The sequence below is a fragment of the Microbulbifer sp. MI-G genome (assembly GCF_030440425.1).
GTDB classification, from domain to species: domain Bacteria; phylum Pseudomonadota; class Gammaproteobacteria; order Pseudomonadales; family Cellvibrionaceae; genus Microbulbifer; species Microbulbifer spongiae.
Map to the genome: position 1 here is coordinate 2,912,501 of NZ_CP098023.1, position 115,343 is coordinate 3,027,843.

The 115,343-nt window shown below is 55.3% G+C and carries 83 protein-coding genes and 1 tRNA gene (1 of these 84 cut by a window edge); 23 read left to right on the plus strand and 61 right to left on the minus strand.

Annotation, left to right across the window (positions count from 1 at the left end):
- Window positions 1-265: 265 nt before the first annotated feature.
- The 9 genes from M8T91_RS12240 to glpK form a co-directional block, all read right to left on the minus strand.
- Window positions 266-355 (minus strand) — tRNA-Ser (locus tag M8T91_RS12240).
- Window positions 356-622: 267 nt separating this feature from the next.
- Window positions 623-817 carry a carbon storage regulator CsrA gene (csrA, locus tag M8T91_RS12245; RefSeq protein WP_299943075.1) on the minus strand — a complete coding sequence of 65 codons (195 nt, stop codon included), beginning with the start codon at window positions 815-817 and terminating at the stop codon, window positions 623-625.
- A 216-nt stretch (window positions 818-1,033) separates the two neighbouring features.
- Entirely contained in the window at window positions 1,034-2,278 is a 1,245-nt protein-coding gene (locus M8T91_RS12250; RefSeq protein WP_301414440.1) for an aspartate kinase, read from the minus strand.
- Between the two features lie 128 nt (window positions 2,279-2,406).
- On the minus strand, window positions 2,407-5,019 hold the full coding sequence (gene alaS / locus M8T91_RS12255) for an alanine--tRNA ligase (RefSeq protein WP_301414441.1): 2,613 nt from the start codon (window positions 5,017-5,019) through the stop codon (window positions 2,407-2,409).
- Between the two features lie 76 nt (window positions 5,020-5,095).
- Window positions 5,096-5,443: a histidine triad nucleotide-binding protein gene (locus M8T91_RS12260; RefSeq protein WP_301414442.1), complete on the minus strand. Its 348-nt coding sequence runs from the start codon at window positions 5,441-5,443 to the stop codon at window positions 5,096-5,098.
- A gap of 4 nt (window positions 5,444-5,447) precedes the next feature.
- Complete coding sequence (locus M8T91_RS12265; protein ID WP_108734085.1) at window positions 5,448-5,633, minus strand: Trm112 family protein; 186 nt, start codon at window positions 5,631-5,633, stop codon at window positions 5,448-5,450.
- A 131-nt stretch (window positions 5,634-5,764) separates the two neighbouring features.
- On the minus strand, window positions 5,765-6,604 hold the full coding sequence (locus M8T91_RS12270) for an alpha/beta hydrolase (protein ID WP_301414443.1): 840 nt from the start codon (window positions 6,602-6,604) through the stop codon (window positions 5,765-5,767).
- Window positions 6,605-6,660: 56 nt separating this feature from the next.
- Window positions 6,661-7,680: a class I fructose-bisphosphate aldolase gene (locus tag M8T91_RS12275; protein ID WP_301414444.1), complete on the minus strand. Its 1,020-nt coding sequence runs from the start codon at window positions 7,678-7,680 to the stop codon at window positions 6,661-6,663.
- A 38-nt stretch (window positions 7,681-7,718) separates the two neighbouring features.
- Window positions 7,719-9,197, minus strand: a complete 1,479-nt coding sequence (glpK, locus tag M8T91_RS12280) for a glycerol kinase GlpK (RefSeq protein WP_301414445.1) — start codon at window positions 9,195-9,197, stop codon at window positions 7,719-7,721.
- A gap of 245 nt (window positions 9,198-9,442) precedes the next feature.
- Here glpK and csrA (M8T91_RS12285) point away from each other — a divergent pair, with 245 nt between their 5' ends.
- The 6 genes from csrA (M8T91_RS12285) to M8T91_RS12310 all read left to right on the plus strand — a co-directional run bounded on the left by csrA (M8T91_RS12285) (window position 9,443) and on the right by M8T91_RS12310 (window position 24,459).
- Complete coding sequence (gene csrA / locus M8T91_RS12285; RefSeq protein WP_301414446.1) at window positions 9,443-9,631, plus strand: carbon storage regulator CsrA; 189 nt, start codon at window positions 9,443-9,445, stop codon at window positions 9,629-9,631.
- Between the two features lie 745 nt (window positions 9,632-10,376).
- On the plus strand, window positions 10,377-13,628 hold the full coding sequence (locus M8T91_RS12290) for a TonB-dependent receptor (protein ID WP_301414447.1): 3,252 nt from the start codon (window positions 10,377-10,379) through the stop codon (window positions 13,626-13,628).
- 91 nt (window positions 13,629-13,719) lie between these two features.
- A complete protein-coding gene (locus M8T91_RS12295; RefSeq protein WP_301414448.1) occupies window positions 13,720-18,108 on the plus strand; it encodes a beta-helix domain-containing protein in 4,389 nt (1,462 codons plus the stop codon).
- A 376-nt stretch (window positions 18,109-18,484) separates the two neighbouring features.
- On the plus strand, window positions 18,485-19,732 hold the full coding sequence (locus M8T91_RS12300) for a beta-helix domain-containing protein (RefSeq protein ID WP_301414449.1): 1,248 nt from the start codon (window positions 18,485-18,487) through the stop codon (window positions 19,730-19,732).
- Between the two features lie 283 nt (window positions 19,733-20,015).
- The gene (locus M8T91_RS12305; RefSeq protein ID WP_301414450.1) at window positions 20,016-21,269 is read left to right on the plus strand and encodes a beta-helix domain-containing protein; all 1,254 of its coding nucleotides are present in this window, start codon (window positions 20,016-20,018) and stop codon (window positions 21,267-21,269) included.
- A 283-nt stretch (window positions 21,270-21,552) separates the two neighbouring features.
- A complete protein-coding gene (locus M8T91_RS12310; protein ID WP_301414451.1) occupies window positions 21,553-24,459 on the plus strand; it encodes a TonB-dependent receptor domain-containing protein in 2,907 nt (968 codons plus the stop codon).
- Window positions 24,460-24,474: 15 nt separating this feature from the next.
- Here M8T91_RS12310 and M8T91_RS12315 read toward each other — a convergent pair whose 3' ends face one another.
- From M8T91_RS12315 to M8T91_RS12380, 14 genes are all read right to left on the minus strand, one after another.
- Window positions 24,475-25,461: a FecR family protein gene (locus M8T91_RS12315; RefSeq protein ID WP_301414453.1), complete on the minus strand. Its 987-nt coding sequence runs from the start codon at window positions 25,459-25,461 to the stop codon at window positions 24,475-24,477.
- 55 nt (window positions 25,462-25,516) lie between these two features.
- The gene (locus M8T91_RS12320; protein ID WP_301414454.1) at window positions 25,517-26,032 is read right to left on the minus strand and encodes an RNA polymerase sigma factor; all 516 of its coding nucleotides are present in this window, start codon (window positions 26,030-26,032) and stop codon (window positions 25,517-25,519) included.
- Window positions 26,033-26,564: 532 nt separating this feature from the next.
- On the minus strand, window positions 26,565-27,047 hold the full coding sequence (locus M8T91_RS12325; protein WP_301414455.1) for a regulatory protein RecX: 483 nt from the start codon (window positions 27,045-27,047) through the stop codon (window positions 26,565-26,567).
- Window positions 27,048-28,082 (minus strand): recombinase RecA, encoded by a 1,035-nt coding sequence (gene recA, locus M8T91_RS12330; RefSeq protein ID WP_301414456.1) that lies wholly within the window; start codon window positions 28,080-28,082, stop codon window positions 27,048-27,050.
- A 160-nt stretch (window positions 28,083-28,242) separates the two neighbouring features.
- Window positions 28,243-28,770 carry a CinA family protein gene (locus tag M8T91_RS12335; RefSeq protein WP_301414457.1) on the minus strand — a complete coding sequence of 176 codons (528 nt, stop codon included), beginning with the start codon at window positions 28,768-28,770 and terminating at the stop codon, window positions 28,243-28,245.
- A gap of 289 nt (window positions 28,771-29,059) precedes the next feature.
- Entirely contained in the window at window positions 29,060-29,800 is a 741-nt protein-coding gene (locus tag M8T91_RS12340; RefSeq protein ID WP_301414458.1) for an SDR family NAD(P)-dependent oxidoreductase, read from the minus strand.
- Between the two features lie 31 nt (window positions 29,801-29,831).
- Window positions 29,832-31,895 (minus strand): aminotransferase class I/II-fold pyridoxal phosphate-dependent enzyme, encoded by a 2,064-nt coding sequence (locus M8T91_RS12345; RefSeq protein WP_301414459.1) that lies wholly within the window; start codon window positions 31,893-31,895, stop codon window positions 29,832-29,834.
- 233 nt (window positions 31,896-32,128) lie between these two features.
- Window positions 32,129-32,533: an NUDIX hydrolase gene (locus M8T91_RS12350; protein ID WP_301414460.1), complete on the minus strand. Its 405-nt coding sequence runs from the start codon at window positions 32,531-32,533 to the stop codon at window positions 32,129-32,131.
- A gap of 41 nt (window positions 32,534-32,574) precedes the next feature.
- Window positions 32,575-33,687 carry a phospholipase A gene (locus M8T91_RS12355; RefSeq protein WP_301414461.1) on the minus strand — a complete coding sequence of 371 codons (1,113 nt, stop codon included), beginning with the start codon at window positions 33,685-33,687 and terminating at the stop codon, window positions 32,575-32,577.
- 308 nt (window positions 33,688-33,995) lie between these two features.
- On the minus strand, window positions 33,996-34,721 hold the full coding sequence (locus tag M8T91_RS12360; RefSeq protein ID WP_301414462.1) for a hypothetical protein: 726 nt from the start codon (window positions 34,719-34,721) through the stop codon (window positions 33,996-33,998).
- A 344-nt stretch (window positions 34,722-35,065) separates the two neighbouring features.
- Window positions 35,066-36,379 carry a lysine N(6)-hydroxylase/L-ornithine N(5)-oxygenase family protein gene (locus M8T91_RS12365; protein WP_301414463.1) on the minus strand — a complete coding sequence of 438 codons (1,314 nt, stop codon included), beginning with the start codon at window positions 36,377-36,379 and terminating at the stop codon, window positions 35,066-35,068.
- A gap of 2 nt (window positions 36,380-36,381) precedes the next feature.
- Complete coding sequence (locus M8T91_RS12370; RefSeq protein WP_301414464.1) at window positions 36,382-38,205, minus strand: IucA/IucC family protein; 1,824 nt, start codon at window positions 38,203-38,205, stop codon at window positions 36,382-36,384.
- Complete coding sequence (locus M8T91_RS12375) at window positions 38,202-39,197, minus strand: GNAT family N-acetyltransferase (protein WP_301414465.1); 996 nt, start codon at window positions 39,195-39,197, stop codon at window positions 38,202-38,204. Before M8T91_RS12375 ends, M8T91_RS12370 begins: the two co-directional genes overlap by 4 nt.
- A 34-nt stretch (window positions 39,198-39,231) precedes the next feature.
- Window positions 39,232-41,097 carry an IucA/IucC family protein gene (locus M8T91_RS12380; RefSeq protein ID WP_301414466.1) on the minus strand — a complete coding sequence of 622 codons (1,866 nt, stop codon included), beginning with the start codon at window positions 41,095-41,097 and terminating at the stop codon, window positions 39,232-39,234.
- A gap of 181 nt (window positions 41,098-41,278) precedes the next feature.
- On the opposite strand from M8T91_RS12380, the gene M8T91_RS12385 reads away from it, so the two are divergent.
- Complete coding sequence (locus tag M8T91_RS12385) at window positions 41,279-42,478, plus strand: MFS transporter (RefSeq protein WP_301414467.1); 1,200 nt, start codon at window positions 41,279-41,281, stop codon at window positions 42,476-42,478.
- Window positions 42,479-42,627: 149 nt separating this feature from the next.
- Here M8T91_RS12385 and M8T91_RS12390 read toward each other — a convergent pair whose 3' ends face one another.
- The gene (locus M8T91_RS12390; RefSeq protein WP_301414468.1) at window positions 42,628-43,137 is read right to left on the minus strand and encodes a GNAT family N-acetyltransferase; all 510 of its coding nucleotides are present in this window, start codon (window positions 43,135-43,137) and stop codon (window positions 42,628-42,630) included.
- A 253-nt stretch (window positions 43,138-43,390) separates the two neighbouring features.
- Here M8T91_RS12390 and can point away from each other — a divergent pair, with 253 nt between their 5' ends.
- The 4 genes from can (at window position 43,391) to M8T91_RS12410 (ending at window position 47,320) form a co-directional block, all read left to right on the plus strand.
- Complete coding sequence (gene can, locus M8T91_RS12395; protein WP_301414469.1) at window positions 43,391-44,047, plus strand: carbonate dehydratase; 657 nt, start codon at window positions 43,391-43,393, stop codon at window positions 44,045-44,047.
- Between the two features lie 102 nt (window positions 44,048-44,149).
- A complete protein-coding gene (locus tag M8T91_RS12400; protein ID WP_301414470.1) occupies window positions 44,150-45,775 on the plus strand; it encodes an FAD-dependent oxidoreductase in 1,626 nt (541 codons plus the stop codon).
- 112 nt (window positions 45,776-45,887) lie between these two features.
- On the plus strand, window positions 45,888-46,400 hold the full coding sequence (locus M8T91_RS12405; protein ID WP_301414471.1) for a flavin reductase family protein: 513 nt from the start codon (window positions 45,888-45,890) through the stop codon (window positions 46,398-46,400).
- A 188-nt stretch (window positions 46,401-46,588) separates the two neighbouring features.
- A complete protein-coding gene (locus tag M8T91_RS12410) occupies window positions 46,589-47,320 on the plus strand; it encodes a glycerophosphodiester phosphodiesterase (protein ID WP_301414472.1) in 732 nt (243 codons plus the stop codon).
- A 144-nt stretch (window positions 47,321-47,464) separates the two neighbouring features.
- Here M8T91_RS12410 and M8T91_RS12415 read toward each other — a convergent pair whose 3' ends face one another.
- Both M8T91_RS12415 and M8T91_RS12420 read right to left on the minus strand, forming a co-directional pair.
- On the minus strand, window positions 47,465-50,092 hold the full coding sequence (locus M8T91_RS12415; protein WP_301414473.1) for a TonB-dependent receptor plug domain-containing protein: 2,628 nt from the start codon (window positions 50,090-50,092) through the stop codon (window positions 47,465-47,467).
- Between the two features lie 389 nt (window positions 50,093-50,481).
- Window positions 50,482-52,017, minus strand: coding sequence for a M20/M25/M40 family metallo-hydrolase (locus M8T91_RS12420; RefSeq protein WP_301414474.1), 1,536 nt, complete (start codon window positions 52,015-52,017; stop codon window positions 50,482-50,484).
- Window positions 52,018-52,887: 870 nt separating this feature from the next.
- Between M8T91_RS12420 and M8T91_RS12425 the strand changes: the two genes are divergently transcribed.
- Window positions 52,888-53,517, plus strand: a complete 630-nt coding sequence (locus tag M8T91_RS12425) for a DUF2799 domain-containing protein (protein ID WP_301414475.1) — start codon at window positions 52,888-52,890, stop codon at window positions 53,515-53,517.
- Between the two features lie 394 nt (window positions 53,518-53,911).
- Here M8T91_RS12425 and arfB read toward each other — a convergent pair whose 3' ends face one another.
- Window positions 53,912-54,328: an alternative ribosome rescue aminoacyl-tRNA hydrolase ArfB gene (arfB, locus tag M8T91_RS12430; RefSeq protein ID WP_301414476.1), complete on the minus strand. Its 417-nt coding sequence runs from the start codon at window positions 54,326-54,328 to the stop codon at window positions 53,912-53,914.
- Window positions 54,329-56,049: 1,721 nt separating this feature from the next.
- On the opposite strand from arfB, the gene M8T91_RS12435 reads away from it, so the two are divergent.
- From M8T91_RS12435 to M8T91_RS12445, 3 genes are all read left to right on the plus strand, one after another.
- Entirely contained in the window at window positions 56,050-56,589 is a 540-nt protein-coding gene (locus M8T91_RS12435) for a GNAT family N-acetyltransferase (protein ID WP_301414477.1), read from the plus strand.
- Between the two features lie 394 nt (window positions 56,590-56,983).
- On the plus strand, window positions 56,984-58,969 hold the full coding sequence (locus M8T91_RS12440) for a glycosyl hydrolase family 18 protein (protein ID WP_301414479.1): 1,986 nt from the start codon (window positions 56,984-56,986) through the stop codon (window positions 58,967-58,969).
- A 621-nt stretch (window positions 58,970-59,590) separates the two neighbouring features.
- A complete protein-coding gene (locus tag M8T91_RS12445; RefSeq protein WP_301414481.1) occupies window positions 59,591-59,881 on the plus strand; it encodes a DUF1540 domain-containing protein in 291 nt (96 codons plus the stop codon).
- Window positions 59,882-59,928: 47 nt separating this feature from the next.
- Here M8T91_RS12445 and M8T91_RS12450 read toward each other — a convergent pair whose 3' ends face one another.
- Window positions 59,929-61,662, minus strand: a complete 1,734-nt coding sequence (locus M8T91_RS12450) for an AMP-binding protein (RefSeq protein ID WP_301414482.1) — start codon at window positions 61,660-61,662, stop codon at window positions 59,929-59,931.
- Between the two features lie 552 nt (window positions 61,663-62,214).
- On the opposite strand from M8T91_RS12450, the gene M8T91_RS12455 reads away from it, so the two are divergent.
- Together M8T91_RS12455 and M8T91_RS12460 are read left to right on the plus strand one after the other, a co-directional pair.
- Entirely contained in the window at window positions 62,215-64,032 is a 1,818-nt protein-coding gene (locus tag M8T91_RS12455; RefSeq protein ID WP_301414483.1) for an ABCB family ABC transporter ATP-binding protein/permease, read from the plus strand.
- A 69-nt stretch (window positions 64,033-64,101) separates the two neighbouring features.
- Window positions 64,102-65,817, plus strand: coding sequence for a DUF8614 domain-containing protein (locus tag M8T91_RS12460; protein WP_301414484.1), 1,716 nt, complete (start codon window positions 64,102-64,104; stop codon window positions 65,815-65,817).
- A 187-nt stretch (window positions 65,818-66,004) separates the two neighbouring features.
- Here M8T91_RS12460 and tsaA read toward each other — a convergent pair whose 3' ends face one another.
- From tsaA to trmJ, 20 genes are all read right to left on the minus strand, one after another.
- Window positions 66,005-66,694, minus strand: coding sequence for a tRNA (N6-threonylcarbamoyladenosine(37)-N6)-methyltransferase TrmO (gene tsaA / locus M8T91_RS12465; RefSeq protein WP_301414485.1), 690 nt, complete (start codon window positions 66,692-66,694; stop codon window positions 66,005-66,007).
- 52 nt (window positions 66,695-66,746) lie between these two features.
- Complete coding sequence (locus M8T91_RS12470) at window positions 66,747-68,210, minus strand: NAD-dependent succinate-semialdehyde dehydrogenase (protein WP_301414486.1); 1,464 nt, start codon at window positions 68,208-68,210, stop codon at window positions 66,747-66,749.
- A 181-nt stretch (window positions 68,211-68,391) separates the two neighbouring features.
- Complete coding sequence (gene der, locus M8T91_RS12475) at window positions 68,392-69,786, minus strand: ribosome biogenesis GTPase Der (protein WP_301414487.1); 1,395 nt, start codon at window positions 69,784-69,786, stop codon at window positions 68,392-68,394.
- Window positions 69,787-69,924: 138 nt separating this feature from the next.
- The gene (bamB, locus tag M8T91_RS12480) at window positions 69,925-71,088 is read right to left on the minus strand and encodes an outer membrane protein assembly factor BamB (protein ID WP_301414488.1); all 1,164 of its coding nucleotides are present in this window, start codon (window positions 71,086-71,088) and stop codon (window positions 69,925-69,927) included.
- Entirely contained in the window at window positions 71,088-71,801 is a 714-nt protein-coding gene (locus M8T91_RS12485) for a YfgM family protein (RefSeq protein WP_301414489.1), read from the minus strand. The genes bamB and M8T91_RS12485 overlap by 1 nt, the downstream gene beginning before the upstream one ends.
- A gap of 68 nt (window positions 71,802-71,869) precedes the next feature.
- On the minus strand, window positions 71,870-73,132 hold the full coding sequence (hisS, locus tag M8T91_RS12490; protein WP_301414490.1) for a histidine--tRNA ligase: 1,263 nt from the start codon (window positions 73,130-73,132) through the stop codon (window positions 71,870-71,872).
- 31 nt (window positions 73,133-73,163) lie between these two features.
- A complete protein-coding gene (gene ispG, locus M8T91_RS12495; protein ID WP_301414491.1) occupies window positions 73,164-74,303 on the minus strand; it encodes a flavodoxin-dependent (E)-4-hydroxy-3-methylbut-2-enyl-diphosphate synthase in 1,140 nt (379 codons plus the stop codon).
- Between the two features lie 99 nt (window positions 74,304-74,402).
- The gene (locus M8T91_RS12500) at window positions 74,403-75,335 is read right to left on the minus strand and encodes a RodZ domain-containing protein (RefSeq protein ID WP_301414492.1); all 933 of its coding nucleotides are present in this window, start codon (window positions 75,333-75,335) and stop codon (window positions 74,403-74,405) included.
- The gene (gene pilW, locus M8T91_RS12505) at window positions 75,325-76,104 is read right to left on the minus strand and encodes a type IV pilus biogenesis/stability protein PilW (protein WP_301414494.1); all 780 of its coding nucleotides are present in this window, start codon (window positions 76,102-76,104) and stop codon (window positions 75,325-75,327) included. Before pilW ends, M8T91_RS12500 begins: the two co-directional genes overlap by 11 nt.
- 659 nt (window positions 76,105-76,763) lie before the next feature.
- Window positions 76,764-77,891, minus strand: a complete 1,128-nt coding sequence (rlmN, locus tag M8T91_RS12510; RefSeq protein ID WP_301414496.1) for a dual-specificity RNA methyltransferase RlmN — start codon at window positions 77,889-77,891, stop codon at window positions 76,764-76,766.
- Window positions 77,892-77,954: 63 nt separating this feature from the next.
- Entirely contained in the window at window positions 77,955-78,383 is a 429-nt protein-coding gene (gene ndk / locus M8T91_RS12515; protein WP_301414497.1) for a nucleoside-diphosphate kinase, read from the minus strand.
- A 194-nt stretch (window positions 78,384-78,577) separates the two neighbouring features.
- Entirely contained in the window at window positions 78,578-78,772 is a 195-nt protein-coding gene (gene iscX / locus M8T91_RS12520) for a Fe-S cluster assembly protein IscX (RefSeq protein ID WP_301414499.1), read from the minus strand.
- Window positions 78,773-78,801: 29 nt separating this feature from the next.
- Window positions 78,802-79,140, minus strand: coding sequence for an ISC system 2Fe-2S type ferredoxin (gene fdx / locus M8T91_RS12525; protein ID WP_301414500.1), 339 nt, complete (start codon window positions 79,138-79,140; stop codon window positions 78,802-78,804).
- A gap of 83 nt (window positions 79,141-79,223) precedes the next feature.
- On the minus strand, window positions 79,224-81,095 hold the full coding sequence (gene hscA / locus M8T91_RS12530; RefSeq protein ID WP_301414501.1) for a Fe-S protein assembly chaperone HscA: 1,872 nt from the start codon (window positions 81,093-81,095) through the stop codon (window positions 79,224-79,226).
- Window positions 81,096-81,173: 78 nt separating this feature from the next.
- Window positions 81,174-81,704: a Fe-S protein assembly co-chaperone HscB gene (gene hscB / locus M8T91_RS12535; protein WP_301414502.1), complete on the minus strand. Its 531-nt coding sequence runs from the start codon at window positions 81,702-81,704 to the stop codon at window positions 81,174-81,176.
- Window positions 81,705-81,825: 121 nt separating this feature from the next.
- Window positions 81,826-82,137 carry an iron-sulfur cluster assembly protein IscA gene (iscA, locus tag M8T91_RS12540; protein ID WP_436970302.1) on the minus strand — a complete coding sequence of 104 codons (312 nt, stop codon included), beginning with the start codon at window positions 82,135-82,137 and terminating at the stop codon, window positions 81,826-81,828.
- A gap of 53 nt (window positions 82,138-82,190) precedes the next feature.
- Complete coding sequence (gene iscU, locus M8T91_RS12545; protein ID WP_301414504.1) at window positions 82,191-82,613, minus strand: Fe-S cluster assembly scaffold IscU; 423 nt, start codon at window positions 82,611-82,613, stop codon at window positions 82,191-82,193.
- Between the two features lie 27 nt (window positions 82,614-82,640).
- Complete coding sequence (locus M8T91_RS12550; protein ID WP_301419089.1) at window positions 82,641-83,855, minus strand: IscS subfamily cysteine desulfurase; 1,215 nt, start codon at window positions 83,853-83,855, stop codon at window positions 82,641-82,643.
- A 59-nt stretch (window positions 83,856-83,914) separates the two neighbouring features.
- Window positions 83,915-84,391, minus strand: coding sequence for a Fe-S cluster assembly transcriptional regulator IscR (iscR, locus tag M8T91_RS12555; protein ID WP_301414505.1), 477 nt, complete (start codon window positions 84,389-84,391; stop codon window positions 83,915-83,917).
- A gap of 106 nt (window positions 84,392-84,497) precedes the next feature.
- Window positions 84,498-85,289, minus strand: coding sequence for a tRNA (cytosine(32)/uridine(32)-2'-O)-methyltransferase TrmJ (trmJ, locus tag M8T91_RS12560; RefSeq protein WP_301414506.1), 792 nt, complete (start codon window positions 85,287-85,289; stop codon window positions 84,498-84,500).
- A 134-nt stretch (window positions 85,290-85,423) separates the two neighbouring features.
- On the opposite strand from trmJ, the gene M8T91_RS12565 reads away from it, so the two are divergent.
- Window positions 85,424-86,227, plus strand: coding sequence for an inositol monophosphatase family protein (locus tag M8T91_RS12565; protein WP_301414507.1), 804 nt, complete (start codon window positions 85,424-85,426; stop codon window positions 86,225-86,227).
- 89 nt (window positions 86,228-86,316) lie between these two features.
- On the opposite strand, the gene M8T91_RS12570 is transcribed toward M8T91_RS12565, so the two are convergent.
- The 7 genes from M8T91_RS12570 to M8T91_RS12600 all read right to left on the minus strand — a co-directional run bounded on the left by M8T91_RS12570 (window position 86,317) and on the right by M8T91_RS12600 (window position 96,318).
- Window positions 86,317-88,323, minus strand: coding sequence for an ATP-binding response regulator (locus tag M8T91_RS12570; RefSeq protein WP_301414508.1), 2,007 nt, complete (start codon window positions 88,321-88,323; stop codon window positions 86,317-86,319).
- A gap of 665 nt (window positions 88,324-88,988) precedes the next feature.
- Window positions 88,989-89,987, minus strand: coding sequence for an alpha-L-glutamate ligase-like protein (locus M8T91_RS12575; RefSeq protein ID WP_301414509.1), 999 nt, complete (start codon window positions 89,985-89,987; stop codon window positions 88,989-88,991).
- Between the two features lie 10 nt (window positions 89,988-89,997).
- Entirely contained in the window at window positions 89,998-91,530 is a 1,533-nt protein-coding gene (locus M8T91_RS12580) for an inactive transglutaminase family protein (protein ID WP_301414510.1), read from the minus strand.
- Between the two features lie 54 nt (window positions 91,531-91,584).
- Window positions 91,585-92,262 (minus strand): ATP-dependent zinc protease family protein, encoded by a 678-nt coding sequence (locus M8T91_RS12585; protein WP_301414511.1) that lies wholly within the window; start codon window positions 92,260-92,262, stop codon window positions 91,585-91,587.
- A 275-nt stretch (window positions 92,263-92,537) separates the two neighbouring features.
- A complete protein-coding gene (locus M8T91_RS12590) occupies window positions 92,538-92,861 on the minus strand; it encodes a YqcC family protein (protein WP_301414512.1) in 324 nt (107 codons plus the stop codon).
- A gap of 74 nt (window positions 92,862-92,935) precedes the next feature.
- The gene (dinG, locus tag M8T91_RS12595; protein WP_301414513.1) at window positions 92,936-95,074 is read right to left on the minus strand and encodes an ATP-dependent DNA helicase DinG; all 2,139 of its coding nucleotides are present in this window, start codon (window positions 95,072-95,074) and stop codon (window positions 92,936-92,938) included.
- A gap of 74 nt (window positions 95,075-95,148) precedes the next feature.
- The gene (locus M8T91_RS12600; protein WP_301414514.1) at window positions 95,149-96,318 is read right to left on the minus strand and encodes a 1-acyl-sn-glycerol-3-phosphate acyltransferase; all 1,170 of its coding nucleotides are present in this window, start codon (window positions 96,316-96,318) and stop codon (window positions 95,149-95,151) included.
- A gap of 317 nt (window positions 96,319-96,635) precedes the next feature.
- Between M8T91_RS12600 and nhaC the strand changes: the two genes are divergently transcribed.
- The 3 genes from nhaC to pgi all read left to right on the plus strand — a co-directional run bounded on the left by nhaC (window position 96,636) and on the right by pgi (window position 101,926).
- Window positions 96,636-98,102, plus strand: a complete 1,467-nt coding sequence (nhaC, locus tag M8T91_RS12605; RefSeq protein ID WP_301414515.1) for a Na+/H+ antiporter NhaC — start codon at window positions 96,636-96,638, stop codon at window positions 98,100-98,102.
- Between the two features lie 20 nt (window positions 98,103-98,122).
- A complete protein-coding gene (locus M8T91_RS12610) occupies window positions 98,123-99,163 on the plus strand; it encodes a DUF3549 family protein (protein ID WP_301414516.1) in 1,041 nt (346 codons plus the stop codon).
- A gap of 1,140 nt (window positions 99,164-100,303) precedes the next feature.
- Window positions 100,304-101,926: a glucose-6-phosphate isomerase gene (gene pgi / locus M8T91_RS12615; protein WP_301414517.1), complete on the plus strand. Its 1,623-nt coding sequence runs from the start codon at window positions 100,304-100,306 to the stop codon at window positions 101,924-101,926.
- Window positions 101,927-102,041: 115 nt separating this feature from the next.
- Here pgi and M8T91_RS12620 read toward each other — a convergent pair whose 3' ends face one another.
- From M8T91_RS12620 to sbcB, 4 genes are all read right to left on the minus strand, one after another.
- Window positions 102,042-102,806, minus strand: a complete 765-nt coding sequence (locus M8T91_RS12620; protein WP_301414518.1) for a slipin family protein — start codon at window positions 102,804-102,806, stop codon at window positions 102,042-102,044.
- Between the two features lie 154 nt (window positions 102,807-102,960).
- Window positions 102,961-104,391 (minus strand): NfeD family protein, encoded by a 1,431-nt coding sequence (locus M8T91_RS12625; protein WP_301414519.1) that lies wholly within the window; start codon window positions 104,389-104,391, stop codon window positions 102,961-102,963.
- A 164-nt stretch (window positions 104,392-104,555) separates the two neighbouring features.
- Entirely contained in the window at window positions 104,556-105,578 is a 1,023-nt protein-coding gene (locus tag M8T91_RS12630) for an aspartate carbamoyltransferase (RefSeq protein ID WP_301414521.1), read from the minus strand.
- Window positions 105,579-105,690: 112 nt separating this feature from the next.
- A complete protein-coding gene (sbcB, locus tag M8T91_RS12635; protein ID WP_436970334.1) occupies window positions 105,691-107,142 on the minus strand; it encodes an exodeoxyribonuclease I in 1,452 nt (483 codons plus the stop codon).
- A 146-nt stretch (window positions 107,143-107,288) separates the two neighbouring features.
- Between sbcB and argS the strand changes: the two genes are divergently transcribed.
- Window positions 107,289-109,025 carry an arginine--tRNA ligase gene (gene argS, locus M8T91_RS12640; protein WP_301414523.1) on the plus strand — a complete coding sequence of 579 codons (1,737 nt, stop codon included), beginning with the start codon at window positions 107,289-107,291 and terminating at the stop codon, window positions 109,023-109,025.
- A 163-nt stretch (window positions 109,026-109,188) separates the two neighbouring features.
- On the opposite strand, the gene M8T91_RS12645 is transcribed toward argS, so the two are convergent.
- Together M8T91_RS12645 and M8T91_RS12650 are read right to left on the minus strand one after the other, a co-directional pair.
- Window positions 109,189-109,968, minus strand: coding sequence for a haloacid dehalogenase type II (locus M8T91_RS12645; RefSeq protein WP_301414524.1), 780 nt, complete (start codon window positions 109,966-109,968; stop codon window positions 109,189-109,191).
- Window positions 109,969-110,331: 363 nt separating this feature from the next.
- Complete coding sequence (locus tag M8T91_RS12650) at window positions 110,332-111,747, minus strand: S28 family serine protease (RefSeq protein ID WP_301414525.1); 1,416 nt, start codon at window positions 111,745-111,747, stop codon at window positions 110,332-110,334.
- 830 nt (window positions 111,748-112,577) lie between these two features.
- Here M8T91_RS12650 and M8T91_RS12655 point away from each other — a divergent pair.
- Window positions 112,578-115,343, plus strand: partial view of an FG-GAP-like repeat-containing protein gene (locus M8T91_RS12655; protein ID WP_301414526.1) — the 5' end (the start) only. It continues 3,660 nt past the right edge of the window; only the first 2,766 of its 6,426 coding nucleotides appear in the window; its start codon is at window positions 112,578-112,580; the stop codon falls past the right edge of the window.

The window sequence follows — 115,343 nt, forward strand, 5'->3', positions numbered from 1 at the left end:
GCACCCACACATATTGCTTGATCGAATTTTTAAACAACTCAGCTGGGCGCCAGGCCCTAACTGCGGGACGCGTATTCTACACATCCGGGCTGCTGAAGCAAGTGCTTTCTCGCAGCGATCTGCGTCGAAAATGAAACCGCGCTTCAGGCGCCTTCCCAACCTCGGACAGCTCTCCAGGACTGTGCTTGAAGTGGCAACGCACCTCCACCACAAACACCTCAAATCTCTGCGGAACCTCAGGCTTTCAACGACAAAAGCCGATATATGGCGGTGAGAGAGGGATTCGAACCCTCGATGGGCGTTAACCCATACGCCCTTAGCAGGGGCGCGCCTTCAGCCACTCGGCCATCTCACCATTCACTCATGCCTAAGCACCCGCGTTAAGGGGACTTTCCGGAGAAGAGCCATCAGGCGGGTGCTTACATCAAAGTGGGCGGGATCATACCAATGGCCTGACAAAAATCAATGGGAAATCAGTAACATTTTGCTCTTTTTTATTCTATCAGGCACAAACTGGCCTACAGATTCGATAAAAGACTTCTCCGCCAGACTGTCAGGCAAGATTGAAGTTGATACAAATAAAAAAGGCCGGGGATCCGGCCATTTTCCGCAAACCACACAACTATTCGCTACCCCCCTCCTCAGAGGACTGTCTTTCGCGCTGGATACGCTGATAGATTTCTTCGCGGTGGACGGCGACTTCTTTTGGCGCATTGACCCCAATGCGCACCTGATTGCCCTTCACCCCCAGCACGGTAACCGTCACATTGTCGCCGACCATCAGCGTTTCGCCAATTCGGCGGGTTAAAATCAACATTACCTACTTCTCCTTGATCATCCTGTGATAAAGAGCGGCCGGTATTCCCCTAAAGCTGCTCTTATTTGGTCATCATAACCGGATGGCGGTGCAAAAAGGCCAAAAAGCGGCCCATCGTACTATTCAGTATTGACCAGCCGAACAAAATCTCAACAGGTTGAATTTTGTGCCAAGAAGCCAAATCGAAATGAAAGGCTCACACCGCCTTAACTCTGGTTATTGTGTTTTACATCTCTGCTTATCAGAGAGTTCAAACTCACTGTGCAAGGCCCGCACAGCGAGTTCAAGGTAGCGCTCATCGATAATCACCGATATCTTGATCTCAGATGTGGTGATCATCTGGATGTTGATATTGTCTTCACCGAGCGCGCTAAACATGCGACTGGCCACGTTTGCATGGGATCGCATGCCCACACCGACAATAGACACCTTGGCAATCTTGTCGTCTGAGATCACTTCTCGCGCACCAAGTTCCGCCGCGACACGTTCCAGCACTTCACGCGCTTTGCCCAGATCGTTGCGATGCACGGTGAAAGTAAAGTCTGTGGTGCCATCGACAGCACTGATGTTCTGCACAATGACGTCTACTTCAATATTTTCACCGCCAACCGGCGCCAGAATTCGGCAGGCAACTCCCGGGGTATCCGGCACACCGCGAATCGTTAACTTGGCCTCATCACGATTGAACGCGATACCAGATACAACAGGTTGCTCCATTTCGTTATCTTCCTCATCCAGGCTGATCAGGGTTCCGTTGCCATCCTCAAACGTGGAGAGCACACGCAGGGGAACCTTGTATTTACCGGCAAACTCCACAGCGCGGATCTGCAAGACCTTGGAACCGAGACTGGCCATCTCCAACATCTCCTCGAACGTGATACGATCCAGGCGGCAGGCACTGTCCACCACCCGAGGGTCAGTGGTATAAACCCCATCGACATCCGTATAGATCTGGCACTCCATCGCACCCAGTGCCGCCGCCAGGGCGACGCCTGTGGTATCCGAGCCACCACGCCCTAAAGTGGTGATATTTCCGTAATCATCCACACCCTGAAAGCCCGCAACCACAACCACTTTGCCTGCACCCAGAGCCCCGCGCATTCGCTCGACATCAATGCGCTGAATGCGCGCTTTGGTATGTGCGTTGTCCGTGAGGATCTTGACCTGCCCACCGGTATAGGAGCAGGCATCGTAGCCACGCTTTTTCAGGGCCATGCTCAACAACGCAATGGTGACCTGCTCTCCGGTGGAAACCAGTACATCCAGTTCGCGGGGATCGGGTTTTTCCTGAATCTGATACGCAAGATCAATCAGGCGGTTGGTCTCCCCGCTCATAGCGGAAAGCACCACAACCAGATCATGCCCCTGGGCGCGAAATGCAGCCACCTTGTCGGCGACAGCCTCTATGCGCTCAATCGAGCCCACAGAAGTCCCACCGTATTTCTGCACGAACAAACTCATAACTTTCTGTGTTTTCCCTGCTCATGGCCAAGCACGCGCACCCCTCCGGCTGGCGCAGGCGCGCACTTAATCACCAAACTTCGGCGAAATCAACTTGACAGCCTTCTCTTGCGTCAAATTGACCGATATTACGCGCTGAGGGAATCCTCAACCCACGCCGGTACCGCCTGTAACATCCCCGCCAGTGCAGAAAGATCAGTTCCACCCCCCTGGGCCATGTCGCGGCGACCGCCACCTTTGCCACCGAGTCTGCCAGCGGCGAAGCGCATCAGGTCACCGGCCGAGAGACGGTCGGTAAGGTCCTGGGTTACCACAGCCACTAGCGCCACCTTGCCTTCACCCGGTGCGGCGAGTAATACAACGCCACTGCCGAGCTTGTTCTTTAGCTGGTCTGCCAGATCCCGCAAGGACTTGGGATCCGCACCCTCCACGGAGGTTGCCAGCAGCTTAAAACCGGCTACATCTACTGCCTGGGCGGAAAGATCGCCACCAACACCCGTGGCAAGTTTGGCTTTCAGCTGTGCAACCTCCTTTTCCAGCCTGCGATTCGTGCGCAATAGCTGCTCCACCTTATCCGCCAGAGTATCCGGGCGCGCCTTGAGAAGCGCGGCGATATGCTCAAGGTGCTGCTGGGTCTGGTCAAACAGCGACAGTGCATGGGCACCGGTCACCGCTTCGATACGGCGCTGCCCCGAAGCAATGCCGCTCTCGCCGACAATGCGCAGCAGGCCAATATCACCGGTGCGTTCGACATGAGTACCACCACACAACTCCACAGAAAAGGCGCCGCGCTCGGCCACGCCCATGGAGAGCACACGCACGCTGTGGCCGTATTTTTCGCCAAACAACGCCAAAGCACCCATTGCTTTAGCGGAGTCGATATCAGTTTCACGGGTTTCCACCGGCGTATTGGCCCGAATCTGGGCATTCACCAGGGACTCAATGGCATCCAGCTGCTTGAGGGTTACCGCCTCAGGGTGGGAAAAATCAAAGCGCAAGCGCTCGGAATCCACCAGGGAACCCTTCTGGGTTACATGCTCGCCTAACACTTTGCGCAACGCTGCATGCAACAGATGGGTGGCAGAGTGGTTGAGGGCAGTTGCCCGGCGCACATCCGCAGACACTTTGACTGCGACCCGGTCACCAACCGCAATAGCGCCTCGAAGGACCTTGCCACTGTGCAGATGGTGGCCTCCCTGTTTGGTACAGTCACGCACTTCGAAGCAGCCGGCTCTTGCATTCAGGTATCCGCAATCGCCAACCTGGCCACCGGACTCCGCATAAAAGGAGGTGCGATCCAGTATCACAGCGCCTTCTTCACCCTCTTCCAGGCACTCCACCCGCCCACTCTCTTTGACGATAGCGACGACGATACCCTCAACTTCTGTTGAGTCATAACCCAGAAACTCAGTTGCCCCCCCCAGGCCCAGTACTTCGGTGTAGCCCTGCTTAAACTTGCCCGCCGCACGGGCGCGCTCGCGCTGGGCTTGCATCGCCGCTTCATAACCGGCCATATCCAGGGACAAGCCACGCTCGCGGGCGATATCCTGGGTCAGGTCGGTAGGGAAACCATAGGTATCATGCAAGGTGAATATCAGCGCACCAGGAATTTCACTGTCTTCCAGGGAGACGAGGGCGTCTTCCAGCAGGGCCATCCCTTTATCCAGGGTCTTGGCGAATTGCTCCTCTTCTTTACGCAGAACCCGTTCAATGGTTTGCTGTTTCTCACCCAATTCAGGATAGGCTTCGCCCATCTGCTCGACCAAAGTCTCCACCAACTGGAAAAAAAAGACCGCCTTGTGCCCCAGCTTGTGCCCGTGGCGCACAGCGCGGCGGATAATGCGGCGGAGGACAAAGCCGCGCCCCTCATTGGAGGGCATAACACCATCGGCTATCAGGAAAGCGCAAGAGCGGATATGATCTGCGATCACCCGCAGGGATTTCTCTTCCAGGTTGTCACAGCCAACAATGGTACCGGCAGCTTTTAACAGTGCCTGGAACAGATCGATTTCGTAGTTGGAGTGTACGCCCTGCATCACGGCAGCTATACGCTCCAGGCCCATTCCAGTATCCACCGACGGCTTGGGCAGCGGATGCAAGCCTCCCTCTGCTGTGCGCTCGTACTGCATAAACACCAGATTCCAGATCTCGATATAGCGGTCCAGCTCATCATTGTCTGAACCGGGCGGGCCTCCGGCTACCGCTTCACCGTGGTCATAGAAAATCTCTGAGCTGGGCCCACAGGGACCGGTGTCACCCATTTGCCAGAAATTGTCCTCATCCAGGCGGGAGAAACGGTCGACACTGACACCGATCTCTTTCAACCAGATATCGGCGGCCTCATCGTCACTGATATGTACGGTAATCCACAGGCGCTCTTCAGGCAGGCCCAGAACTTTGGTGAGAAAATCCCATGCAAAACGGATAGCCTCGCGCTTAAAGTAATCGCCAAAGCTGAAATTGCCCAGCATTTCAAAAAAGGTATGGTGTCGCGCAGTATAGCCGACGTTCTCCAGATCGTTGTGCTTGCCGCCGGCGCGCACACAGCGCTGCGCGCTGGCTGCGCGCCTGTAGGAGCGTGACTGATGACCGAGAAAGGTATCCTTGAACTGTACCATGCCGGCATTGGTGAACAGCAGGGTCGGGTCGTTGCCCGGAATCAGAGAGCTCGATGGCACAATGGTATGGCCTTGTCCCGCAAAGTAATTCAGAAAGGCTTCGCGAATCTGTGCGCTTTTCATCCAGCGTCATTCCACTTCGTTTGTTGAAAGTAAGTTGAACGACACCATCGACGACGAGATGTCATTTCTGCCCCATTTATTGTGCAAGGCTGTGCTCAGGCATTTTTTTCTGAGCCAGCAGGTGAACATGCAAATGGAATACGGTCTGCCCGGCACTGCGACCATTATTGACCACCAACCGAAACCCCTCGAGGCCTAATCGTCGGCCCAGTTCGGCAGCCACCCACATTAAATGACCGAGTAAAGCTTTGTCTTCGCTTTTGGCGTCTGACAAGTTGACCAGGGGCTTTCGCGGGATAATAAGCAGATGGGTTGGCGCTTGTGGCGCTCGATCCTCAATAACGACGCAAAGGTCGTCTTCGTAGACTTTCTCGGCCGGAATATCGCCTGAAATAATTCGACTAAATACGCTGGATTCACCCATTGGTTTATTTTTCCAGCTTTTCCTCGGCGGTCAGCTGTCGCGCTTCAGACTCCAGCATCACCGGTATCCCATCCCGGACCGGGTAGGCCAGACCACTGGCCTTGCACACCAGTTCCTGGGTGTCCTCGCGATACTCGAGTGGCGCTTTACTCACAGGGCACACCAACAGGCTCAGTAACTTTTTGTCCATGTCTCACCCACTATTTCCCCCACCACAACTTCCGGGGTCAAAAATGACCGCGTATCATACATGGCTTCAAGGGGTTTTTCACGGTATTTGCCACGGTTTCTGCCGGTATACTCTGCTGCCATACCCAATTTTTACCCTAAGGCGACAGCCCTGGGTGCGGGCAACAGGGAATGCAAATGTTCCAACAACAACTCCCGTGCCAAACGCCCCTCCTCCACCTCATTAAACACTTCGTGGTAGGCATCGGGAAAACAGTGCAGTTTTTTATACTCTGAGCCAATACGTTTAAACCAGTTCCGGCTGATTCCTGTGTCCACCAGTTGGTCTGACTCCGGCAGTAACATCAGGCAGGGCGCCTGCAGGCACCCGAGGTTGGCGGAGAGGAACGTCCGCTCCCGCAGGAAGGTTTCAAACCAGCGCAAGGATACACCCCGATGCGTCAACGCATCACTCCGGTAGGCCTCGACAACTGCGGTATCGCGACATAACCATTGGTCATCAATCCGGTTGGAGAGCACCAGTCCCGGAATCAGCTTTGCCAGAGTGAGCACCAGCCACAGCTCCAGGCCCGCGGGCTCCCGCCTGCCGGAAAAACCCGGTGCAGACAGGATCACACTGTCTGCAAAGTCGTAGCGGATAGCGCTGCCACAGGCCACCACCGCCCCCATACTGTGTCCCAGGAGGTGCAGACTGGTATCCGGGTTAGCCTGTTTGATCAGGCTTATCAATGCGTACAGATCCTCGCAATACAGAGAGAAATCATCGATATGTCCCCTTTTGCCTGCGGACAAGCCGTGACCGTAGTGGTCCAGTGCATAGACACTGAAGCCCGCCCGGTTGAGGTGCCTGGCCAGGGCGGCATAGCGGCCGCTGTGCTCACCCAGGCCGTGGGAAATCACCACGATGCCCAGCGCGCGCTCCACCCACCAACGCCGATAGTGCAAACGTATATCCCTCGTCAAAAATTCCATCCCCCCTCCTCTCTTACGGTCTTTCTCATTATTGCATTGCCTGCCTGCAGCTGGGATTACTCGGCGCGTTCCAGGCTATCGCGGTATTGACCCAACATGGCGAGATGGTTCAAACGCGCCCGCCGCACCAGGGCGCCCTGCGCAGCACAAATATGCTCCTCCCGACCACGCCAAGCCGCCAGTGCCGGCTGCTGCAAGGCCCGGCCATAGGAGAAGCTCAGTTGCCAGGGCGCATTGCCAAGTCGGTTCAGGGCATTGAGATTGGCTGTGGCCTCCTCGGGACTCTGCCCGCCGGAGAGAAAGTGAATACTGGGCACCGCAGCAGGTACTGCGCGCCGCAGACTGCGCAGGGTGTACTCCGCAACCTGTTGTGGCTCGGCGCGGGCACACTCCGACCCCGGCGTTACCATACTGGGCTTGAGCAGCATCAGTTCCAATATGACGCCGTGGCGATGCAGGGCGTGAAAGACCGAGTGCCAGACCCGCTCATTGACTGCCGCACTCCGCTCAATACTGTGGTTACCATCCATCAGTACCTCCGGCTCTACGATGGGTACAACACCCTCACGCTGGCAGACAGCGGCATACCGGGCGAGCACCTCGGCATTGGCATGCAATCCCAGTTCAGTGGGGTTTTCCGGACCCAGCGGATACACTTCCCGCCACTTGGCAAAGCGTGCACCCAACTTTTTGTACCCCCGCAACCGCTCCCCGAGGCCGTCCAGCCCAAAAGTGATCGTATCCCCAAGGGCCCCGGGCAGTGGCCCCTTGCCTCTGTCGACCTTGATACCGGGCAGGATTTTCTGTGCCGCCGCCCTCTGTGCCAAGGGAATACCCTGGTCATCGCACTGACCAAGGGTTTCCTCAAACAGAATCACCCCGCTGACATATTCCCCCAGTTCCTCGCTTGTGAGCAGAGCCGAACGATAACTGCGACGGCTCTGTTCCGTTGACTCCACTCCCACTGACGCGAAACGCTTGGCGATTGTGCCGCCACTTTCGTCCGCAGCGAGAATGCCCCGCTGGCCATCAACCAATTCGGCAATGGTCGCCTGCAATTCACTCTGAAGCGTCATTTGGATAGCTCCTGCGGTATAAAAACACGCTATTCCCCTTAAAATGCCTGACAGGCAGAGACCGCCCGCTTCCAGCCGGCCAGCAAAGACGTCCGTTTGGGTGCGGCCATCGCGGGCCGGAAGTCCCGCTCTATCTCCTGCAGGCATTCCGGCAATCGCTGGGACTGCCAGAGTCCACTGCCAATGCCCGCCAGGAGCGCGGCACCGATCGCGGTAGACTCGATCTGCCTGGGGCGCTCTACTCGCAATGCGGAGATATCCGCCTGAAACTGCATCAGAAAGTTATTCGCACTGGCCCCACCATCCACACGCATATGGCTGATGGGCAACCCGAGAGCTTCACTCATCAGGCACACCAATTCATCGCTCTGATAGGCAATGGATTCAAGCGTAGCGCGCACCAGTTCCGCACGACCGCTACCGCGACTCAATCCACAGATGGCGCCCCGTGCCAAAGGGTTCCAGTAGGGCGCACCGAGTCCACTGAAGGCGGGCACCAGATAGACACCGCGGGTATCGGGAACACTTTGTGCAATCATCTCGGTTTCCGCGGTCTGCTGAATCAGGCCCAGTTCATCGCGCAGCCATTGCACTGCAGAGCCGGCGGTAAATACCGAGCCCTCCACAGCATAGGCCGGGTCACCATGGACATCGCAGGCCACCGTTGCCAGTAGCCCCTGAGGGAGAGCAGATGGCATCTCGCCGGCAAACGCCAACATAAAACACCCGGTGCCGTAAGTATTTTTGATATTCCCGGGATGGATACAGCCCTGGCCAAACAGCGCCGCCTGCTGATCGCCGGCTACCCCGCAAATGGGTGCACCGGTGCCAAGGAAAGCTTCGGGGTCGGCATCGGTAAAATAGCCGGCGGATGGTCGAATTTCCGGAAGTATGGATTCCGGGCAGTCGAACAGTGCCAGCAGTTCAGGGTCCCAGTGTTTTTGTGCCAGGTTGTATAGCAAAGTACGGCTGGCATTGGTGTGATCGGTAAGATGCGCGCGGCCGCCACTCATTTTCCAGATCAGCCAGCTATCCACGGTACCGAAACAAAGCGCACCACTTCGGGCACGGGCCAGTAATTCGGGATTCTGACGAAACAACCACAGCAGCTTGCTCGCCGAAAAATAGGCATCCAGCAGCAGACCACTGCGTTCACGCAGCCAATGTGCATTTCCCCCTGCAGCAAGCTCCGCGCAGATTTCTGCAGAGCGGCGGCACTGCCATACGATCGCCGGATGCACCGGCTCCCCGGTGTACCGGTCCCAAAGGATGGTGGTCTCCCGCTGGTTGGTAATTCCCACAGCCTGGATATCCGATGCCCGGATACCGGCGCGCTCCAAGGCTGCACTGCACACATACCGTGTCACCTGCCAGATCTCTTCGGCGTTCTGCTCAACCCAGCCCGGTTTGGGGTAGTAATTGGAAATCTCCGAATAGCTGTGGCCAATCAGGGCTCCGCAGGTATCGAAAACAAAGGCTGTTGTGCCGGTGGTGCCCTGGTCGATGGATAAGATCATAGCGTGCCCCGTGATTATTCTGCTGGCGCTCTGTATCCCGTGGCGCGTTTTAATGAAGGGCGCATGCTCCGGCCACCCGTGAAAAGAATATAAGCCCAATGACTTGGCGTCCAGCACCGGGCGATTCTATCCAACGGCAGGCGCGGGTAGCTTTGCCCCCGCCTTTTCCTATTCTATGCCTACCGTTCCCGCGCCCCGCCCCACACCCCCTTGAAACGTGATTTTCCGAGCTTCCCCATCACGGCATGTTGATCTTGAAGCGCCGAACTGGCGAAAATCTAAGAATTGGGACAAGTGTTTCAGTCACAGTATTGGAGGTGAGGTGGAATCAGGTAAGGATAGGAATCCAAGCCCCCAAATCCCTCCCTGTCCATCGTGAAGAAGTTTATATACGCACCGAAAGGGAACGGAAGGCAGGCAATGGAACGCGTTGAGAGACGGATTCTTTAAAGAGAGCGGCCTCATCTTCGAGCCCCCGTCCCTGTGAATCATCCAACCCGGCAATAATTTAAAGGAAGTAGAACGGGTATCAATAGTAAGGATACTCGCAGACTGCCAACCAGGCTCAACAGCGAAATCATCGATTCAAGTTCCCTGCCTGTGCCCGCCAAGCTGTGCCCTCTTGCTTGGAGGCAACCCCGTAACCACCAGACAAGAGGGCACCTTTTGGCTCCAAAAACCACATTGTGATTGTCGGTTTTACGGTATCTCCACTATCCCGCTGGCCTGCCTCAGCAGCACTCTTAAATTTTACCTTGCGCTCTGTTTGCACTGTCTTTCCAATAATCAAGTTAGCGGATTTTCAGGCAGCTAGCCGATGTTTTTACCCACCAAAAAAATGGCACTGATTTAATGCTTTAAAGCGCCTTTGTAAGCAATCTGTAACATATGTGTGTTTACGTATTTTCCATCTCGTCGATTGATTTTTCTGCTTTCCATTCCAAATGATTTACTTGCCTGTCAGCCAGAGTAATTTTCACTTGTGATGCTGCAATATTTTAACCAAAACTTCATTTTTAGATTGTCGCCCAGTTGAATATTCGGCGTCTTTGCAGGGGTTGGTTGTTTATTCAATGCCTGGCCTCTGCTCTAAAGCGGGTGTTTGGTAATAGCTGTTTGAACAGTGCGGGAATTACAGGTGTGCTATCAGGATTTTCTATTCATGAGTAGGGGTGTGATATGAGATTAAACGTTTCCAAAAGGTTGCTGTGTGCCGCTATTGGCATGGCTGTTACTGGCCAGCTGCAGGCTGCGGGGCTGAAGCTGGATTTATATGTTGATGCTGAGCCCGCCGGACAAATCGAGATATTGCTGAATGGCGAGCACCTGGGCTCCACTGACGTCAGGGGTTCCTTTTGGAGTGACGCCATTCCGTCAGGCCGACACCGACTGCAATTGGGCCTTGAAAAAGAATCGGAATCTTACGCCTTTACCGTAACAGAAGATGAGGCAGCCCTGGTTACCATCAACACCGATTCCGAGACCGGACGCAGTGTAAAATCCATTCAGAAGATGGCGCTTTCAGCCGTGGATGGGCACGGTTTTTCATCGGAAACCTTCCCCCCTGAAAACCTGGCGCCAGGGGTTATTCAAGGCACGGTGAGCACGCTTGATGGAGAGCAGCCACTGCGCAATGTGACGGTTACGGTTGTCGGCAGCAGTGAGCAAACAGTTACAGACCGCTATGGTAATTTTGAATTACAGCTCGCCCCCGGCAACTACCAGCTGCAACTGGAACACCCCGATTACCAGACTGCCCAACTGAACGCGCTCCGGGTACTGTCAAAAATCAACCTGACCCTGGATGTGCAGCTTTCCACTGCCGATGTTTTTGCCGGTGAAGGGGGGGATACGCTGGAAGAGGTACAGGTTCTGGGCCGCTACCTACCGGGCAATCCCATTGAAATTGAGCGGGTGTCTTCGTCGGTTGTGGACAGCATAGATTTCACGCAAATAGCCCGTTTCGATGACTCCATGGTAAGCAGCGCGCTCAAGCGTGTGGTTGGCGTAACCCTTGAGGAGGATCGATTCCCCATTGTGCGTGGTATGAAAAGCCGCTACCAATCCACGGATTTCAATGGGGCGTTTCTACCCAGTACCGACCCCGCGCGGCGCGACCTCCCCCTGGATATCTTTCCCGCTGGCATTATGCAGGGCCTGAGTTTGCAAAAAAGCGCATCGGCTGATGTGCCCTCCAGTGCAACCGCGGGGCATATCTCCATGCGTACGAAAGAAGCACCACAGGAGGGGTTCTTTCAGGCTTCTTACTCGGCAAGCCATGGCGATATGCATGGGAATGACCTTTTGATGTCCGGCACCGAGGGGGACCGGGACTGGCTCGGTATGGATGATGGCTGGCGTGAGCTACCGGATGAGTTGGGGCAAACGCTGTTTTTGTACCTGAATGTAGAGCAAGATCCGGATAGTGTCGGCGAATTTACTGAAGAGGATATACAGAGAATAGCGCGCAGTATCCCCCACAATGGGATTGAAAAAGGTGAGGCACAAATTGACTCCAGCATCAGCTTTAGTGGCGGTAACAGCTGGGATATCGGCGAGCAGAACTTTGGCTTTATCAGTGCGGTGCGCTACTCGAACAAATGGAGTAACAATACCAAGCAGAATACCCGCTACGCTAAATTCAGCGAGGAACTGGAAATTGATTCTATTGTTGAGACCCATGATACCAACAATGTAATTGACCTGAGTGCTATGCTCAATTTTGAGTGGAACATCAGCGATCATCACCGCCTGGGGCTGAATAATATTGCATTGCGCCACACCACCAATTCCGCTGAAATATCAATACATCACGCTGCGCCGTCGTCTTTAAGGGGGGCCCTATCCGAAAGTCAAATTGAGGAAATCAAAGCCAATTTAGACCTTGAAAAATTCCTGTACCAGAATGTGGACTGGATTGAAGAACAGCTTTTGAGTCACCAACTTTGGGGAGAACACAGCTTCTCCTTATCCTCGCGCGGTGGCTGGATGAATTATTTGGGTGACCTTGAAGTCCAGTGGCAATTGATGGAAGCCACTAGTGAATATGATCGTCCGAATGCGACCCAGTACTCCTACAGGCGCGTGAACGGGTCTAGCTATTCACTCAATACCGCTAATTTTTCTCAATACAATTTATGGGAAGCAATGGAAGAGGATTCGTCTGGAAATAAATTGGACATTGCCCTGCCGATAGAGGGTTTTAATTGGGCCTCATTGGTACTCAAAGGTGGGCTTTTAACGATGCAGAGAAACCGGGACGGGGCCTATCACCATTACCAGCTTAAGAATGGCTCAACTCTGTCTCCGGAAATTTATCAAAACCCGGACCCAGCTCAAGTGTACACTCCAGAAAATATTGCCGGCAGCCCAGGTCGGTATGGTTTTTATTTGAGTATTGGCCGGATAATTGGCGAAAAGGATGTTGGGTTCTCCGGAGATAGCTATATCGCTGAACAGGACATTGATGCCGCCTATGGCCTTATTGAAATGGATATCCAGGAGAGATTCAAAGTAAATGTCGGTGTACGTAAAGAAAAGTACCGGTTTCTTGCGGAGCAATATGCCTATACTCCCGAGCCCCTGGTTGAGCTGTTGGATAAAGAGCGCACCTCCCCTTCGGTAAGTGTTACCTATCTATTGAATGACCAGTGGCAACTGCGCACCGCTTATTCCGAAACTGTCAGTTGGCCCGAGATTTACGAGATAATGCCCCGCGTCTTCTATGATATAGAAACCCTGGAGCGATATTCAGGGAACCCGGAGTTAAAACCCGCGGATATTGACAATATTGATATACGCCTTGAATGGTATCCCTCGGATTCGGAATCCATCACCCTGGCCTATTTTACCAAGGATATGATTAATGCAATCGAGAACCGCTTTGCCAAGAGCGGGGATGTATTTGATTTCTACACTTTCGACAATGCGGAAAAGGCAGAAGTCTATGGGTGGGAGCTGGATCTGCGCCGGGAGTTCACCTTCGGGCGGGACCAGGGACACGAAGTCTTTGTGCAGTTTAATTACGCCGATATTCATTCAGAGGTGGAGACAACCGGTGGGCCTGATTTATTTCCGGTGTTGATAAAACGTGGGTTGCAAGGGCAGCCTGACTATGTCACCAACCTGCAGCTGGGCTATGACCATATTGACAGCGGTCAGGAAGTTACCCTGGTCTTTAACCGCAAGGGCAGAGAACTGGCCATTGCAAACCCGGGCTTGGAAAAAGTGCCGTCCGATGTCTATGAGCTGCCCTACAATGATCTGCGCCTTATTTACAGGAAAAATTTTTTAAACGGATTGTCTTTTTCTGCCTCCATAGACAACCTGCTGGATGAAGAGCACCAAATGGTGTACGACGGCTTTAACACACCCTATTTAAACTATTCAAGCGGCCGCAAATTCAAACTGAAGGCCAGCTACAGCTATTAAAGAGACAGAAATTTACGCTGAATTGAGATAACTGGCGAGCAGGTGTAGCTGCGCCACTTACCAATTTCCAAAAGACCACTTGGATGGAATTATGTCTAAGAGAAATGATTGCGCTATTGATACTATTCGCAAACAGATTGCCGATCGATTGGGGTCTTCCTTGCACAAGCGCTTGATATTACTGGGGAGCGCCCTGCTGTTGACGGCCTGTAGCGGCGAATCTTCCGATGAAATTGCACAGGAGCAGCCACTGGATTTATCCCTGCAGCAGTGTGAGCTGGCACAGGGGGGGGTGGTGGGTACCCCCATCGATCCGATAATGGTTGAGGGTGTTGAAACCCAGGCCTGCCGGTTAAATGCGGACTTTGGCCAGTCGGGAAAAATTAAACTGAAAACCAGCCACCAGTATGAACCCCTGGCCTGGGTACTGGATGGCGTTTACGACATAGGCCAGAGCAAACTCTACGCAACGCTGGCAGAGATACAGGCCGACGAGATTGTTGATGTCTCAGGGTCAGGATCGCTCGTCTATGCACGGGAAGGCAGCGTGATCGTGGTTCATCGCAATGCCCGCCTCGATATTAATATTGAGTCTATTGATGACAACCGTTCCGGTGGTGGTGAATGGGGCGGCGTTGTGGTGAACAGTATTGGTTATCACCCAGACTGTGGCGACAACATAAATAGCGAAAACTTCTGCAATATTCAAGGGCCCTGGGGTTACTACGGCGGCTTGTCCCGATCCGACACTCGCTATGGGCCTACAGTGCTGACCGACAGTGCTATTGGTGGCGGCACCATTCGAACTGGTTTTCTTGGCTATGTGGCCGAGGCCGGGGGGGCCACGAAGAATAACCTCCCTCTGGAGGCCGCCGTTACCATTAATGCGCCACACTTCAAGCAAACCCGATCACCACAAGGCGTTCTATACAGCGCGAATACGGGCCTGGAACTCAATGGCGGCGCCTTGCTCGCAAGCATTTATGCTATGGGCAACCAGGGGCATGCGATTCACTGGCACAGTGGATTTGGCGGCCTGATAGGCAATGACCGCATTATTTATCACGCTAGTGACACAGTGGCCCTGAAGGGGGAAGCCAGCAGCCCGGCAATGCAAGAGGAACCTGGCGTTCAAATTGATCAGCTGACAGTGGTGGATAAAGCCCTGACCGCGGCCAAGGCCCTCGAAGTTTCCGGGGGCGGGGATATTGCCGTGGAGCACTTTGTGGTACAGGGGTTTAATACCTGCTTGAGTATTGCCGACCCAACAACCCGGGTAGCTCTGGGCAACAGTGTGTTGTACTGCGATAAAACCAGCCGGGCGCTGGACGGTAAGCCCGACTATGCCGAGCCACTGCTCTCCCAGGGGGAGAATATCTATATCCTGAATCCGGATTTAAAGCCTGATCTGGCACTGGATAATGCGGCTATTCAAGGGGTTGCGAATGCAAAGCTAGCGAACCTACAGACTTCAAAGGTCTTATTAAATTATGATTTCCGCCTGCTGTACGAACCCTGCTTTGGTGTGGGCACGCCCCTCTCTGAAACCGTCGATATCGGGCCGAACACCTACAGCGTTTGCGAATTGCAGGGCCAGGTAAACAGCAGCCTGTATTTTGATGAGGATATCAATGATGCATTTGTGGCCTGGCGCCTGAAAGGGCCGGTAACCTTTGGCAATGCACTGGCAGCCCTGAGTGGTGAAGCGCAGGTGGCCCACTTGCAGCAACCGAAAAAAGTGATTTTGGATGGAGACTCCAAACTGCTGCTGGATGCCACTTCTTCACTGACTTTCCATGCGGATGTTGCCCTCAATGTGCGGGGCAGTGCAGATGATCCGGTAGCGCTGACAGCCCGGGATGCGGAGGTGCACTGGGCGGGGATGACCATTAACGGCCTGGACAACCAGTGTGCCAGTGAAGCGGCCTGTGCACTGGCTGCCCAGCCCCGGGTCAATATCCAATACCTGCGTTTGCTGAATGCAGGTAATGGCCAGCCCACCCTCAAACTCCAGCATGTGGGTGCCGGAGCTGAGCTCAACCACCTGGATATTGCCTACTCCCAGACCGATGGCCTGGCCCTGGATGGCGGTGCAGCGAATATCGACTGGCTTCTGGTTTCGGACGTCAAAGACGACCTGGTCAGCTGGGCGAACGGCTATCGCGGCACGCTGCAATATGCCATTTTACAGCCGGGGGACGAGTCCAGCGGCCATGCCCTGCTGGGCCGCAATAATCCCGCAGACCACAACGCTTCACCGCGCTCGCGCCCGGTTATGGCGAATATCCTCCTACAGGGCGCGGAGAGTTCGGATAACGCCATTTTGCTGGAGGATGGCTCCGGTCTGTTGCTCTACAACTCCGTAGTGACCGAGTTTGCCACCTGCCTGGATATCGATGACCCGGCCACCTCGGACCTGCAGTTCAGCGACCCGCTGGAAATCTATTTCGACAATGTGGTGCTGGATTGCGGCCGGACCGTTCCAGATGAAGACGAACACGGCGGGCGCGATTTTGCCGCCGCCACCCAGGGGCTCAGCGGTGTGTACGAAGTGGCTGCGGTACTGGACAGCAACTTTGTCGCCACCGGTGGCGATATTCCCGACATCGACACCGGGATTGATCTCACCCTGGCCGGCGACGCCGCCCGCTACCTGAACGCCAATGTGGGCTACCTGGGCTCTGTACTGGACTCCCTGGACGACTGGTACCAGGGCTGGAGCGACTCTGTGGCGGTATTGCTGGCCGCCGAATGTGACTATAAAGCCGTGCTGGAGAAGGATTACCTATACGAAAAATCAGGAAGCGTATATAAAGTCTGCGGCCTGCGCGGCACAATTACCGAGGACTTTATCATTACCACCTTTACCGGCGAAGACCGGGTGGCTATTGAAAACGGGCACCAGGTGAATGAAGAGGTCTATCCGGGGTATTTTCTGGAGCGGGACCCGGCACCGACCCTGTGGCTGATAAACGGCCTGGTCAGGATCGGTGAAGGGCACCTGGCCATTACCGACACTGCCCAGGTGGCGGCGATGAAGGCCGATCCGGTAACCCTGGGAATGGAAGCTTCCAGCATTGTGATGGTTACCAAGGGCGGCGGCCTGCATATTACCCGCGGCGGCGCCCTGGAAGTGATTGGCGATGTCAGCCTGACCAATACGCAGCGCGATGGGGATGCCGCCGGACCAGTCAATTTGATAGGTCTTATTCCTCCTACATCAGGTTTAACTATCCCCGTAGGCTACCCCTGGAATGGGGCGGCGGGTACCTGGGCCGGTTTGATCATCGATGGTTTTGCCCGCAACAACCAGTGCCCGGAGGCCATGGCGGAACCCGGCAGCCGTGTCTGTAATATCCAGGGGGAGTACGGCTACCACGGCGGTTATGATGACAACCACGGCAATGTGAATATTGAAAATCTACATCTGCTGCAGGGCTCGCTGCGCCTCAACAGTGTCGGCCGCGGCGGTAAGATTGAGAATCTGTACTTTGGTCTGGGGGATTTAAGTGGGATTCCCCGTACACCCGCGGCCTGGGGCAGTGAGAACGTTGGCCGCGCGGCGATTGATATTAATGGCGGTGTGGTAAATCTGCGCAACGTCCAGATTGCTAATTCAGTACCTGGCTATAGTCTCCGCTGGAATCATGGATACCGGGGCACTATGCAATCTGTTTATATTGAGGACTCCGGATTTACCAATACTTTTAGTAGTTCTCAAGTGGAATTTTTCAGCACTCTTATGCAAAAAGCGGGGACATGGTATGACTATCCCACGATTTCCGGGCGCAGTGGCGAGCCAGATGCACTGCCGCGTTCCATGCCCACTATAGCCAATCTTGCCTTACACAGAGCGGATTCGCTCATGTTTTATGACCCCACGGCCCCCAGCGTTACAACAACGGCGCTGGAACTTGGCAGTGGGAGCGGCTTGTTTTTACACAATAGTATTGTTGGTGTTGACAAATGGACTGATATTGATTTTCCGGGATTTTTTGGTGTCACTGCTGTGGTTGACCAATGTATCTCTTTTGGTGAGGGCGTCACACCACTACTGGGCGAGGGTATTATTTTTGATCAAGTGGCCTTTGCCTGTAAGGAAATGTCCCAGGACCCAAACCTGGCGAACCAGATTGACAATCGCTTTCGTACTCAAGCAGTCAATAACCAAACCGGTATTGTAAGTAACGCCTCCACTATTTCGCTGCCGAGCCAGGCGACTAGTGATATTTATTATTCTGACTGGGTGTTTGGTGCAGAACAAGAGTCTTCTTTTGAAGAGATCGACGGTGTCAACTCGTTTGGCGAGTGGCGCCGTCTCTATCCGGCAACCAATTTGATCAATCTGGGTAAGGCCGATCCCGACTATTCCGAATCAGAGCCTGCTGATATGAATTTCTTGATAGACAGCCCCTTCTTTGGTGCCAGCGACTATTTTATTCCCATCAATGCCGGAGAGGAAATTCCCGGGGAAGATTAATGGCGCCTTCTTAACAAGAACTTCCCAAAAAGGCCGGCAATTGCCGGCCTTCTTTTTGCTTGCGGGGCAGCCATACAGCTTTATCCGGTTGTGGTGATCTCAGTCGATTATTTGTAATACTATAGTCATTACCCACCCACTTTTTGTTATAAAAATTTAATGTCGCAACCGAAACTTTTTTCCGCCTCTGAATTTCTTTTTATTCTTTTTGGTTCTGTTTATTTTTTTAAAATAAAAAAAGAATCTAGATATTATGATTGACTGACATATGGCGCGTTTAAATTGTCATGGCCTGGCAGAGTGATAGCAGCCGGGAGTGGTAAACAAAGCGATATTTATCAAGTTATAATTTAATGTCCAGTAGGTGGAACTTGTGATGAAAAAGGTAATGACTTCCGTTGCACTGATGGCTTTGGCTTCAGTTTCTTATGCGGATACAGATTTGGGTCTCGATACAGTTTGCAACTCTAATGGTACCTTTCAAGGTACAGTAATCTTTAATGGTGCGACTTATTTGCGCTGTGATCTGCCGGCCTCTATAGCGGTAAACGATACGGTCGTGCTTGCCAAAAGCAGTGCTACACCACCCTTCCTTCCGATTGTATGGGCGCTGCCCGGTATTGTTGTGGTGGGTAATGGCCAGCTCCAGAACGCCAATCCCAGCACGGTGGATAAGACTGTACTGAAGATTGAGGCGGGTGCACAGATCGCCGGTGCGGTAGACAGTAACTCCGCGCTGGTTATTACCCGCGGTGCGCAGATTGATGCCCAGGGTACTAATATTGATCCCATCATATTTTCCTCTATCGATAACGATATAACTGGTTCCGGTGAGTGGGGCGGTTTGGTGCTGGCAGGGTATGGTGAAAGCAATGCCTGCCCCAGTGCCAACGGGCAAGACCTGTGTGAAATGGAAGGTGTTGCTTCGGCCTTTTACTATGGTGGCGGAAGGTACCTGGACGAAACCATGAGTAGCGGCAACCTGCAGTATGTGGTAATTGCCGAGGGCGGCCATGAAGTGGCTATAGCCAGTGAAATCAATGGTCTGACGCTCTACAGCGTGAACAGCAGCACCAGTATTAATCATGTACATATTCACAATAACCAGGACGACGGTATTGAGTTTTTCGGTGGCGATGCCGGAGTTGAGAACCTATGGCTGACTTGTAATCAGGATGACAGCGTGGATTGGGACGAAGGCTACCGCGGATCTCTGAACAATGTGAGTATTGCCCAGGGAGACAATGCCGACCACGCCTTCGAACTGGCCAACAACCCGGACTCCGAAACTGCCGCACCCATTGCGCGCGGTGTTGTTACCAACGTCACCGTTGGTTTTGTGGGCAGCACCGCCGGCTCTACCGATGTTCCCCTGAAGCTCAAGGAAGGCACCGACGCCTACTTTGAAAATGTGGAAATTCTCGGCTATACCGGACAGGCTTGTAACGACGCCGTCAGTGCTATTAGCAGCAGCTCTACCACCTTTAGCGGCAATGTCTTCAATACCATGGAATACGATTGCACCCGCGTTATCGATAACACCAGCTATATGACGCTGCCGGCCTCTACCTCAGCTACGGGTTTTAGCTCTGCCTCCTTCTGGAATGCCCCGAGTTGTGATTAAGCATTCAGATCTGTTGAGTTTTACTTCTGCCAATTAGATGGCGTGTTTTGTAAATTTGGGAAAAGCCGGCACCTGCCGGCTTTTCTTTGCGTCTTATGCAAAGACACCCCGGCAACCACAACCCCCCCGATTTTCTGGCGGGATTTACTGTTTACTCTTGGGGCGATGTATCCGATCCAGACAATGAGCGAGACGCAATAACTGTTTGCATTGATTAAATATACCCAGCAATTGTGCTGCTTGAGTTTTTTATTGTTCTCTGTTTAGTAAACCTGTGGAGTTTATGATGAAAAAGGTAATGGCTTCTGTTGTTCTGATGGCTTTGGTTTCAGTTTCTTATGCGGATACAGATTTGGATCTCGATGCATTTTGCAACTCTAATGGCACCTTCCAAGGTATTGTAACCCTCAATAACACGAATTATTTGCGCTGTGATCTGCCGACCTCTATAGCGGTAAACGATACGGTCGTGCTTGCCAGGGACAGTGATCTAGCCCCCCTCTTTCCGATTGTATGGGCACTGCCCGGTATTGTTGTGGTGGGTAATGGCCATCTCCAGAACGCTAACCCCAGCACGGTGGATAAAACAGTACTGAAAATAGAACCGGGTACTCAGATTGTTGGTGCGGTATACAGTAACTCCGCACTGGTTATTACCCGCGGTGCGCAAATTGATGCCCGGGGTACCCCTAGTGATCCCATCGTATTCTCCTCTATTGACGATGATATGGCGGACACCAGTGAGTGGGGCGGTTTGATCTTGGCAGGTTTTGCTGAAAGCAATGGGTGCCCCAGAGCTAATGGACAGGACACTTGCGAAATGGAAGGTCTAGCTACTCCCTATTACTATGGTGGCGGAAGGTACCTGGACGAAACTATGAACAGCGGTATTCTGGAGTATGTGGTGATTGCCGAGGGGGGCCATGAAGTCGCTCTTGAAAGCGAAATTAATGGCCTGACGCTCTACAGCGTGAATAGCAGCACCACAATTAATAATGTGCATATTCACAATAATAAGGATGATGGTATTCAGTTCTTTGGGGGGGATGCCGCTGTCGAGAACCTGTGGCTGACTTGTAATCGCGATGATAGTGTGGATTGGGAAGAAGGCTTCCAAGGATCTCTTTCTAATGTCTTTATCGCTCAGGGTGATGATGCTGATCACGCCTTCGAACTGGCCAGTGGGTCGAGGATTTTTTGGCCCGGTAACCGAACGGCGCGTGGCGTTGTTACCAACGTAACAGTTGGCTTTTACGGTAGCTCCTCAGGTTTTACCGATGTTCCCTTGAAGCTCACATGGGGTACCGATGCTTATTTCGAAAATATAGAAATTAGTGGATATACACAGAATTTGTGCAACGATACCGTTCTTGCTGCCAGTACCAATCCAGATCGTATCTTTGCATTTAACAACATGCAGTACGATTGCACCCGCGTTATCGATAACACCAGCTATATGACGCTGCCGGCTTCTGCTTCAGCTACGGGTTTCAGCGTTGCCTCCTTCTGGAATGCCCCTACCCCTAGGTGTGAGTAATGAAAAGCCCCCGCAAGTTTTGCTCTACATCTGGCAGCTTTATCCTGTGCCTTTTTTGACCCGCCACTACCCACACAACAAGAGAGGCAGACCGGGCTATTTGCGCTACCGCAGTGGTCCGGACCTGTAACTACACAGTGGGTTTTGCTGAGCTGCGGGCCCGCCTTGTCATACAATGGTAATAACCCTCTGAGAGCATCGGCAAGCTAAAAATCAAGAATTGCTGATTAAGCGCTTGCCGGGGTACTGTCTGAATACCATTTCTGTTCAAGAATACGGGTTATTGCGGCGACTTGGTCAATTACTGGCTGCCTGGGGCCTCCTGCTGTCCCTATGGGTTTTGGCACTGCCGGTACCCCAGGTTATAGCCGCAGCACAACCCTCCGGTACTTTCGAGCCAGGTAAGCCGCTGCCGTTATTGACCGTGCTGCAAAACCTGGCGGATGAATATCATTATCAATTGGTGACCGATCCATTACTGGTGCGGGCTCAGCAGGTGCCGGTACCTGTGCAGGGCACCAGTATGGAGTCGCGTCTGGGCGCGCTGCTCAGCCCCTTTGGGCTGCGCTATGATTTGATCGAGCGCACTCTGGTGGTGTATCGAGAGAAAGCGGCCATACCCTGGGAGGATGAGCCCCGCCCCTACTCCGGGTATTCCGGGGCGATTGCGGAAGTAGAGGTCAGTGCCCAGGCGTTGGCACCGACTCAGGCTGGCAGCCTGGGTTATGGCGGTGAGCGTTATATGGGCGGAGCGGACGCCAGTATCAATTTCAGGGAAATGCGCTCCCAGGGGATTACCGATCTCGCTTCTGCATTTGAGTTGGTCTCCGGCGTTAAAATGGAACAGAACCGCTACGCGGTAATACGTGGCTTGCGCGGGCGCTATCAATCCGTCCGTCTCAATGGGGCGGTGCTGCCCAGTTTGGAACCCTCCAGCCAGCGGGTGCCGATGGATATCTTTCCGGTGGAGATTTTAAGCCATGTGGATTTACATAAATCGGTGCTTGCCGATGCGCCGGGCAATGCCAGTGCCGGTGTTGTTAATATTGAAACCCGGCGCATTTCCACCGAGAACACCCTGAACCTGGTTGCCGGCAGCGCCTATACGGGCGGCACCACCGGCCAGGCGGTTTTGCGCGGCTATACCGGTGATCGGGATTGGCTGGGTTCACTGGACCCACAGCGCAAACTGCCAACGGCCATTGCCGGGGGCGCTCACTATGGAAACCTGGATCATTGGCCGGAGGCCGAGCGGGAGGCGGCGGGAGAATCAATACCCACCCACTATGCGCTCACCAAAGGTACCGCAGGGATGGATGGACTACTGAGCCTGAGTGGTAGCTATCACTGGCAGCAGGGGGACCATCACTGGGGCGTGAGTGCCTCCCTGGGGTATGAAAACCGTTGGCAGCAAGTGGACCAGCAATCCCAGGTTATGAGCCGGCGCAATCTTGTTTCAGCCAACGATGAACTCAAAGAGGTATACCTGGCTAGCGAAACTTCACAACACCGCAGGCTGGATAACCAGATCAATGCCAATACCCTGGTGGCATTCGCCTATAGCTGGCGAGACACACAGCATATTGGAGCCAATTATCTGTTGCTGAGGCAAAGCTCCCTTTACAGCGAGCAGATTAAAACCCAGGAGCCCGGTTCGAGCTATTTTTATGCTGAACCGGAGCGCCTGCGCAGCCTGCACCACTGGACGGGTAAGCAGGTATGGCTGGGGCAGTTTTATGGCAGCCACCTGATTGACTCCAGTGCGCTCTGGGATCTGCAGTGGCATTTAACCTCGGCGAGTTCCCGCTACCTGCGCCCTTATGAGGTTGACTTTCAGTATCTGCGTCCAGCACCCTCCCTATCCTACCGCTTCGACACCAGCAGCAGTGGTTTTCAGGTGAGCTGGGAGCAGATGCAGGAGGAGAGTTTTAGTAGTGGCATCAGTGCTGTGCGGGACTGGTCTCTGGATACCCTGTCTGGCGATATCAAGGTGGGGTATGAATTGTTGAACAGTCTTCAGGACGGCTACTTACTGGAATATATTTTTACCCCCAAGGGAGATATAGATTCAAGCTGGAAGCTGTTGGAGCAGAATGATCCCGCAGAGATACTCACGCCCGGAAATATTATTGGCAAACCCGGTGCCGATGGTTTCCTCTTAAATGATCCCATACACATTAATATGAATTCTGCAGCATTAGATGGTAACTTTTACTGGGCCAAACGCAGAAATCGTGCCCACTACTTGCTGGCGAACAGCTATTGGAATGAACACTGGACGTTTTTACTGGGAGTGCGGCACGAGCGGGAAACGGTAAAGGCGGATTTCTGGGATCTTGCCCCGCAAGGCTGGGTACCCTTGCTTGACGAGGGGCACAATCTATATTCCGCAGCACTCAATTATATTCCCTCTGGTTTGCGCAACCTGCGTTTAGGATACAGTGAAACCGTGGTTTGGCCCAGCGTTAACGAGCTGATGCCGAAACGGTATGAGGATGTTGATTTACGTATCCATGTGACGGGCAATCCGTATTTACAGATTGCACAGGTCAGGAATTGGGATCTGCGCTGGACCTACAATAACCGCGACCGGGATTTCGAGATGAATTTCCTGGCCTTCCACAAAGATATTGACAATGCGATTGAAGGTGTTTTTTTTGACCCTGTGCGCAGAGCAGATGCCATATTTAATGTTTACAGTTATATAAATACCCGCGCTGCAAAGCTTTACGGTTGCGAGTTGGAGATGGATTACTCCAGGGTTATGGGCAACACCCATCAGTTCACTGTGGGAGCCAGTTATTCCCATATGTATTCCGAGGTGGAAATTCCCGAAAGCTTAGAGGCTCAGACCGGCAAAAGGCCCCTGCAAGGGCAGCCGGAACACCTGGTGAATCTGCACCTACAGTACAACCACCTGCCAAGTGAACAGCGTCTCTCCTTAAGGTATAAGCACTCTGGGCGCGAGCTGTTTATTGTCAGTGACACCCGCGATGTACCCCATGTATACCGAAACAGCTCCAATAATCTTTCTCTGAGTTATTCCCTGCGCTTTATGCCCAATCTCCATGGGGTTATCTCTGTAGAAAACCTTCTTCAGGACGAACACCGCTACAAGCAAGCAGGCCAACTTTTTATGGGCTATAAAGAAAACCGAAAATTTCGGCTGCGTATCTCTGTAGATTTCTGATTCCTGTTATACCGTTTAAGGAGTTTGTTCCTCTGAGCTTTCCAATACCGTATGCGACCCCTGGTGTTGAATTTTCAGGTTGTGCAGCTTGGCTAAAATCTGGATATTGGTATCGATTTTTTTCAGATCGAAACTCCCACTGACCAGCAGGCTTCCAATCTCGTGTCCTTTGGTGGTTAGGGGGGTATCGGTAAAGCGGTTAAATTCTACCAGGAGATCCGAAAGCCGCTGATTCTTCACCTGGATATATCCATCTATCCAGCTTTTATAGTTGGCCAGGTCGAAAGTCTTTATGGCACCAGTACTGTGCTCGGTGATCCTCAGCATTTCTCCAGCAGCCACTACAAAGCGTTTTCTTGTTTGCTCAAGTGGATTAACGACGACTTCACCTTCAAGAACGGTTAACTCGGTAAATCCATATCGCTGATCCACGTTAAAGATAGTCCCCAGGGCACGTATGGATGCCTGGCGGGATTCTACGACAAATGGACGACTTGGGTCCTTGGCAACAGAGAACTGGGCTTCGCCGTTAAAAAGACGAATGCGCCTTTTTCGTTCGTTATAACTCACTGCCACCTTGGTTGTGGCACTGAGGTCCAGGATACTGCCATCTGTGAGTTTTTGCCTACTCACCTGTTTCGGTTCCGTCTGATATATACGTTTGATTGTTCTTTGTGTATTTGAGTTATACATAATGGTGGTTGTTATCACTAAAACTAAACTTGCGGCAATTGCCAGATACCATGGGCGCATGGGTGTCTTTCTGGAAGTTAACCGCTCCCTGTGACTGGCTTGCTCGATTTTCAGAAGTGCCTGCGCAAAACTCTGATGATTCCAAATACGCTCTATTCTTTGAGCCAGTGCCCTTCTCACTGGGCTCTCGTGCAGCCAGCCTTCAAAATCCTTGACTTTTTGTGGGCTCGCTTGCTCCTTAGCGCCGTGGATAAACCAGGATAATATTGCTTGTTCTTCCTGTGGGCTGATTGGAATTTCTTTGTTCATAGTAACCTTATCTTCACAATTTAACCGTCCACTACGTGGATCAAATTCTTGAAGGTTAAAAATGTTGCGCCATATTCTGCTCAATCATCTTAAGCGCCCGATTGAGTTTTTTTTCCACAGCCTTTACGGAGATATCCATCTGTTCAGCGATTTCGATATTGCTCTTTCCGTACAATTTACGCATAACAATAATATTTCGAGTTGTTACCGGCAGCCTGTTGAGCAGCTTGATAAACATGGCGAGGCGCTGCTGGTTATCCACTCTCTCCTCAGGCTGTGGATCCTGACTGGTAATATCGTCGCTCAGTACTTCCATCGTATAGGCATTTCCCCGCCGCATACTGTCATTGATGAGATTGATAACGACGCGGTACAAATAACCTATGGGATTCTCGAGTTGTTCATTGTTGCTGATCTGCCGGGTTAACCGGGTTACGGCCTCCTGATAAATATCTTCCGTTTCCTGTGTGTTGCGAACTCGTTTTCTGATGAAATTTAATATCTTCGGTCTTTCTTCTGATAACGCCAGAAAGACGCTTTTGTTGGCAGCGTCTGGTTGATTTATCTTCACGTGACTTCGGTAACCTATCTGACATAAAGAGCGGTCTTATCCCTGTGCCTGCTGCTATAAGGCAAAGACGTATGAGCCTGGACTTTGCGACATGTTTTTTTGATTTCAGGTGACGTTACTAGGCAGGCAGGAGGGAAGCCTACCCCGCTCCCAGAACCGTATGAGGCATGGGTGCCGATACGCGCATGCAGGGAGCAGGATCTGCTTTCCTTCCAACCCGGTAGTTATATTCCTTTCTGGTGCATGAATCGAAGTGCACAGAGAAAGACACCGCATAGCCAATACCCAAGTGATTCCACTTGGCAAACCAACCGTACACTCTCTCAAACCCTGTGCAAGGGGTCGCTGGCAATACAGCGGGCTTGAATGTGTCCCCATCCCTGCGAAGACGCTGGGCACACGCTGGGGCGACAGCTACTCAATGAAGATTTGGTTAAATCTTGCAGCACAACTGTTGCAGCAAACCGAAGGACATTGACCGGGGGAAAAGGATCGCGCTGGTTATATATCGGGCAACAGGAAAACTGTGTGGTTATTGATCACCCAGCACCCAATGAATCACCTCTGCCGGAAAACCGCGATAGGCCAGATAACGCTGGCGCCGTGCATACTCCTTCGCCCGCTGGTCCGGCGGCATCGCACCGATGGGGACGGAATACTTTCGCTGCAGCTGTTCCTGTGCGAACGCAAACCAGTCCACCTCGGCCTGCGTCAGGGCACCGGACGCCAGATCCCCCGCAATGCCACGCTGTTGCAGTTCCCGGCTAATGCGCAGGGGCCCCTGGCCGCGCTGGACCCGCGACCGGACAAAGACCTGGGCGAAACGCCGGTCCGACTGGTAATTGTGCCTTTGCAGGTATTCGAACAGTGCACCGAAATCGGCATCGGGAAATCGGCCCGTCAGCTTCCGCCGCAATTCCAGGCGGGAATACTCGCGGCGGGCCAATAGGGCAAGCGCCGCACCGAGCAATGCTTGCGGAAAATTGGCGGAAATCCCCTGTTTGGAATACGGCATTTACTCCTGCGGAAGTTCCGCAGTCTCTTCAGCGCCGGCCGGGACCAGATCGCCCAGCAGTTGTGCGCGCAACTGCTCTTCGATCTCACGGCGGATATCCGGATTCTCGCGCAGGAATCGGGAGGCATTGGCCTTGCCCTGGCCAATTTTGTCGCCCTTATAGCTGTACCAGGCACCTGCCTTGTCCACCAGGCCCAGCTTAACGCCGTAATCGACTATCTCGCCAATCAGGTTAATGCCTTCGCCGTACAGAATCTGAAACTCGGTCTGCTTGAACGGCGGCGCCACCTTGTTCTTCACCACCTTCACACGGGTTTCGTTACCCACCACTTCATCGCCGTCTTTTACAGAGCCGATGCGGCGGATATCCAGCCGCACAGAGGAGTAGAACTTGAGCGCGTTGCCCCCGGTGGTGGTTTCCGGGGAACCGAACATCACGCCGATCTTCATGCGGATCTGGTTAATAAAAACACACAGGGTGTTGGTGTTCTTGATATTGGCGGTGAGCTTGCGCAGGGCCTGGGACATCAGGCGGGCCTGCAGGCCAACGTGTGCATCCCCCATTTCGCCTTCGATCTCGGCGCGTGGCGTCAGGGCCGCCACAGAGTCCACCACCAATACATCCACAGCACCGGAGCGCACGAGCATATCCGCCACTTCCAGAGCCTGTTCACCGGTATCCGGCTGGGACACAATCAACTCATCGACATTGACGCCGAGTTTCTCAGCATAGATGGGATCAAGGGCGTGTTCCGCATCCACAAACGCACAGGTGCCCCCACCGCGCTGGGCTTCAGCAATCACCTGTAGCGTCAGGGTGGTTTTACCGGAGGACTCCGGGCCATAGATTTCCACAATACGACCGCGCGGCAGGCCGCCAATGCCCAGGGCTACGTCCAGGCCGAGGGAGCCGGTGGAGACCGCCGGAATGCGTTCCCGCTCCTTGTCCCCCATGCGCATCACTGTGCCCTTGCCAAACTGGCGTTCGATCTGCGACAGCGCCGCCTTCAGAGCCTTGTCTTTGTTGGAATCCATGATCATTCCCGTATTTCGAACCGTGTTGATTGGTGGCAAGCTTAACGAAGGATTACTGTATAGGCAACCAGTCTTTGCCCAATGACCTGGCCCAGCGATTATTCTGTGGAGGAGGTTTTTCAAGGGCGCAGACACCTACAGCCGGCTATTCGGATTGGCTTTAGAGACATCCTGGGTACAGATGCTCATCCAGTACGGACAGCATACCCCTGATCGCCTCTACCACTGTCTGCGCCTGTACGGCAGAGCGATCTCCCCGGAAGTGAAAACAGCTGGCATCGATCTGAACCGGCTCCTGTCCCTCTGCGTGGGCCCAGGCAATCCAAACCGTGCCCACGGGTTTCTCTTCGGTGCCACCATCGGGGCCGGCGATACCACTGATCGCAACAGCCAGATTGGCATCCATCATCGCCAGCACTCCACAGGCCATCTGCCGAGCCACCGGCTCACTGACAGCGCCAAATAACTTCAGATCCCTGGCATCCACACCCAGTACACTGTGCTTGATACGATTGGCGTAACTGACAATCGCTCCGTCGAACCAGTTGGAGGCTCCCGCCACCGATGTGATTGCCGCAGCAACCGCCCCCCCCGTGCAGGATTCCGCCGTAGTTACCCGCCAGCGGCGTTTTTCCAACGCCACACCCAGCTGTCGAGCCAGCCGGGTGATATCCCCATGATCCACCATCTTGTTCTTACCATTTAAACCGGCGAGCCGAAGAATAACCGCCCGGGATACTTCCCCCGTACAGATACCATAGCGACAACCCGGCCTATTGTATATTCAATACCCACTGACCACGACAGCCGCCAGGCACTGTCCAAATGCCCTTTCGGAAAACAAAAATGTCCACCCCAGAATAGGCAGACAGAAATCCGGTCATACCCAGAAAGACTATAGGCAGGCTACCGGGGCAGACATGTGCACGGTTACTTGCATGGTATTTTTAGAGACAGGGGCGGGAATACGCTCCTCTTCACCAGGGTAGTTGGCTGCCATCCCAAAACAGCAATTGTCCGCTATCCGCGGGGCCAAGTTGTTCCAGCACATCCACCATGCGCCGGGCACTCAATGCTGCGCTATAGAGCTTGCCGGGGGCAAGATTAGTCTGAAAAGGTTTGGAGAGCGGTGTATCGGTTGTGCCCGGGTGAATCGCCACCACACAGCTGTTTTCCAACCGGCGCCCCCACTCAATAGACAGGTTCCTGATCAGCATATTCAATCCTGCCTTACTGATGCGGTAGCTGTACCAACCACCCAAACGGTTGTCGCCGATACTGCCCACCCTGGCAGACAGGGAGGCCCACAACAGTGGCTGCCTGCGCTGGAGTTGCCGGTTCAGGGCCTGGGCCAGGTGCAGATGGGTAAGCAGATTGATGCGTATGGACTGCATCAACCAGTTATCGTCGCACTGGTCCAGGGATTTTTCCGGCCCGTGGGTTTTGTCGTGCAGCAGCCCGCAGCAGTTGATCACCCAGTTGGGGGGGGTGGAACATTCACATAAAAAATGTTCAATGCTAGCGATGGCATCGGCCTGATCGAGAGAAGCAGACAGGTGATGGCGTTTGCCGGTGTGGCCGGGCACCCGCTCTCCTTTGCCGCGGCTCACTGTCAGCAGGGTAATACCGGCAGAGCGCCGGGCCAGTTCGGCACCGATGGCCTTTGCGATACCGCCGCCGGCACCCGCCAACAACACGGTTCTGGGTTGCTCAAACATACCGGCCTCCCTGCCGGATTTAATCCTGTGCTTACCTGCCCGCCTTGCCGGCAGTGGATTTTTTGTCTTTCGCATCCGCACCAGCCGATACTGCCCTGACCACCCGCAGCATGGGTTCGTCGGAGCGGAAAATCAGGCCGTGGATCTCCGTGGTGTTCTGCCCCTGTAACAACTGCTGCAAGAACTGCACTATCTGCGCGGAGATCTCCTGGCCCGGCACCAGCACGGGAATGCCCGGCGGATAGGGCACAATCTCATCGGCACTGGTGCGGCCAATCAGGTTTTGTGTGACCTCTGTGCCATTGTCCATCAGCGGCAATTCCTCGGTCTCGGCGAAATAGGCATCCGCCGGCAGGCAGGTGAAGCGGGTAAACTCCGGCAGGCGCCGCGGTGTGCCTACATGGATACGCCGCCGGTGGGTGTTTCCGGCCAACTGCTTGAAGGCGTGTATCAGGCGCAGCAGCTTGCTCTCAGTGCTGCCCAGGGTGACCAGCACCGTGATGGTATTGTAGGTGGTCTTCTCCACCTGGATGCCGTACTGGTCAAACAGTTTGATCTGCATTTCATTGCCGGAATAGCCACTGCGGGAAATATCGATGGTCACCTTGGTAGGGTCCAGGCGGATATTGTCGCCGGCCAGGGGCTCGGCGATCAGATCGTCGAGGGTCAGGGCGCGAAATACTCCGGTTTCGTTGACCGCGCGGCGCAGGGTCTCCACCATTTGCAGGCACTGCCTGAGGCGGCCGTACCCCTCCATCGCCATCTGTTTGCGCGCCACATCAAGGCTGGCGATCATGGCGTACTGCGGGCTGGTGGAGGCGTGCATATTCAGGTTTTCGCGGAAGCGAAACTCGTCGAAATCCGGATCCTGCACGTGGATCATGCTGGCCTGGGAGAACGCCGACAGCATCTTGTGGGTGCTCTGGGTGACATAGTCGGCACCGCACTCCAGAGCGGTGGGACGCAACTCCGGGTGGAAGAAGCCGTGGGCAAACCAGGCTTCGTCCACCAGCACCTTGACCCCGCGCTGGTGGGCGTAGTCGATTATCGGTTTCAGATCGTAGCGCAGGCCATCGTAAGTACAGGAAGTAATCACCAACAGGCGCGCGTCACTGTGTTTATCCAGGGCCGCTTCGATATCGGCACGTTTCACCGGGCCGTAGATACCGAACTCCGGGTGCAACACCGATTTCAGGTAAACCGGCTCACAGCGGTTCATCACAATTGCGTGGTGTACCGATTTGTGACACGCCTGATCGACGATAATCTTGCCGCCGCCACCGAGGATCTGCTGAATCACTACCTTGTTGGCGGTAGAGGTGCCGTTGGTGAGGAAAAAGGTATGGCGTGCCCCGAATGCCTGGGCGGCCAGGTCCTGGGCCTCCTGAATCACCGAGTGGGGTTCCAGCAGGCTGTCCAGCACCTGTACCGACACGGAAAGGTCGGTATTAAATACATGTTCGCCCATAAAGCGGTAAAAATCCCCCACCCAGGGACTGTTGCGCAGGCTGTCACCACCGGAGTGTCCGGGGGTGTGCCAGGCATCCCGCGCGGAAAATACATACTCTTTCAGGGTGTCGGCAAAGGGGGTCGAAGCGCGGCGGGCAATAAACGCCTGTACCAGGCGGAACATATGATTGAAGTTGCCCTCACGGCGGTCGAACAGCTCGTCAAAACGCCGGTGCAGGCTAGCCAGAACCCTACCAGCGGGTTCGCCTGCCAGGGGGGCGGCACCGGCAATCCCACCGTGTGCCACCAGGAAAATATTCAGTTGCGAGCGGAGCGCGTGAATGCGCTCGGCGAGTGCATCGGCAGCCTGCAGTCCAAAGGTATCGCTGCCGCCATCTACAATAACAGCCTGCAGACGATCCGTCTCCCGTGCCATAACCTCGATATCCGCTGGTGCAACCGCCTTAAAGACCAGGCCAAAAGGATTGTCGTGCCGGGCAGCGGTGCCATTCAGGGCTCGGATCCAATCCCCTGCCAGTTTGCTGTCGGCACTGACCAGAGCCACGTAACACTCCAGCTTCAGCACGTCATCACTCAGGTTGCCCGGTGCAGGCATTTTCATTTCCAAACCCATGATCTCTTCCATCAGCATAGCCCGCGCATTGCCCAGGGCTGTTGCTTTATCTTTTTAACTAATTGATTTTATTGACTTTTATGGGTACTCCGAGAGCGGCGGAGGACCGGGAATTGTGCGGCTTCAAAGCCAGAGGGCAAATACTAAAGGAGGCGGCGCGGGAATTCCTCAGTGCACCGGTATTTGGCGAAAATTGCCAAATACATGCTGATCAGCCAGATCTATCGCCAGGAAAGATCGAAAAGTTAGAACTTCGCGCTGTGCACTCGGCCATCGAATTCCAGGCAGTCCCTGACCCTGCGCACCTGTACTGCGGAGAGTTGCTCCAGCGGAAAATACGCCATCTCGGAGTGCTCATGGGAGAGAACGATGGGTCCCTGTCCGGCGAGGCGGGCACGAAAAATAAACACATGGGCATTGTACACTCGGTGATAGTACACGCCACTCAGGTAGTCGATATATACATCCCGACCCAGCTCTTCACGGCATTCCCGCCGCAGGGCTTCGTGAACAGTTTCACCGGGGTCCAGGGCACCGCCGGGCAGCCCCCAACTGCGGTTGGCATAGGTGGCCAGCAGTTGCAGTACCTCGCCCGAGTCGTTGGTAATCACCGCGTGTGCACTGAGGCGGTAACAGTCTTCAAATCCCATCGATCCCCTCCCGAAGCCGGCCGGGGGTGGGCCCGATCCGGTTAGAACCCCTGGGCCAGGGTAAAACCAAAACCCAGTGTCTGTACTGACTCATCGTAGTCGATCAGGCTTTCCCCGTAGCCATTGAAATAGCGGAGATAGCCATCCACCCGGCTGCCCAAGGGAAAACTCCAGGTCAATTCGACGGCACCGCGGTTGTCACTGTGCAGGTTGTTGCGCAATACCATGGCCACTGTGTGGTTGCCATCGCGATACCGACCGCTCAGCTCAAAATGGCCCAGATAGTGCTCAATGTCGGGATTGTCGTCATCCTCGCGGCTCTCCGGTATCCGGTACCAAGGCTTGAAGCCGATGGAGAAGTTGTCCCGCTCGAAAATAAAATTGGCATACATCCGGTTCCAACTGCGCGAATAGGGTTCACTACGACCGTTCGACTGGTGGTTGAAGGCGATCTGGTTGGCCACGTTGTGCCAGCCGAACACAGTCCAGTCATTGAGCCAGGTCAGTATCAGCTCGGGCTCGTGATTGGTCTCGCGAAACGGGGAGGAGTCACCGGAGTTATACGCCTGCCAAAAGCTGTGATTGGTATAGGCCACGCTCATAAACGAGGCACTGCCGAGAAAACCACGCCAGATAGGGACCTGTACCGAAAGCTGGAACTGCACCTCAATATTTTCCAGGTCGGCACCCTTGGTCCCGTCCTCGATCCCGGCCAGGCCACCGGTCTGCGGAGACGGGTTGTAGACGATAGGCAGCAGGTAGTTTGCTTTGTGGGAGGCCAGCGTGAAGGAGTTGTCGGCCGCCTCCCGGATTGCCTCGGCACGACTGCCCAGCAGCACCGCATCCCTGGGTATTTTGTCCAGGTACGCTTCCAGCACTGGCTCCGGCTCCATTGCCCCCGTTTGCAGGCCCAGACGGGTGCGCACTCTATCGGCACAAAGCTGGCGTATTTCCCCCAGAGTACTATCGGCGGAAGAGACCAGCAGTTGTGCGAGCAGGCACTCTCCGTACAAATGCTGCTCCCGCATCTGGGATTCCGCTTCGCGGACCTCAACATCATTGGCCAGTGCAGCGTTGAGTGGCAACTGAGCCATCAAAAGCAGGGAAATAATCCACCAGAGGGAATTGCGGGTATTGGATCTGGCGCAGAACAAAAGGTACCCCCATCGGCGCACTGCTTGAGTGGCGTAATTTTACACCGATGCACCGGAAAAATCCTGTCCTGCGAATTCCCACGGGTACAGCAAAAATCCGCACTTTCTCTCGTCTTCCCTCGCTGTGGGCCCCGCGACCAGTGCACAGAAATTCAGGGAAAGCTGCAACAACCTGCGGAGCCGTGGCTGTGTCGAGACGCTCACCAGGCTTTCATTCAGCAGGCTGGGGTGCAGGGGGTAGTCAAGCGGTGCTGCGCACCCTTGGGCACTTAAGGAGTGCGAATTGAAGGATTTGAAGTGCGATACACTCAGGAGGCCAGGCTGACCAGATCCGGCGACCATTCCAGGCCCCGCAAGCGTACCTGCCACAAACGCCCGGTGCTGGAAGGCCAGTCATACCCCACCAGCAGGCTGCGGCTGTCCACATAGCAGTGGGCATCCCGTTCCCCTTCATCGCCCTGGTAAATAAAGCCACTGATATCCGGCCCCAGGTCCTGGGCCCGCTGGCTGGCCACATCTCCCGCCATACCCCGCGCCGACCGGTGACTGACCCTGGGAGACAATAGTTTACCCCGCTGGGAGGGGTCCACAATATCCGGTGAAACCACCTCCAGTCCCCGCTCGTGCTGAACCAGGGTTTTCAGGAGGGGCCCCATAAAGACCCGCATCAGGGGGAAAAGCAGGCGGCTGCCCCCCTCGACACGGGACTGTTGTGGGCCATTGGGGCCGACCCAACTGGCCTCGATGGCATCGCCCAGACGGGGAGCACGCCCCTCGGGGCAGCAGAGCCGGTAGTGGGCACTGACTTCATCTACTTCGTCGCGCCAGTACACATGACACTCGCTCACCAGCCCGCCACTAAAAAGTGCGAACACCTCGATCCCGAATCCCTGTTCACCCACCAGGCGACGACTGACCAGAGATCGCCGACCCTCAGCATCATGTCCCAGCTGCCAACTGTCCTGAACAGGCATTTCGCGCCCGTCACAACTGTAGTGATAGCGCCCCTGGGCAAGGGTAGCGTTCAAGCGCATGCAGATTTCCTCCCTGCGCACAGAAAACACCGGACCGGTGGTTCACTATCAAAAAGTATTACACATGGACGGGAAATCACGCCGGGTTTGGCGCTAATTTAAACTAAAGTGTTATCCCTCTGGCAAAGACGCTCCCGCTGCGACTGCCCGAGCGGGATGGTGAGTGGGCAGGGATTTACCCGGCAAGTGTCATCGCTGGATTCAGGCACCCTGGGTCCGCCGCCGGTGTTGCCAACAGGGGTTTTGAGATACCGGCAATCCCGCACCGGTGCCCCGCGATTAGAAAACACCCACCGAAGCGTTGGAAAAGACCGGTTGGACTGCCCGGATACACAGGCGCAATATCAGGCCACAGCCACCTGGGTTGCCCGGTGGGTGACCCATTTCATAAAGTTGCCACTCTGGCGGATATCATAGACTTCACTGCCGAGCAGGTCATTGACAACCAGCGCACCACGCCAGGCAGACAAGCTCAATTGGGGCTCTGCAATGCCGTGGCTGGTTCGTCCGGTACCCAGAAAATACAGGCGGCGCTCGCTGGAATCCCCAATGAGCTTTGCCGCAAAAGCATCGTCCAGCAAGAGATGCCCCGCCTCATCCCGGGGGATGCGCTCCTGCAGGGGGGCCAGACACGGCGGCAGGGCTTCACGCAGGCCAGTGCATAAAATCACAATATCCGCATTGAGCCACTCGCTACCGTCGGCCTCCCCCAACAGGTTATTTTCCAGTTGCAACTGGTAATCGCCGCGGCAGGAGAGGCCCACAAGTGCCCGGTTGGGCAACAGTGCCACGCGCCCCAAATCCCCTTCGATATGCGCCAGACGGTAGAACAATCGATAGAGTTCTGTGAGCGTTGCCGGAGAAATGCCGTCCGAAGCCAGTTTCTGGTCCGCAATGATTTCCTCGCGGCGGCGCGGGCTGAGCTGGCGGAAAACATCCACATATTCGGGGGTAAACCAGTCGTTGGTAAATGGCGTTTCATCCAGTGGCAGGTAATTGCTGCGGCGGGATGCCCAGACCACCTGCCGCGGGCAACCCCAGTGTCCACCCAGCAGATTAATCACCACTTCGGCACCGGTCTGACCGCCACCGACCACCGCAACACGCTTGTCGCTCACATCGGGATTGCGCAGGGCAATTTCCAGGGCGTGGAAGCAGTTGTCCGAAAGAAGAGGTCGGCAACACTGCGGAATATTGGGGGTTTTTCCCGCGGCCACACACAGGTTCCTCGCACGCACCCGCTCCCGGCCGTGAGGGCCGTGTACATCCAGCTCAAAAAATGCGCCGCGGTCGAGGACACTCTGCACCCGACTGCTCATTTGCACCGAATCCAGGCGGCGTGCAGCCCAGCTGAGGTAGTCGGCGAATTCCCGACGACTCACAGTGCGTTGCTCAGCATGGAGAAAATCGTAAAAGCGCTTTTTTTCCACCAGATACGCGAGAAAACTGCAGGGATTGGTGGGGTCCACCGGGGTCACTAGGTCCTTTAAAAAAGAGGTCTGCATCATCACCCCCGGCAGCATCAGCCCAGGGTGCCAGGAAAACTCTACCTTGGCTTCAAAGAAGCGGTGCGCCAGTGATTTTTCCCGTATCAGAGCGGCAACAGCGAGGTTAAATGGGCCGGCACCAATACCGGCGAGATCGAGAACATCGCTCATAATTAAGCCTCTTCAGAGGAAAGGGTTTCTGATTGGGGTTCGATTTGCCCGGGCTGCTGTTCTGCCAGCCACAGGGGGTTGTGCAGGTCACCACCGACGATGGGTACCGGACGCTCTGCGCTGTCGCCATAGCCCTGGCGCAGGCGCACGCGATTGATACAGACGCGTTCAAACCGCTGACGGAAGAGATTGAACTGAGAAAAGCGCTCAGCCATTTGCGGTGCATTTTTCACGGCGGATTTTTGATAGCGACGCAGAACCCGGGCCAGCACCCCATAGAAATCCAGCTCGCACAAACCGACCTCCACTGCCAGTTGTGCCGACAAATAGCGCAGTACCGTCACAAAATGTCCGGTGAAGAGGTCGTGCACAATATGACTCGGGGGCAGTTGATCGAGCACTGCCCCAGCCTGCGCAGGCAGCTCCCGGCGATCGGGAAAGTCGCCCTGTGCCAGGCGCAAATCACCCTGAAAATCCTTTAGCAGAACCCGCACGACTCGATTGTCGCGGAGTACAAGTGTGAGGTTTTGCGCATGCGCCACCAGGCCAATCCCATAGCGGCTGAGCAGATGATAGAGCGGCACTACCGTGGCATCAAAGAGCTGCGCCAGCCACGCCTGCACCGGCAGTCCGGACGCTTCAATGAGAGCGACCGCCACAGAGTTGCCGCTGCCATCTTTCTGTAACAGGGCGGCCATCAGCAGGTGGCGCTCACCCCGCTCGCACAGACCCGCCGGGCTCTGCCTCCAGGTCACACCCAACAGTTCGCGGTAGCGGTAGGGCGTACCTGCGATCTGCTCGTGGTGTATGTGCGGTACATGTAGCCCCGCCACTTCCTGTAAAATACCGGTACCGCGCGTGCGCAGTGTTGTATCGCGCTCGCAAAGCCGCTGCATCCATTCACTGAGTGCCGGCCCAAAATGCATGTATTTACCGGGAATACCGCGAAAACAGGAGGTGTTCAACACGGTCAGCGGTAGCTTGATGTGCAGCGCCTGTGGGCGCGACAGGTTCGACAGAGTACGCAGCGATACCTGGGGCAGGTATTCATCACCGAATGCTCCCAGCAACACCAGATCACCACAGCTGATGAGGTGGGCATAGTGCTGGCGGATATGGTGTTGCCACTGCCAGGGGTGTACCGGCAGAGGTAAAAACGCCTGCCAGTCAATGCCTTTATCCCGCCTTGTGGCCTCCAGGGACTGGAGCTGCTCTGTATTCAAACTCTCGGCCAGCAACTGCTGCCAGCCCCAGGCCCGGCTGCTGTCAGTGATCGCCTGCGCACGCCTGACTGCCAGCCACAGAAGACGCACGCCTTTCGCGGACTCGGTAGCGTAGAGATTGAATTCCTGCGCGCCCCAACCAATCCGCCCTTTATTGACCATGGCCTTGGGGTGGCCATCCAGCAGGCACTGCAACTGTTCATCCGGTAGTTGCGCCAGCGTTTCCGCCCTGAGGCCTTCACGCTTTTCCAACAGGGCGACATCGGCCACCAGGGTATTGGCCAACTCTTGCAGTAAGTTACCCAGGGTACTGGGTGTGGCCTCCAGGTCCCCGGCAGCATCGATAAAGAACTGGGCTGCATCTTCGGCGGGGGCGCGCTGGCCATTGTACTCGCGCTCGATACTTTCACACTCGATCAGGAGCCAGTCCCAGATGGTCAACCAGGCCTGGAAGTGGTATTGCACCCCTGAGATCAATTGGACACTGTACCTACCCTCAGGCAGGGGCTCTGCCACCAGTGCCTGCTCATAGCACAACTCCGCCAGTGACTTTACCAGCAGAGCGCGATTGGCCTGTTTCCAGTAAGCGTCCCTGCCCTTCATACGCCCCCCATACTCTGAAAAAACATCCCCCTCTTACACAGCACCAATGCCGCGCGCTTGTGGGGAAAATCAAATTCCCTGATCTTTTGCCAGCCAAACATGCCGTCGAAATATCTCAGCATCGCAACGTGGTCGGCCCTGGGCTCGCCCACCAGCGCCTGTGTGCGGCTGTCATCCAGAAACAGAAAGTGGGAAACACCATTGAACCAGGCGCGGGTAAAGTGGCTGCCCAGAAAACGCCGGTCTCCCACCAGCAAATGGGCACCGCGATCAAAGAGCTGTGCGCCACAATGCGGCGCAATACGATCCTCATAAGCCCAGTAGACTTCAAAATATCCAAAAGGCATATCGTCAAAGCTGGCAATCAGGGGATATTTGTGCGGGTCCTGAATCACCGTTTCGATATAGCGCTGTTGCTTGTCAGTACCTCCCTCCTCTTGCCAGAATCGGGCTACTCGACGCTGATTCATCCATCCGGTAAAAAGCGACAAATCACGTTCCGGGTGCAAAGATCGCAAACTGAAGTCCATGCCCAAAGAGTAAAAGTGCCTGCGATATACCTCTCCATCAACGGGTTCTGGGCGCAGTGGGTGGCGCAGACCCTCGTGATTCTCCACCCACTGCAGCGGAAATCTTCCACCGTTATTACCGCGATACCAAAGTGCCGCACACTGGTAGAAATCCACGCGGGTAATTTCACTGTCCGCAGCGAATGGCACTTTACCGGCTACAAGCACCTCAATCCTCTGCAGGGCCGGGTTCAGGGAAAAGAGCCAGTCAAACCAGGGGTTCAGATCCGGTACAGGCACACCGCCTGTCGGAAGGCTGATCCCGGCGCATTCGTCTCCGGCAATATATGCCACCTGCGCGAATCTACCTGTGCAAAGCTCACAGCGATATCCCGTCTCAAGCGCACACCAAAGGCGCCCATCGACCAATGAGCCACTATGCCCTGTGGGAGGAAACCCGGCCATAACCGCGGGGCTGGTCATACAGTTTTCCTTGTGTTTTCTCCGATCCAGGCTCTCAGCCCTGCGCGGAATCGCGCTGGGTGATATGGATCAATGGATTCTCCATGGTGTGATAAATAGAGAGGGGGTCATCACTGGTGGTTTCATTCATACCGATAACGGCGCACTGGAAATTGCCTTTGGACCAAAGCACTGGGGCGTGCAATAAATAATCCAGACAGCTGCGATCCCGCCGCTGCCCGTCATGGAGCAGTTGCAATCGGTTGCGCAATTGGCCGAGTAATTCCCGCTCCGTCAATAGTCCTGCAGCGGCAAGCGCAGAAATAAGACCGAAGCAGCTGTTGATAATAAGGTAATAAACAAAGAGGCGATTTGCCATTTGTTCATCAATGACATTCCCACTCTTGCGAGCCAGATCGGGCAAGTGGGGTTTCAACAGTTTTTCTCCCAGTTGGCTGTAACCACTGCCCTGGCAATCTCGGAAGTAACCCGCTACAGGCAGATTGTCTTCAAAAGACAGAATCAGGTTCTGCTGGTGGGCACCAAACAAAATACCGAAATCGGCCTGGGCGATCAGCAGCGGCTCTATCACCGTATCCAGAAAAGCAGTAAACCAACGCCGGGCGGCAACTGCAGCGGACATTTTTTCCTGCTCTGCCAGTTGAAAAATTAACCGCGCCGCACGGCAGGGAGCCCCTCCGGGGTGATCCTGGGTCAAAGTCGCAAGTAGACAGGTATTCGAGGCATTTTGCCCGCGAAATGGGTTCTCGCGAAACATCACCAGACTCTCGATAATCGGGGCACCCCCACCGTCTTTCAGCATCAGATAGGCCGGCTCCGCCAGTACCTGAAAGTGGGGATAACGGTTGGAAAAATCGCGCCCTACGGGGGTATCGCGCACCTTCAGAACTTCCAGACCACGCGCCATCTCCTCAGGCTGCAGCGTACGTATCGAGTTGGTGAGACGCAGACTGAGAGAAAATTTGAGCATATAGGGGTTCTGTGCACTGTAAACAGCACGCAGTGAGGAAGTCGCACGCCAGGGCACCAGGCCGCTACCCAGCTCCACAATATTTCCATTTTCAAGCAGCCCGGCTACCCGTGGTTCGCGGCGCAGTCGCTGCCACTGCCAGGGGTGCGCCGGTACAGGAATCCATTTACGCGGCACTCTGGGCCCGCGGTCACGCTCGTGCACCAGAGCGGCAAATTGCCTCTCGCTGAATTCGGCACCACTGGCGCCACACAAAAATTTTGGGTCCACTCCCAGCCATAGCAGAAAAAAACTGTTGCCAAACTCCGGCGCAAAGCGTTCGGCATCCCGATCAGTGAGCGGGTCGCGGCTCTTGGGTGTCGGGTGGATGGAATGACCGCACAAAAGCCCCTGCTCCGCCTCGGAGAAAGTCAGGGGATGCGTGAACAAACGCTCTGTATCGGCCTTGCGCGCGCGCAACGCCCGGGCCATATTCTCAACACTGGCAGTGACGCGCTGCACGAACTGCACCCGGGACGCCCTGCTTGCACCGGGAAAAAATGACGGCTCACTCGCAACCACATCTGCAGTTCGGGCCAGGTCAATCACTGAGCAAGCACCATCGCCTCTGCGCCATACTACAGGCAACGCAAATTGATGCCTGCCACACCCACTGCGATAGGCAACATTCACCCACAATTCGGTAGCGCTCTCCGGAAGTGGGATACGGACAGCCGGTGCCCTGATCCCATCGGGAAGGGATACCCCACTTCGCTCGTGCCAGTCGCCGCAACCGGTTTCACGCAACAGCGCATTGAAAAAACAATTGCCCGATAGTCTCTCGGCAGACTTATCCACCGAATAGCCATCTGTACATCTACGCGGATGATTGCTGGCAATCTGATGGGCAACGCGGTCAACTGAAACCGTGCTGGAATGGGCATTGGACATACTGATGGATCTTTTTAAATTAAATACAAATGATAATATTTTGCATTTGAAATATCATGCAGGTAAATTTGCCACACTGCAAGTGCGCCGATAAGAAAGTTGGCCAGCTGTGATTTTCCGCACAGAGTGAAGCCTGGGCTCCACTCTGTGTTTCACTATCTCAACGAACGGAATTCCGAATGTGCTAAACCCCCACCTTCGCAGGATCAACGGGATCGTGGCTAGCCAGGGCGCCAGCCAGGTAATTCTGATCACCCTAATCCCCCTGATCATTGAGCACTGCGGTCTGGGTTTGGCCAGTATTGGCGCACTGGTTGCCTTGGGCACTCTGTGCCTGATGATCGCCGGCCCCCTCTGGGGCGCACTGAGCGACAGAGTCGGTCGCAAGCCGGTTTTGTTGGCGGGGCTGGCTGGCGCCCTGATCGCCCAGTGCCTGTTCGTCGCCCTGCTGGTCTCCATGGCGCTGGGTTTCCTGGAAGAACGTGCGGCTTTTTTGGCTCTGGCGGCAAGCCGGATTGTGTACGGGCTGAATGCTGCAGCCATTTACCCCTGCTGCCAGGCATGGGCGGTGGCGCTGGGCGAACAGCAAAAGCGATTATCGATACTCTCCGGACTCAGTGCCGCAGCGAATCTGGGCCGCGGGCTGGGGCCTCTGCTGGCATTGCCAGCCCTGATTGTCGGCGGTCTCTGGCCGCTGGCCTGGTTGATACTTTTGCCCCTCGGCGCACTGCTGCTGACCGTGGGGCTGCCAAAGCCCGAACCGGATATGGTGCAGCCGGACACAGTGCAACATTCCCTACCGCCCCCCTGTGTGCTGGCACTCTTTGCCATTGCTTTACTGGGCACCGCCAGCGTGGGTCAGCTGCAGATGCTGATGGGACCAGCCCTGCAGGATGTCTATGGCCTCAGCGCTCTGGGCGCCTCTTCCACAACAGCACTGCTGCTGGCTGTCGCGGCAATCTGTGGTTTCCTTGTGCAGGTGGGACTGGTGCGCCGGCTCAAGGCGCCGCAGCTGAGTTTTATGCTGGGTGTGACATCCCTGTGCACAGGTACTCTATTGCTGTCCACAACCCTCGGCAGCATCCTCGCAGCCATTGGATTGCTGGTTTTTGTGGCGGGCATAGCATTTCTTGTACCGGGCTACAATGCCCTTTTAAGCCAGCCACGGCAACGGGGCGGCAGGCTATTTGGGCTGCTGTCACTGGTCCATACCGCTGGTTATACCATCGGATTCAGCATTGGTGGGTGGCTCTATGCACAGCAACCGCAGCAGCCGCTCATGGGATTGCTGGCCAGTGTCTGCCTGATCGCCATTTGCGCTGTGATTGCGCTTGTACCAAAAGGGAAAAAAGTACTGAAGCGGACCCAATACGATTACTGAATCTCTGTAAAGTATTCCATTAACCCCGACCACACATGCCCTTCGATTACCGGTGCAGCTGCGGACAGAGCCCCTCTGTGCCCAAAGGCGCACACCTCTAGGCCCAAACCGACCATCCGCCTCTCCCTCTGCTGCGGGTTTCACCCACCTCAAAGGTAGCGCTGCCAGAATTCTGCCTGCCCAAATTCTTCATCCAGAGTGTAGGGTTTAAAACCGGCTTTGCGATAGGCATGCTGCGCGGTGTGGTTTTTTTCCAAGACCTCCATTGTCATCTTGCAGCAACCCCGCCTTTTCGCCTCTCGAGCGACTAAATCCAGCATCTCTGCACAGAGCCCCTTGCCACGCAGGCGCTCACTAACGATCACATCGTGGATATTGACCAGGGGCTGGCAAGCAAAAGTAGAAAAACCGGTAAAGCAGTTGACCAGACCCACCGCTTGATCGCCGCTGTAGGCGAGCACACTGAAAGCACCGGGGAAGGCAGCCAGTTTTGCCGGCAACTCGGCCCGGCATCGATCCGGCAGAGGTACCCCACCGCCAAAGGGGTGGCGGGAGTATTCATCCATAAGTGCGAGCATATCTGCAGCATGGCGACTGTCTGTGTATGCCGCCAGGGTGATAGTGATTGCGGAGTCAGCCTCCGGGGTAGCCAATGCCATAGATACCTCTCTGGTTCTTCTAGGAATCTTCGGACTTTGCCGTACGTCTTGTGTCTCTTCGATGATAAAAGGAGTTTTCTTTTTTTCTTCGCGATTGCTTTTTGATCCGGCACTCCAACAGGTTACCGGATTGATTCAATACACGACAGTGAAGCGGCACCCGTTTGATAGCCCTGCCGGCCCAGACACGCTTGGCCTGCACGGACAAAGCCGCTATCCTGAGACCAATTGATCATCTCAGGATATAACCCCATTGCACCCACTCGATCATCTACTCAAAAAAAACCGACAATGGTCTCTGGCAACTCGAGAGGAAAATCCCGATTTCTTCCTCAAACTGTCGGAACAACAGACTCCGGAATATCTTTGGATCGGCTGCGCGGACAGCCGAGTACCCGCCAATCAAATCGTAGATCTGCTGCCGGGAGAATTGTTCGTGCACCGCAATGTCGCCAATCTGGTGGTGCACACCGATCTGAACTGCCTGTCGGTACTGCAATACGCCGTTGAAATCCTCCGCGTAAAGCACATTATCGTGTGCGGCCACTACGGCTGCGGCGGTGTTCAGGCTGCCCTGCACAATGAGCAGCTTGGACTGATCGATAACTGGCTGCGCCATATTCAGGATGTCCGTGACAAGCACTACACCCTGATCAATCTGTTCCAGCAACATCAACGCACCGATCTGTTATGCGAACTCAATGTGCTTGAGCAGGTGATTCACGTCTGCCAGACCACTATAGTGCACGACGCCTGGCGCTCGGGGCAACAGCTCTCTGTGAACGGTTGGGTCTATGGTCTCAAGGATGGTCTGGTCCACGATCTGGGAGTCTCTGTCAGTCATCCCGGTGAAATTTCCGATACCTATCAGAATGCCCTGACCAACATTGCCCAGCGCAATACCGAATAACGACACCCACGCTTAACCCCCACTCCCTTTGGCCATACAATGGGCCCGGCCCCCGACCACGCTGTGGCGGCAGCGGTCCTGTGGCTTGAAAGGAGAGCGACTATGGTCGAGTACCGAGTGTGGGAATGCCAGAACTGTGGCTGGATCTACGATGAGGCCAGGGGTTGGCCCGAGGACAACATAGCACCAGGGACCCGCTGGGAAGATATTCCCGAGGACTGGTGCTGCCCCCAGTGCGGTGCCAGCAAGCGGGACTTCGCCATGCTTGAGGTGAAGCGCAACAATACCCCACAACCCCCGACTCCTCCCGCCAGCCCACCCAAAGCCGCTATTGCAACCCGCATCTGGGAGTGCATGGTATGCGGATGGGTTTACGACGAAGCCGAAGGCTGCCCCGACCAAGCTATAGCCGCCAGTACCCGCTGGGAGCAGATATCCGGGGGTTGGCGCTGCCCCCAGTGCGGCGCCGGCAAAGAGGCGTTCGACATGGTGCTGGTAACCACAGCACCTGCAGTACCGCAGGCAAAACCCGGCACCAAAGAGGAACAGCTAAGTGGCGATCCACTGGTTATCCTCGGTACCGGCCTCGCCGGCTACAGCCTGGCGAGGGAGTTTCGCAAACTCGACAGGAATACCCCCTTGCTGATCATCACCAGTGATGACGGTACCTTCTACTCGAAGCCACTCCTGTCCGCCTCCCTTTCCCACGGCCAAACTGCGCAGCAGCTGGGCACCAGCAGTGCTGAGGACATGGCCCGCGAACTGGCAGCCGAGATCCTGGTGCATACCCGCGTGACTGGGGTCGACCCGAGCACCAGGACATTAGCGCTGCAACAGGAATCGGCAGACCACAGTGCGGAAATCCATTACGACCGATTGGTACTGGCAACCGGGGCCCACTGCCGTCCCCTGCCTCGTATTGAGGGTGACGCCCACGCCAACCTGTTCCGTATCAACAGCCTGAGAGACTATCACCGTTTTCGCACAGCACTGGTGGGGCGCAAACGGGTACTTGTCATTGGGGCGGGCCTGATCGGTTGTGAATTTGCCAACGATCTGGTGCAAGCTGACTTTTCTGTGGATCTGGTAGACACTCTGAATTGGCCGCTGGCCTCCCTGCTGCCAGAGGCAGCTGGACGCGACTTGCAAGGCGCCCTGGAGAGCTACGGAGTGCGCTTCCACTGCGACCGTTCGGTACAGAAACTACTGTGCCGCCGCCGTGGCCTTCTGGCCCAGCTCGACGATGGCCAGACCATCGAGGCAGACATCGTGCTCGCCGCCCTGGGGCTGCAGGCAAACACCGCGCTGGCAAAAGCCGCGGGACTGGCAGTCCATCACGGCATCACCGTTGACCGGCAGTTGAAAAGCAGCGACCCACACATTTATGCCCTCGGCGATTGCGCTGAGGTGGACGGCCATCTGCTCTTCTTTGTCGCGCCACTGATGGCCTGCGCCCGCGCACTGGCAAAGACACTCAGCGGCCAGCCCACCGCCGTGCATTACGCTGCGATACCGGTCGCGGTCAAAACCACTCTGCGCCCCACCACCGTATGCCCGCCCCATCCGGGCGCCAGGGGTCATTGGCAGATTGATTGCGATGCTACAGGGGTCTGTGCAGAATTCCGCAGTGACACAGGACAGCTGCTGGGATTTGCCCTGACGGGAGCAGCAATCACTCGACGGGAACCTCTCAGTAGAGAGTGTGAACCCATAATGAGGGGACCTTAGCACAAACGACTACCAGACTTCTTTTGCTGCTATTCGAGGCAAAACGCGCAATGTAGACACTTTTGCCCTAAAATGGCGTCCTCGCACAGGTTTGGTACAAGCAACCCCCCACATGACGACAGATAGAAACCCAGGTCCCACCCCATCTGCCCAGCAAAGCCGCCAGTTGCGCGATACGCTGGGTCAGTTCGCAACCGGCGTCACGGTGATTACCACACGGGATATCAACGGTCAGCCGGCAGGCATGACCGTAAACAGCTTCAACTCCGTCTCTCTCGACCCGGCCCTGGTACTTTGGAGTATCGATAAACAGTCACTCGGCTACGAGGCATTTACCACCCGCGACCATTTTGCCGTACATGTGCTGCGCGCCGACCAACAACATGTTTCCAACCTGTTTGCCGGGCGCGGAAGCAATAAGTTCGGTCAGATACACTGGTATGAAGGGCCCAATGGCATTCCCCGCCTGGAGGAGTGCGCAGCTTACTTCCACTGCGGTCGGGCCCAGTGTATTGAGGGCGGTGACCATACGATCCTGCTAGGGAACGTGCTGGAGTTTACCGCTTTTGGTGGCGAACCACTGGTCTTCCACCGCGGCCGCTACCGGGCTCTGGCTGGGGACTGAATTCCGTCTGCAGGCGCATCCATAGGGAACCTCAAACCCGAAGCGTTGCAGTGCCTTCCAAATACCCCGGATACCTGTATTTTTGCCGATTGACCATCAGAATGAATAAACTTGGCTAGTAACTGTCACTCCATCGCAATCTGCCGATGGCAGGCTGCTGCAAACTCTCTGAGCGGACTCTACTACCCATGGCAACAGGCACTCTCTTCTGCTTCGCCCACCGCGGTTACCAGCAGCGGGCCAGCGAAAATACCCTGCAGGCGATCGGCCATGCGCTGGAAATGGCTGTGGGAGGCATCGAAGTGGATGTCTGGAATATCGGCGGCCAACTGTTGGTAAAACACGACCGGCGCCTTGGGCGATTGATTGCCGGCAGTGAATTGATCACGGATATGCGCCCGGAGACACTGCGCGAGAGACCGCTCCCCTGTGGTGGCACCATTCCCTCTCTCCGGGAGGTTCTGGAACTGGTGGGCGATAGTGTGCAACTGAATATCGAGCTTAAGGGGCCCAACTGTGCCGCGCTCTTTGTCGAGGAAATGCGCTCTTTTGTTCAGGATAAAGGCACCAACTTTGATCCCTATATCGTTTCCTCCTTTGATCACCGCCAACTGTACGAATGCCTGCGGCGGCTGCCGGAAGTGCGCCGTGGTGTTTTGCTCAGTGGCATTCCGCTGGATCTCGCCGCATGCGCGGCTCCCCTGCGGGCCTATTCCCTGCATAGCAATGTTGATTTTATCAATACAGACCTGATCGCCGATATCAAACGGCGTGGCCTTAAACACTACGTGTTTACCGTCAATACCCCCGATGACCTGGTGTTACTGGCCGCACAGGGGGTGGATGGCGTATTTACCGACGAGCCGCAACTGGTTTTGGATTTCAATGCACGCATAGCCGCAGGGGGAACCACAGGGTAATCGGGAGAAATACGCGGGTTATAGCAAAAATGAACCCCGCAGATATGCCGGGTTCATTTTTCCAGGGCGAGTCACGGCAGCTGGCTTTTGAGGCATCAGCCAGCCACCATTAGCAAGCCCTCATAGGTTGCGCAACTAGCGCAGTTAAAAATCCGCACTGGCGCGTAAGTACCAGAAACCACCATTAAAACCAAACGGCGAGGTGAGCGCCTGACGCACTCCCAAAAATTGCAAAGTGGGATCCTGCTCATCATCCGGCTGTACATCAAAAATATTTTCACCGCCGACTGAGAGTTTGTAATTCTCATAAAGGGTAAAGGTCGCTTCCACATCTACCAACAGCTCACCGCCATAGCTGTAAGTATCCGTGGCATCTCCAGGCCCAAAAAGACCGCCGGTGGACTCCCAGCTACTGTAGCGGTTGAGGCGCAAATAACTGCTGAACATTCCGCCGGTTTCAAATTCGAAAGTCAGGGTCGTGCGATCACTGGGCACCTGGTTTTCCAGGTCGAACACCCTCGATGCATCAATCGTATTCTGCGCAACTTTGCTCACTTCCTGGCGGTTGTGATTGTGACGCAGATCCACGACTAACAGATTGCCAGCTACTTCAAAGTCACTGGTGATAGCCAGATCGATCCCGGATACCTTTGAATCATAAGCATTGGCAAAGTAGTTGGCATTACTGCCGTTTAGCAGCACCGCATTTTCCACTCCGGCCGCTTCCAGCAACGCCACCTCCGCATCCCCGATAGCATTATTGCGCAGGGCGAGGCGATCCTCGATTTCGATATGGTAGTAATCGACAGTGACACTGGTACTGTCAAACGGTGAAAAAACCGCACCCAGGGTATAGCTTTTAGACTCCTCGGGGTTCAGTTCAACCGCACCAAGGGCCACCGCCACCGGGTGACTGACCGGATAGGTACCATTGGGAATGAGGTTGCCACTGGAATCCGCCGTGGTGGTGACGTTCAGGGTATTGACCTGGCCGGGAGTGGGTGCGCGGAACCCGGTATTAACGGTTCCACGCAGGGCGAAGCGCTCATTGACATCGTAGCGGGCGGAGAGCTTCCAGTCCGAAGTGGAGCCAAACACATCGAACTCCTCAAAGCGCAGAGCGGCACCCAGTGTCAGCGCTTCGGTAACCTCCGCTTCCAGATCAACATAGGCCGCGATACTCTCGCTACTGAAACTACCCGCCGCCTCCACGGGGAAGCCCTGGAAACCATCGGAGCCAACGCCAAATTGCGCCGCGGTAGGTCCCACCGCAATGGAGGCGGCATCCCCTGCCTCAATGGAGTAGGTCTCCTCGCGCCACTCGGCACCGAAAGCCAGGTTCAGTGGCGAAAAGAGTCCCGTGATCTCCATGGGTTGTACGAAATCCGCGTTCAGGCTGGACTCCTCCTGGGTCAGTGTACCGGGTTTGAAGCTGGTGGGCGACAGCCGGCCAAGACTGGGATTGATGGAGTCTTTCAGCACATAGGCCACCTCGTTTTCCGCAACCTGCGCGCGCACATCCCAGGACAGACCGTTATCCAGCACACCGCGGGCGCCGGCAACCGCGGAGATATCGCGAATCTCAGCACCGAATTGCGGGTTGTAGCCACCGGGGAACTGGGTGTAGATGGGGTTGCGCAATACATAGCCGCTGGGGCTGGAGGCATCGGCCACCAGATAGTCGGCCGGATTCAACCCCTGTCCTTCAATATAATCAATCAGCGACTGGGGCGCCGGGTCCGGCAGATAGTCGACACTGTCGGGATCGCCGGGGTCGTTGGGGGTATCTACCTGCAGGGTGCCACGGGCGGTGAACTTATGCTCCGGGTCCAGCACCGGACCGCGGTAGAAAAAATCGGAAATAGTATCATTGCCCGAATAGCCAAAATGTCCGTACAGCTCGATGCTGTCACTGATATCCAGCCCACTGTTAACAAAGAATTTGAGTGCTTCAACCTCCGGATCACCCCAGCGCTGGCCAAGGCCATTCAATGGCACCTGATCTTCGCCAACAATGCTCCCTACAAAGACGGCATCGGGGCGGGCGGCACCGCGCCAGGTCTTATCCGCAGAGGAAATCTCCACGGTGGCATTCACAAAGCCCTGGTCCCACAGATTCAGTCCCGTGTTGGCCGCCAGGCTGGTACGGGTGCCATCCCCCTCAAAGTACTCACCGGTTTGGGCGGAGAGGCTGAAACCCTCCGCATCCTCTTTCAAAATCACATTGACAACACCTGCGATGGCATCGGAACCATATTGGGCCGAAGCACCATCGCGCAGTACTTCCACTCGTTCAATCGCCATGGCAGGCAGCGCAGCAAAATCCACTGCTTGGGCCCCCTGATTCACAGTACCCAGTGGAGCCAGCTGTAAATTGACCAGGGCAGAGCGGTGCCGACGAGTCCCATTGACCAGAACCAGAGTCTGGTCTGGCGACAGATTGCGCAGGGTTACGGGGCGAATAAACGCCGTGCCATCGGCAATCGGAAAGCGCTGAGTATTAAAGGACGGGGCAATTTTTGCCAGGGATTCCGTAAGGTCAAAACTGGCCTGATCGGCCAAATCCGCTCCACCCACCACATCCACCGGAGAGAGGGTTTCTGTTGGTGAAACGCCCTCCTTTCGGGTACCGGTCGTGATGACCTCCTCCAGGGTGCGGTTATCGGTTGCGGGAGGCTGCGCTTCCCGCTCCTGCGCAACTGCACTGCCAAATGGCGTGGAAAGCACGACAGCGACCGCCAGCGACAAAGGTTTCAATAAATGGGCTTGCATGTTGTCCGTCCTCTTTTTCATTATTAATTCGAACAGCACACCACTGGATACCACAGGGGCGCGGTGCGCAACAGGTAATTTTGCGCGCAAACACCTCAGAAATTCTATTAAAAAAGCACCTTAATTTCCTGTGGGATACGACCATCCAATCCCAATTGTTAAAAATTCTGTTCGGCGCCAAGGGCGCTGTATCTGGTGAAGTTATCCCCCACCGGAGTGAACAGCAAGGCCCTCAGGTCGCAAATCATGGCCTAGCGATTGATTTATGTCAAAATTTGGCACACTTGCCCATAGACTTGAAATGACAAGTGTGCCAATCCTTACGCATCAATATCAGAAAATAAAAGCTTCACCATTTTCCCAAGTTGAATCCGCTCCATTATTCATCATCATTCTGGCGTATAGGTGACTTGCAGCTCAAAAATGGAATTCCTGGGGCTGTAACCCCGCACCATCACATAAACTGTACGCTTTTCACCGGGCACCGATAACGTACAGTTTTCGGAGGACCCATCCTGGTACGGTCGACAGTCATAGTCGCGCGCGGTGGGCGCCGCTCCGAAACGCACATAGAGGTCGGCGTCATTGGTTCCTGTCATGTCGGCGATAAAGCCCGTACCTGGCACCGCACTGAATGGCCCGAAATGCTCCTCGCTCCCCCGCACCACGCTACCGGAGAAATTTTCGGTCTGCTCCTCCGGGTCGGGGTCGGGACCCGGACCATCGTCGATCGTACCCTTGGCCAGTTCCGCAACATAAGCTGCAGCCAGCTTGCCAAACTTCACGGCATGGTTTGCATTTCCACCACTATTGGCAAGCGTGTCGTTCATGGTATGAATATAGGGGTTGTGGCCACCAAAACCGGCTTCAAACGGGAAGGACGCCACATAGCCCCGATTGTGCCAGGATGCATGATCTGAACAAGCGTAACCACAAGAAGTGCTGCCGACACTCAGTTCGCTCTGGTAGGTTTGGGCAAGATCCCTGAGGAACGTATTCTGGGCGCTGTTTGTATAATCGTCGACAATATAGATATCGCTGTTGGAGCCAAAATAATTGGTCATATCCAGTTGCAAGACACCGACCACATTCTTGTTTTGGCTTTGGTAATCACTGGCAATATCTCCGGATCCGCGCAAACCGACCTCCTCTGCTGCATATCCCATAAACGCCAGGGTTTTATCCGGTTTGTAGCCCGTAGTCACTATGGCGTGAATAACTTCTGTCAGTGCTGCAATACCCGAAGCGTCGTCATCGGCACCGGGAGCTCGGGTCCCCTCCCCGGTACCAAAGCCAACCGTGGAATCCAGGTGGGCCCCAAGCACCACAATCTCTTCGGGGTCAACCTGACCGCGAATGGTAAGAATCACAGAAGGTTGCGCCCAGCTGTGGCTATAGAGCTGCACCGAGATATCACTGCGCGCACTGGTCAACGCCTGCCATTTATCCCTGATCCACTCAGCCCCATCGACACCTGTTGAGGTGGTGTAATAGCGGTTGGTAAAGCCGGACAGGGCCTCTATGGTGGAGCGGATATTAACCTCCGAGATTTCCTCTTGCAGCGCATTCACAGCAGGACCATTGTCTATCGTATAACTGACAAGATTGCTCTCTACTGGGGATGGCGGAGGCAACTGGGCTGCCTGCGCCTCTGCCAGGGATCCATGCACGATAAAACCGCCACAGCGGTTATGCTTTTGATGCATAATGGTGGAAATATCGGATAGATTACGTTCATTCACCTTCAATATCGTTACACCGTTACGGGCACCGTGAGCAACCAGGGGCTGCCTGTCCGCTAGCGCCGTATTTTTTTTCAGGGTTTGATATCCATCGTTGCCAATTGTTATCCATACCTCCTGCGCCAGGATGGCACTGGAGAATGCCAGGAACCCGATGAGCAATGTACAAATCATTTTTTTCATTATTGTCTCCACATGAGAATGACCCCCGGCGCACAAGTCGATATATTCCGACAACACACAAATGGGCATAACACGCCCACACAAAAAAACTTGCATAACTGCAATACAAGACATCGACAACATTTAAATAACACACAGCTTTTTGGACTTGAAGTTGCGATCTGACTGACTAGAAACGCCTACAGATCATCCATATTTATTATTTAAATTTTGAAAACCGGGAGGTTAAGAAATAAAGCCAGCTCGAAAAGCTGACAATACACACCGTAGCACAGGTGAAACAACACTGAAATATATTATCCCTGAAATCAAATAAACAAATAAAAATTTCTTAATGAAATAAATTCCTAACGGAAACTCTGCCTGATACACGATAAAGAGACAGCAATGCAAACAGCAGACACCAAATACCTCACTAAAACCCCCCATGAATTCCTATGATCTGCCAAAATGTACAGGCAGCATTCCAAGAGTCACAATAGTTCCTTACGGTTACCAAAATAACAGCAGTAAAAATCATACAAATATAAAATTTAAGAGCGACATGAATAACAATTCGAGCCAGGGATATGCCCGCAGCGCCAGATGCCATAGTCACATATTAACAATCACTCTAACTTATAACAGGTTAATTTATTTTATTGGAATAGATTCTTCCTGCCACACCAAGGGAGAAGGGCAGACCCGGGTTATCGATACATAAGCATAATTTCGCCTCCATTCAACATCGGCATCACAGAGAAACAGCGGGTAATTCTCTCTCATGGCGACCATTGGAAAACCCTGACTCAATTGTCCTTAGACGCTTTCAGCTCCCAGTCAGGATCGGTAGAATACACTGCTTCAAACCCCCTGCAGCAGGATATATCTGTGAAGTTAAGCTACAAGATCACCCCACTGGCCGCCTCGATTCTTTTTGCCACAGGCTGTGCCACCATGAGTGAGGAGGAATGCCGTCTGGCCGACTGGCAGGCACTTGGCTATGAAGACGGGGCGGCCGGCCGGGGCCTGGACTATATGCAAAAACGCCGCCAAACCTGCGCCAAATACCATGTCCAGATTAATACCCACACCTACCGCAGTGGCCGCAATGAAGGGCTGCAGATCTACTGTACTGAGATACACGGATTTGCTGAAGGTCGCGCCGGGGAGATCTACAACGGCGTATGTCCAGCGAACCTTGAGGGGCACTTCCTGCAGGGCTACAACACCGGTCGCGCTATTTTTATGACTCTCAGCGCTGTGCAGTCACTGGAAGCCACCATTCACGACCTGGAACTGGAGCGGGAATCTCTTCTGGAAGACCTGACAGAAAAAGGCGCACTACTGATTGCTGATGAAGCTACTCGGGAAGAGCGTATTCACCTGCTGGCGGAGATTGCACGCCTTAAAACACGTCACACAGAATTGGGGATCGATATTGACAACCTGACGTTTGAATTAACCCAGCGCCAGGCGGAGTACCAGGCGGTGCTTTCCAGATCGCCGTACCACCCCTAATTTAGGGGATACCTCCCTACTGTACAGGCATCTGCTTTGCCTCAACAACCTATTCCCGGCACCACGGTTATTCGTGAGTTTCTGTTTCCATGCAAATCAAGCGGCTGGGAACAGTGCTGTCCCACGCCAGGCGCCTACCCTGCATATTACACACTAGACAAGTTGCTGAACAAAAAAGGCTGTTGTGTTGTCATTTTTTCGGGGAAAACCATTCAAAACCAGTGCGCCTCGCACTGGTTTTTCCAGCACCACATGCGGTAACCAGCCAACAGCGCTTTTACTCTGCTCTTACTTATTAGAGCAGCCAGTATTATCCATCGGATTCAGAGAGCCCTGATTATCATCAGCCATTTGTGTCATCTGGCCAAAGGCTCAATCTGGCGATAACTTGTGTTTACAGATCTCGAATTTTCCCGCGTGTCTCTTTCAGCTTGGAACGCCTGCTTTTACGCTCTAAACGTCTCTCCCTCGCTCCGCGACTTGGCTTGGTGGCAACTCGCCGTCTTGGGACTGACAGGACTTTTTCAATCAAACATTGCAGACGCTCAAGGGCATCTGCACGATTTTTGTCCTGAGTACGAAATCGCTGGGCCCTGATGACCACTATCCCCTCGCCAGAGATACGCCGATCCCGCAGTTGTAGTAGCCGCTGCTTGATCTCTTCGGGCAGCGAGGAGGCAAGGATATCAAAACGCAGATGAATAGCGGTGGAAACCTTATTCACATTTTGCCCTCCCGCTCCCCGGGCGCGCATCGCTCTTATCTGAATCTCCTCGACAGGAACCTTGATATTTCTGGAATCATTGCGCATAACAATTCACGAACACATGCAGCTTCAACAACCGACATATTTTCGGACAGGAATCCCACTTGTTGTCATAAATAGTTTAATTCTTAATGATGTTGATGCAACACAAGATAGTGATCAACGCGCAAGTATTACCTGGCAGTCATAAGCTTTTGTTCGCACAATGAACCAGCAGCAGTTCCGAAACCTACATTACCAAACATAATGATGCAACTATACCAACTCCTATTTATAATGTGCCCTTCATAGGCATAATCTGCTTTTTGACCCCTCTACCTTTTTTCCGGCGCCAGTTAGCTTTATAGTAGATATGCTGAGCAGCATAACTGGCATCGCCAGATCATCGATGGAATTAACTGGCATCAGCTATAGCCAGTCTGCGCCGAATGCTTCGGCCTTAGATTCTGTAGTGTTCCAAAATTACTTTGCTGAGCTTATTCCAGCACCAACCTCTATACTTGTATCAAATACCACCTGAGAGTCCAAGTCCCCTCATGAGTGCATGAGCGGACATTGAAGTGGATTGGGTTTCCCTCCACGATTGCTTAGCGTAGTAAGCTCCCTGCGCTTGAACAGAAGTTGCACGAGCACAACCAGAGCTTCCCAAGCATGAAATACTCTACCCTGCCGAAAACTGACTCTTTTTCCTGCACCCGTATCTCCGATTGTTAAACTTTATAAATACCGATAGAATCAGGCTGTGCTTTATAAGTGAAGCCCATTGATTACTTATGTCCAGTTAGCCAATGGATGGAATGCGCTGGGAGCAGTATCGATATAGAATCGACACCTGAGTTGATGCCGCAATGGCTTAATCCAATTGGGAGAGAAATTAATGAGTCTCAGAATAGCTTTAACAGGATTTTGCACTCTTGTACTGATTAGTGGTTGTGCCAACAGACCACCGGCAGGTGTGAATGATACTGGAAACAGTCTGGCCAACGTTTCCAATAGCGAGAGTAAAGGCCAAACTACATTGTCGAGAGACCAGATGATTTGCAAGGTACGCACTATAACCGGATCCCGCTTCAAACAGAAAACATGTATGACCGCGGAGGAATGGAAAAATATGGCGGAAGGCTCAAAAAATATGGTAACCACTGCCAATCGTATCGGGTTTCAAGGTAATCCCGACGGAGGTTAGCGAGGCAACTGCTTTGACCCCCCGTATCGGGGAATAAGTTTGCTTCCACCCCGCTTTCTGCCAGCGGGATTCAATCTGACTCAGAGAGCGCTGATAGTCACCCTCAGCCAAAGTAGAAAACGCCGGAAACCCCTCTCACGGAACCCAGGGTCTGTTTGCTTGTGGGGTTATCCCGCGCACCTTTACGATACCGCTGCCGAGGCCGCTGGCTAAACGCGTCACGGATATCGCGCTTAAGTGGCACCGCTTCGGCGATTGCAACGTCCAGCAGATACTGCGTTGTTGAGAGAGGCTGCAGATAATTTCAGGAAAGCCCCCATGCGATGGGGCGGGATTGGAGGGTTAGCAAATGTTATCGCCGCAAGGCATCTTGGTGGAGCGATCCCCCTTGTTCTGATGCGCCGTTACACCATTCAACCCTTTACCCAAGACAAGCTGCGAAGTCCCTTGCCCTGTGCGCTCGCGGGATCTCCTGCCCAGACATATCCAGTTTCAATACAAGGCCTGCACCGAGCACTCGCCAGGGGCTTGTCGCCCTGGCAAAATAAGCGCCCAGCCAACGCAACTGTACAGACCGAGCATGTTTCAAATTCAAACGCCAAATCTGATATTGCTGGAGCTTTGTGATGATGACGCAAGCTTCATTCTCAACCTGCTCAACGATGCGGATTTTTTGCAAAATATTGGTGATCGCGGTGTACGCAATCTGGAGCAAGCGCGTACCTATATCCGCAATGGCCCTGTCACCATGTACCGTCAACACAATGTCGGCCTCTATAAGGTGTCCCTAAAAGAAGGTACTGCCATCGGCATCTGCGGACTGATCAAGCGCGCAGGCCTGAGTGATGTGGATCTCGGCTTCGCTTTCCTACCCCAGTATCGCGGCATGGGGTATGCCCTGGAGGCCGCGCAAGGGGTCATTCAGTATGCACAAGAATGGCTCGGACTGGAGCGTATTGCCGCCATCATTCTGCCCGGCAACACACCCTCGGTGAGACTTTTGAAAAAAATCGGATTCAAAGCCGAGGGAAGGATTACGCTGCCCGGCGAGCACAAGGAGCTGTTACTCATGATATGGAAGATCAGTGCGCACGGTCACTCCCCCCGTGAGGAAAAATAAACGCTACTCAAGCGGGATTTTTACGCACTCAATTTATCAACCGCATGGCTTCCATGAAGGATCGGGAAAACAGGCCGGGAGGATGCACAGGCTTGTCTGGCTGCAGGTTGTTGATTTCAAACCGCTACCCGATTTTTCACGCCATTTTCTGTGATTCTGGTTCCATGAGAACCAGTTTACAGAATGCTTCCTATGCATTATTTAGACTGTTGCTATGATTCAAAGCGAGTATCAAATTGACTGTTTGACCATTGGTTTTACAATGGCTTGCCGTTAACGCCACCTGGCATCTGAAGCAGTACCGGGCAAGCCTATCTACAAAAATAAACGGTAAAGTAAAGGTACAGTTCACATGCAAAAGAAAAATTGCCATCCACTTTTAGCGGCTTTCATCGTGTCCATATGCTCTGTCAATGCCTGGTCAGCACCGGGCGCTCCAGTTATTGCCTGGATGCCCACAGAATATACGGAGGGCACTGCCATTCCAGTGAACTGGAATATGTGGTGGGGTGAAAATGGCACCTCTTGGGTTTTAACATCGAACAACAGCCAGGTTTGTGCAGGGGACTTAACCCCCAATGGTAACAATGCCCAAATGGCCAATTGTACCATTTCCGCTTCTGCTGGTACTCACCAGTTACAGGTCGTACTCAGCAATGCAGCAGGCTCCTCGGCAAGTGCCGTGAAGACAGTAAATGTGCTTTCAGGAAATGGGACCCCACCGGACCCCCAACCTATTCCGGACCCTGAATTTGTAGAGGCTCCCGCCAAACCTGTAATCGCCTGGATGGATACCAATCAGTCGGCGGGGGATATAACGGTCTCATGGAATATGTGGTGGGGTGTGAATGGTTCCAGTTGGACACTGGAGTCTAATGGTTCAGAAGTGTGTAACAACACCCTGACAGTGAATGGAAACAATGCGCAGCACGGAAGTTGCACTGTGAACTTTGCGAAAGGCAGCTACGATCTTCAGGTGTTGTTAACCAATGCAGCAGGGTCCACCGCCAGTGATATCAAAAGCATCTCTGTTGGTGATGCTGGAGGCGGCGTGGTAGGCAGTAGCGAAACACCGCTGCCAACGGATTATTCCTCGCCGGGTTTGCGCAGGCATAAACCTTACAGCAATACAACAAATTCTGTGGTAGGTGCTTACTTTGTCGAGTGGGGCATTTATGGAAGAAATTACCAGCCAGCCCAGATACCTGCCTCCAATCTGACCCACCTGCTCTACGGCTTTATCCCCATTTGTGGGCCAAACCAAAGCCTGCAGGAAGCCAACCCCAGTGGGTATAGTGCCTTGCTGCAATCCTGTCAGGGAAAACAGGATTTTGAAGTCACAGTGCACGATCAATACGCGGCACTGGATAAACTCTATCCCGGAGACAATGATGCCCAGGACTATAAAGGCGTGTTTAACCAGCTGCGCCGCATAAAACTGGCTAACCCGGATTTGGTGATCGTACCTTCCGTGGGCGGCTGGACGCTCTCTGACCCATTCTATTACCTCGACAATGCCGCCAACCGTAAAGTGTTTGTTGATTCCATGGTTGAGTTTCTGAAAACGTATACTTTCTTTGATGGTGTTGATATTGACTGGGAATATCCAGGCGGTGGTGGCGCCAACGCCGATCTTGGCAAAGAGTCGGATGGCGAGACCTATGTCACCCTGATGCAAGATCTGCGCATAGCCCTGGATACTCTTGAATCTGAAACCGGTCGCCAGTATCAGCTGACCAGTGCTGTAGGCGTTTCCCCCGCCAAAATCAGCCAGGTTGATTACGCTCAGGCCAGCCCCTACATGGATTACATCTTTGCCATGAGCTACGACTACTATGGCGCATGGAGCGAAGATCTTGGTCACCATGCCGGGCTTTACCCCACAGCCAGCGCTATTCATGAGGGGTTCAGCGGTGATGAAACAGTCACCAACCTGCTCGCTGCAGGTGTACCCGCCCACAAGCTGGCGGTGGGCGTCGCCATGTATGGTCGGGGCTGGAAAGGGGTTTCCAACATGACTTCCCAAGACCCCTTCTCCGGAAAAGGAGGTGGCCCCATCTCACTGACAATGAACAATGGTCACTGGGAGGCTGGTGTTGTGGACTACTTCCGCATAGTGCAGGAAATGCTGGGAGGGGATCCCAATAGCTCAGGGGTCAATGGCTGGAGCGCTGGTTACGACGACAGTGCAAAGGCGCCCTACGTATGGAAGCCCAGCACAGGTGAACTGATCACCTATGAGAATGGTAAATCCGCTAAAACCAAGGCGGAATATGTTCGCCAGCGCGGGCTTGCCGGTACCTTTTCCTGGGAAATTGATGCGGATAATGGAGACATTCTCAATGCGGTTCACGAAGGGCTCGGCCACCCACAAGAGTAACTAAAACCTGCAGGATCGGAGGGGGAGCAACTGCTCCCCTCTGGTTCTATTCAGCCCTTTGAGCCCATCCTGTCGTCTCCCGAAGCAATTTTCACAGACTTCTCTTCAAAAGGTGCATACGGTGATGCCCGTGAATTGCCTCATATAACATTAGACCGAACAGGCTCTTGGGACACACACCTCCACCACACACTCCAAAAAACTGACCACTTGCCCAATATCACTTCGTCAATGGGGATTTCTCAGGGCAATTTCCCAGAGTGTAGGTATCTTTGTATTCGGACCCAGATTTTGCCCACCCAGACCACAGCACGCGTTCACCGTTGAAATGCCCCGAGTGGGTAGTTCCATACAGATTATCCATCCCGTCGCTGTATAAAACTGCCGGCGTACATTGTCGAAGACCAGCGTTTGGGATACCAGGTGGCCGTAAAATATGACAAGGGGACAGATAAAGTGTATTCCGGTGTGTACTACTGACAGTATTTTCATCATTAATAGTCAAACACACTATTCTTAGAGAGAACTTGGCGGCTTAATTCCATACAAATACTACTGTTTTTCGTTGACTTGTATCCTGGCTAGACTAGTCTCCAACTGACTAGCCAAGAGATGATAACCATGATTATTGCGACAGATATGCCCGAGGTCAGCCGGTGTGCCGTTACACAGTGCGCCTACAATGCCAATGACGGCTGCCATGCCAGAGCCATCACAATCGGCAATGGTATAGATCCCGATTGCGATACTTTCCTGGCCAATTCAAAGCACACCAACAGCGCCCGCACTGCCGGTGTCGGCGCCTGCAAAATGGAGAACTGCAAATTCAACGATGATTTTGAATGCTCTGCAGACAGTATCCAGGTTGGACGCAGCGGAAACTCAAATAACTGTCTCAACTACACCCACTAACCCGCCAGCTCACGACGCACCCGATGATCAAATAGGTCACGGAAGACTTATTTGATTACAGGATCGATGACAACAGCTTCCACAGTGGCGTTCCCCTCTTGCTGGCTGGCACTATCCGGCGGCTCCCAAATAATTCCCTCGCTGTTTGCAAACGCCTTAAGCAATGGCTGGTAACGCGCTTCGAGCTCCTTGCGCTTGGTCTTCATCGTTGGGGTAAGCAATCCATTTACCGCTGTCCACTCCTCCTTGCCAATGAGAATCAGTTTAATTCGTTCATGGTGCGACAAGCGCTGATTCACAGCGCCAAGCAACTTCATCAATCTGGCTCGTATTTCTTCTCTTGAAAGGGTTTCCGCCAACTCAGATACCGTTGCCAGCAGCACCGGTTGATCCATTCCATGCCCGAGCACACAGCACTGTGCAAGTAGCGGTTCATTGCTGAAGGCTCCCTCCAGAAGACTGGGCTGGATAAATTTCCCTTTGCTGGTTTTAAAGGATTCGGAAATGCGCCCGGTAATATGCACCAGACCATCCTCATCAATATAACCGGAGTCCCCGGTATGGTAATAACCTTCGCGAATCACGTCCGCAGTTTTCTCGGGCTCCCGATAATATCCCTTCATTAAAGAGTCACTTTTAAACAGTATTTCACCCTGGGCGGAAATTTTTAACTCACAGTTGAGCTGTGGTTTCCCTACAGTGCCCGGCACAGGGTCCTCATCCCTGTGCGCAATACAGCCATAGATAAAGTTTTCCGTCATACCGTAGCCATCTGCCACCTTCATCCCCATACGGTGATACCAGCGCAATAACTCGATCGAGATTGGCGATGCCCCCGTCACCAGCAACCGTGCCTGATCCAATCCCAAACTGCTGCGGACCCGGTTCCCAAGCCAGGTGCTTAGGCCGGGTATATACAGTATGATGTTTTGTACAGCCGGCGGAATTTTTTGATCAACCTGTTGTTTAAATCTACTCCACAACCTGGGGACCGAAAAAAACATCGTGGGGCGGGTGCGTCGCAGATCTTCAAGAAAGGTTTCCAGGGATTCGGGAAAGTACACCGGGGTTCCCGAGTACAAACTGTGAAATTCTATCAGGATTCGCTCCGCGGCATGGGCCAAAGGGAGATAGGAAAAAAAACGGTCCGACTCGCTGTAACCATACCCCCTGACCATATTCGGCGCGACAAAAACCACCGATGACCAGGCGTGCATCACACCCTTCGGGTGACCTGTAGTCCCGGAGGTATACATAATGGTGAAAATGTTATCTTCATCAAATACCGGGCTTTCATCGTAAGGCGCATTAGTGCTGATTACGGTATCCAGCTCCTGGTCGCAGTGAATCTCACAGCGATGTATAGCCACTGTGGGGATGGAATCCACCACCTCCAGCAGAGCATCGCGGTTATCCGTAGCCCCACAGAACAGCAGTTTTGATTCCGAGTGCTGCAACACATAGGACATGGAAGAGGCGGACTGCCCAGGGTACAGGGGGACACTGATCATTTCAGCCAGCATGATGCCCACATCTACGATCACCCAGTCGGCACAGTTTTTGGCATGAAGGGCAATACGATCTCCGGGCTCAAATTGGCTGCGCAGGAAACCCGCTACCCGCCTGGCTCTAGCCATCACTTCGCCCCAGGTGTAGTCCCGCCACTGACGCTGGTACATCTGGCGCAGGAAAACCTTGTCAGCCTCTTCAGCTTCCCTTTTATAGAGAAGCTCCAAAGGCTGCAGACCTTTTATCCTCTCGTATCGCTCTTCCGGGTTCATCGCTTTCCTCGCTCATTATTGTATGTATTGTGATCAGACACCCCACAACCTGACCGTTTGTGGCGTTAATAATAGACGCCAAAGCAAAATGGAAGATGTTGTCCCTCATCCTGAAGGAATAAATACACGCCAAATATGCGGGACTGCGAGATATCCCGGAGAGACAAGCTGCCTATTTCCTTTTGACCGGTGCCTCGAATGCACGGCAGCAACCACGCGCAGTCACTTGTCCCACAGGAACCGGATCCGCACATAACCGGCAACGCCTGCACGTTGTGCATTTCCCCTTCCCCGGCTTACCTGGCAAGCCAGTGAAAGCCAGTGAGTATCTCCCGGCAGATACAAACCATCGCTCCGGTCGACAGCGGCTATCGGCAGTATCGTCATCAGCCTATCTGACATCTCCAGCTTGATAGTGGCGATTCCCCTGATGCCGCAAAGAGTGCCGGGAAAAAAGCACCACTCCCTGTGGGAAGCTGTCGGATACTATTTGCGGGTAAAACAAGCAACCGTCTATTTATAATGGGTACTTTTTGCTTTCTGGTAGTTCCTATGCCCAGACACAAATCCACCGCCACACTGGATGAAGTACACTGGGGTGCATTGAAAACCCTCTTGCCATACCTGCTGGAATTCCGTCGGGCGGTTGTTTTGGCAGTTCTATGCCTCATCGGCGCCAAGCTCGCTGGGGTGACCCTGCCATTTATCCTCAAACATATCGTGGATGACCTGGATAGTGCCGGCGACACTGCCCAGGCTGTTGCACTGCCACTGGGACTGCTCTTAGCCTATGGTGTCGTACGCTTCTCCAATACCCTGTTCGGCGAACTGCGCGATACCATCTTTGGCCGCGTAACGGAGCGCGCGCAGCGCAGAGTGGGGTTGGAGGTCTTCCAGCACTTGCACACACTGGATCTGGATTTTCACCTAAACCGACGCACCGGTGGCCTGTCCCGGGACATTGAGCGTGGCAACAGCGGCATCGGTTTCCTGATGCGCTTTATGGTATTCAACATCGTACCCACCCTGGTGGAAATCACCCTGGTGGCGGGACTCCTGTGGTGGAACTACAGCGGCGTATTCGCCCTTGTGGTTCTGGCGGCAGTCATCGCCTATATCGGCTTCTCGGTGGTGGCCACGGAATGGCGTACGCGCTTTGTGCGGGCATTGAACCAGGCAGAGTCCCAGGCCAGTAACCGGGCGGTGGACAGCCTGCTGAACTATGAGACCGTCAAATATTTCGCCAATGAGCCGCACGAGTCCGGTCACTACGACCGCGATTTGGCAGTTTGGGAACAGGCGCGACGCAGCAACCGCCTGTCGCTGTTCGGACTGAACAGCGGCCAGGCACTGATTATCGCCGGAGCCATGTGTACCGCTATGGTCCTTGCCGCAACAGGCGTGGCCAGAGGGCAAATGAGCATTGGCGATTTTGTACTGGTCAACGCCTTTATGATGCAGATTTTCATGCCGTTGAATTTCCTCGGCTTTGTTTATCGGGAAATGAAGGGCGCACTGGCCAATATCGAAAAAATGTTCTCTCTGCTTGCGGTGAAACCGGCCATAGCGGACATCTCCAATGCCCGGACTCTGCAGGTGAATGGAGGCCGTATTGACTTCGAGGATGTCCAGTTTGGCTACAGGGATAACCGCAGGATTCTCAAGGGTATCAGTTTCTCGGCCCTGCCCCGTCAGAAGGTCGCGATTGTTGGCGCAAGCGGTGCTGGCAAATCCACCCTGTCGAAGTTGCTGTTTCGCTTCTACGAAGCCAGTGTCGGCAGTATTCGTATTGACGGTCAGGATATTCGCCAGGTCACTCTGGAATCCCTGCGCCGCAACATCGGTGTTGTACCGCAGGAGGCAGTGTTATTTAACCAGTCGATCAAGGAAAACGTGCGCTATGGGCGGGTTGATGCCGATGATGAAGCGGTCATGGAGGCAATTCGCCACGCACATCTGTCGGAGTTTGTTCAGCAACTGCCCCAGGGGGCGGATACCCTGGTGGGAGAGCGGGGCCTGAAACTCTCCGGTGGAGAAAAGCAGCGGGTGGCCATTGCCCGCGCACTGCTGAAAAAGCCACCAATTATGATTTTCGACGAGGCAACCTCTTCACTGGACAGTCGTTCGGAGCGCAGCATTGTTGCCTCGCTACAGGAGATCGCCCGGGAGCAGACAACGCTGGTCATCGCGCACCGCCTGTCAACCATTGTGGATGCAGATAAGATCCTGGTGATGGAACAGGGCCGCATAGTGGAGCAGGGCTCACACCGCCAGTTGCTGGCTTTGGAAGGACACTACGCGGCGCTTTGGCGTATTCAACAACAAGAGCGTGGCACCGAGACAAAAGCCGCAGATGCCCCACTGTCCTGACGGTTGATAATTTTATACAGCGCGACTAATGTGGCGCCGATACATCAGATAATGATAGGCAGAGCAATTATGACCATTCCCTTTTCATCCACCAGGATAGCTGCCGCACTATTGACGCTGGCACTGGTCGGTGGCTGTTCCAAGGATAAGCAGGCTGAGAAAATCACCAGTGACGAAGCTGAAGCGCAGATCGTCGAGTCCGAAACTGTGACGCCCCCCAGTGGCCAGACCGTGGAGAATGCAGACCAGCGTTTCGATATTTATGTTCCGGTAGAACTCACTGCAAACCTGAGCGGCCTGTCGGACAAACAGCGCGATATGATCAGCCTGCTGATCGATGCCAGCCAGGTGATGGATCGCTTGTTCTGGCTGCAATCCTACGGCCCGGCGGAGGTGCTGCTGCCGGATATCGAAGACGGCCGCGCGCGCAAATTTGCTCAGATAAACTATGGCCCCTGGGACCGTCTCAACGACAACAAACCGTTTATCGCCGGCTACGGGCCCAAACCATTAGGCGCCAATTTCTATCCGGCGGATATGACCCGCGACGAATTTGAAGACTGGAACCAACCCGGAAAAGACGGTCTCTACTCCCTGGTGCGTCGCGATGACGCTGGCAAACTGACGTTGATACCCTACCGCGATGCCTATAATGCAGAACTGAAGAAGGCCGCGAGCATTCTGCGCCAGGCCGCAACACTGGCCGAGAACAAGGCATTTGCCCACTACCTGAACCTGCGCGCAGAGGCACTCCTGACCGACAATTTCCGGCCCAGTGATATGGCCTGGATGGATATGAAAGAGAATGAGATCGACGTGGTGATTGGCCCTATCGAAAACTACGAGGACCAGCTGTTTGCCTACCGCACCGCCTACGAATCCTATGTGCTGTTGAAGGACAAGGCGTGGAGCGCGAAACTGGCCAAGTTCGCCGCACTGTTACCCGAACTGCAGAGGGGTTTGCCGGTTGAAGCGCAGTACAAGTCCGAAAAACCGGGTACGGACTCCGACCTGAACGCTTACGACGTGCTGTTCTATGCAGGCCACAGCAATGCCGGTTCCAAAACCATCGCTATCAACCTGCCCAATGATGAAGAAGTACAACTGGCAAAGGGCACTCGCCGGCTGCAGTTAAAAAATGCCATGCGTGCCAAATTCGATAAGATCCTGGTGCCCATCAGCGATGTGCTGATTGCTCCGGATCAGCGCAAGCACATCACCTTCCCCGCTTTCTTTGCCAACACCATGTTCCATGAAGTGGCCCATGGGCTCGGGATCAAAAAGACCCTGAACAGTGGTGAGAATGTTCGTCAGGCACTGAAAGAGACCTCCTCTGCCCTGGAAGAGGGCAAGGCAGATATTCTCGGGCTCTATATGGTCACGCGATTGCACGAGAAGGGAGAGATTGAGGATGGCGAGTTGATGGACAATTATGTCACTTTCCTCGCCGGGATCTTCCGCAGTGTACGCTTTGGTGCGGCTAGTGCCCACGGCAAAGCCAATATGGTGCGTTTTAATTTCTTCAGAGACCAGGGTGCCTTTACCCGTGATGCCACCACCGGGCAATACAGTGTGGACTTCGAGCGGATGCAGCAGGCCATGACCAACCTGTCCCGTCTGATCCTCACCATTCAGGGGGATGGCGATTACGCGCAGGCCAAGAGCCTGCTGGCCGAGCAGGGCGTAATTGGCCCGGAGCTGCAGGCCGACCTGGATCGCCTTGCGAAAGCGGATATTCCTGTCGATGTGACCTTTATCCAGGGTAAGGAGGTGCTGGGCCTCTAGCCATGTGGCCGGGCTGCACCGCAAGATAGGACAACAGGGGACAGGAACCCTCCCCAACAATTAGCCCGGCAGTTATGATGCATCCGGCCATCAAACTGACCGGGGCTCACCTCAATAGCTGCCGGATGCACTAGCTTCACACCACTGACCATTGGACACACCTGCCACTCATTACCGAAGCGGGCAGTCACAATTCAGTCAGGGATACCACCTCTATCCCCTGCTCGGTATAGTGCCAGCACAAATTGAAATTGCACAGTTTCATTCCATAGAGCCGCCCTGGCTCCGATTGTTGGTATGCCGGTCTTGGATCCTGTGCCAGTACCTGCGCGATCAAACGCGAGAGATCGGTTCCCCAGTCATCTCGGTAAGCCCGCGCCTGGGCCAGAATATGTTCGGGAATAGTAACCGGTGTCAGTGCCGGTGCTGAATCTGCAAAAGTGCTCCGGGCCTCAACCACGGCATCGGCATAGGGGATATAGGGCTTGATATCCACCACAGGCGTACCGTCTACCAAATCGACACCGGCGATGATCAATTCCACTTTCGGAACAGTGCGCACTTCCATCAGGCGCACTACCGAAAGGCCGATATGGTTGGGGCGAAAGGGTGATCGGGTGGCCAGTACCCCGAGTTTCCTGTTGCCGCCGAGACGTGGCGGGCGCACTTTGGGGGACCAGCGCCCGGCCCCGCAGTGGAACTGGAAAACCACCCAGATATGGCTGTTTGCCTCCAGCCCCGCCACCGCCTCCGCCACATTGACCGGCGGCAGCAGTTCAATACTTGCTCGGCTGGCACTGGCGAGCCGGGGCTGCCGGGGAACACCAAACTTTTCACCGAAACAGGAATGCACCCGTGCAATGGGCTCAACAATCATAGACAGTCCAAAGCATAGATTTCAGGGCGGCTATTTTAACCCCTTATAGCGCTCATTTATCGATGCCACCGAGACAGAGATACTTGATTTCCAAATAATCGCCAATCCCGTATTTGGAACCCTCGCGCCCCTGACCGGACTCCTTCACTCCGCCAAATGGGGCCATCTCATTGGAGATAATCCCTTCGTTGATGCCCACCATGCCATATTCCAGCCCCTCGGCAACACGAGAGATACGGCCAATATCGCGGGAGTAGAAGTAAGAAGCGAGGCCAAACTTCGAATCATTCGCCATGCGCACCGCTTCCTCTTCGGTGGAGAACTTGTACAGAGGGGCGACAGGCCCAAAAATTTCTTCCGTGAACAAATTCATCTGATCGGTGACATCACCGAGCACCACCGGGGCATAAAAGCAGTCACCCAGACTGCTGGGACCACCGGCGACCAGTGCCTGAGCCCCCTTTTGCAGCGCATCCTCCACCAGTGACTCCACTTTGTTGACCGCCTTGGCAGTAATCATTGGGCCGAGATCGGTATGCCCGTCAAAGCCATTACCCAATGTAAGATTCTTTACGGCTGCTGTAAATTGACTGGCAAATGCCTCGTAAACACCCTCTTGCACCAAAATCCGGTTCGCGCACACACAGGTTTGGCCAGCATTGCGGTACTTGGAGATGATTGCCCCCTTCACCGCCTCGTCCAACTGCGCATCGTCGAAGACAATGAATGGCGCATTCCCCCCCAGTTCCATTGAGGTTTTCTTCATGGTTTGCGCACATTGGGCCTGCAACAGCTTGCCCACCGCAGTAGAACCGGTAAAGGTGAATTTGCGCACCAGCGGATTCGAGGTCATCTCGGCGCCGATGGCGGGGGCATTTTCACCCGCCACAATATTGAAGATGCCCGCGGGAATGCCTGCTTCCTCCGCCAGTACCGCCAGCGCCAGAGCGGAAAGCGGTGTCTCCTGGGCGGGCTTCGCGATAAAGGGACAACCGGCGGCGAGGGCCGGTGCCATCTTGCGGGCAATCATGGCACAGGGGAAATTCCACGGCGTTATAGAGCAGGTGACTCCTACCGGCTGTTTGATTACCACAATACGGCGGTCACGGGCAGGCGGGGCTATCACATCCCCGTAGGCACGCTTGGCCTCTTCGGAAAACCACTCGATATAACTGGCGCTGTAGACAATTTCCGTTTTTGCTTCGGATAGCGGCTTGCCCTGTTCTGCGGTAAGAATCCTGGCCAGGTCATCCGTGTTGGCAATCACCAGGTCGTACCAGCGGCGCAGGATTTTTGCCCGCTCTTTGACCGGGGTATCCCGCCAGGCGGGCCAGGCAGCGGCCGCAGCCTCAATCGCACGGCGAGTCTCATCCGCACCCAGGTCGGAGACAGCAGCCACTACCTTGCCGGTAGCCGGGTCGGTGACCTCGAAAGTTGCACCGGAATCCGCATTGATCCACTGTCCGTTGATATAGGACTGGGTGCGCAGTAGCGCGGGGTTAGTGAGCTCCAGCATCGCCTTCTCCTTGTGGTGTCTTCCCTGGTACCCGCCTCACGCGGGATCCATTGCAACGATAGTAACCGGTAATATACCCATACCGGGCAGTATTGCCGGAATCCTTTAGCCAAGAACGGTCGCACTCCCAGTTGCGTACTGCACCCATGCTGTTACCCGCAACGGCATTAACCATACCGGTTTATTTTTTCTTTTTCACAAACTTCATCAAGCGGCGCTTCTTGGCCTTCTGTCTGTGGGTCAGTTTATTTTTTTTGCCAGCATAGGGGTTGTCACCAGTACGGAATTCAACCTTTACCGGCGTCCCTTGCAGCCTCAGGGACTTGCGGAAAGTCTTTTCCAGATAGCGCACATAATGGGCGGGCACCTGCTCCGTCTGATTGCCGTGGACCACGATCACCGGAGGGTTCTGCCCACCGGCATGGGCATAGCGCAGTTTGATACGGTGGCCATTGACCAGCGGGGGCTGGTGCTCGGTTACCGCCCAGCGCAATATCCGCGTAAGCTGATTGGTGGACAGTTTGTCCGTTGCACTCTGGTAGGCGGCCTCAATGGATTCATACAGATGCCCCACACCGGTACCGTGCAGAGCCGAAATAAAGTGTACATCGGCAAATTCCACAAAGCGCAGGCGGCGCTCCAGTTCCGTCTTCACATAATCGCGATGGTCTGTCTCCAACCCGTCCCATTTGTTCAGGGCCACCACCAGGGCTCGACCGGCCTGGATCACAGTCCCCATCAGATGCATATCCTGATCCACCAGCCCCTCGCGGGCATCGATCACCAGTACCACCACATTGGCGTCTTCCACGGCTTGCAGGGTTTTGACGATGGAAAACTTTTCCACCGATTCCTTGATATTCTTGCGGCGACGAACGCCGGCAGTATCAATCAGGGTATAGGGGTTTTCATTGCGTTCATAGTTGATATAGACACTGTCACGGGTGGTACCGGGCTGGTCGTAGACCACCACACGATCCTCGCCCAAAAGGCGGTTCACCAAAGTGGATTTACCCACATTGGGACGCCCGACGATGGCGATCTTGATACCCGTGGCCCCTTCAGCCTGACCGATTTCAAGTGGCTCAGGCAGGTCTTCCAGCACGCGCCGCATCAGGGTGCGCACACCGCGCCCCTGTGTCGCCGTGGTGGGAAAAACGTCCCCAATGCCCAACTCGTAAAAAGGCGCCAGGGCAATATCCGGATTGACTCCATCGACCTTGTTGGCGACCAGATAGGTGGGCTTGGAGCGGATGCGCAGCTGATCTGCAATCATTGCGTCCGCCGGTGTGAGGCCTGCGTGGCTATCCACCAGGAAAAGCACAATATCCGCCTCCTCAATGGCCTGCATGGACTGTTGCGCCATCACGGCATCAATTCCCGCTTCCCCTCCGCTAATACCACCGGTATCGACAACAAGCAGCTTATGTCCATCGATTTCCGCTTCGCCGTATTTGCGGTCACGGGTGAGGCCTGCGTGGTTGGCCACCAGGGCGTCGCGACGCCCTGTTAGGCGGTTAAACAGTGTGGACTTGCCCACATTGGGGCGCCCGACCAGGGCGATTACTGGCAACATACAGATTCTGGCTTTGGCCCAATAAATACAATCGCCCGCACAGGGCGGGCGATATCAATACACACTGCCGGCAAGTCGCTTCTTCAAACACCGGCTTTAATGGCAAACCGCTCTTGGCCACCACCATTTGGCAGGGAACTAACTCCGCGAGAAACGCAGGGCAACCAGCTTGCCGTCGTCCGACAGGACAAACAGCAATTCGCTGTCCACCAGCATGGGAATACGTATCGGGTCACCATCCACCCGCTCCCGACCGATAAACCGGCCGGTATCGGGATCCAGCAGGTGCAGGTAGCCCTCCAGGTCTCCAACAACTACAACATCCTCAAAATACACCGGGCCACTCAGCTCGCGGCGCAACAGCTCGTCGTTGTTCCAGTCGATCTGGCCATTGCCCACATTGTAGGCGTAGACACTGCCGGAGGCACCACTGAGATACACGTGGCCACCGCCCACTGCCACTGCGTGGTGGGTGGAAGCACCGCGGGCCCAGAGGCCACGGCCGTCCTCTCGGGACAGGGCCACAACACGCCCCTGGTAACTGGCCGCGAAGACCAGATCGCCGCGCACCACCGGAGAACCGTCAATATCCACAACCCGCTCCAGTTCCGCAGAACCCTGCGGGATGGCAACGCGTTGCTCCCAGCGGGGAATGCCATCGCGAGCATCCAGCGCAATCAGTTTGCCGTTGTCGAGCCCGGCGATTACCATACCGCCACTGATTACAGGCGCCGCCGTACCGCGCAGGGTCAATACCGGCAGACTGGTATTGTAACTCCAGAGTTCTTCTCCACTGCCGGCATCCAACCCAACCAGTTTGCCGTCCACGGTTTGCAGCACCACCACGCCCGAGCCCACAGCCGGTGCGGACACAACCTCGCCGGATACCTGGTAATTCCACAGCTTGCTGCCGCTGTTCAAATCCAGGGCCACAGCGCGACCGCGATAGTCCGACACCACCGCGATACCGAGGCCGGCGCCCACACCACCGCTTAACTCCACATCCAGATCGGTTTCCCAAAGTGTTCTGCCGGTGTTGCGATCGAATGCGGTGACTTCGCCATCGCTGCTGGCAGCCACCAACCTGTCATCGGACAGACTCGGCTGCAGCATGGCGTAGCGCTTCGCATCAATGCTGCCCACATCCGCAGACCAGACTTCGCGCAGCGCCGCAGTGGAGGTAATTTCCACCAACTCGAGCGGCTCGACCTCTTCCTTCTCATCGTTGGAGGCGCAGGCGCCCAGAGTGATTGCCAGGGCGACAATCACTGTGCGTCGCGCAGAGTGTTTCAAAAATCCCATCAATCCTCTCCCCCTGATGTTGGCTCACTTGACGCCTCTTGCGGCACGCCATCGCCGCTGGCGGCCGCGAGGCTATCGGCCTTGAGGCGCAGGAGCTGGGCGCTGCCAGCCTGCTCCGGTAACAGTTCGGCCAACGCCTGTTCGTAAGCGGCACGGGCGCCAGCATCATCGCCCTGCTGCTTCAGGATGTCGCCGCGGGTTTCGGCGTAGAGTGCGGCAAAGGCCGGGGGCACTGTACCCGCGACCAGTTTCAGGGCCTCATCCGGGTTGCCCCGCGCAGCCACAACCGCAGCGAGACGGCGCTTGGCCAGCAGCTGCAATGCCGTTTCATCGGTGTTGTCGAGCACCCATTGCAACTGTTGCTGCGCAGCTTCCAGATCGTTGCTGTCGGCGGCAATCGCGGCCAGGCGCAGAGAGGCCTGGCTGGCGTAAATGCGACTGGCAAAATCGTTCCTCAATTGATCGGCTAGTGTCTTTGCAGTCGTCAGCTGTTTGTTATCCGGCTGGTTATTGTTGGCGGAAACGGCTTCCACAAAACTCTGGTACAGATCTGAGGCCGCTTCCGCTTTGGCGCGCTGATCTCCCTGCCACCACTGGTAGCCAAAGTAACCGGCCAGAGCCAGGGCCACACCGGTTACAATGCCCCTGCCGTTCTCCGCCCACCAGCGTTTCAGTGTTTCGATTTGTTCTTGTTCGGTAAGATGCTCAGCCATTGAGTAATTTGCCTTTCCCGTTGTTTTTCACTTTCCGGGCGGGAGCTACCGCCGCTCTTTTGCTTACTTCAGCCCCGTAGCAGGGCCACCAGGGCCCCCGGCGCAAGGGTTTGTTGCGGCCGGTCGGAGCGCAGGAATTTCACTGTGATCTGACCATTTGCAGCCTCATCCTCGCCAATAATAAGTGCGAAATTGGCACTACTTTTATCGGCCTTCTTCATCTGGCTCTTAAAGCTGCCGCCACCACAATGGGCTTGCAGGCGCAGCCAGGGCAACTCATCGCGCAGTTTCTCTGCCGCAGCCAGGGCGGCCGATTGTACATCACCCACTGCCACCAGGTAGGCGTCCACCTGCTGAGCCAGGGTTTTCGGCAACCCTCCCAGGGCTTCCAGCATCAGCACCAGGCGCTCAACACCGAGGCCAAAGCCAACCGCTGGCGTAGGTTTGCCGCCCATCTGCTCTACCAGGCCATCGTAGCGACCGCCGGCGCAGACGGTACCCTGAGCGCCGAGACTGCCAGTTACCCATTCGAACACGGTCTTGCCGTAATAGTCGAGGCCACGCACCAGGGCCGGGTTGATCTCATATCTCACCTGTGCAGCATCCAGCAGTTCACGCAGCCGGGTCAAGTGCACGGTGGATTCCTCGTCGAGGAAATCCAGTAGACAGGGTGCGTTTGTCAACAGTTCCTGGGTTTGGGCACTCTTACTGTCAAGAATTCGCAGCGGGTTGCGCTCCAGGCGACGCTGGCTGTCCTCGTCGAGCTGCGCGCGGTGCTCGCTCAGGTATCCCACCAGCGCATTGCGGTAGGCGACACGGCTGGCGGCATTTCCCAGGGAGTTCAGCTGCAGGGTGATATGCTCGCTGATACCCAACTGGCGCCACAACCGCGCGGTCATGATCAGGATTTCCGCATCGATATCCGGCCCTTCGAGGCCAAACACCTCGACACCGAACTGGTGAAACTGGCGCAGGCGGCCCTTTTGCGGGCGCTCGTAGCGAAACATAGGGCCGAAGTACCACAGACGCTGGGGCTGGGTCAGCAGGTTGTGCTGAATAGCCGCGCGCACGGTGCCCGCGGTGCCCTCCGGGCGCAGGGTTACGCTGTCGCCACTCTTGTCATCGAAGGTATACATTTCCTTCTCGACAATATCCGTGGCCTCACCCACGGCGCGGCTGAACAATTGCGTGGCCTCCAGGTAAGGGGTGCGGATTTCCCGGTAGCCGTAGCGGGCTAAGAGTTCGCTGAGTGTAGCCTCCACATACTGCCAGGCCGGAGACTGCTCCGGCAGCAGGTCGTTCATTCCGCGTATTGCGCGAAGCTGTTTCAATACCGTTCCTTACTGTGATCTCGAATAATTGTCAGTATTTCGCAGTCGCCAGGGACTCTTGCGACCTGGCGATAATATCCGCCTCGCGCTCGGCCTTGACTGCAGCTTTGTCGCGGATCAGGCGCTCCAGATCATCCACCAGGGTTTCACTCTTGAATTTTCGATCCGGCTGCCCGTCGACGTAAATCGCGTGACTTGGAGTGCCGCCGGCGAGACCGATGTCCGCCTCCTTGGCTTCGCCGGGTCCATTGACAATACAGCCGATCACCGCCACATCCAGCGCAGTGGTGACATCCTCTAAACGCGTCTCCAGCTCGTTCATGGTTTTCACCACATCGAAATTCTGGCGTGAGCAACTGGGACAGGCGATAAAGTTAATGCCCCTGGTGCGCAGGCGCAGGCTTTTGAGCAGGTCCCAGCCCACCTTGACCTCTTCCACCGGGTCTGCAGCCAGAGATACCCGCAGGGTATCGCCGATACCGTCGAGCAGCAGGGCACCGAGGCCGATGGCGGATTTCACCGTGCCCGCTCGCAGACCGCCGGCTTCGGTGATCCCCAAGTGCAGCGGCTGTTCAATTTGCCGCGCCAGTTTGCGGTAGGCAGCCGTGGCCATAAAGATATCCGAAGCCTTGACACTCACCTTGAAATGCTGGAAATCCAAGCTGTCCAGGATCTCAACGTGGCGCAGGGCGGATTCCACTAGCGCATCGGGCGTGGGTTCGCGGTATTTTTTTTGCAGGTCTTTTTCCAGAGAGCCCGCATTGACACCGATGCGAATGGGGATATTCAGATCGCGTGCCTTGTCCACCACCGCGCGGATGCGTTTTTCGCGACCAATATTGCCGGGGTTGATGCGCAGGCAGTCCACACCCAGGTCGGCCACCCGCAGGGCGATGCGGTAGTCGAAATGGATATCCGCGACCAGCGGTACATTGACCCGCCTCCTGATGGCTCCGAAGGCTTCAGCGGCATCCATGCTGGGCACCGACACCCGTACGATATCGGCACCGGCCCGCTCCAGGCGCTGTATCTGCGCCACAGTGGCCGCCACATCACAGGTTTCGGTGTTGGTCATACTCTGCACCGAGACCGGGGCATCACCACCGACGGGCACATTACCCACCATGATCTGGCGCGACTTGCGGCGGACAATGGAAGACTCGAATTGCATAGCGCTGACCCAAGGGTATTGCTGCTGAAAATTGAGGAAGAATTATAGAGAGATTGGGCGCAAACCTACAGAGGCCCCAGTCGTATCGGAGCGACCACCTCAATTGCCGACGATAAGGCGGCGTGTGCGGCGGTTGCCGACCGGGTCGCTATCGACGGTTCTCTCCCGGTAGACAACGTGGGTTGCGCGCGCATTGCCGAGCATCAACTCGAACGGCGCGCGGCCGTCAAGAAACTTGGTAGTGCCGGCCTCCTGAACACCCGCCAGCAGTACAACACCGCCGGCATCCTTGACTTCAATCCAGGCATCCTCATCGAAACGGAGACGCAGGGCCCCCTGCAGTGACCTGTCCAGCGCCGTTAATTCGGACGGGGCCGGCGCTGATTCCCCAGCCTGGGGAAGATCGGTTTGCGGGGTCGGGGGCTTGGAAACCGCCGCGGTGTTCCCGTGATCGACCCTGTCTTGGGTAGGGCCCGACTGAGGCGCCGCACCCACGGCCTGTTCCAGAGCTTCTGTTTGGGCAACTTCCCCGGATGGCGAGGGGACCCCCTCTCCTTCCGTCAGTGATGCCATTATCCGCACTTGCGGAATCGACACCGGGCCACCGTACAGCCACCAAAAAATACCCCCTGCAGCCAGCAGGGGCAACAGTGCCAACAACCCCTGCGTACGCCTGCGCGCCGGGCGCAGGGCATGGGTCCTCTCCAGGTGCCGGACCTCGGTGCGCGCTTCCGGTTGTGGGCGGCAGGCTTCATAGGCCGCCAGCACCGGTTCAGAGGGGATGCTCAGCTCCCGGCAGATATTGCGAATATAGCCCCGCGCATAAACCATTTCCGGTTGGCGCTGATAAAGGTCTTCCTCTAAATACTCCAACGCGTTATCGATAATACACAGGCGCTGGGAAAGTTCCCTGCGGGACAGACCGGCGGCCTCGCGCGCTGTGCGCAGCAGATTACCGGGGGAGATGGGGGGCTTTTGTGCACTGGGCGCGGCGTCGCCGCTGTCGCAGTGCGGGGAACTGCTATCCGTCATTACCACTCAACTCCTGATATTTCAGTGTCTCCGCAGAGTACGGATACAGATTCTTCAAGGCAAGCGCGTAACTGCGCTCCTTGTCCCGGTTGCCAAACTGCTTCTCAATGCGGATGCCCAGCCAGAGGGACTGGGGTATCTGGCGGTTGCTCTCGCTATACCGGTCCAGGTACCGCTTGGCGGAAGCGTAATCACCAGCTTCAAACCTCAGCTCCGCCATTTCCAGTAGTGCCCCGGGCATGTCGGCATTCAAAGCCAGCGCTCGCCCATAGGCACTCTCGGCCTCTTCAACCATCCCCAAACGACGCGCAGTGCGACCGTAATTCACCAGAGCGAAGAACCGGCGGTTATAGCTCAGATCGCTTGCGGCGTAGCGAAACTGCTTCAGGGCCTCCTTGTAACGCGCCTGTTGATACAGAAACACCCCGTAATTGGTGCGCGCCATGGGAAAGTTCTCGCTATAGCGCAGCGCTTTTTTAAAGTGGGACTCGGCCACCGTCAATTCGCCATCCGCCTGATACAGTAGGGCCAGGCCGTGATGGGCCAGGGGGTTTTTGTCCCCCAAATCCAATGCCTTGTTGAAGTGGTGCCGGGCCAGTTCGCGGTTCTTTCCACTGCGTAAATAGCGCAACCCCAACTGAACATGCGTCTCCAGCGCCCTCTCAAGGTTGGCTTCCCGGGGCTCCGGCAGCCCGGTTGTGACACAGCCACTTAGCAGCGCGGCCAAAAACAGCCCTGCCAAAGGCAGGCCAAGGGGGTTAGCGAACACAACATCACCTATGGATTTATTCTTCATTTTTCCGACTGACCAGTTCGGCAGGTGCCGATTGGGCACCTGCACCGCAGGGCCGAAGATACCGACACGTTCAACACTGGCCGCACACCCTGCCCCGCTTCGTCAGCCTATGGTCCAAGCCCCTGCGCCTGCCTTCATACCGGCGCGCTGTTTTGGCCTCCGGCCAGCCTAGGTGGGTCCCCATACCAACCCGTTCCCTCACTATACTGCCGCAAAGCCCTGTCAATTGCAGCCCTGTACCCTTTGAGTTCCATGGTGAACTCCGCAATCGGGATCACCGGATGGCTGCGACACGGGGCTTGGGGCACAATGCCATAGCAATTCCGTCCTGTATTGGCCCTGCCCACACCATCAAGAGGGGGAATTGTATGCCTCTTTCCAGCGGGTGGGACACTCTACCATCAAACCGGGGGTATAGGATTCAGGTATGCCACTGGATACCCAACAGACCCGGCAGTATAGATTCGTTTTTTATGCGCAAAGCAATGAGATTCATGTATGGGTGCTGTTGGCCCGATACAGCAAAATCACGGGTCAGCACATGCCCGGAAAGAGACGCTCTGCACCCTGCACACCCTGCTCAGGGGTACGAGTCAAACAGATCGGGAAAGCCAGCCTGATCACCCCGGCGGTCAACCCAGCAAGCGTACCGGCCGCTCGGCATCCCGATAACGCTCGGCGCGGCGGGTGCGGTCATTCACACTGCCGGCCAGCTGACCACAGGCCGCATCGATATCATCACCGCGGGTTGTGCGCACCGTTACAGTAAAGCCTTTATCCAGCAAAATCTGTTGAAAGCGTCGCAAAGCATTGTTACTGACACGTTGATAGCCGGACAGTTCAAACGGATTGAAGGGAATCAGGTTGATTTTAACCGGTATATCGCGCAGCAGTTCAGCCAACTGTTGCGCGTGTTCGGGGCGATCGTTGACCTCGCGTATCAACGTGTATTCGATGGTCATTTTACGATGGGTATCCGGCATGCGCTCGATATAGCGCTTGGCGGAATCCAGCAGGGTGGCAATGGGGTACTTTTTATTGATCGGTACCAGGGTATCTCGCAATGCATCGGTAGGCGCGTGCAGGGAAATCGCCAGACTGACATCGGTGACATCCGCCAAGCGATCCAGCGCCGGCACCACACCGGAGGTGGATAGGGTCACGCGGCGCTTGGAAATTCCGTAGGCATTGTCTTCCATCATCAGGTTCATGGCATCGACAACATTGTCGAAATTGAGCAACGGCTCGCCCATACCCATCATCACGACATTGGTGACCTTGCGCGGTCCTTTCGGTTGCAACTGGCCGAAAGACTGACAGGCCAACCACACCTGGCCGATGATTTCCGCCGCACTCAAATCGCGGTTAAAACCCTGCTTGCCGGTGGCACAGAAACTGCAATCCAGAGAGCAGCCCACCTGTGAAGAAACACAGAGGGTACCGCGGTCACCATCGGGAATAAAAACGGTCTCAATGGCACTGCCACTGCCAGCCCTTATCAGCCATTTGCGTGTGCCATCCGCGGAGTCCCACTGACCCAGCACTTCCGGTGCACGGATTTCGGCTACTTCTGTCAGCTTCCGTCGCAGGTTCTTGCTGACATTGGTCATCTCAGCAAAATCATTCACACCGTTCTGGTGAATCCACTTCACCACCTGGACGGCGCGGAAGCGCTTTTCACCCAGGGTCTCAAAGAATGCCGCCAGTTTTTCGACGGAGAGGCCGAGCAGGTTGGTTTTCTCGGTTTGCGCTGGGGTCATTGCATTCACCTCGGATACGCACCGCACCGGCCCGGGCGAGCCGGTGCGGTTGCTTTGCGCCTATCAGGCGCGCGGGCAGATTTCGTCTCCACGGAAGAAATAGTCTACTTCACGGATTGCGGACTCTGCAGAATCCGAGCCATGCACCGCATTGGCATCAATGCTCTCTGCAAAGTCGGCGCGGATAGTGCCGACAGCGGCTTCCCTGGGGTTGGTAGCGCCCATCAGCTCGCGGTTGGCGAGGATGGCATTTTCCCCTTCCAGAACCTGAACAACCACCGGGCCGGAAGTCATGAAATCGACCAGATCTCTGAAAAACGGGCGCTCTTTGTGCTCAGCATAAAAACCTTCGGCTTGCTCGCGGGACAGCTGTAGCATTTTCATGGCAACGATGCTCAGACCGGCTTTCTCAAATCGGCTCTCAATTTCACCGATAGCATTCTTGGCTACAGCGTCCGGTTTGATAATGGAAAGAGTGCGCTCCTGGGCCATGGTTATCTCCAAATTTTGTTATCGTAACTGAACTTACATATAGAAAGAGCAACCTGCACAGTTGCTCTTCCCTGGTATTCCTTCTATACCCACCGGGTGGGTACGCAATGTTTTGTCGCCGCATTTTACGGCGGGCGGATTATACGGGGTATTGATCGACTTTTATACTCCAAACCAACACCGCCGCTGACAATCTAATCCCGCTCTTCGATCCAGGCAGCCTGTATTGCCTCCAGAATCTTCTCTCCACAACGTTTCGGATCGTCGTCAAAATCGGGGAGCTGCATAACCCACTGGCGCAGGTCAACAAAATTGACCGCAAGTGGATCAACCTCACTGTGCGCGTCGCTGAGTTCAATGGCAATGTCGTGAATATCTGTCCACTTCATAAGATTTGCTGCCTCACTATCCCGGCTAGTCAGTGCTTTTCCGAAACCTGGTTGATGGTGTATTTCGGAATCTCCACCACCAGGTCTTCCTCCTCGACAATCGCCTGGCAGGACAGGCGTGATTCCGGCTCCAGGCCCCAGGCCTTGTCCAGCAGGTCCTCCTCCAATTCATCGGGCTCCTCTAGGGAGTCAAAGCCTTCCCGTACAATCACATGGCAAGTAGTGCAGGCACAGGCCTTCTCGCAGGCGTGCTCAATCTCTATACCATTGGCCAGCGCGGCATCGATAACACTGACACCGCTGGCCACTTCCACCACCTTGCCCTCAGGGCAGATATCGGCGTGCGGTAAAAAAACAATCTTCGGCATGGGGTAATAACTCTCTGAGGCCTCAATCCGGCAAAACCGGGTAGACTTGGCAGCAGCGGGTAGCGCTGGCTGCACTCTGCGACTTATTGATCAAATTCGTCCAATCTGTGGCCCTGCATGGCGCGCCTGATCGAGGCGTCCATACGCCGCGTAGCGAAAGGCTCCGACAGGGTATTCAGGGTTTCCATACACCGGCGAATCTCTGTCGCGTCAGCACTGTTATGGGCCTGGCGCAATGCTTCCATGGCGCCTTCGAGCTGGTTGAGTTCGCTTTTTTCCAGCAGTTGGGCCCCATTTTCACGCAGGGCAACCAGCAGGCTTTCCAGCGTGCGCTCCGCTTCCACCTGAGCCTCGCGCAGGGCGCGCTGAGCAACATCCTCAGCGGCGTGGGTATAGGACTCCTGCAGCATGCGCGCAATGACCTTGTCCTCCAGTCCATAGGAGGGCTTGACAGTAATCTCCGCGCTGACACCGCTGCTTTTTTCCACGGCATTGACCGACAGCAGGCCGTCCGCATCCACCTGAAAGGTCACCCGTATATGGGCGGCGCCCGCGACCATGGGGGGAATACCCCGCAATTCGAAACGCGCCAGCGAACGACAGTGGCTGACCAACTCACGCTCACCCTGCACCACATGGATGGCCATGGCGGTCTGGCCATCCTTGAAGGTGGTGAACTCCTGGGCCTTGGAGACAGGGATGGTGGTATTGCGCGCAATCAGCTTCTCAGTGAGCCCACCCATGGTCTCAATACCGAGAGACAGGGGGATGACATCCAGCAGCAACAGCGCTTCACTGGATTTATTGCCCACCAGAACATCCGCCTGCAGTGCCGCGCCAATGGCAACCACCTGGTCCGGATCAAGCGCTGCATGCGGGGGGCGACCAAAGTACTGTTCTACGCGCTCACGCACCCGCAGGGTACGGCTTGAACCACCGACCAGCACCACTTCCTGCACGGCATCCACACCGATATCGGCATCCCGCAGGGCCCGCTTACAGGCGCGAAGGGTCTTGTCGATCAGCGGGTCCAGCAACTCTGCCAGGATGACCCGATCCAATACACCTCGCCAATTCCCGTAGTGCAGTTCTACCTGCGTGCTATTGGCCAGTGACTCCTTGGCATGGCAGGCAATGTCCAGCAGCCCGCGCTGGGCGGCGGCATCCAGGTCGGCGCCCAGGCCTGCCTGCCCTGCGATCCAGGTGGCAATGCAGCGATCAAAATCGTCGCCGCCCAGGGCGGTGTCACCGCCGGTGGACATCACTTCAAAGACACCTCGGGACAGGCGCAGGATGGAAATATCAAAGGTGCCTCCGCCCAGGTCGTAGACCGCGATCACCCCCTCCTCGCCCTGGTCGAGGCCGTAGGCCACAGCGGCGGCGGTGGGCTCGTTGAGCAGGCGCAATACCTTGAGCCCGGCCAGTTTGGCCGCGTCCTTGGTGGCCTGGCGCTGGGCGTCATCGAAGTAGGCAGGCACGGTAATGACCGCGCCATCCAGCTCGCCTCCCTCTCTGCCACAGAGTGCCTCGCGGCCGCGCAGGGCCAATGTCTTGAGAATTTGCGCGGAAACCTGTACCGGGTTCACCGGACCGGCAGCGGTTTCGATAATGGGCATACCGCCATCACCGCCGGCAAAATGATAAGGCAGCTGCTCGCCGAGACGGCGGATATCCTCAACGCCACGTCCCATCAGGCGTTTGACCGACAAAATGGTATTGTAGGGATCTTGTGCAGCGCGGGCCCGCGCCACGGCGCCAACGGTGACAGTGTCTTTACCGTAATGCACTGCCGAGGGCAGTATCACACTGTCACCCTCAACAGCGATGGCCTCTGCCGAGCCATCGCGCACCGTGGCCACCAGCGAGTTGGTGGTACCCAGGTCGATTCCCACGGCACGCTTGCGCTGATGGGGTTCGGGGCTCTGTCCCGGCTCGGAAATCTGCAGTAGTGCCATTAGTTATCTCTTCTGTCCTCAGGATGGCGTTACGGCGGCCCAGCCAGCGCTGAACCCCAGGGCTCCCAGCGGTATTGTTCAGTCATCGTCAAACAGGTCTGCTTCGCGCATTTCCACCTGCGCCTGCAATTTCACCAGGAACTGCAATTTGCGCAGGGAATCTTTGGCTTCGACCAGATTGCCCGCGGTAAATACCTCGGCAAAACGCGCCTGCGCTTCCCGGTAGAGCTCACCGACCTCCTCGGCAAGCGCCTCCAGGGCGGTTGTGGGGTCCGGCTGCTCGCACACTGCCTCGAGTCTTTCGCGCAGTTGCATTTGCTGCATCAGAAAATGAACATCAGCTGTGGTCTGCTCCGGCGATACTTCCACACCCGCCAATTCCAGCAGGTAAGCCGCACGCTGCACCGGGTCCTGCAAAACCGTATGAGCTTCATTGATCTGCGCAGCCATCTGAACGGCCAGCAGCTGTTCGCGCTCGGATTTGGACGCGTATTTGTCCGGATGGAATTCCCGCTGTAATTCGCGATAGCGCGCCGTGAGAGCGCTGCGATCGAGTGCAAAGACAGGCTCCAGCCCGAATATCTCAAAATGGGTGAGATTGGCTGTCATCTCAGATTACCTGGCACCGGGCGTTAACATCAGGCGGCTAGGATCCCTCGGGCTGTGTTTGCGGGGTAAATAAAAAGGCCGGTGTGCACGATGCACCCGGCCTCGCTTCGGAGGGAACCAATCAGACATGGAAACTCTCGCCGCAGCCGCATGCGTTTTTGACATTGGGGTTGGAAAAGGTAAAGCCCTCGTTCAGCCCTTCCTTCACGAAATCCATCTGGGTACCATCGAGGTAGACCAAACTTTTGGGGTCCACCACCAGCATGGTGCCATCCTGTTCAAACACCACATCTTCAGCTTGCGCGGAGTCGACAAATTCCAATACGTACGCGAGACCGGAGCACCCGGCAGTTTTTACACCCACCCGGATACCGATGCCCCTACCGCGCTTGGCCAGTTGGCTCTGGATATGGGCCCGAGCGGACTCGGTCATGGTAATAGCCAAAACAATACCCTTACTGCTGTTGGGCACCAGGCCCGCTAGACTTAACCTGCCGCGGATTCCTTTGCATCGCCCGCATCGGCTGCCCCTCCGCGTTTTTCGCGGATATCGCGCACGGCCGCTTTGATCGCATCCTCCGCCAGTACCGAGCAGTGAATTTTCACCGGCGGCAGGGCCAGTTCTTCGGCGATGGCGGTATTCTTGATCCGCTCCGCCTCATCAATGGTTTTCCCCTTTACCCATTCGGTAAGCAGGGAACTGGAAGCGATGGCGGAACCGCAGCCATAAGTCTTGAATTTGGCGTCCTCGATGACGCCTTCATCGCTCACCTGGATCTGCAAGCGCATCACGTCCCCGCAGGCGGGCGCACCCACCATACCGGTACCCACATTGTCCGCCTTGTCATCCAGGCGGCCGACATTGCGGGGGTGCTCATAGTGATCAATTACTTTATCGCTATAGGCCATGACTATTCTCCTAACTCTTGCACACGCTTAGTGAGCGGCCCATTCAATCGTATTCAGGTCTACACCATCTTTGTACATATCCCATAAAGGGGACAGTTCACGCAGTTTCTCTACGGCCTTGCGCACCTCGGCGACAGCAGTATCCACGTCCTGCTGGCTGGTAAACCGGCCGAAGCTGAAACGCAGTGAGCTGTGCGCCATTTCATCATTGACACCCAGTGCCCTCAGTACATAGCTGGGCTCCAGGCTGGCGGAGGTACAGGCGGAACCGGAGGAAATCGCCAGGTCGCGCAGGGACATGATCAGGCTTTCCCCTTCCACAAACGCAAAACTGACATTCAGGTTGCCCGGCACACGCTGTACGGGGGAGCCGTTGATGTGGACTTCTTCCATATCCTTGATCTGATCCCAGAATCGGTTGCGCAGGGCCGTTAGGCGCGCACTCTCTTGCGCCATTTCCGCCCTGGCGATACGAAAAGCTTCTCCCATCCCGACAATCTGGTGTGTGGGCAGGGTACCGGAGCGCATACCGCGCTCGTGGCCGCCGCCGTGTATCTGCGCTTCCAGACGCACACGGGGTTTGCGACGCACATACAGGGCGCCAATCCCCTTGGGGCCATAGATCTTGTGGGCGGAGAAAGACATCAGGTCGACCTTCATTTCCTGCAGGTCGATGGGCAACTTGCCGGCACTCTGCGCAGCATCCACATGAAAAATTACCTTGCGCGAGCGGCACAACTCACCAATCGCAGTAATATCGTTGATCACACCAATCTCGTTATTGACGTGCATCAGGCTCACCAGAATAGTGTCCTCACGCAGCGTTTTTGCTACCTGCTCCGGGTCGACGATGCCGTCCTCGCGCGGATTCAGGTAGGTCACCTCAAAGCCTTCACGCTCCAGCTGGCGACAGGTATCCAATACCGCCTTGTGCTCGATCTTTGAGGTGATAATGTGTCTGCCACGACCCTGGTAGAAATGCGCTGCGCCTTTAATGGCCAGGTTGTCGGACTCTGTGGCGCCGCTGGTCCAGACGATCTCGCGCGGATCCGCGTTGATCAGCTCCGCCACCTGGCGGCGGGCATCTTCCACCGCTTCCTCCGCCTTCCAGCCGAAGAGGTGGGAACGGGAAGCCGGGTTCCCGAAGTTGCCTTCCATCGTCAGCTGCTGTGCCATTTTAGCGGCGACGCGGGGGTCCACCGGACAGGTCGCTGCATAATCCAGATAGATGGGAAGCTTCATAGTCATACTGTTTCCGCTCAATAAATCTCTCATATCCCGACCCGGCTCCAACCGGGCACTTACAGCCCGCCGACTACGGCGATGCGCTCTTCCGGTACTTCGCGCATATCCTGGCGGCGCGCCACTTCCTGCACCTCTGCACGAGAGACCAGATCCGCGAGGCTGATGCCGCTCAGGAAGCCGTGAATCTGCTCGCTTAAATCGGACCAGAGGTAATGGGTCAGGCACTGCTCGCCATTGGCGCAGTCCGCATTGCCGCCACAACTGGTAGCGTCTACGGATTCATTCACAGCATCGATAATCTGTGCCACAAAAATCTCTTCACCGCCACGGGCCAGGCGGTAACCGCCACCGGGTCCACGTACACTGGAGACCAGCCCGGATTGACGCAGGCGGGAAAACAACTGTTCCAGATAAGAGAGGGAAATACCCTGGCGCTTGGAAATATCCGCCAGACTGATCGGTCCGCGCTCGGCGTGCAAGGCCAGATCCAGCATGGCGGTGACCGCGTAGCGGCCTTTGGTGGTCAAACGCATATCAGCTCCCAACTGAGGTGCAGTTCTTTGCCAATCGGGGCGAGAGTATGTAATAACCAAGTGCCCTGGTCAAGTATATAACCCCTTGCTCAACTCAGGTATTGACCTAGTCGGGCCGTCCCTTTCCACCGCTGCGGTGGATGTGGTTCTGGATTGCGGTCAACATGCCACGCAGGATGCCCAGTTCCATATCGTCCGGGCGTACGCGGCTGAATAGTCTACGCAAGCGGGTCATGGTCTGACGGGGGTTATCGGGATCGATAAAACCCAATTCACCCAGGGACTGCTGCAGATGTTCGAAATACAGTGCCATATCGCTGGCCTTCGCCGGTGGGCGATCCCAGTCCCCGTAACGCAGCGGCTCGCCCTTTTCCGCTTCCAGCGCAGCGATGCGAATCTCATAGGCCAGCACCTGCACCGCAGTGGCCAGATTCAAAGAGCTATAGTGCGGATTGGCCGGGATATGTACATGGAAATTACAGGCCTGTAGCTCCTCATTGGTCAAACCCCGGTCCTCGCGACCAAACACGATCGCCACGGGGTGGCTCGCCGCCTCCGCTATCGCGCGCGCGCCGCACTGGCGCGGTGTCAACAGAGGCCAGGGGATGCGCCGCTCGCGGGCACTGGTGGCGACCACCAGGCCGCAATCCGCTACCGCTTCCTCAAGCGTGTCCACCACCACCGCGCTGTCGAGCATCTCTGCCGCCCCGGCTGCGCGCCATATGGCGTTGGCTGCCGGAAACTCGCGCGGTGCGACCAGATAGAGCTGCTTCAAGCCCATATTTTTCAGCGCGCGCGCGGCGCCGCCGATATTGCCAGGATGTGCGCTGTTAACCAACACTGTGCGCACATTCTCCAGTGTATGGAGCGGTGTTGTGTCTCGGGCGGGCTTGGCCATGATCGAACGTATTGACTCGCTGTGATGGGCGCGCGAGTGTAGCAAAAACGAGCGAGAATCCCTACAATCCTGTCCGCTGCGGTCAACCTGCAGCCCGCTTTTTAACTCCTTCAACCACTCGGTGCAGAATCGTTATGGAACCCATGCTGAATATTGCTCTGCGCGCCGCGCGCAAAGCCGGAGAATTAATCGAACGGGCCTGGGAGCGCGGTGACCTGGTGCAATTCGAAGAGAAGGCGCGCAACGATTTCGTCACTGAAGTGGACAGGGCCAGTGAGCAGGAGATTATCTATCATCTGCGCAAGGCTTATCCCAAGCACAGCATCCGCGCCGAAGAGTGTGGCCTGCAGGAGGGCGCTGAGCCCGATTATGAATGGATCATCGACCCCCTCGACGGCACGACCAACTTTATTCATGGTGTACCCCAGTTCGCCGTCTCTATTGCCTGCCGTTACCGCGGTCGCATTGAGCACGCGGTGGTGCTGGACCCTATCAAACGTGAGGAGTTCACCGCCAGCCGCGGTCGCGGTGCCGCCCTGAACGGACGTCGCATCCGCGTATCGGCGCGCCAGGGTATGCGCGGTGCGCTGATTGGCACCGGCCTGCCCTTCAGTGGTCCGGCCCTGGAGAGTATCGACACCTATCTGTCGGCTTTGAAAGAAATTGCCGGGCAGACTGCCGGTATCCGCCGCCCGGGCGCTGCCGCACTGGACCTCGCCTACGTGGCCGCCGGCCGCTTCGACGGCTTTTGGGAAATGTATCTGAACACCTGGGATATTGCCGCGGGCTCCCTGCTGGTCAAAGAGGCGGGTGGCCTGATCAGTGATTTCCGTGGTGGTGAGGATTACCTGGACTCCGGGCATCTGGTCTGCGCCACACCAAAAGTGTTCAAGCCCCTGGTGCAAATCGTAGGCAGACACTTGGGCGGTGTGCGCTGATCCGCTTCTACCAGGCCGGTGCGGACAATCGCCCGGTTGGCCTCCGGCGGTGCCTTCTCCCCCCTCGGCCCCGGTGCCGGGACACTTGCCTATGCAACTGGCTGCCCCGGTCTCATCAGCCGATTCGCCAGCACCTTGGATAGCTGCACAAAGTCAAACTGCTCTGGCAGGGCGGGATAGCTCCCCCCGGACAGATCGCCCCCTACCAGCACAAAGCGGGTTGCCCTGGTTGAACTATCCTCTTCCAGAATGCGCACCAGATCGGAAGCGGACATGCCTGGCACCGCATTGTGAAACAACAACACATCGGGATTGAGGGTGCGCGCCATAAAGATAGCTTCAACCCCGTCTGTGGCGATGAGGCATTGGATTTGCGGAGTTTCCTTCAGCATTTCTTTCAGCCTGCTCGCCGCTTCTGGCCGGTTGTCCACCAGTAATAACCGGCCAGCCGGCAACTGGAGTGGTATCTCCGGCTGCGCCGGCAGAGACATCAGGGTATCCGGGGCATCGATCATAGGAAATTCGATCCAGAAAACGGACCCCTGCCCCTCCTGACTGTCGAAATCGATCCGCCCGCCCATGGCCTCTGTCAGTCGCTTGGCGATTGCCAAGCCCACTCCGGTGCCCTCTATATGTCCTTTCTCTTCCCCCAGCCGGTTAAAAGGCTCAAATACCTCATCGCGCCGTTCCGGCGAAATGCCTTTACCGGTATCGAGAATACTCAGGCGCAACCAGCCCTCGGCCTGGGGAGCAAAACTGATGATGACCCGTCCATTGTCGCGGTTGTACTTCACCGCATTGCCGACCAGGTTCAGCACTACCTGTTTATAGCGCACGGGATCGGCACAGATATAGGCAGACTCCCAGCCCAGTGGCTCAAAAATCAGGCTGACGCGGCGGGTCTCTGCCAGAGGTTCGAGCAAGCGCTTGCAATCGGCCACCAGCTCCGCGGGGCGTATCGATTCCATCGACGGCCCGAGTCGCCGACTGTCGATACGGGCCAGTTCCAGCACATCGCCAACCAGGTGCAACAGATGCTGACCGGCGCGACGGATTTCCCCCAGGCGCTGACGCTGGTCTGAATTGAGGCTCGCATCCAGCTCCACCATTCGGCTGTATCCGAGGATCGCATTGAGCGGTGTGCGCAACTCATGGCTCAAGCTGAATAGAAGATCCGAGCGGCGCACATTTTCCGCACGCTGCTGTTGCAGCTCCCGTTCTACCCGGCATAGGGTTTCACGGCTGCCACTCACATCCTGGAGAGTCCCCAACACACGCGTCGGCTGACCACAGTTATTCAACTGGACCTTACCGCGGCACCGGACCCAGACAATACTGCCATCAGAGCGCCATAAGCGGAATTCCACATCCAGAGGAAATCGCCCGCGCACATGCTCAGACATGGCCTGCTCTACCCTGGAGAAATCCTCGGAGAGAATTCTGGCCTTCCACTGTGCTGCAGCCGAGCGGTCAATACGCCGAATAGGGCTGGTTTCGTAGCCGAGGATTGCCCAACAGGCATCATCCAGGACCATTTCATCCGCGTTTAAATCCCACTCCCACAAACCGTCACCGACCCCGGAAAACGCCTGCAGTGGTTGCGCACCAGACAGACTGTACGGAGTGCGCCGGGATACGATCGCGCTCACGTCGGCACAACAACCAAAGACAATTCTTTCCGCACCATCATCCACAGCGACTGTCCGCCCCAAAAAGCGCAACCAGCGCAACTGGCCCGCGTTCTCATAGGCGCGAAAAATGATATCAAAACAGCCCTCATCACCGGCGGCCCGCTGACACACCGCGCGAACCCGGTCACGCTCCTCAGTGTATACCAGGGGCAACTCTTCTCCCGTCCACAGTTTGTTCAGCGCCTGCCCCTCGGTCTCGGCAAACAGCAACCAGATTTCCCCTTGAGCGCGCAGGGCTCCGGATTTCGGATGCCACTCCCACAGTCCGTGCTGCGCACCCAGTAACAGACCCTGCAAATAGGTTGTCTGCCGTGTGAGCTGGTCGCCTTCGAGCAAATGCAGCTCATCCGGCGTGGCTAACAGGAATGGAGGGCGGGGTTGATCTGGTACTGGTGACTCTGACACACGGAGCTCGACTTGTTTAATTCGCTTGTTGATAGAATTTAACCACTTATAAACGGCAGCGAAACAATGATCCATTTATACCGGAAAAATACCTCTATATATTCCAAAAATTTGCCTGAATTTAAAAATGTTATGCTTTAAGTCAAAAAAAAGTAAAAAAGCCCCGCAAAGCGGGGCTGTAATCAGCGATGATGAGAGAAAGGGAAGTCCCGGTGTGGCAGTTCGCCGCCGCCCCAAGAGGCCTTCCCGGAAGTGGGCCATGTACCCACACGCAAGGAAATGCAAGCCCTGTGCCATCTTTTCAGGAGACGCACTTGTGGGGGTTTCAGCAAACGAAAGTACCATTGACAATACATAAACCCGCGGGGAGCGCCGGCCTGATTTGTGACAGTGGGAATGCAGGGGCTATCAGCCTCCGATCGCGAACACTTCGACAGTACAAAAGCCATTCCGGACGATGATGTCGGTATACCCTGGGAGGCGACCCGGCAGGTCACTGAAGACCGATCTGGCCGTCGCTTGAATCATAATGGTGCAGCCCTTTCCGTCGGGCCCGGTGGTAACCAACCGAAAGTTTCTGAGTGCACTGGAAAACGGTACCACAGCGACTGACCCAATGCAGAATTCCCACAACTCGGTCGTATGCCCGGCAAATACAGCTTCAATCATTGGTCAGCGGCAAATGTACGCATGGAAAAGTTCACCCTTTCACCGACTCGCATGCCGAGCTTTTCCGGGGCCAGACCCTCGATACAGTGCAAATGCCTGCGCAGGCCCACGCCATTAGCCACCTGAATTGCCAGACCCGGGCGGGCATTGGCTTCCAGCAAAAGCGGGCCGCGCTCGCGGTCCAGTACAATGTCGCACCCCAGGTAGCCGAGGCCGGTCATCTCATAGCAGCTTGCTGCGAGGTGCAAGAGGTCACGCCAACCGGGCACTTGGAGTTGGTCGAAAGGAAACTCTGTATCCGGGTGCCGATGAATACGCAGGCCTCGCTGCACCGCGTGGCTGCTCTTGCCTGTGGCCAGATCAATGCCCACCCCCACTGCCCCCTGATGCAGATTGGCCTTTCCGTCCGAGGCATGGGTGGAACAGCGCAACATGGCCATCACCGGAAAACCGCGAAACACAATCACGCGGATATCCGGCACGCCTTCAAAGGAATAGTTCTGGAAAATGGGGTCGAAATCCACCAGGGCTTCTATCATCACCCGATCCGGCTTGCCGCCGAGACTGTAAAGCCCACTGTGGATATTGTTGACGTGCCGCAATATATCCAGCACCTCGATTTCCACACCGGAAGTTTTCCGGTATCTATCGCCATTGCGACCGGCAATAACCAGAATGCCCTTGCCCCCTGATCCTCGTGCCGGCTTGACCACAAACTGCCACAGGGGCTCAATCACTGCCATCACCCGCTTGCGGCTGGCTGGCGCTTCAAAGGCCCTGATCAATTCCGGCACGGGAATACCGGCGTGCCCGGCTGCGCGCTTGGTGTTGAGCTTATCGTCTACAGTAGGAAATTTCCTGCGGTCATTATAGCGCGCAATATAATGAATATTGCGCGCATTCATGCCGAGAATACCCATATCGCGCAAGGTTATCGGGGAAACCACACCACCGCGGACCTTATTGAAGAGGTGTCTAAAAGTGAATTGACGCATGCAACCCTCCTCACTTGACCAAAGGCCGGAAACGCATCAATTCACTGAACCGGTAGCCGGTGTAGTTCCCCACAACCAGAATCAAAGCCAGGAGTAACAGCAGCAGTTCGGGGAAATTAAAGGTCCAGTGCTCCACATAGCGGTTGGTCATAACCCACCAGGCCAGAATCGCCACCAGCAAACTGCCACCCGCTTGCACAACCACCTCGTAGGGACCGTCCTCTTCCCATACGATGGACATGCGTTCAATGGTCCAGGCGAGGATAATCATCGGGAAGAAGGTCACCGTCAACGCCTGCTCAATACCCAGTTTGTAACTGATAACACTGATAGCAGCCATAATAATCACCACTGTGACTACTACAGCGGCGATCCTCGACACCAATAGCAGGTTGAGTCGGCTGAGATAAAAGCGCACCCACAACCCCAGGATTAGAATCAGGGTAAAGATCGCAAGGCCCGTCAGCAGTTGGGTTTCAATAAAAGCTATCGCCAGCAGCACCGGCATGAAAGTACCGGATGTGCGCAGCCCGACAAACACCCGCAGCAGTACCACAACCAAGGCGCCCACCGGTACCAGTAGGATCAATTTGAAGATACTCTGCTGCTCGATGGGCAGGCTGTAGATAGAAAAGTCCACCAGGGCTTCCCCATCCCGGCTGGTGCTGCGCATGGAGACATCCCGCGCGGGTACATCGTTGGCAATCACTGAAAAGGTCACCTGGGAATTGTGTCCGCCCTCCAAGTCCAGCAGGCTTTTACCCCCGCGCTGCCAAATGAAGAAATTCTCCGGTACACCGGGCATGCCAGTGGTGGGCTCAAAGACAATCCAGCGCTTGCCGTCATTTGCTTCAAGCAAATCCTCAGGTGCCAGGCGCCGGCGATCATCTTCCAGGTAGAGGCCGCGGATTCGGTGGGCGGGAATATCCGCGGTGGCCAGTATCAACAGGGCCACGTCCACCAGAGAGCTGTCGGCATAATGGCGGAAAATCAGGTTGCGATCCTGGTTGTCCTTGTTGTTGAGTTCTATCAACAGCTGGGTAGTAAAGGATTCCACATCGGAAGAGTGTTCGCGGGCCTGCTCCACCAGGGCATAAATCGCCAGGCGTACCGCTTCCTGCTCGCGTGCACCCAGAAACGGCTTCTGCACTTGTGTGCTGAGATCCAGGGGCTGCGCCAAGGGGGCCCCGGGCCTCTGGTAAACATCGAGCTGGTAAAACAGGGACTGGGAGCCCTCCGCCAAGCGCCGAGACCAGAGAGCCCGGTAGTCGTCGTTTTCCCGGGCGATATAGAAACCGAACCCGGAAGAACTGAAGGTTTCCCCCAGTATTTCCATATTGCGCTGCTCGCGCGGCAATGTCAGTGCCGCTTTGACCGGACCGCCTTCCGCCACGAAACCCACTTTCGCCTCGATAGTCCAGACGGTGCGGTATTCTCCCGGCAACAGTGGAAAACCCAATTCAAAGTGCTTGTAAGCGGTCAGGCCAGCGCCGATCAGCGCGAGCAATACCGCAATAATATAAACCTGGACCCGCGGCGACATTCGCCATTCCCCATAACTCTATGGCTCCAATCGGAACCTCACTGTCTTAGTGGCCTACTTGCCCCCGGATATTCGGGGCTGACCCTGGACATAGCGGCGGCTCACATCGACCACCGCGGCATCTTTGAGGAAATTGCGTCCCAGCAGCATCAACGTATCCGTGCCACCTTCGTCCGTCAGGCTAACCTCTACCATGTGGGTGACATCTCCGACAGTCAGGTGCATCTCCACCACCGGGCGTCGCTGACTGGGAAAACCAATGCGCATCGCACGGATATAGCGCTTGATGGGCAGCTCAACCACACCGGGCTCTGTTTCCCCATCCCCTTGTGGAGGCATCAGTTGAATTCTGACCCAGTCCCGGCCATCGCGCTCGAAGCGGGTCAGAGCCTTAGCACGCAGGGTGGAGGTCGATGATCCTGAATCGACGATAGATTCAACCACCAGTCCGGAGGGCTCCACAGAGACATGTTCCACCGTTCCAAGCACCAACTTGTCCCTGGCAACGGGCACTTCGACTATTTTTTCAACACTTCGTTCGATGATCTTTTCAACAACCTTGGCTTCCGGCTCTGCACAAATCATAGGTACAGGCTCGGAACAGGGCACAATCTCAAGCACCGATTGTGCCGCTGGAGCGCTCTGCGGCTCCTGCTCTGGATACATCAGTGATTTACAGCCCGCCAGCAGCGAGACCGCCAACATCAACCACAGAAGGGAAGATTTCTGCATACCTAACAATTACCTCCAGCCCTGTCGGCATTCCAACCCAACGGGCGGCATGCCCACAATATCCGATATGGCAAGCGGGGGAATGTTCCGTGCGTGCCGGGCAAAAGATGGATATTAGCCTATGAGCGGCGCCAGTGAACAGGGATGTTCCTGAAGCCGGTCCACCCAAGGGTCGCAGTGTGACATACACCCGATCCCCCGCACCCTACCTGAACAGAGCCACAGGGCGCTGCTGGTAAAAGTGGTACCCGCGATGGCACCACATCGATAACCCCTCAGCTGCGTTGCAGACGCCGATCGATGGAATCCAGAATGCCCACCAGGGTCGCAGCATCGCTATTGCCACGGAAAAATTCCTCCGCAATAGGGGCGATACCGCATTGCCGGGGCAGCGGCATCTCCTGTTTGATCAACAATTGCATTCGGGGCAAAAAGACAAACTGCAACCATTGCGGCAAAGTGAGAGTATCCACACAGAAGGGCTCACTACTGGTCAGCGCCTCGGCCGGGGGGGATTCCACCTGCCACTGTCCCAATCGGCGAAGCTCGGCTTCCAACAGCAACAATTGACTGGCAATGTCGGAATAAATTGGTTGCATAGCGCCTGGATCTCCAAACCACCGCTGTTGGAATACCGGGTGAACATCTACCGGCAATAGCGGACAAGAAAATGTTATTCAATGTTGCGGGTAAACGGTGGCAGGGAATCGAGGATCGCCTGGCCGTAACGCTTGGTCACAATGCGCCGGTCCAGCAGGGTCACGGTACCGCTATCCCCCTCGGCACGCAGCAGGCGACCACAGGCCTGTACCAGTTTCAGGGCCGCATCCGGTACTGTAATCTGCAGAAATGCATTGCCCCCCTTGGCTTCGATCCACTCCGCCAGAGCCGCCTCTATCGGATCGTCGGGTACCGCAAAGGGAAGCTTGGCAATAATCACATGGCGACAGTAATCTCCAGGCAGGTCGAGACCCTCGGCGAAACTGGCAAGGCCAAACAGCACACTGCTACCACCGCCATCGATGACCTCGCGGTGGGCGTTCAACAGTTGCCGGCGGGACTTCTGTCCCTGCATCAGGATGCGGCTGCACCAGTTACCCGGTAGCGCTTCACTGACGGTTTCCATTTGCCGGCGCGAGGAAAACAACACCAGTGCGCCACCGGCACCCTTGAGCAACTCGGGAAGTATCTCAATCACCGCACCGGTGTGCAGATCCGCATTGCCCGCATCCACCGCGCGGGCGGGCACCCGCAAGTTGGCGCGGGAGAAATCGAAGGGGCTCGGTACCACCTGATAACTGGCATTCTCCGGAGTGCCGGCGCGCAGGCGCAAGCGATCGAATCTACCCAGTGCCGTGAGCGTGGCGGAGGTGAGCACCGCCCCGTAACAGCGCTGCCACAGGCTCTGCTCAAGGGCCTTTGCGGCCAGAATCGGCGAGCTGCACACTTCATAATCCGTCGAGCCCCCCCAATCCAGCGGGGTTATCCAGCGCGCCCGCGGCAGCGTGCCATCGGTATCGGCGCGCGCGTAGTTGGCCCATAGCAACAGGTTGACCTCAGCGCGCCCGTGCCAGCTGCCCAGTTGTGGGTACCAGCGCTCCAAATCCACCACCGGCACCGGCGAGTGGGCATCTTCCAGCATCCGCTGGACAACCTGCGACATCTTGTTGAGCAGGCTCTCCAATTCGTCAAAGTCCTCGCGCAACTTTTCCGCCAGTTGCATCATGGCATCGGGCACCACGCCGTCCTTGAAGCGGTAGCGAACAGGATTCTCCCGCACGTCTTCGGACACACACAACTCCTCGACCAGAGGCCACATCAACTCCAGCCCCTGCTTGGCGGACGCCAGCACCGCCGGCAGCTGTTCGCCACAGCGATCCAGTTCGGTGCCATCGCCAATCTCACCGAGCATTTGCCCGAGCACCTTGTTGGTCTGATCCAGCCAACCGATGGAGGCACCCAAGCGGCTGTGGTGGGAGAAGTGGTCGAGGGCCTTGTCCGGCAGGTGGTGGGCCTCGTCGAGCACATAAATCGTCTCTTCCGGCGGCGGCAGTATTGCGCCGCCGCCGAGGGCCAGATCCGCCAGCAGCAGGTCGTGGTTGGCGACAATCACCTGGGTCTTGCCCAGGCTCTCCCGCGCGCGGAAAAAGCTGCAATTGGTCACATGGGGGCAGCGGCGGCCGCTGCACTGGCGGTGATCCGTAGTGACCCGGTTCCAGTCCTCAGTTTCAATCGAATCCGGCCAGTTGTCACGATCCCCATCCCAACTGCCAGCGGCCAGGCTATCGGTCATCTGCTGGTAGAGTGCAACACTCTGCGCAGCTACCCCTGGCAACTCATCCTCGTAGAGCCCCAGGGAAAGGCCGGAGCCAGCAGCGGAAAAACTGGAGAGCAGCTGGTCCAGCTTGGACAGACACAGGTAGCGACTGCGCCCCTTGGCCAGGGTAAATTCGAAATTGAGCCCGCTGTGGCGTGCAACCTCCGGCAGATCCTTGTCAATAATCTGCTCCTGCAGCGCCACCGTCGCCGTGGAGACCACCAGGGTTTTCTGCCGGGCCTGGGCCAGGGGGATAGCCGCAAGCAGGTAGGACACCGTCTTGCCGGTGCCGGTGCCGGCCTCCACCACACAAATATGCTCGCCATCGGTTTTTTCTCTGTCCCGTTCGCCACTGGTATTTTGGATAATACCGCCGAGCGTGCGGGCGATGGCCGCCACCATCAGCTTCTGCCCGTAACGGGGCCTGTGCCCACGGCCGCACAGAAACTGGCTGTAGGCCCCTTGAATCGCGCTTTTGAGTGTATCGCTAAGCACAGGGAATGGTATCTATTCGCTAATGATTGGGCAGGGAGCGCTATTATCCACTAACCGCCCTACCCCACCAACTGTCACTCAAAGGCGAGGCGCGAAACCACCGGATTCGCATAGGCTTGAATTGCCTTGTCGCGCCAGCGCTCGTCGATCTTCCGCATACGCGCCTCGAACGCCTCCCGCATCCCTGTATGCGCCTGCGGTTCCCAGGGTTTGGAAGGATAGCCTACCGGCAGTCCCGCTACCGAGCCGTAAATAAGCTCGTAGGCAATCAGATTGGTGGGGTGAAGGATGTAATTGCCCACGATCTGCCGGTCGATCTCCTCGGCCAGGCTGTTCACATCGTGAAAATCCCCCTCGATCGGAGTGCCGAAGGCTGTGTGTACATGCCCTTTGTGACCGACAACCCCTTTGGCAATAGATGTCAGATCCTCGTTTTTGGCCTTTCTGTACTCGTCTTTATGCTCTGTAATATAGAGTTCTTTCGCCTTCTGGCCATCACAGGGGTCCCACTCATAGGAAATCGACAGCGGCACGATATGCAACTTTCTCCAGAAATCGGCGAATGGGGTGTCCCGATCCTTGGTCATCGCAAACATGGCCGCAAGCGCCGGGTTGGTGCGGTCCAATCCGTCCTTGGCGCGCCCGGCGCGCTGGGCAATCCACACGTGTTCGTTGTCATTGACGATGGAGTGATAGATATAGTTGGACAGCTTGGTCGCCGCCGCCAGTTTCTGGCGACGACTGCCCGAGCTGCGCTGTACCGTGAAGCACTTATTGAGCTTCATAATGTCCGTCGCAAACTGCTTGGTCAGCAGGTTGTCACCAATCGCAATACGGGAGGTTTGGTGTCCTTCTTTGAACATGGCCACTATGGCGAACGCGGGGTCCATGGCGATATCCCGGTGGTTACTCACAAACAAACAGGCGCGATTGCGGGGAAGTCTGTCCAGCCCGGAAATGCTCAGACCGGCAGTGGTGCGGTTGACGATTTTATCGATGTACTTCTCGACGATTTCCTGCACGCCGCGCACATCCTTCACGTTGCGCAACTCAAAGCGCAGAAACTGGCGCACCAGCCAGGCCAGCGGGCCTTCCAGCCGCGCCAGTTTGGGAACGAGAAAGTGCGCAACGGTGTGTGACATCTCCGGATCGGCGATCAATCTGTCCAGTACAGCGCGCACTTCATCGTCCCGATAGGGGCGCATATCCTCGAATTGAGCGGGGTCTAGCTCACTTGCTCTCATGAAATCACTACCTGCCCGACCTGCCTGCGGGGTCCTGGCTCATTATGTCTTGCGGCCACCGGGTGGCCGGGATTAGTTGGCGCAGAACATACCGGAAGCATCGCCGAACTGCTAGCACCACAACCGACCCGGTGCCTGATCAGGGTGATATTTCCCCGCCACCATGACTCGGGCAAGGGGGTTCTCTGCCGCCCAATGCCATTCAAAGTAGACTTCACCGCCCCAAGCCGTAAAAATAGGGGGTTCAACCGTCACCCACGGTGAAAACAACGATAACGAATGACGGCACCAGCCTCGCAGTCAAGCAGGAGTACACCTTGTCTCAAGCCAGTCCCAATTCCGAGCCGCGCACCCCCAGCCTGCTGGATGCAGTGATTCCCCTGGGGGTCCTGATCGCCCTCTTGTCCCTGTCCGTTTACCTTTACGGCGCCGACTCCTCTTACGGACCCAACCAGATCGCCCTGCTGCTGTGTGCCGGCGTGGTCGCGCTGATGGGCATGAAAAACGGGCACAGTTGGAGTGACATGGAAGGGGGCATGCTGCATGGCATCGGCCTGGTATTCGGCGCAATCCTGATTCTGCTGGCGGTGGGCGCCCTGATCGGCAGCTGGATTCTTGCCGGTACCGTACCCTCCATGATCTATTACGGGGTACAGATACTCTCACCCCAGTGGTTCTACGCTGCCAGCTGCATAATCTGCGCAGTGGTTGGACTCAGTATCGGCTCCAGTTGGACCACCGCCGGCACTCTCGGGGTTGCCCTGATGGGGATCGCCGGGGCCCTGGGCCTGTCTCCAGAAGTGACCGCCGGCGCGGTTATCTCCGGAGCCTACTTCGGCGACAAGATGTCGCCGCTGTCCGACACCACCAACGTCGCCGCAGCAGTTACCTCCAACGACCTGTTCCGGCATATCCGCCATATGATGTCCACTACCATCCCGGCATTTGTGATTGCCCTTGCGGTATTCGCCTTTATCGGCTTGACTGCCGGAGCCGGCAAGGCTTCCGCCACCGATATCGAGTTGCTGCTGGCCGCTTTGGGAACCGAATTCAATATTTCCCTCATCAGCCTGTTGCCGCTGGTGCTGTTACTGGGCATGGCCTGGCGCAAGGTACCCGCCTATCCGACGCTGATCGTCGGCGCCCTGGTGGGTTGTATTATCGCGCTGATTTTCGAGCCGGAAAGTGCCCGCCGCCTGGGCGGTGGTGAAGGTGCCCTGGCCTCCCTGAAAGGCATCTGGTACAGCCTGTTCGATGGTTATAAATCCACCTCCAGCAACGAAAACGTGGCGGACCTGCTGTCCAAGGGCGGCATGAGCAGCATGCTAAACACCGTGTGGCTGATCATTTCCGCTATGGCCTTTGGCGGCGCCATGGAACGTGCCGGATTCCTGCAGGTACTGATCAACTGGACTCTGTCACATGTGAAAACCCTGGGAGGGCTGGTGACCGCCACCGTGCTGACCTGCTTTGGCATGAATGCCGCGGCCGGTGACCAGTATATGGCGATCATAATCCCCGGCCGCATGTTCCGCGACGCCTTTGCCGAAAAGGGGCTGCACGGGCTGAACCTGTCGCGCACCCTGGAGGACTCGGGCACCATCACCTCGGTGCTGATCCCCTGGAATACCTGCGGGGCCTATATGGCCGCCACACTGGGCATCGCCACTATTGAATACCTGCCCTATGCCCTTTTTAACATCATTTGCCCATTGCTGGCGATCGCCTACGGCTGGCTGCACTTCAAGCAGATGCCAATCTCGATGACGGCCAGCGCCTCCTGAACAATGCACAGCGATTACCCGTGAAAGCCCCGGGCACCCTCACCGCCCTGATTGAAGGGGCCGGTTTCCAATTGCACTGGTTCGACCTGGGCCGGCGTCTGCAGGCATTGTCCGAGTCCGCTGCCGAGGCATTTGAGGCGGGGCGGGCACCCTGGCCCCACCCCTACCTGCGCCAGGCCTGGACCGGCCTGTTAATGCGACCGGTAGCGGGTGGTGAAGCCGCTGTCTGGTTTCTGCGTTTCCCTCTGGATGAACAGGGCAAACTGCAACTCGCGGCACGGGACCACCTGTTACACGCAATGACCCTGGAACTCAACTGCGGCATCCAATGCGAAGCGGCGGAGCAGTTGGACCAGTTGCTGAAACGCAGCGGGCTCCTGTACACCCCCTCCATGGAGCGCCGGGCAGTATTTCATGCCCGAACGGGGATGTTGCTAAAAAGACCGGCAAGCGCACACTACGGGCCGGTCCTCGACTATATCCGCGCACCAAAAGTCTGCCGCTGGGACACTCTGGCGTTACAGGGGATTGCCGATTTGGCGGTGCGCTGGAAGAAGGAAAAAGCGTTGCTGCTGCCCCAGATCGCCCGCATTGCCTCCCCGGTATTTATCCACCTCTGTGTATGTCTAGAAAATGAGAGGATCGATCACCGGCTGGCAGAAACCATCAAAACCCGTGCTGTATCCACCCTGCACAGCGATACCCCGGACTGCGCGGTGATTACCGCTGCCGTACGCGCCTGTTCCCACTCGCCGGCAAAAGCGTTGCGGCACGCATTGCTTCTGCAACTGCTGCAAGACCCCAGCACCGCTCAAAGTGTCCAGTTGCTTGCCACCATTGGCAGTTGCTGTGTAACAGACCTGGAAAACCCCGCGCTGGCCAGACTCTGGTTAAACGCACTGGCGCATACGGAAAATCAGGAAACCTTCAACCGGTTGCTCTCAGACTTGCTGTTTATACCGCAAGTGCGGGCATCTTTACTGACGGTTTTGCGCGATCCGGGACGAAATGCACTGCTGGCACAGACATTTGGCCGTTTTCTGCACGGCTCCCCCCAATGAAAAGATCGCGGGTTTTCTATGGCCCCGACCGCAAGCCCGTATAGCTGCAAGCCATCCAGCAACCCACCGCACCTGGCACACAGGCTGACTTGCGGTCAAACCGATACTGAGATCCACTATCGAACATCCATAAGCCACTCGCCCTTCGAGCCCAAGCCGTTACAAATCCAAAAGCCGGATCGTCAGGCACTTTCAATTGGCCCGGCAACTTGAAAGTGTGAACAATACCCATGACTTTCAAACGGTAAAAAAATCCGACATCACGGGCAAAAAATAAATTCCAATGCCAAAAAAAGGGAAAAAACCGGTTTTTTCCGCACCAAAGCGCAATAAACTGGCACAGCTTTTTTCCAGACTTTGCCCCTGGCAGCTATTTAAACCCTGCGCCTATTACACTTCATCAGACGGTATCTTTGTAGAGCATTTTACAAAGCTGACCAACAGATGACGTTTTATTGGCTATGCTAATGGCTAACATCAACGGAAAGGAGTTAGGGGATGAATTTCACTCCAGCCAAGTACTTAATCGGAATTATCAGTGCACTGGTTCTGGCAGGTTGCTGTAGCCCACCGGCACCTCCAGCTTACTGCCCTCCGGGCGCTGAACAAATTCCTCTTTCAATGGCCTGCCCTGCAGATGCTGACTGCTGGATGGCTTCAGACAGAGTACGCTGCATGAAAGTGGTGAAGTAAGATCACTTTCAAGCAGAACCAGTGTGGTGATTCATACTAAATACGGTTTTGGCCTTAACGGGGCGCTTTGATACACAGGCCCCGCAAGCACTATTTAGTATGAATCACCGCCAGATGCCGCTTTCTCAAGCGGCATTTGTCTTTTGAGCAAACCACTCTTATTACCCCAGCCAGCAAACGGACCGTCAGGATAATGCCATACCGGCACGCGCTGCTACAGGCTGACATGGGCTTTTGGCTTTAAAGCCATTTCGCACCGTTGCGCAGATATTTTATAGGCGACAATCGCGGGTGCCATCTTCTGTAATATACTGTAGCCTCTCAGGCCCTGTACCGGCCCGGGAAGTGCGTTAGCATTGGCGCCCCTTTTAAGAAACAACCCCTACAGTTTTTGCCGGCTTGATATCCGCGATAAGAAACCGCTGACAGAGTTAACCACCCATTGCCATGACAAGTGAAAGCCTGGCGCTGAATCGCGCCACAGACATACGACAGTTGCGATCCCATTACGAACAACACAAGTGGTCCCTGCGCAAGCTTTTCTCCACCGACCCAGACCGCGCTGCACACTTTAGCCTGGAAGCTGCAGGGATCTACCTGGACTACAGTAAAAACCATTTGCGCAGGGATACTCTGCAACTATTGCTGGATTACGCCGCAGACCAGCAGTTAAACGATCAAATCGCCGCGCTGCTCAGTGGAGCCATTGTCAACAATACCGAGCATCGTCCGGCCCTGCACACCGCCCTGCGCTTTCAGGGGCAGCCGCAAACCGAACACGAGCGCGCCGTGGAGGATTGCCGCACACAAATGCGACAGTTCTCCGAGAGCATCCACCAGCAAACCTGGCGGGGTTTTAACGGCAACCCCATTCGCCATATTGTCCATATCGGCATCGGCGGCTCCGATCTCGGCCCGCGCATGGTGGTGGAGGCGCTGCACCCGTGGCACAAAGCGCATCTCCAGGTACATTTTGTGGCGAATATTGACGGTGCCGATCTGGACGATACCCTCGTGAATCTGCACCCACAGGAAACCCTGTTTATTGTGGCCTCGAAGTCTTTTTCCACCCTGGAAACCCGCGAGAATGCCCTGTCCGCGCGCCGCTGGATTCTGGCCGGTGGCTGCACCGAAAAGCAACTCGCCAAACACTTTGTTGCGGTGAGCAGCAATGTGGTTGCCGCCCAGGATTTCGGGATCGCTCCCGAGAATATTTTTCCCATGTGGAGCTGGGTAGGCGGGCGTTATTCGCTCTGGTCCGCGATCGGACTGCCGATCGTATTGGCCTGCGGTTACGAGGTCTTCGAGCAGTTACTGCAGGGCGCTCACGCAATGGACCAGCACTTTGCCACCACGCCACTGAAACACAATCTGCCGGTGGTCATGGCACTTGTCCACTTCTGGTACCGCCAGTGCTGGCACACGGGCAGCCAGGTGGTGCTTCCCTATGCACAGCGACTGGCCAGGTTCCCCGCCTGGCTGCAGCAGCTGGACATGGAGAGCCTGGGTAAAAGTGTGGATAGAAGCGGGCGGGCTCTGGACTACCCCAGCGGGAGCGTGATCTGGGGCACAGAGGGCAGCAACGGACAGCACTCCTTCCACCAGTTGCTGCATCAGGGGACCGATCTGATCCCCGCGGATTTTATTGCCGTCAAGGCTCCAACCTCGCAATTGCACGCGCAACACCGCTGGCTGCTGGCCTGTTGTATCAGCCAGAGCCAGGCCCTCTTGCAAGGGAAGTCCCTGCACCAGGCCCGCCAGGAACTGGAGGAGGCCGGTTATACCCACCGCGAGGCCCACGCCCTGGCGCCCCACAAGGTGATTCCGGGCAACCGCCCCAGCAACACCCTGATTCTGGAAAAGTTGGACCCCCACCACCTGGGAGCCCTGCTGGCGCTTTACGAGCACAAGGTCTATGTGGGCGGCTGCCTGCTGGGTATCAATCCCTTTGATCAGTGGGGGGTGGAACTGGGCAAACAACTGAGCTCAAAAATCCACAGTGCCGCCGGTGGCGCGGTGCCCGAGGACTGGGACAGTTCAACCCGCAGCCTGATGGAAAAGCTGTTGTAAGCAGGTTTTACCGATCCAAAAGATACAAAAAAAGCCGTAGGTGGAATACGGCTTCCTGAATCCAAGCTCTTTCGTACCGGGCCACCCGGTACGTGAAGACTGCAGGTTGACCGCACTAAGTGCCGGACGCCCTCCCGCGTTTCAAAAGCGGTTCAATCAGATCCAGCGGCAGGGGGAACACCAGTGTGGAACTGTTGTTCGCCCCGGCAATATCGATCATGGTCTGCATATAGCGCAGGGTAATCGCATTGGCATTCTTAGACAGTTGATCGGCCGCTTCGGTGAGTTTCAGCGCGGCCTGGGCCTCCCCTTCCGCATGGATGACCTTGGCCCGCCGCGCGCGCTCGGCCTCTGCCTGCTGGGCTATCGCGCGCACCATGCTTTCATCGAGATCAATATGCTTGATCTCCACATTGGTGACCTTAACCCCCCAGGCATCTGTCTGCTCATCCAGAATATTCTGTATATCCACATTCAGCTTGTCCCGTTCGGACAGCATTTCATCCAGTTCGTGTTTGCCCAGCACCGAACGCAGGGTTGTCTGAGACAGCTGGCTTACCGCTTCGTGATAGTACTCCACATTGATAATGGCAGACTGCGGATTGATCACCCGGTAGTACACCACAGCATTCACTTTCACCGAAACGTTATCGCGACTGATGACATCCTGGGTGGGCACATCCATCACCACAGTGCGCAAATCCACCCGCTCCATGGTCTGGATAATGGGGATAATAATGATCAGGCCCGGCCCCTTGACCGTTTGGAAACGACCGAGAAAAAACACCACTGCCCGTTCATACTCCCGCAAAATGCGGATGGCATACATCAACAGCAGTACCACTGCCAATGCCAGCAGCCCAATAAAATAGCTGACCATTTTATATCTCCCTATGTTTTCTCATCGAACTCAGCAGACACCAACGGACAGACCGCAACCAGGCGCCTCTCTATGGAACCGGCGCGCCATTCACTATCCCATTGCCGCTCTTATGGGAAGACTTGCCCGCCGAATCTCTACTACAGAAAATTGTCTAACAGGCTTCCACAGACAGCAGTAAACCCTGTTGGGCGATAACGCGCACCTGCTGACCGGGCACCAGGCTATCCTCACTCTTTGCCCGCCAAATTTCCCCATCCAGATGCACGAGGATTTCCAACGGCTGCACATCACTGACCACCGCTGTGCGCCCCACCAGTGCCTGCTCTATGGGAACCCGCGGTTTGCGCAGACTCCTGCGCACCGCCATTAAAAAAATCAGCAGAAACAGCCCGCTCACGCCGGCAATCGCACCAATCAGCTTGCGGGACACCTGCATGCCCGGCACATCGGTGTCAATCAACATGACAGAACCAATCACCAACGCAATGACCCCGCCTATACCCAGGGCGCCAAAACTCGGCATAAAGAGCTCCGCCACAATCAGCAGAGCCCCGACAATGATCAATGCCAGGCCAGCGTAGTTCACCGGCAATACCTGCAGGGCATAAAATGCCAACAACAGGCAGATGACCCCGACAATGCCCGGTACAAAGGCACCGGGACTGTAGCCCTCAAAAATCAGGCCATAGATACCGATCAACAGCAGGATATAGGCCACTTGTGGATTGGTAATCAGCGCCAGCAACTCATTGCGCCAGTCCGGTTCATAGCTTTCAATAGGCAGTTCGGCCACATCAGAGGAAATCGTCTCCTCTCCGGCATCGAGCAGTACTGTGCGCCCTGCAATCTGCTGCAACAAATCCTGATCGTTCTTGGCCACAATATCGATCACATGCATTTCCAGTGCCTCAGGGGCAGTCAGGGTCGCCGCCTCGCGCACAGCTTTCTCCGCCCAATCGGCGTTGCGCCCGTGGCGCTGCGCCAGACCCCGGATAAAGGCCACGGAATCATTGATCACCTTGCGCTCCATGGCAGTGCCGCTCAGCGGCTTCTCCTCCTTGTCCCCCTCACTGTCTTCGCCGTTTTCCCGCTCCTTTTCCTTCTCCTGTGGTTGTTCACGCTCCGCGGGTTTCCCACCCGGAGTGGGTGTTCCCGGAGGCCCACCGATCTGCACCGGCGTTGCAGCTCCCAGGGTGGTGGCCGGGGCCATCGCTGCGATTTGGCTGGCATAGAGGATATAGGTACCGGCACTGGCAGCGCGCGCGCCGGAGGGGTACACATAGGTGGCAACAGGGATCGGGGAGGAGAGGATATGCTGGATAATATCGCGGGAAGCGGCATCGAGACCGCCCGGGGTATCGATATGTACAAGAATAAGTTGCGCGCCGCGCGCCTGTGCCTCCTCCGTCGCGCGTGTAAAGTAATCGGTGGTGGCGGGGCCTATAGCGCCGCTGATTGACATCAGGGCAACGTGGGGAAAGGGTTCCTCCTGAGCGCTACTTCCGGCAACCAATAGAGCGAGAAACAGCGCCAGGGTGGCGACACTGCGCAAGAATACCGCAGGCGAAATCTGGTGCAACATGCAGCTTCCCCGGATGCGATTGCGCAGGCGGCCCGGCCGGCACAGGCAGCACCGGCGCGGAAGGGCTGCGCTTGACCCCTGCCACAACAACCAAAGCCCGTTGAAGTCGGGCCCATGTCATCAGGTTAACAGAAATACGCGATAGAATCCGGAAACAAATTCCGTTACGGTAATACTGGATTGCGGCGACTGTGCCAGCGCACTTCGTGGGCGTATTGGTGTACCTTGCCTTCCACCCCCAGAAGCAATGCAAACAGCGCCATGCGTACCAACAGGCCATTATCCGTCTGGCGAAAAATGGCCAGGCTCGGATGCTCGTTCAAATCGGTATCCAGCTCATTGGCCTCGGCGCGGGAATCCCGTGGCAGCGGATGCATAATAACCGTGTTGGGCTGCGCGAAGCGGGTGAAAATTTCCCGGTTCAGGCGGAAGCGGCCGCGGTAGAGGTTGGCCTCCGCCTGGGAGGCGAAGCGTTCCTCCTGAATGCGGGTGGAATAAACGATATTCACATCTGCTATGGAAGTCTCCAACTGGTCGGTTACCGTCACCCGATGACCAGCGGCACACAATTTTTCCACCACCGCTTCCGGCATCGCCAGCTCCGGTGGCGACACCAGCACCACCCGCACCTTGCCAAACAGACACAACAGCTTGCACAGGGAGTGCACGGTGCGGCCGTGCTTGAGATCGCCGATCATGGCGATTCGGAAATCGTCCAAAGTGCGGGTCTGTGCAGCCAGCTCTTTGCGGATGGTATAGAGATCCAGCAGTGCCTGGGTCGGGTGTTCATTGGCACCGTCGCCACCGTTGACCACCGGCACCCGGCTCGCAGCGGCAAACTCCGCCACAGAGCCCGCTTGCGGATGGCGCATGCAGATCACATCGCTGTAACCTGACAACACCCGCGCCGTATCGTATAGGGATTCCCCCTTGGCCATGGCACTGGCGGTAATGCCCACGGTTTCACGCACGGTACCGCCGAGCAGGTTAAAGGCAGCACCGAAGCTGAGCCGGGTGCGGGTGCTCGGCTCCATAAACATATTGCCGAGGATCGCCCCCTCCAGTACCCGGGTCACTTTTTCACGGCGGGCATAGGGGTTCATAGCGTCGGCCACATCGAAAACGCGCTCTATATCGGCGCGCTCGAACTGGCTGACGGAGAGAATATTGGCTCCGATAAAGTCCATGATGACTCCGTGGGTTGTGCCTTGTGGGCGCCAAATTATTGCGAGCGGGATTTTACTCAGGCACCGTCACAGAGCCCAGCCCGGAAACAGCCTCTGGCGGAAATCAACCCCTTCAAGCCAACAGGTTATCGCCCCAGTTCTCCAGTTCAGCGATCAGCGCAGCCCGCTCCGGATACTGCGCGCGCAACTCGCTGAGCTGGCGGAAGTAGGTCTCCAGCGTAATGGAAGCCCCCGCAGCGGGTTCGGTCAGGCGCCGGAAGCACCATATCTGCCAGCGCTGCTGCTCCTGGTCGGACAAGGTCTCCGGGAAGTTGCGCGCACGCAGACGGAACAACAATTCCGGCAGGCGCTGATCGCTGAAGGGCACCTCGCCGGCCAGAGCCGCCGGCCCGCGCTCAGCGAGGTTGCGATGCAGCTCGCGGCACAGATCCCGGTCGGCATCACTGAGGAATCCGCTGTAGAGAGCCCCCTCGACATCGCGCTCGGGGAAATGTTGAGCGAGATACACTTTGTGCAGTTTTTTTGTGAGATCGACATTGCGCAGCTTTTGCCAGTTGGCCTCGCAGGCGGTGCGGTCAATACCCAACTCCCCTGCACGCTTGTCACTGAGCATATTCGCCGGGGCCACTACCGGGCACTTGTTCAGGTGGATCAGCTTGAGCCCCACCGGCAGCTCGCCCTCGCCAAGCTGGTCACGGGCAGTGTAAAGCCGCTCCCCCAGCGCGTCCGCATCCAGGTTAAACAGCGGCTCCGGGTCCATGGCCAGGTTGGCGGCAATAATGGCATTGCGGTTCACCGGATGACTGGCCAGCGGCATCACATAGGTCAAATGGCCATGGCTGGCGGAAACCTTACCGGAGATATGCAGCAGCGGGCGGCGCTCGCGCATATCAATCAACTTGCTCACCGCCTGCTTGCGGCGCAGGCGGAAGACATAATCATACAGTTTGGGCTGCTGCTTGCGCACCAGCCGCGCCAAATCAATAGTGGCGTGGACATCCGACAGGGCATCGTGGGCGCCCTCATGGGCAATACCATTGGCAGCCGTCAGCTCCTGCAGGCGAAAAGACGGCGCGCCGTCCTCCCGGTTTGGCCACTGGATACCCTCCGGGCGCAGGGCATAGGTAAGGCGCACCATATCGATAATATCCCAGCGACTGTTGCCGCAGCGCCACTCGCGCTCATAGGGATCGAGCAGGTTGCGATACAGCGTGTAGCGGGTGACTTCGTCATCAAAACGCAAGCTGTTGTAACCCACACCGCAAGTACCCGGGGCGCCCAGCTCGGCGAGAATGCGCTGGATAAAATCAATTTCCGGCACCCCCTTGGCCAGCGCGCTCTGGGGGCTGATGCCGGTAACCAGACTGGCTGCGGGCTGCGGCAGGCAGTCCGCCGCAGGGCGGCAGTACAGCATCAGCGGCTCGCCGACAATCGTGAGTGCTTCGTCGGTTCGGATACCGGCAAACTGCGCCGGCTTGTCCACACTCGGGTCTGTGCCCCAGGTTTCATAATCGTGCCAGTAAAGAGTGCTTGAACTCACGCTACCTCCATCATTTGGCGGCATCATACCATCCACTGCCACAGCATCTGGACACCTGTATCGAGATTTGGCTGATAGACGGCCACCATCCCCCGCAAGCATTGGTTGCAAAGCCGCCAGCGCCGATTAAAATTCGGCGTTTCCCCGAATGTAAGACAGCGTTTCCCCCTATGAATATTCGCCAACGCCTCTCCGATCAATTCCAGGCCGCCATGATCGCCGCCGGTATTCCCGAAGACTGCGGCCCCGTCGTGGCACCTGCGAAGAAAGCCGGATTTGGCGACTACCAGGCCAACGGTGCCATGGCCGCCGCCAAGCGCATGGGCACCAACCCCCGCGAGCTGGCCAGCAGGATCCTTGAGCAGCTGGACAAGGGGGAGATGATTGAGAGGGTCGAGATCGCCGGCCCCGGTTTTATGAACATTCACCTGAGTGAGCCGTGGCTGGGTCGGCAACTGGCTATTGCCAAAGGGGATAAGCGCCTGAATATCGCCCCGGTGGCAGAACCAAGGACCGTGGTGATCGACTATTCCAGCCCCAACCTGGCCAAGGAAATGCATGTGGGCCACCTGCGCACCACGATTATTGGTGATGCCCTGGCGCGCCTGCTGGAATTCCAGGGTCACACAGTGATTCGACAGAACCATATGGGCGACTGGGGCACCCAGTTCGGCATGTTGCTGGCGCATCTGTCCGACAAGCTGGCCGATAGCAATGCGGAAGTGGCGCTGGCCGACCTGGAGGTTTTCTACCGGGAAGCCAAGGTGCGCTTTGACGACGAGGAAGGCTTCGCCGACCGCGCGCGCGATTATGTGGTGCAACTGCAAGGCGGCGACGAACAGTGCCTGAAGCTGTGGAAACAGTTTATCACTGTCTCCATCAGCCACTGCGAGGACATCTACTCCAGGCTGAATGTCACCCTCAAACACAGAGACATTTACGCTGAGAGCGAGTACAACGACGACCTGCCGGTACTGGTGAAAGAACTGCTGGATAACGGCATCGCCGTGGAAGATCAGGGCGCCATCGTGGTATTTTTGGAAGAGATGGCCGATAAAGAGGGCAACCCCAGCCCGATGATAATCCAGAAAAAAGGCGGCGGTTACCTGTACGCCACCACCGACCTGGCCGCCATCCGCTACCGCGCCAACCAGCTCAAGGCCGATCGCATGCTCTACGTGGTGGATGCGCGCCAGTCCCTGCACTTGCAACAGGCGTTCACCGCTTCGCGCAAAGCGGGTTTTGTGGCGGAATCCGTTGCCCTGGAGCACTGCACATTCGGCACCATGATGGGCAACGACGGCAAGCCGTTTAAAACCCGTACCGGCGGCACGGTAAAACTGGCAGCCCTGCTGGACGAAGCGGTGGAGCGTGCGGAAAAGCTGGTGGCCGGGAAAAACCCCCAGTTGGATGCAAACACCTGTGCAGAGATCGCCCGCAAGGTAGGTATCGGCGCGGTGAAATATGCCGACCTGAGCAAGACTCGCACCAACGACTACCTCTTCAACTGGGAATCCATGCTCAGCTTCGAGGGCAACACCGCCCCCTACCTGCAATATGCTTATACCCGTGTGCGCAGTATTTTCCGCAAAGCCGGTATTGCGCCAAGCGAGCTGCAGGGCGAAATCCTGCTGGAAACAGCGGAAGAACGCGCCCTGGGCATCAAACTGGCCCAGTTTGGTGAAGTGCTGGACCAGGTGGCCAAAGACACCTTCCCGCACGTGTTGTGTACCTACCTGTACGAGCTGGCCAGTACCTATATGCGCTTCTACGAAGCCTGTCCGGTGCTGAAAGAAGGCGTGGGCGAAAAACACCGGCAAAGCCGCCTGCAGTTATGTGCACTGGTAGCCCGCACCATCGCTACCGGTCTTGACCTGCTTGGTATTGAAGTGATGGAGCAGATGTAGTTGTCTCTGCCAGGCTCCAGTGCCAAAAACCTATTGCGGGGCAGGAGCTAAACCAACTCTTCATCGGCTCATTGGTAGTAATTAACGACCGGGCTAATAGGTGCAAATCAACAACTTTGGCATACAGAGTTTCTCGAGAGGCAATTGCATAAAAATTACACTATTAATTTTTTCCGGGTATGCCGACAATACTTATCATCTCTTGCAAATTTTTAACAACATGGTCGGGCTTTGACATAAATGGATACAGTGGCTTACCTGGGCGGGCGACAAAAACCGTTTGCAGACCCACATTCTTTGCCCCCATCAAATCCCAGGCGTGCGCCGCCACCATCATGGCCTCTGCGGGCTGCACACCAAGGTCCTTCAGTACCAGTCGATACGTATCGGGATGGGGTTTGTACTTCCGTATGGCTTCCACACTGTAGCTTTTGTCAAAAAAATCACTCAGTCCGGCATGTTTGAGCTGCTTTTCCACCCCCTTGAAAGAGGAGTTTGTCAGGCTGACGATCTTGTAGTCCCCCTTTGACAAAGTCGCCAAGCCAGGCGCAACATCCGCATGTGGTGGCAGTGAGCCCAGCGGCGTGACGATGGCATTTTTGGCTTGTGCATAGGTGAGCTTAATACCCTGTGTTTCAGCGACCATCATTAGTGCGGCAGTACCGATTTCACCAAAGTCGTGATATGTATCACTGAGGGTTTCCACTAGTGAATAATGCAGCATGGTTGTAAACCACAGCGGCAGCAGATCTTCGCGTTCCCCTAAAATTTTAGCAACAGATCGCCTGACAGGCTCGAGATCCAAAAGCGTTTCATTAACATCAAAAATAATCACCTTTGGCTTGGTTGTGATACCGGTTGCAAGAGATTGAGCGGGAATTACATAGGCTGTCATAGAAAAAATCACCCACAACATTGTGTAATAGAACTTCCAGTTCACCACAAGGCACCTCCGGCATCGGTTGAAAATCTTCACAGGTATTGATAACTCTGAATCATAGCTTTGTCTCCTCAACGCTTATTGTTTACTTCTGATATATTTTCGATTGTTCAATCACATCGCCGAATGTGACAGCGTAGTGGAACCATGCGCCACAGGATTGGCATTACCATCTGCCGATATCGATCTGCGTAAAGGCGGCAGGCATGTCACCCGCATAGAAGTGTATGACAATTCCGAAAGCGGTACATGAACCGCATCCTTTCTAGGAGGCATGTAGTTCATAAACCGCTTACGCGACGCAGCCCCTATTGAGCGGGTTTCAGACCCACAGATTCCGCCGAGGCCCCGCTTTTATATAAAAGATTAACGCTCTAATGGAAGCACAGGCAGTGCTGTTTCGTTAACTGACAGTCTAGGACGCACTGTTATTTCTAGCTCAGTTGGCTCTAATCCTACCCACTCGCGAAGTATATTGGTAGCTATTAGCCTGTCTTCTTCACTTAAAAAAGAGATGCGCGAAAGATTATGGTGCCCCTGGAACACATCAAATCGATATACCTCTTTTTCTTCTGCATCCATGGGCAACGGGTAGGCGGCAGCGCTAAAAGGATCAAAGTCAGCGTAAACGTACATAACGCGTTCAGCCTGGAAACGTGCCCAAATATCCATCATAGACATTGGCCACCAATCGTGGTTTGGCACATTGACACCCGCAGGGGCATAGACCAAGTAATCCTCTGGGTTATATTCGAGTAAGCCCGATAATGGATTGAGCAACAGGCTGGGATACCCAAGCTGAGTTAGCAGTTGCCAATAGTATGGTTCATTGCTGGAAAGGCCTTCATCCATATAGCTCTCAAAGCCCACTTTTGCATCTAAATGCGCAATAGCATCCTCCGCACTAACTCCGACAGCAGGAATGGTTTCGCACCCTGTAGAAGGATTACTAAATTGCCAAAAGATAAAATTATACTCACCTACAACATGTTCCAATGCCTGGTTTGTGCCTCCTGGCCAGCGATTAGCTGTGTATTTGCCATCTATGTAATTATCTAGTGCGCTTAACATTTCTATGCGGCGTGATAGAATATCGCGTTGAAAATCTATAATTTTGCTACGGCACTCTTCTGTACCCACCTCGCTTAGAAATATATCATGGCGAGCATCTCCCCTACCAAACATTAAAGGTGCCGCTAAAGCTACAGTGGCTTGAACATCGTTTGGATAGAAATTTCTGTAGTACGTAGAGGTCATACCACCTTTACTGTAGCCAAAAGAAATCCACTGGCCGCTATATAGCTCTTTTAACCTCTCAACGATAGTATGTATGTCGTTTGCGGCCTGTTTAATGGTCAACTTAGACCAGTCCAATGGATCGGCAGGCTTGGAAGTACCAAAATATCGATGCTCTACATCAATAAAGTTACCTTCGATCAAAGCGGTGGGTTCAATCGGGAAATATTTGAATGGCGAAGAGTCTGCATAAAGAGCATAACCACGGGTTCTTAAAGCCATAGGCGCATCAAATGAACGATGGATAATTCGTATCCGCTGTTCGAACTGCTTGCCCAAAGGGTGCAAATGATCGACTGGCTGCTCTAACATCAACGTAAAGCACTGTGCTTCGTAGGTCACATACTGGCCGCAAGGGTCTTCACTAGCACTTTTTATTCCTCTAATAGATTCAAATTTTTCTAACACCGTTGTATCTGCCCCGTGAGATAGTGACACCTCGGACATCAATACAATAGTGCCCACAATTTTTGACCATGTTTTCATTTTATTCTTCCTGAGTTTGAAGGGTTAGGGAGAACAGACACCATATTATCTAGTTGCCATAAAAGCAATCTTCGTTTTAATCACAAGACCACTTTCAGCAACATGCGAGGAATGTCACAAAGTTTTTACTTCTGATGATTATCTACAGGTAGAGAGTTTGATCAGATAGCTTGATGTGTCAGTAGAGGAGTTTTTGTAGGCCAACTTGACCTTGCGAGTATAGATCCGCTTGAATTGAGGTCTTTTCACATACGCCTCGGCATGGTTGTCCCACTGATACAGATTTATGATACTTTCCTCCGAAATAGATGGATGGGGTATCATGGCAGCCTGAAAAGCAAATTGAATAATGTGGTTCATGTGTCGCTTACGTTGCTCACTACAGACGAGGTTTTCTAAGAATCTTCTAATGAAGATTGTATGCCTGGAGTTAGGAAACAAATTTTCTAATCTTTGGTTTATGATTTGAGGTGAGTGTACTAGTTTGATGAAAATACACTCACAATGAAAGTTTTCATCGATTTTCTATACCATATGGCGCGGAAAACTCTTGTTGAATGTTAGCCGCCTCTGTACTCTCTTTAAAAATCCAAATACATTATTGGTGTGGTTGTACCTATAACGCTTCATGTAAAAAATGTATTTCCAGAAAAAGGTTACACTGCCTGAAGTAGTATTGGCCAAGCTCTTGAAATATTGAAGGATTTGCATGGCTAGTCTGAATTTACATAAGTAGCTATTCTGTAGTTGCTGGTAAATCTGCCCTGGCTAAAAAACGGATATGCCTGACTTCAAGTGGTATTTTTCTTCGGGCAATTGGGGCTATTAAGATGCTAAATACCATTTATCGCCGCTGGTACTGGCTTTCGTTTTTCTTTCTCTTCTCTTTTTCAGCGTTCGCCTTGGCTTTTGACCATCCTATACATGACAGTAGTGTAGGAAGTACCGGCTCCCAGCATGAAGTTGGAACCGATGGCAGTGCCAACTATAGCATCCCCATTTATGTCGTACCCGGCAAATCGGGCATACAGCCTGATTTGGCTCTCTCATACAGCAGTAACGCTGGTAATGGCCTGCTTGGAGTAGGGTGGAGCCTGTCCGGATTATCAGTGATTCATCGCTGTGCTGCGACTTTGAAGCAAGATGGCTTTATCGGCTCTATAGCCTTCGATGATAAGGACAAATTCTGCCTGAACGGGAAAAGGCTGGTCGCTTATAGCGGCGCCTATGGAAAACATCTCACAGAATATCGCACAGTTGATGAAAGCTTTAGTAAGATTGTTTCCTATGGACAGGCTGGTGGGGCTCCTGCCTATTTCAAGGTGTGGACCCGCAGTGGCCAGACTCACACGTACGGCTCAACAGACAATTCGCGCATCGAAGCTCAAGGCCGCAATAGTGTTTATATCTGGGCTCTTTATAGTATTGAGGACAGTTTCAGAAATTATCTAACCATCCAATATTTTGAAGATCAGGCCAACGGCTACTACCATCCTACACGGATAGACTATACCGGTAACCATGTTGTTGGTATCCAGCCTTATAACTCTGTGCGCTTCGAGTATGAAGACCGGTCAGATAAATTCATAGCGTATGTAGGCGGCTCACTGCAAAAGAACTTGAGACGTCTTTCAAAAGTGAAAAGCTACTCAGCTAATACCCTAGTTCGCGAATACACGTTAACCTATCAAGAGGCCGCAGTTACAAAGAAATCACAATTGCAAAGTATTAAGGAATGCAGCGGTGATCGCAGTTGCCTTCCGGAGACACGTTTTACATGGCAAAATGAAGGCACCGGCACATTCCAGGTATCAAAATACACTAAACCCAGTGGACACAATGCTAATCTTGACATGTACCCGTCAACAGGTGACTTTAATGGGGATGGTATAGCAGATCTAGGGTGGGCCGGGATTTCTGCTAACAATGGACAAATTGTAACCAAATCATATATAGCATTAGCTTCTGGCAATGGTCATTTTGGCGCATCAATAGTCAGCAGTATGGTTGGGAGTAACGGTCATGCTGGCGAATTTGACGGTGATGGAATCACAGATTTTGGCATAGCTCTGTACGACGAAAAAAAATCAACCTTGAATATTCGGGTATCTTTTAATAAGGGTAACGGTCAGTTTGAATCCCGCAAAAGTTATAATTTCAATATAGGCCTTGATCCTGTTTTTCTAACTATTGATAACTACGTTACTCGATACGAAGACCTTAATGGTGATGGACTGACTGATATAGTTCTGATCGTTCAAAGAAAAGACTTTACTTATATCGGCACTGTACTGAACGAAGGTGATGGCGTCTTTCGTAAGGTTAATCATAAGACCTTATATGACTCTCAGTTATTTAAATTTGCAAACCATACTACACAGAAGCCTATGACGGCGGATGTAAATGGGGATGGATTAGCAGATCTATTGTGGGCCTTTCGTTCTGAAAAGGGACTGCGCACCTATACCATTCTGAATGAAGGGGGTGGACGTTTTTCAAGGGTCACTGGCAGTAGTCCCAGTAACGGAAACTTTATAAGCTACAGCCCAGCAATCACAGCAGATTATAATGGCGACGGCTTAACGGATCTGGTCTGGACCTACAAATATAATGGGGGCTTAAGGGCCTATACAGCTCTGAGTAAAGGGGATGGTACATTTAGTACAGCAATTTATAACGCACCTCGCTCTAACGGTAACTTTGAAAACTATGATCCTGCTATAATCGGAGACTTTAATGGAGATGGTCTAACAGATCTGGTCTGGACCTACAAATTTAATGGAGGCATACGGGCTTATACTGCACTCGGTATAGGTAACGGTAAATTTGCCGCAGCTAGATACAATGCGCCACACACAAGTGGTAACTTCACCCCTTATAAGACAATCAGGGCCGGTGACTTTAATGGGGACGGACTAACGGATCTGGCTTGGATAGCTAAAAATAATGTCGGAATGCACTTTCATACGGCATTAGCGGTAGGAGAGGGATCTAATAGTTTGATGGTCAAGGTTACAAATGGTTTTGACCATCTTACTGCATTTACCTATAAACCCATGACCGACAGCAACGTCTATACCAAAAACACTGATGCCACTTATCCCATAATAGACTTACAATTCTCCCGTCCTGTGGTTAGCCGGGTTATCACCTCTAACGGTATCGGTGGGGTGTTTACCAACCACTACACTTACAAAGGATTTAAAGTTCATATAGCTGGCCATGGCAGCCTGGGCTTTCAGGAAATGACCACCAAAAATGTCAATACAGGTACTGCCACCACAACCACCTTCAGTCAAAACTACGCCGCCTATACCCAGGGCTCCGTGGATCGAGTAAAGACCGTTGCAGGCAATGGGACGGTACTGTCCGATACAAGCAATCAGTGGAAAGCGATCGAAGAAGGAACAGGGGCCAAAAGGCGCTATCGTACGCAACTGCAAAGGACCGAAGTTACCAAGCGCGATCTGAACAATGCCTTCCTGCACCGGGAGGTGAACAGCTATATCTATGACGGATTTGACAACCTGACTAGCCTGTCTTCCAAAACCTACGACAATGCCGGGCAACTGCTGCGCAGCGCTACGACCACAAAT

Excerpts from the sequence above, each read along its gene's own strand:
- glpK (WP_301414445.1), bottom strand. The coding sequence starts at position 9,197 with ATGATCTTATCCATCGACCAGGGCACCACCGGCACAACAGCCTTTGTT.
- rlmN (WP_301414496.1), bottom strand. The coding sequence starts at position 77,891 with ATGACCCCAGCGCAAACCGAGAAAACCAACCTGCTCGGCCTCTCCGTC.
- M8T91_RS12445 (WP_301414481.1), top strand. The coding sequence starts at position 59,591 with ATGATTATTGCGACAGATATGCCCGAGGTCAGCCGGTGTGCCGTTACA.
- M8T91_RS12375 (WP_301414465.1), bottom strand. The coding sequence starts at position 39,197 with ATGACCAGCCCCGCGGTTATGGCCGGGTTTCCTCCCACAGGGCATAGT.
- M8T91_RS12410 (WP_301414472.1), top strand. The coding sequence starts at position 46,589 with ATGGCAACAGGCACTCTCTTCTGCTTCGCCCACCGCGGTTACCAGCAG.
- der (WP_301414487.1), bottom strand. The coding sequence starts at position 69,786 with ATGTTGCCAGTAATCGCCCTGGTCGGGCGCCCCAATGTGGGCAAGTCC.
- M8T91_RS12290 (WP_301414447.1), top strand. The coding sequence starts at position 10,377 with ATGAGATTAAACGTTTCCAAAAGGTTGCTGTGTGCCGCTATTGGCATG.
- fdx (WP_301414500.1), bottom strand. The coding sequence starts at position 79,140 with ATGCCGAAGATTGTTTTTTTACCGCACGCCGATATCTGCCCTGAGGGC.
- M8T91_RS12335 (WP_301414457.1), bottom strand. The coding sequence starts at position 28,770 with ATGGTGGATCATGGGGATATCACCCGGCTGGCTCGACAGCTGGGTGTG.
- M8T91_RS12305 (WP_301414450.1), top strand. The coding sequence starts at position 20,016 with ATGATGAAAAAGGTAATGGCTTCTGTTGTTCTGATGGCTTTGGTTTCA.
- M8T91_RS12625 (WP_301414519.1), bottom strand. The coding sequence starts at position 104,391 with ATGTTGCACCAGATTTCGCCTGCGGTATTCTTGCGCAGTGTCGCCACC.
- alaS (WP_301414441.1), bottom strand. The coding sequence starts at position 5,019 with ATGAAAAGCGCACAGATTCGCGAAGCCTTTCTGAATTACTTTGCGGGA.
- iscR (WP_301414505.1), bottom strand. The coding sequence starts at position 84,391 with ATGCGTTTGACCACCAAAGGCCGCTACGCGGTCACCGCCATGCTGGAT.
- M8T91_RS12250 (WP_301414440.1), bottom strand. The coding sequence starts at position 2,278 with ATGAGTTTGTTCGTGCAGAAATACGGTGGGACTTCTGTGGGCTCGATT.
- iscA (WP_436970302.1), bottom strand. The coding sequence starts at position 82,137 with ATGACCGAGTCCGCTCGGGCCCATATCCAGAGCCAACTGGCCAAGCGC.
- M8T91_RS12405 (WP_301414471.1), top strand. The coding sequence starts at position 45,888 with ATGACGACAGATAGAAACCCAGGTCCCACCCCATCTGCCCAGCAAAGC.
- hscB (WP_301414502.1), bottom strand. The coding sequence starts at position 81,704 with ATGACAGCCAATCTCACCCATTTTGAGATATTCGGGCTGGAGCCTGTC.
- M8T91_RS12340 (WP_301414458.1), bottom strand. The coding sequence starts at position 29,800 with ATGTTTGAGCAACCCAGAACCGTGTTGTTGGCGGGTGCCGGCGGCGGT.
- M8T91_RS12590 (WP_301414512.1), bottom strand. The coding sequence starts at position 92,861 with ATGCAACCAATTTATTCCGACATTGCCAGTCAATTGTTGCTGTTGGAA.
- tsaA (WP_301414485.1), bottom strand. The coding sequence starts at position 66,694 with ATGATTGTTGAGCCCATTGCACGGGTGCATTCCTGTTTCGGTGAAAAG.
- iscU (WP_301414504.1), bottom strand. The coding sequence starts at position 82,613 with ATGGCCTATAGCGATAAAGTAATTGATCACTATGAGCACCCCCGCAAT.
- M8T91_RS12580 (WP_301414510.1), bottom strand. The coding sequence starts at position 91,530 with ATGTCGCCGCGGGTCCAGGTTTATATTATTGCGGTATTGCTCGCGCTG.
- M8T91_RS12370 (WP_301414464.1), bottom strand. The coding sequence starts at position 38,205 with ATGAAGGGCAGGGACGCTTACTGGAAACAGGCCAATCGCGCTCTGCTG.
- M8T91_RS12485 (WP_301414489.1), bottom strand. The coding sequence starts at position 71,801 with ATGGCTGAGCATCTTACCGAACAAGAACAAATCGAAACACTGAAACGC.
- M8T91_RS12460 (WP_301414484.1), top strand. The coding sequence starts at position 64,102 with ATGACCATTCCCTTTTCATCCACCAGGATAGCTGCCGCACTATTGACG.
- M8T91_RS12500 (WP_301414492.1), bottom strand. The coding sequence starts at position 75,335 with ATGACGGATAGCAGTTCCCCGCACTGCGACAGCGGCGACGCCGCGCCC.
- argS (WP_301414523.1), top strand. The coding sequence starts at position 107,289 with ATGAATATTCGCCAACGCCTCTCCGATCAATTCCAGGCCGCCATGATC.
- M8T91_RS12565 (WP_301414507.1), top strand. The coding sequence starts at position 85,424 with ATGGAACCCATGCTGAATATTGCTCTGCGCGCCGCGCGCAAAGCCGGA.
- hscA (WP_301414501.1), bottom strand. The coding sequence starts at position 81,095 with ATGGCACTACTGCAGATTTCCGAGCCGGGACAGAGCCCCGAACCCCAT.
- recA (WP_301414456.1), bottom strand. The coding sequence starts at position 28,082 with ATGGATTCCAACAAAGACAAGGCTCTGAAGGCGGCGCTGTCGCAGATC.
- M8T91_RS12360 (WP_301414462.1), bottom strand. The coding sequence starts at position 34,721 with ATGCGCTTGAACGCTACCCTTGCCCAGGGGCGCTATCACTACAGTTGT.
- pgi (WP_301414517.1), top strand. The coding sequence starts at position 100,304 with ATGACAAGTGAAAGCCTGGCGCTGAATCGCGCCACAGACATACGACAG.
- M8T91_RS12455 (WP_301414483.1), top strand. The coding sequence starts at position 62,215 with ATGCCCAGACACAAATCCACCGCCACACTGGATGAAGTACACTGGGGT.
- M8T91_RS12415 (WP_301414473.1), bottom strand. The coding sequence starts at position 50,092 with ATGCAAGCCCATTTATTGAAACCTTTGTCGCTGGCGGTCGCTGTCGTG.
- M8T91_RS12295 (WP_301414448.1), top strand. The coding sequence starts at position 13,720 with ATGTCTAAGAGAAATGATTGCGCTATTGATACTATTCGCAAACAGATT.
- M8T91_RS12270 (WP_301414443.1), bottom strand. The coding sequence starts at position 6,604 with ATGGAATTTTTGACGAGGGATATACGTTTGCACTATCGGCGTTGGTGG.
- M8T91_RS12450 (WP_301414482.1), bottom strand. The coding sequence starts at position 61,662 with ATGAACCCGGAAGAGCGATACGAGAGGATAAAAGGTCTGCAGCCTTTG.
- sbcB (WP_436970334.1), bottom strand. The coding sequence starts at position 107,142 with ATGCCGCCAAATGATGGAGGTAGCGTGAGTTCAAGCACTCTTTACTGG.
- csrA (WP_299943075.1), bottom strand. The coding sequence starts at position 817 with ATGTTGATTTTAACCCGCCGAATTGGCGAAACGCTGATGGTCGGCGAC.
- M8T91_RS12350 (WP_301414460.1), bottom strand. The coding sequence starts at position 32,533 with ATGGGATTTGAAGACTGTTACCGCCTCAGTGCACACGCGGTGATTACC.
- ispG (WP_301414491.1), bottom strand. The coding sequence starts at position 74,303 with ATGCAATTCGAGTCTTCCATTGTCCGCCGCAAGTCGCGCCAGATCATG.
- M8T91_RS12275 (WP_301414444.1), bottom strand. The coding sequence starts at position 7,680 with ATGACGCTTCAGAGTGAATTGCAGGCGACCATTGCCGAATTGGTTGAT.
- trmJ (WP_301414506.1), bottom strand. The coding sequence starts at position 85,289 with ATGGCCAAGCCCGCCCGAGACACAACACCGCTCCATACACTGGAGAAT.
- M8T91_RS12435 (WP_301414477.1), top strand. The coding sequence starts at position 56,050 with ATGTTTCAAATTCAAACGCCAAATCTGATATTGCTGGAGCTTTGTGAT.
- arfB (WP_301414476.1), bottom strand. The coding sequence starts at position 54,328 with ATGCGCAATGATTCCAGAAATATCAAGGTTCCTGTCGAGGAGATTCAG.
- M8T91_RS12325 (WP_301414455.1), bottom strand. The coding sequence starts at position 27,047 with ATGCCGTATTCCAAACAGGGGATTTCCGCCAATTTTCCGCAAGCATTG.
- M8T91_RS12365 (WP_301414463.1), bottom strand. The coding sequence starts at position 36,379 with ATGAGCGATGTTCTCGATCTCGCCGGTATTGGTGCCGGCCCATTTAAC.
- M8T91_RS12470 (WP_301414486.1), bottom strand. The coding sequence starts at position 68,210 with ATGCTGGAGCTCACTAACCCCGCGCTACTGCGCACCCAGTCCTATATC.
- ndk (WP_301414497.1), bottom strand. The coding sequence starts at position 78,383 with ATGGCCCAGGAGCGCACTCTTTCCATTATCAAACCGGACGCTGTAGCC.
- M8T91_RS12380 (WP_301414466.1), bottom strand. The coding sequence starts at position 41,097 with ATGTCCAATGCCCATTCCAGCACGGTTTCAGTTGACCGCGTTGCCCAT.
- bamB (WP_301414488.1), bottom strand. The coding sequence starts at position 71,088 with ATGGGATTTTTGAAACACTCTGCGCGACGCACAGTGATTGTCGCCCTG.
- M8T91_RS12550 (WP_301419089.1), bottom strand. The coding sequence starts at position 83,855 with ATGAAGCTTCCCATCTATCTGGATTATGCAGCGACCTGTCCGGTGGAC.
- M8T91_RS12575 (WP_301414509.1), bottom strand. The coding sequence starts at position 89,987 with ATGCGTCAATTCACTTTTAGACACCTCTTCAATAAGGTCCGCGGTGGT.
- M8T91_RS12630 (WP_301414521.1), bottom strand. The coding sequence starts at position 105,578 with ATGGACTTTATCGGAGCCAATATTCTCTCCGTCAGCCAGTTCGAGCGC.
- M8T91_RS12620 (WP_301414518.1), bottom strand. The coding sequence starts at position 102,806 with ATGGTCAGCTATTTTATTGGGCTGCTGGCATTGGCAGTGGTACTGCTG.
- M8T91_RS12390 (WP_301414468.1), bottom strand. The coding sequence starts at position 43,137 with ATGGCATTGGCTACCCCGGAGGCTGACTCCGCAATCACTATCACCCTG.
- csrA (WP_301414446.1), top strand. The coding sequence starts at position 9,443 with ATGTTGATCTTGAAGCGCCGAACTGGCGAAAATCTAAGAATTGGGACA.
- M8T91_RS12600 (WP_301414514.1), bottom strand. The coding sequence starts at position 96,318 with ATGAGAGCAAGTGAGCTAGACCCCGCTCAATTCGAGGATATGCGCCCC.
- M8T91_RS12260 (WP_301414442.1), bottom strand. The coding sequence starts at position 5,443 with ATGGGTGAATCCAGCGTATTTAGTCGAATTATTTCAGGCGATATTCCG.
- M8T91_RS12650 (WP_301414525.1), bottom strand. The coding sequence starts at position 111,747 with ATGAAAACATGGTCAAAAATTGTGGGCACTATTGTATTGATGTCCGAG.
- M8T91_RS12300 (WP_301414449.1), top strand. The coding sequence starts at position 18,485 with ATGAAAAAGGTAATGACTTCCGTTGCACTGATGGCTTTGGCTTCAGTT.
- iscX (WP_301414499.1), bottom strand. The coding sequence starts at position 78,772 with ATGAAGTGGACAGATATTCACGACATTGCCATTGAACTCAGCGACGCG.
- M8T91_RS12345 (WP_301414459.1), bottom strand. The coding sequence starts at position 31,895 with ATGGAAGAGATCATGGGTTTGGAAATGAAAATGCCTGCACCGGGCAAC.
- M8T91_RS12400 (WP_301414470.1), top strand. The coding sequence starts at position 44,150 with ATGGTCGAGTACCGAGTGTGGGAATGCCAGAACTGTGGCTGGATCTAC.
- M8T91_RS12420 (WP_301414474.1), bottom strand. The coding sequence starts at position 52,017 with ATGAAAAAAATGATTTGTACATTGCTCATCGGGTTCCTGGCATTCTCC.
- M8T91_RS12315 (WP_301414453.1), bottom strand. The coding sequence starts at position 25,461 with ATGAACAAAGAAATTCCAATCAGCCCACAGGAAGAACAAGCAATATTA.
- M8T91_RS12585 (WP_301414511.1), bottom strand. The coding sequence starts at position 92,262 with ATGCAGAAATCTTCCCTTCTGTGGTTGATGTTGGCGGTCTCGCTGCTG.
- M8T91_RS12265 (WP_108734085.1), bottom strand. The coding sequence starts at position 5,633 with ATGGACAAAAAGTTACTGAGCCTGTTGGTGTGCCCTGTGAGTAAAGCG.